This window comes from Kitasatospora sp. NPDC052896 (assembly GCF_044547075.1).
Lineage (GTDB): Bacteria > Actinomycetota > Actinomycetes > Streptomycetales > Streptomycetaceae > Kitasatospora.
Genome location: NZ_JBITZU010000007.1, coordinates 317,998 through 402,176, shown reverse-complemented (window position 1 = coordinate 402,176; position 84,179 = coordinate 317,998). Strand labels below are relative to the sequence as shown.

Annotated in this window: 76 protein-coding genes, 1 tRNA gene and 1 pseudogene (1 of these 78 running past the window's edge); 27 read left to right on the top strand and 51 right to left on the bottom strand. The window is 70.7% G+C overall.

All coding sequences use genetic code 11. The features are described 5' to 3' along the window. A pseudogene (locus tag ACIGXM_RS18170) lies at positions 1-921 on the bottom strand (hypothetical protein); the annotation flags it as partial. Between the two features lie 447 nt (positions 922-1,368). On the opposite strand from ACIGXM_RS18170, the gene ACIGXM_RS18165 reads away from it, so the two are divergent. Beyond that, the gene (locus ACIGXM_RS18165) at positions 1,369-8,133 is read left to right on the top strand and encodes an RHS repeat domain-containing protein (protein WP_396561944.1); all 6,765 of its coding nucleotides are present in this window, start codon (positions 1,369-1,371) and stop codon (positions 8,131-8,133) included. Positions 8,134-8,807: 674 nt separating this feature from the next. Here ACIGXM_RS18165 and ACIGXM_RS18160 read toward each other — a convergent pair. Then, positions 8,808-8,879: transfer RNA gene (locus ACIGXM_RS18160), tRNA-Lys, on the bottom strand. Between the two features lie 99 nt (positions 8,880-8,978). Between ACIGXM_RS18160 and ACIGXM_RS18155 the strand changes: the two genes are divergently transcribed. The 6 genes from ACIGXM_RS18155 (at position 8,979) to ACIGXM_RS18130 (ending at position 16,884) form a co-directional block, all read left to right on the top strand. Further along, positions 8,979-10,439 (top strand): WD40 repeat domain-containing protein, encoded by a 1,461-nt coding sequence (locus tag ACIGXM_RS18155; protein WP_396561942.1) that lies wholly within the window; start codon positions 8,979-8,981, stop codon positions 10,437-10,439. A gap of 274 nt (positions 10,440-10,713) precedes the next feature. Beyond that, the gene (locus ACIGXM_RS18150; protein WP_396561940.1) at positions 10,714-10,971 is read left to right on the top strand and encodes a hypothetical protein; all 258 of its coding nucleotides are present in this window, start codon (positions 10,714-10,716) and stop codon (positions 10,969-10,971) included. Between the two features lie 375 nt (positions 10,972-11,346). After that, entirely contained in the window at positions 11,347-12,801 is a 1,455-nt protein-coding gene (locus ACIGXM_RS18145; protein WP_396561938.1) for a hypothetical protein, read from the top strand. A gap of 1,092 nt (positions 12,802-13,893) precedes the next feature. Then, entirely contained in the window at positions 13,894-14,979 is a 1,086-nt protein-coding gene (locus ACIGXM_RS18140; RefSeq protein WP_396561937.1) for a hypothetical protein, read from the top strand. 214 nt (positions 14,980-15,193) lie between these two features. Then, on the top strand, positions 15,194-16,444 hold the full coding sequence (locus ACIGXM_RS18135) for an IS256 family transposase (protein ID WP_396561935.1): 1,251 nt from the start codon (positions 15,194-15,196) through the stop codon (positions 16,442-16,444). Positions 16,445-16,449: 5 nt separating this feature from the next. After that, positions 16,450-16,884: a HEAT repeat domain-containing protein gene (locus ACIGXM_RS18130; RefSeq protein WP_396561974.1), complete on the top strand. Its 435-nt coding sequence runs from the start codon at positions 16,450-16,452 to the stop codon at positions 16,882-16,884. Between the two features lie 152 nt (positions 16,885-17,036). On the opposite strand, the gene ACIGXM_RS18125 is transcribed toward ACIGXM_RS18130, so the two are convergent. The 7 genes from ACIGXM_RS18125 to ACIGXM_RS18095 form a co-directional block, all read right to left on the bottom strand. Further along, positions 17,037-18,308 (bottom strand): hypothetical protein, encoded by a 1,272-nt coding sequence (locus tag ACIGXM_RS18125; protein WP_396561933.1) that lies wholly within the window; start codon positions 18,306-18,308, stop codon positions 17,037-17,039. A 37-nt stretch (positions 18,309-18,345) separates the two neighbouring features. Next, positions 18,346-18,948 carry a plasmid partition protein gene (locus tag ACIGXM_RS18120; protein WP_396561931.1) on the bottom strand — a complete coding sequence of 201 codons (603 nt, stop codon included), beginning with the start codon at positions 18,946-18,948 and terminating at the stop codon, positions 18,346-18,348. Positions 18,949-19,036: 88 nt separating this feature from the next. Then, positions 19,037-19,612, bottom strand: a complete 576-nt coding sequence (locus ACIGXM_RS18115; protein ID WP_396561929.1) for a helix-turn-helix domain-containing protein — start codon at positions 19,610-19,612, stop codon at positions 19,037-19,039. Next, complete coding sequence (locus tag ACIGXM_RS18110; protein ID WP_396561927.1) at positions 19,609-20,967, bottom strand: MarR family transcriptional regulator; 1,359 nt, start codon at positions 20,965-20,967, stop codon at positions 19,609-19,611. Before ACIGXM_RS18110 ends, ACIGXM_RS18115 begins: the two co-directional genes overlap by 4 nt. 771 nt (positions 20,968-21,738) lie before the next feature. Next, positions 21,739-21,984: a hypothetical protein gene (locus tag ACIGXM_RS18105; protein ID WP_396561925.1), complete on the bottom strand. Its 246-nt coding sequence runs from the start codon at positions 21,982-21,984 to the stop codon at positions 21,739-21,741. Beyond that, positions 21,936-22,727, bottom strand: a complete 792-nt coding sequence (locus ACIGXM_RS18100) for an XRE family transcriptional regulator (RefSeq protein ID WP_396561923.1) — start codon at positions 22,725-22,727, stop codon at positions 21,936-21,938. Before ACIGXM_RS18100 ends, ACIGXM_RS18105 begins: the two co-directional genes overlap by 49 nt. Before the next feature lie 180 nt (positions 22,728-22,907). Then, a complete protein-coding gene (locus ACIGXM_RS18095) occupies positions 22,908-23,051 on the bottom strand; it encodes a hypothetical protein (RefSeq protein ID WP_396561922.1) in 144 nt (47 codons plus the stop codon). A 154-nt stretch (positions 23,052-23,205) separates the two neighbouring features. On the opposite strand from ACIGXM_RS18095, the gene ACIGXM_RS18090 reads away from it, so the two are divergent. From ACIGXM_RS18090 to ACIGXM_RS18075, 4 genes are all read left to right on the top strand, one after another. Then, on the top strand, positions 23,206-24,198 hold the full coding sequence (locus tag ACIGXM_RS18090) for a Gfo/Idh/MocA family protein (RefSeq protein WP_396561920.1): 993 nt from the start codon (positions 23,206-23,208) through the stop codon (positions 24,196-24,198). After that, on the top strand, positions 24,195-25,448 hold the full coding sequence (locus ACIGXM_RS18085) for a DegT/DnrJ/EryC1/StrS family aminotransferase (protein WP_396561918.1): 1,254 nt from the start codon (positions 24,195-24,197) through the stop codon (positions 25,446-25,448). The genes ACIGXM_RS18090 and ACIGXM_RS18085 overlap by 4 nt, the downstream gene beginning before the upstream one ends. Continuing rightward, the gene (locus ACIGXM_RS18080) at positions 25,445-25,879 is read left to right on the top strand and encodes an NUDIX hydrolase (protein WP_396561916.1); all 435 of its coding nucleotides are present in this window, start codon (positions 25,445-25,447) and stop codon (positions 25,877-25,879) included. Before ACIGXM_RS18085 ends, ACIGXM_RS18080 begins: the two co-directional genes overlap by 4 nt. Before the next feature lie 423 nt (positions 25,880-26,302). Further along, positions 26,303-26,749, top strand: coding sequence for an NUDIX hydrolase (locus ACIGXM_RS18075; protein WP_396561914.1), 447 nt, complete (start codon positions 26,303-26,305; stop codon positions 26,747-26,749). On the opposite strand, the gene ACIGXM_RS18070 is transcribed toward ACIGXM_RS18075, so the two are convergent. Then, the gene (locus ACIGXM_RS18070; protein ID WP_396561912.1) at positions 26,691-27,134 is read right to left on the bottom strand and encodes an ester cyclase; all 444 of its coding nucleotides are present in this window, start codon (positions 27,132-27,134) and stop codon (positions 26,691-26,693) included. The genes ACIGXM_RS18075 and ACIGXM_RS18070 overlap by 59 nt on opposite strands. Positions 27,135-27,214: 80 nt before the next feature. Here ACIGXM_RS18070 and ACIGXM_RS18065 point away from each other — a divergent pair, with 80 nt between their 5' ends. Next, on the top strand, positions 27,215-27,925 hold the full coding sequence (locus tag ACIGXM_RS18065; RefSeq protein WP_396561910.1) for a TetR/AcrR family transcriptional regulator C-terminal domain-containing protein: 711 nt from the start codon (positions 27,215-27,217) through the stop codon (positions 27,923-27,925). A gap of 168 nt (positions 27,926-28,093) precedes the next feature. Further along, entirely contained in the window at positions 28,094-28,426 is a 333-nt protein-coding gene (locus ACIGXM_RS18060; RefSeq protein ID WP_396561908.1) for a DUF6059 family protein, read from the top strand. A gap of 260 nt (positions 28,427-28,686) precedes the next feature. Here the strand turns inward: ACIGXM_RS18060 and ACIGXM_RS18055 are convergent, their stop codons facing one another. The 15 genes from ACIGXM_RS18055 to ACIGXM_RS17985 all read right to left on the bottom strand — a co-directional run bounded on the left by ACIGXM_RS18055 (position 28,687) and on the right by ACIGXM_RS17985 (position 43,807). Beyond that, positions 28,687-29,334: a GH3 auxin-responsive promoter family protein gene (locus ACIGXM_RS18055; RefSeq protein WP_396561906.1), complete on the bottom strand. Its 648-nt coding sequence runs from the start codon at positions 29,332-29,334 to the stop codon at positions 28,687-28,689. Beyond that, positions 29,321-29,785, bottom strand: a complete 465-nt coding sequence (locus ACIGXM_RS18050) for a hypothetical protein (RefSeq protein WP_396561904.1) — start codon at positions 29,783-29,785, stop codon at positions 29,321-29,323. Before ACIGXM_RS18050 ends, ACIGXM_RS18055 begins: the two co-directional genes overlap by 14 nt. Before the next feature lie 168 nt (positions 29,786-29,953). Next, entirely contained in the window at positions 29,954-31,000 is a 1,047-nt protein-coding gene (locus tag ACIGXM_RS18045) for a ketoacyl-ACP synthase III family protein (protein ID WP_396561902.1), read from the bottom strand. Beyond that, complete coding sequence (locus tag ACIGXM_RS18040) at positions 30,987-31,802, bottom strand: 4'-phosphopantetheinyl transferase family protein (protein WP_396561900.1); 816 nt, start codon at positions 31,800-31,802, stop codon at positions 30,987-30,989. The genes ACIGXM_RS18045 and ACIGXM_RS18040 overlap by 14 nt, the downstream gene beginning before the upstream one ends. Further along, on the bottom strand, positions 31,803-32,942 hold the full coding sequence (locus tag ACIGXM_RS18035; protein ID WP_396561898.1) for an acyl-CoA dehydrogenase family protein: 1,140 nt from the start codon (positions 32,940-32,942) through the stop codon (positions 31,803-31,805). Continuing rightward, positions 32,942-33,526 (bottom strand): NADPH-dependent FMN reductase, encoded by a 585-nt coding sequence (locus ACIGXM_RS18030; protein WP_396561896.1) that lies wholly within the window; start codon positions 33,524-33,526, stop codon positions 32,942-32,944. Before ACIGXM_RS18030 ends, ACIGXM_RS18035 begins: the two co-directional genes overlap by 1 nt. Before the next feature lie 30 nt (positions 33,527-33,556). After that, positions 33,557-34,813 carry an activator-dependent family glycosyltransferase gene (locus tag ACIGXM_RS18025; protein WP_396561894.1) on the bottom strand — a complete coding sequence of 419 codons (1,257 nt, stop codon included), beginning with the start codon at positions 34,811-34,813 and terminating at the stop codon, positions 33,557-33,559. A 35-nt stretch (positions 34,814-34,848) separates the two neighbouring features. Beyond that, positions 34,849-35,640: an NAD-dependent epimerase/dehydratase family protein gene (locus ACIGXM_RS18020; protein WP_396561972.1), complete on the bottom strand. Its 792-nt coding sequence runs from the start codon at positions 35,638-35,640 to the stop codon at positions 34,849-34,851. Further along, positions 35,637-36,944: a lipopolysaccharide biosynthesis protein RfbH gene (rfbH, locus tag ACIGXM_RS18015; protein WP_396561892.1), complete on the bottom strand. Its 1,308-nt coding sequence runs from the start codon at positions 36,942-36,944 to the stop codon at positions 35,637-35,639. Before rfbH ends, ACIGXM_RS18020 begins: the two co-directional genes overlap by 4 nt. Then, complete coding sequence (locus ACIGXM_RS18010; RefSeq protein WP_396561891.1) at positions 36,937-37,941, bottom strand: NAD-dependent epimerase/dehydratase family protein; 1,005 nt, start codon at positions 37,939-37,941, stop codon at positions 36,937-36,939. The genes rfbH and ACIGXM_RS18010 overlap by 8 nt, the downstream gene beginning before the upstream one ends. After that, positions 37,938-38,918 carry a dTDP-glucose 4,6-dehydratase gene (rfbB, locus tag ACIGXM_RS18005; RefSeq protein ID WP_396561889.1) on the bottom strand — a complete coding sequence of 327 codons (981 nt, stop codon included), beginning with the start codon at positions 38,916-38,918 and terminating at the stop codon, positions 37,938-37,940. Before rfbB ends, ACIGXM_RS18010 begins: the two co-directional genes overlap by 4 nt. Further along, positions 38,915-39,982, bottom strand: a complete 1,068-nt coding sequence (locus tag ACIGXM_RS18000) for a glucose-1-phosphate thymidylyltransferase (RefSeq protein ID WP_396561887.1) — start codon at positions 39,980-39,982, stop codon at positions 38,915-38,917. The genes rfbB and ACIGXM_RS18000 overlap by 4 nt, the downstream gene beginning before the upstream one ends. A gap of 64 nt (positions 39,983-40,046) precedes the next feature. After that, complete coding sequence (locus ACIGXM_RS17995) at positions 40,047-41,228, bottom strand: nucleotide disphospho-sugar-binding domain-containing protein (RefSeq protein WP_396561885.1); 1,182 nt, start codon at positions 41,226-41,228, stop codon at positions 40,047-40,049. 378 nt (positions 41,229-41,606) lie between these two features. Further along, on the bottom strand, positions 41,607-42,188 hold the full coding sequence (locus tag ACIGXM_RS17990; protein WP_396561883.1) for a dTDP-4-dehydrorhamnose 3,5-epimerase family protein: 582 nt from the start codon (positions 42,186-42,188) through the stop codon (positions 41,607-41,609). A 44-nt stretch (positions 42,189-42,232) separates the two neighbouring features. Continuing rightward, positions 42,233-43,807 (bottom strand): MDR family MFS transporter, encoded by a 1,575-nt coding sequence (locus ACIGXM_RS17985; protein WP_396561881.1) that lies wholly within the window; start codon positions 43,805-43,807, stop codon positions 42,233-42,235. A 122-nt stretch (positions 43,808-43,929) separates the two neighbouring features. Between ACIGXM_RS17985 and ACIGXM_RS17980 the strand changes: the two genes are divergently transcribed. Next, positions 43,930-44,523, top strand: a complete 594-nt coding sequence (locus tag ACIGXM_RS17980; RefSeq protein WP_396561879.1) for a TetR/AcrR family transcriptional regulator — start codon at positions 43,930-43,932, stop codon at positions 44,521-44,523. Between the two features lie 13 nt (positions 44,524-44,536). Here the strand turns inward: ACIGXM_RS17980 and ACIGXM_RS17975 are convergent, their stop codons facing one another. The 6 genes from ACIGXM_RS17975 to ACIGXM_RS17950 form a co-directional block, all read right to left on the bottom strand. Then, the gene (locus ACIGXM_RS17975; RefSeq protein ID WP_396561877.1) at positions 44,537-45,499 is read right to left on the bottom strand and encodes a Gfo/Idh/MocA family protein; all 963 of its coding nucleotides are present in this window, start codon (positions 45,497-45,499) and stop codon (positions 44,537-44,539) included. Beyond that, positions 45,496-46,911, bottom strand: a complete 1,416-nt coding sequence (locus ACIGXM_RS17970; RefSeq protein ID WP_396561875.1) for an NDP-hexose 2,3-dehydratase family protein — start codon at positions 46,909-46,911, stop codon at positions 45,496-45,498. The genes ACIGXM_RS17975 and ACIGXM_RS17970 overlap by 4 nt, the downstream gene beginning before the upstream one ends. Beyond that, positions 46,908-48,077, bottom strand: coding sequence for a nucleotide disphospho-sugar-binding domain-containing protein (locus ACIGXM_RS17965; protein WP_396561874.1), 1,170 nt, complete (start codon positions 48,075-48,077; stop codon positions 46,908-46,910). The genes ACIGXM_RS17970 and ACIGXM_RS17965 overlap by 4 nt, the downstream gene beginning before the upstream one ends. 75 nt (positions 48,078-48,152) lie before the next feature. After that, on the bottom strand, positions 48,153-48,560 hold the full coding sequence (locus ACIGXM_RS17960) for a cobalamin B12-binding domain-containing protein (protein WP_396561872.1): 408 nt from the start codon (positions 48,558-48,560) through the stop codon (positions 48,153-48,155). A gap of 50 nt (positions 48,561-48,610) precedes the next feature. Further along, a complete protein-coding gene (locus tag ACIGXM_RS17955) occupies positions 48,611-49,735 on the bottom strand; it encodes a glycosyltransferase (protein WP_396561970.1) in 1,125 nt (374 codons plus the stop codon). Positions 49,736-49,777: 42 nt separating this feature from the next. Then, positions 49,778-50,098, bottom strand: coding sequence for a VOC family protein (locus tag ACIGXM_RS17950; RefSeq protein WP_396561870.1), 321 nt, complete (start codon positions 50,096-50,098; stop codon positions 49,778-49,780). Between the two features lie 421 nt (positions 50,099-50,519). Between ACIGXM_RS17950 and ACIGXM_RS17945 the strand changes: the two genes are divergently transcribed. After that, positions 50,520-51,803: an IS110 family transposase gene (locus tag ACIGXM_RS17945; protein WP_396561968.1), complete on the top strand. Its 1,284-nt coding sequence runs from the start codon at positions 50,520-50,522 to the stop codon at positions 51,801-51,803. 47 nt (positions 51,804-51,850) lie between these two features. Here ACIGXM_RS17945 and ACIGXM_RS17940 read toward each other — a convergent pair whose 3' ends face one another. The 10 genes from ACIGXM_RS17940 to ACIGXM_RS17895 form a co-directional block, all read right to left on the bottom strand. Next, complete coding sequence (locus ACIGXM_RS17940) at positions 51,851-52,612, bottom strand: SDR family oxidoreductase (RefSeq protein WP_396561869.1); 762 nt, start codon at positions 52,610-52,612, stop codon at positions 51,851-51,853. Positions 52,613-52,644: 32 nt separating this feature from the next. Then, positions 52,645-54,108, bottom strand: coding sequence for an FAD-dependent monooxygenase (locus tag ACIGXM_RS17935; RefSeq protein ID WP_396561867.1), 1,464 nt, complete (start codon positions 54,106-54,108; stop codon positions 52,645-52,647). A gap of 2 nt (positions 54,109-54,110) precedes the next feature. After that, positions 54,111-55,052 (bottom strand): aromatase/cyclase, encoded by a 942-nt coding sequence (locus ACIGXM_RS17930; RefSeq protein WP_396561865.1) that lies wholly within the window; start codon positions 55,050-55,052, stop codon positions 54,111-54,113. 37 nt (positions 55,053-55,089) lie between these two features. Next, positions 55,090-55,875, bottom strand: coding sequence for a 3-oxoacyl-ACP reductase FabG (fabG, locus tag ACIGXM_RS17925; RefSeq protein ID WP_396561863.1), 786 nt, complete (start codon positions 55,873-55,875; stop codon positions 55,090-55,092). 90 nt (positions 55,876-55,965) lie between these two features. Beyond that, positions 55,966-56,235: an acyl carrier protein gene (locus ACIGXM_RS17920; RefSeq protein ID WP_396561861.1), complete on the bottom strand. Its 270-nt coding sequence runs from the start codon at positions 56,233-56,235 to the stop codon at positions 55,966-55,968. Between the two features lie 43 nt (positions 56,236-56,278). Next, complete coding sequence (locus tag ACIGXM_RS17915; protein WP_396561859.1) at positions 56,279-57,496, bottom strand: ketosynthase chain-length factor; 1,218 nt, start codon at positions 57,494-57,496, stop codon at positions 56,279-56,281. Further along, entirely contained in the window at positions 57,493-58,764 is a 1,272-nt protein-coding gene (locus ACIGXM_RS17910) for a beta-ketoacyl-[acyl-carrier-protein] synthase family protein (protein WP_396561857.1), read from the bottom strand. The genes ACIGXM_RS17915 and ACIGXM_RS17910 overlap by 4 nt, the downstream gene beginning before the upstream one ends. Next, positions 58,761-59,090 (bottom strand): TcmI family type II polyketide cyclase, encoded by a 330-nt coding sequence (locus ACIGXM_RS17905; RefSeq protein WP_396561855.1) that lies wholly within the window; start codon positions 59,088-59,090, stop codon positions 58,761-58,763. The genes ACIGXM_RS17910 and ACIGXM_RS17905 overlap by 4 nt, the downstream gene beginning before the upstream one ends. A gap of 30 nt (positions 59,091-59,120) precedes the next feature. Beyond that, positions 59,121-60,587 (bottom strand): FAD-dependent monooxygenase, encoded by a 1,467-nt coding sequence (locus ACIGXM_RS17900; protein ID WP_396561853.1) that lies wholly within the window; start codon positions 60,585-60,587, stop codon positions 59,121-59,123. Positions 60,588-60,930: 343 nt separating this feature from the next. Next, positions 60,931-61,608 (bottom strand): response regulator transcription factor, encoded by a 678-nt coding sequence (locus tag ACIGXM_RS17895; protein ID WP_396561851.1) that lies wholly within the window; start codon positions 61,606-61,608, stop codon positions 60,931-60,933. A 356-nt stretch (positions 61,609-61,964) separates the two neighbouring features. On the opposite strand from ACIGXM_RS17895, the gene ACIGXM_RS17890 reads away from it, so the two are divergent. From ACIGXM_RS17890 to ACIGXM_RS17870, 5 genes are all read left to right on the top strand, one after another. Continuing rightward, the gene (locus tag ACIGXM_RS17890) at positions 61,965-62,462 is read left to right on the top strand and encodes a hypothetical protein (protein ID WP_396561849.1); all 498 of its coding nucleotides are present in this window, start codon (positions 61,965-61,967) and stop codon (positions 62,460-62,462) included. A 269-nt stretch (positions 62,463-62,731) separates the two neighbouring features. Continuing rightward, positions 62,732-63,193, top strand: a complete 462-nt coding sequence (locus ACIGXM_RS17885; RefSeq protein WP_396561847.1) for a hypothetical protein — start codon at positions 62,732-62,734, stop codon at positions 63,191-63,193. 22 nt (positions 63,194-63,215) lie between these two features. Next, positions 63,216-64,397: an MAB_1171c family putative transporter gene (locus ACIGXM_RS17880; RefSeq protein WP_396561845.1), complete on the top strand. Its 1,182-nt coding sequence runs from the start codon at positions 63,216-63,218 to the stop codon at positions 64,395-64,397. 775 nt (positions 64,398-65,172) lie between these two features. Continuing rightward, entirely contained in the window at positions 65,173-66,891 is a 1,719-nt protein-coding gene (locus ACIGXM_RS17875; protein WP_396561843.1) for an LCP family protein, read from the top strand. Positions 66,892-67,164: 273 nt separating this feature from the next. Then, a complete protein-coding gene (locus tag ACIGXM_RS17870; RefSeq protein WP_396561841.1) occupies positions 67,165-67,671 on the top strand; it encodes a DUF3761 domain-containing protein in 507 nt (168 codons plus the stop codon). Between the two features lie 99 nt (positions 67,672-67,770). Here ACIGXM_RS17870 and hemC read toward each other — a convergent pair whose 3' ends face one another. Further along, positions 67,771-68,751 (bottom strand): hydroxymethylbilane synthase, encoded by a 981-nt coding sequence (hemC, locus tag ACIGXM_RS17865; RefSeq protein ID WP_396561839.1) that lies wholly within the window; start codon positions 68,749-68,751, stop codon positions 67,771-67,773. Positions 68,752-68,871: 120 nt separating this feature from the next. Between hemC and ACIGXM_RS17860 the strand changes: the two genes are divergently transcribed. Continuing rightward, complete coding sequence (locus ACIGXM_RS17860) at positions 68,872-70,320, top strand: DUF2079 domain-containing protein (protein ID WP_396561837.1); 1,449 nt, start codon at positions 68,872-68,874, stop codon at positions 70,318-70,320. A gap of 18 nt (positions 70,321-70,338) precedes the next feature. Here ACIGXM_RS17860 and ACIGXM_RS17855 read toward each other — a convergent pair whose 3' ends face one another. Beyond that, complete coding sequence (locus tag ACIGXM_RS17855; protein ID WP_396561835.1) at positions 70,339-70,734, bottom strand: ACT domain-containing protein; 396 nt, start codon at positions 70,732-70,734, stop codon at positions 70,339-70,341. Between the two features lie 665 nt (positions 70,735-71,399). Here ACIGXM_RS17855 and ACIGXM_RS17850 point away from each other — a divergent pair. Further along, positions 71,400-71,990: a PadR family transcriptional regulator gene (locus ACIGXM_RS17850; RefSeq protein ID WP_396561833.1), complete on the top strand. Its 591-nt coding sequence runs from the start codon at positions 71,400-71,402 to the stop codon at positions 71,988-71,990. A gap of 39 nt (positions 71,991-72,029) precedes the next feature. On the opposite strand, the gene ACIGXM_RS17845 is transcribed toward ACIGXM_RS17850, so the two are convergent. Continuing rightward, the gene (locus tag ACIGXM_RS17845) at positions 72,030-72,239 is read right to left on the bottom strand and encodes a hypothetical protein (protein WP_396561831.1); all 210 of its coding nucleotides are present in this window, start codon (positions 72,237-72,239) and stop codon (positions 72,030-72,032) included. Between the two features lie 475 nt (positions 72,240-72,714). Here ACIGXM_RS17845 and ACIGXM_RS17840 point away from each other — a divergent pair, with 475 nt between their 5' ends. Continuing rightward, positions 72,715-73,425 carry a bifunctional DNA primase/polymerase gene (locus ACIGXM_RS17840; RefSeq protein ID WP_396561829.1) on the top strand — a complete coding sequence of 237 codons (711 nt, stop codon included), beginning with the start codon at positions 72,715-72,717 and terminating at the stop codon, positions 73,423-73,425. Positions 73,426-73,443: 18 nt separating this feature from the next. Here ACIGXM_RS17840 and map read toward each other — a convergent pair whose 3' ends face one another. Next, a complete protein-coding gene (gene map / locus ACIGXM_RS17835; RefSeq protein ID WP_396561827.1) occupies positions 73,444-74,292 on the bottom strand; it encodes a type I methionyl aminopeptidase in 849 nt (282 codons plus the stop codon). Between the two features lie 95 nt (positions 74,293-74,387). Here map and ACIGXM_RS17830 point away from each other — a divergent pair, with 95 nt between their 5' ends. Continuing rightward, complete coding sequence (locus tag ACIGXM_RS17830; RefSeq protein ID WP_396561825.1) at positions 74,388-74,621, top strand: hypothetical protein; 234 nt, start codon at positions 74,388-74,390, stop codon at positions 74,619-74,621. A gap of 12 nt (positions 74,622-74,633) precedes the next feature. Here ACIGXM_RS17830 and ACIGXM_RS17825 read toward each other — a convergent pair whose 3' ends face one another. Both ACIGXM_RS17825 and ACIGXM_RS17820 read right to left on the bottom strand, forming a co-directional pair. Next, positions 74,634-75,938: an MFS transporter gene (locus ACIGXM_RS17825; protein ID WP_396561823.1), complete on the bottom strand. Its 1,305-nt coding sequence runs from the start codon at positions 75,936-75,938 to the stop codon at positions 74,634-74,636. A gap of 82 nt (positions 75,939-76,020) precedes the next feature. Continuing rightward, entirely contained in the window at positions 76,021-76,602 is a 582-nt protein-coding gene (locus tag ACIGXM_RS17820; protein ID WP_396561821.1) for a hypothetical protein, read from the bottom strand. A 46-nt stretch (positions 76,603-76,648) separates the two neighbouring features. Here ACIGXM_RS17820 and npdG point away from each other — a divergent pair, with 46 nt between their 5' ends. Both npdG and ACIGXM_RS17810 read left to right on the top strand, forming a co-directional pair. Beyond that, positions 76,649-77,338 carry an NADPH-dependent F420 reductase gene (gene npdG / locus ACIGXM_RS17815; protein WP_396561819.1) on the top strand — a complete coding sequence of 230 codons (690 nt, stop codon included), beginning with the start codon at positions 76,649-76,651 and terminating at the stop codon, positions 77,336-77,338. Between the two features lie 144 nt (positions 77,339-77,482). Further along, positions 77,483-77,671: a hypothetical protein gene (locus tag ACIGXM_RS17810; RefSeq protein WP_396561817.1), complete on the top strand. Its 189-nt coding sequence runs from the start codon at positions 77,483-77,485 to the stop codon at positions 77,669-77,671. Here the strand turns inward: ACIGXM_RS17810 and ACIGXM_RS17805 are convergent. Next, entirely contained in the window at positions 77,668-78,474 is an 807-nt protein-coding gene (locus ACIGXM_RS17805) for a site-2 protease family protein (protein WP_396561815.1), read from the bottom strand. The genes ACIGXM_RS17810 and ACIGXM_RS17805 overlap by 4 nt on opposite strands. 267 nt (positions 78,475-78,741) lie before the next feature. On the opposite strand from ACIGXM_RS17805, the gene ACIGXM_RS17800 reads away from it, so the two are divergent. After that, a complete protein-coding gene (locus tag ACIGXM_RS17800) occupies positions 78,742-82,074 on the top strand; it encodes a BTAD domain-containing putative transcriptional regulator (protein ID WP_396561813.1) in 3,333 nt (1,110 codons plus the stop codon). A gap of 51 nt (positions 82,075-82,125) precedes the next feature. Here the strand turns inward: ACIGXM_RS17800 and ACIGXM_RS17795 are convergent, their stop codons facing one another. The 3 genes from ACIGXM_RS17795 to panB form a co-directional block, all read right to left on the bottom strand. Further along, a complete protein-coding gene (locus tag ACIGXM_RS17795) occupies positions 82,126-82,938 on the bottom strand; it encodes an ABC transporter permease (RefSeq protein ID WP_396561811.1) in 813 nt (270 codons plus the stop codon). Next, positions 82,935-83,999 (bottom strand): ATP-binding cassette domain-containing protein, encoded by a 1,065-nt coding sequence (locus ACIGXM_RS17790; RefSeq protein WP_396561809.1) that lies wholly within the window; start codon positions 83,997-83,999, stop codon positions 82,935-82,937. The genes ACIGXM_RS17795 and ACIGXM_RS17790 overlap by 4 nt, the downstream gene beginning before the upstream one ends. Positions 84,000-84,141: 142 nt before the next feature. Next, positions 84,142-84,179: the 3' portion of a 3-methyl-2-oxobutanoate hydroxymethyltransferase gene (gene panB / locus ACIGXM_RS17785; protein WP_396561807.1), read on the bottom strand. Its footprint extends 850 nt past the window's final position; only the last 38 of its 888 coding nucleotides appear in the window; the start codon falls outside the window, past its right edge — the gene reads right to left on this strand; its stop codon occupies positions 84,142-84,144.

The following is an 84,179-nucleotide window of genomic DNA, read 5'->3' as shown; positions in this document are numbered from 1 at the left end:
CGCCGGATCCGGCGTGAGGGTGATCGCGCCCGGGTCGGCCTGGACGTTGAGCTTGCTGACGTGCGCGGCCTGGCCCGGGCCGTCCTTGCTGGAGGTGGCGGCGCTCGAACCGTCCACGGCCGTGGCGGGGCCGGCCGCCGCGGCCGCCGGGGCGGGAGCGGGGGTGGTGACCGGCGCGGCGGTCTGCGAGGCGGTGCCGGTCGGCGTGCTGGAGTCCCACATCACGGGTGCGGGTGCGGCGAAGGCGGGGGTGCCGTCCGCGGCCTTGACGGTCAGGTCGCCGTCCTGGTCGCTGCTGGTCTTCAGGCCGTTGCTGTTGATGGCCAGGCGCAGCGTCCTGAGCTGCGGGTTGGCGGCCGCGGCGGCGTCGTGGACGACCAGGACCTCGTGGAAGGCGCCCTGGTCGGTGACGGTCGCGTCCAGGTCCACCCCGGGCAGCACGTCGGCGTAGTGCGCGCTGTCGCCGTTGACGGTGGGCGTGGGGAGCGCGAAGGGCAGGGTGAGCGCCAGGTGGTGCCCGGCCGCGTCGGTGAAGCCGGCCAGCGGGCCGCTGCCGCCGCCGGAGAGGGTCACGCCCGAGGGGGTCGCCGCGGGGGAGAACGTGCCGTCACCGTTCTTGCCGAGCGTGGCGTTGACGGGGGTCCAGGAACCGTTCTTCTGGACCCGGATCGGCTGTTCGTTGTGGGTGACGGTCAGTGAGCCGTCGGGGTTGGCGACCGTCATGCTGGTCTCGGTGGTCAGCGCGTCGACCGTGACCTGCTTGCCAGTGGCCTTGGCCTTCGCCTGCGCCTGCTGCACCGGGCCGTTCGGGGCACCCGCCGCGCCCGGCGCGGTGGGGCTGACCACGGACCGCGACGCCGACGGCATCGCGGCGGGCGTCGGGGTGGCGGCCAGCGCCGGGACCGCGGCGGTCGCGACCACCGTGGAAAGCGCTGCTACGAGCGTGAACTGATGGCGCAGTCTGCGCCGTGACGATGGCCTGAGGCCGGGTCGCTGCACTTAAGACGTCCTTAAAGCGAGAAAAGAATTGGCAAAATTTAGGCGGAGTTTATTGGGTAGATCTTTACCCGACTCGCCCCGACGGGTGTCCGATTCGCGCGATCATGGGAGTCTTCGCCCCCCTCGTGCCTGGCCCCCCATCAGCCGTGCGGCTCCCGTGAAGGATCGCATGCCGCCGGAAGGCTATTGCGGCACCTGTTCGAATGGCAATACGGTTCCCGGCGATCAAGCCGTATGTTCGGCTCTGGGTTTGACGGTCCTTCGCGACCGATATTGTGGTGGGGGTTGCGCGTGCGTACGCGTCTTCATTGGTTCCCAGGATCTCGGGGGAGGGAGTGGGGACGTCGGGGCACCGTCGTCGGTGCCGCATTGGCGGCGCTGACGCTGGTCGTTCCGGTCGCCGCTGCCGACACCGTGGTGGGCGGGTACCAGTACAAGGGCAAGCTGTGGGCGGCGGATCCGCTCCCGGCCCAACCGACGGTCAAGGGCCATGCGGTGTCCGGCAAGGCCGCCAAGCCTGATGTGCCGGAACCGAAGGGCTCGCGGGCGCTGGAGACGCACAAGGATGCGTCCCCGTCCTGGCCCGCTGCGTCGAGCAGCACAGTGACGCTGGCGGCCGGCTCCCCGGCCGCTTCCTCTTCTCCGTCCCCGGCGCCGACACCGGTGGCGAACTCCCCGGTGTCGGTGGCGCCGGTCACCTCGCAGTCGGCACCTGCGCCGACATCGGTGCAGGTCAAGACGGCCGATCACGGTACGGCGCAGGCTGCCGACGTGAACGGTCTGCTGGTCGGCCTGTCGCGCGCCGACGGCCAGTCGGCGGCGGGCGACGTGAAGGTCTCGGTCGACTACAACTCCATCGCCCAGGCGTACGGCGGTGGCTGGGCCTCGCGCCTGCACCTGGTCTCGATGCCGGCCTGTGCGCTGACCACGCCGGACGTTCCGGCCTGCCGCACGCAGCAGCCGCTAGCGACGACCAACGACCCGGTCTCGCACAAGCTGACCGCGACCGTCGCCGTCCCGGGCACCCCGGCGCGGGCGGCGCGGGCCGCGGGAACGGCCGTGCAGGCGGACGCGACCACCCAGAACTCCGGCACCGCGGTCGCCGCGGTCGCCAGCACGGGCGGTTCGCAGGGCGACTACTCCGCGACGCCGCTCTCGGCTTCGGGAGCTTGGTCGCAGTCGTCGTCCGGTGCGTTCGAGTACAACTACCCGATCTCGGTTCCGTCGTCGTTGGGCGGCTCGGCACCGGCGGTTGGTCTGTCGTACAACTCGCAGTCGGTTGACGGCGAGACCTCGGCGCGCAATTCGCAGTCCTCGTGGATCGGTGATGGCTGGGATTACAGCCCTGGCTTCATCGAGCGCTCGTACAAGTCCTGTGCCAATGACGGGATCACGACCTCCGGTGATGAGTGCTGGGCGGGTTACAACGCCACCATCTCCCTGGGTTCCCGCACTGGCCAGCTGGTTCGCGACAGCAATGGTGTGTACCACCTGCAGAACGACGACGGTACCAAGATTGAGGATCTCTCGGGTGCGTCGAACGGCATGTGGAACGGCGAGTATTTCAAGGTCACCACGACCGACGGCACGGCCTACTACTTCGGTCTGAACCACTCCCCGGGGACGACGTCGGACCCGGCGACGAACAGTGCGTGGGGTGTGCCGGTCTACAACCCGAAGCCGGGTGACCCCTGCTACAACGCCGCGCAGGGCAACAACTCGCAGTGCTCGGCGGAGATGGGCTGGCGGTTCAACCTCGACTTCGTGGTGGACCCGAACGGCAACGTGCAGCGCTACGACTGGGCGAACGAGGCCAACTACTACAACATGGGCTACGGCCAGGTGGTCCAGTCCGGGGGCGGCGGCAAGATGACCGCCTACACCCGTGGCGGCTACCTGACCCAGATCTCCTACGGCTACAAGCTCGCCGACGAGCAGGCAGGCCACGACCCGGCTGCCAAGGTGGTCTTCAACACCGCCCAGCGCTGCACCACGTCCAGCACGGTCTGCCAGTACTCCAACCTCAACGGCACCACGGCCACCAACTGGCCGGACAGCCCGTACGACCTCAACTGCACTTCGGGGATGGCGACGTCAGGCACTGGCAGCAACGTCTGCCAGGTGGGCACTCCGACGTTCTGGTCGACCTACCGACTGCAGTCGATCAACACCTCCGTGAAGGTCGGATCGTCCTGGCAGCCAGTGGACTCCTACGCGCTGAACCAGGTGTTCTCCGACGCCGGCGGGACGATGGACCCGGTCACCGGCAGCACCGTCGACCCCAAGGACGCCGGCCAGCTGCAGTCGGTGATGTGGCTCTCCTCGATCCAGCACACCGGCCAGGACACCTCCGCCGGTGGCAGCGGTCCGATCACCCTCGACCCGGTCACCTTCACCGGTGTCGAGACGGACAACCGGGTCGACGGCCTCACCCCAGCCGCCCCGCCGCTGTTCCACCCGCGGATCTCCAGCATCCAGACCGAGTCGGGCGAGTCCATCGCGGTCACCTACCGCGCTCCGGAGTGTTCGCGGCTCAACAACCACATGCCGGCCTCGGCGGACAGCGACACGATGGCCTGCTACCAGGTCTACTGGAACACCCCGGGTGGCGTGACGCCGATCGCGGACTGGTTCCAGAAAACCTTGGTCTCGCAGGTCACCGACAACGACCTGACCAAGGCCGGCTCCCCGGCGAAGGTCACCAGCTACACCTACAGCGGTGGCGCGGCCTGGCACCGGGACGACTCGGACCTGACCGACGACCAGTACCGCACCTGGAACCAGTTCGCCGGCTACCGCACCATCACCACCACGACCGGCTCCGCTCCGGACCCGGTCACCCAGACCGCCACGTCCTACTTCCAGGGCATGGACGGCGACTACAAGGCAGACGGTACCCAGCGCAGCGTCACGCTCACCAACTCGCTCGGTGAGGGCACCACCGACAGCGTCTGGCTGGCTGGTGTGCCGCAGGAGACCGACACTTACACCCAGGCCGGCGGAACCGTCGTCGCCAAGACCCTGGCTAGCGCTCCGACCGTCACGACCACGGTCAGCTCGCCGCGTACCGCCTGGACCTCCAAGACCCCGGCCCCAGCAACGCTCTCCACCCTGCCGGCGCTGACCGCACGTCGCGTGCAATCCAGCTCCAGCCGCAAACTGAGCCTGCTGGCCAACGGGACCTGGCGCACCACCCAGACCAATACCACCAACGACAGCCTGGGCCGCCCGTCGCAGGTGGACAGCAAGGGCGACGTCTCGGTCCCCGCGCAGGAGACCTGCGCCACCACGACGTACGCGACGCCGCCGGCGAGCAACCCGATGATGCTGAGCTACCCGAGTGAGGCCATTACGGTCTCAGGGGGTTGTGGCACCACGCCCGGCAGCAGCACCACGGTGAGTGACAAGCGGTTCTTCTACGATGGCGACGGCAGCATCACCAACCCCGGCACGCTCGGCCAACTGGGCGCGAACGGCTCCACCCTGGGTCTGGTGACCGCCAGGCAGTCGGCGCAGTCCTATGACGGCTCCGGTAACCCGGTCTTCCAGACGATCGACGCGGACTCCTACGACCAGTACGGTCGCACGGTCAAGAGCCTGGACTCCGCCGGGTCCGCCACCACGACGGCCTTCGCGCCCGCGACCGGCACTCTGCCGACGGCGATGTCGACGACCAACGCGCTGAGTTGGACCGCGACCAGCACTCTCGACCCCGCCCGCGACCTGACCACCCACGCGGTGGACGCCAACGGCCGGATCACTGACACGCAGTACGACGCGCTGGGCCGGCTGACGTCCACTTGGCTGCCTGGTCGTACCAAGAGCACCCAGAGCGCGGACAAGGTGTTCAGCTACGCCGTGCACGGTGCCGGGAGCAACCCGGACCCGTCGACGGTGACGACGCAGACCCTGCGGGAGGACGGTTCCTACAGCACCGCCGTGCAGTTCTACGACGGTTTCCTGCAGGAGCGGCAGACCCAGACGACCACCGCGGACAACTCGGCGGGCCGTCTGATCTCCTCCACGCACTACGACAGCCACGGCTGGACCCACTCCACGGTCCCGTCATACGTGGACACCACCACGGGCCCCGGAACCACGATGTTCGCCGAGGTGGAGAACACTCTGCCGTCGGAAACGGTGACCGCCTATGACGGCACGGGCCGTCCGGTCAGCAGCACGCTGTACTCGAAGGCCTCGCCGCTGTGGACCGCGACCAGCGCCTACCCGGGCGCGGACGAGACCGACACCACCCCGCCACCCGGCGGTACCCCGACCAGCACGTTCACCGACGCGCTGGGTCAGACCACCTCGACGGTGGCGCACGGTGGCACGGGGATCGGTGACGTCACGACCAAGTACACCTACACTCCCGGCGGTCAGACCGCCACGGTCGCCGACAATGCCGGCAACACCTGGAGCTACACCTACGACCTGATGGATCGCAAGGTGTCGCAGAGCGATCCGGACACCGGTACGTCCACTACGACGTACGACCAGTCCGGCAACGTCGCCACCACCACCGACGGCCGCGGCCAGACCCTCTCCTACACCTACGACCTGCTCGGTCGCCAGACCGGCGAGTACACCGGTACCAACACGACCGACCAGACCCAGCAGCTGACCTCCACGGTCTACGACACGCTGGCCAAGGGCTACCCGACCTCCACCACGCGCTATGTGGGTGGTTCCGGAAGCGGTGGCAGCGCGTACGTGCAGCAGGTGAGCGGTTACAACACCGCCTACCAGCCCACCGGCAGCTCGATCACCATTCCGGCCTCGGAGGGCATGCTCGCCGGCACCTACACCACCAGTGCCACCTACACCCCGAACGTCGGTCTGCTGTCCGGCACCAGCTACAACGCTGACGGCGGCCTGTCAGCTGAGACGGTGGGCTACGGCTACAACCTCCAAGGCGGACTGGTCTCCACCGGTTCCGGACGCTTCACGCACTACCTGGACCTTGCCAACTACAGCCCGCTGGGCCAGATCGAGCAGTCCACCTACGGCAACTCCGGCGTGCAGATGCGCACCGCGCAGACGTACGACGACGCCACCGGCCGGCAGACCACCAACACGGTCAGTTTGCAGACGGCGACGACCAGCCCGATCGACAACGCCACGATGGGTTATGACCCCTCGGGCAACATCACCACCGTTTCCGATGTCCAGTCGAGTGGCGGTATCACCCAGGCTACTGACACCCAGTGCTTCGGCTATGACGGCCTGGACCGGCTGACCACCGCCTGGTCGGATACCGCGGGCATCACCAGCCCGACCGCGGGCCAGCTGGCCAAGTGCAACACCAGCACCCCAAGTCCCTCCACTATCGGCGGTCCGGCGGCGTACTGGCAGAGCTACAGCTACAACCTGCTCGGTGACCGCACCCAGCTGGTCAACCACGATGTCACCGGCAATACCGCCAACGACAGCACCCAGACCAGCACCTACCCCGGCAACGGCACGAACCCGGCCAACCAGCCGAACACCGCCACCACCATCACCACCAGCAAGCCCTCCACGGGCACCAGCACCCTCACCCCCCAGTACGACAAGGAGGGCAACACCACCAGTCGCACCACCACCGGTGCGACCGCCACCAATCAGACCTTCAGCTACGACGCCGAAGGCCGCACCGCCAGTGTCACGACCACGGCTGGCAGCAGCAACCCGCAGACCACCGGTTACCTCTACGACGCCACTGGCAGCCTGCTGATCCAACGCGAGCCGACCAGCACCGTCCTCTACCTGTTCGGCGGCGCTGAGCAGCTGACGCTCACCGGCAGCACCGTCTCCGGTCAGCGCTTCTACGACAACCCCGACGGTACGGTGATCGTCCGCTCCAGCAGCGGCACCGTCACCTACCAGCCGACCAACGCCCAGGGCACCGCGCAGATCCAGATCGACGCGTCCAGCCTGGCGGTGACCCGTCGCGCCTACGACCCGTACGGAAACCCGCGCGGCACTACTCCGAGCACTTGGGCCGACAACCGCGGCTACCTCGACCAACCCACCGACCCCGCTACGGGTCTCGACATCCTGGGAGCCCGCAACTACGACCCGGCCATCGGCCGCTTCCTCACCGCGGACCCTCTCTTCGAGGCTGGCGACCCCAACCAGATGGGCGGTTACACCTACGCCGGTAACAACCCCACCACCGGCAGCGACCCCACCGGACTGTGCAACGGTGCCTCCAAGTTCGGCTGTGACCCGAGCAACGCGCAACACGACCCGACACCCGCTTGCGACTTCGAACAGTGCCTGGACGCCTTCGGCTACGGAATCGCCAGCGTCGCGATCGGGGCAGCCTGGGAGGCCTGCGAAGACGCCAGCCTCGGAACGGCGAGCTACGCGTGCGTCGAAGCCGCCGGTGCCGCCTTCAGCGCTACCTGCGCCGCCGTGTTCGGTGACTGCGGAGCCGGGGGGGACGGCGATCCCGCTCGGGACGACGACACCGAACACGGCGACGGCATGGCACCACACAACGGCACCCACGACGGCGACCTGGTAGGCCCCGACGACTCCACGGTGCAGCCAACGGACCCCACCACCGGCACCGCCAGTAAGGGCGGAGCCGAAGGGCACGCCACAGGCCGCGGCAGGTCGCGTGGTTCGTCCACCCGTGGTCGGAGCCCCAGCCGTGGTCGGACGAGTAGCCGCGGAGCACGGGCTTCACGTAGTAGTTCAGAAGGGAATCTGGCGCAGACGGGCGGCTCATCATTCCGCCGGCCTCGGAGTGAGATCGACTTCGAGACGGATTGGGCAGATCACGCCTACAATCGGATTCGTTCGGATCCGCAACTGGAATCTGTGACGCAGACCGCAGCCCCTCATGGATTTTCCTCGAGCGATATCGAACAGATTTATAGCCATCTGTTCATTGAAGAGCATGAGTTGGATAACGGACTGATGCGATTCGATGCGAATCCGCGGATCGCTCGTGCCTGGGAGAGGCTCCAGGACGGCGTGCCGCACCCGACCGATATCGAGCTTCTGAGGCATGAAATCTACGAATCATCCTGGATGCGTGATAATGGTAATCAGAACTATGTCATGGCTCATCAGGCCACGCTCGATGCCGGCTTCGCTTGGGATGAATTTGGACCTGAAGCGGATGGTATATCCTACCGGTGAGCTTTCTGAGGGACGGAGACATCGTGGGGTCTGCGGTTACGATCATCAAGCGGCTGGCTGGCCGCAATGGCGTTGTGTACGAGTGGACACGGGATGACGGCTCGGCGGGCCATGTCCTTGTCGACGAAGGAAATCAACTAATCCGACCGTGTAACGTGGCTGGGGAAGTCGTCGGCGATATGTCTATCCGCAAGAGTGTCGGGAACGTAGAAAATCCAGATGCGGCAACGAGGGCGAAGTTCATCGTCGTCGCTGCCGCGATCTTCCAAGACTGGGGTCACCAAGGATCCCTTCCTGACGTTATCAGTCGCAGCTTTGGGTAGCCAGGTCCATCAAGTCCCACTGTTTTGGGTGTATCGAAAAGTGCTTGAGGGCTTGTCAATAGTCGGCCCGGCTGAATGGTCAACTATCGCTGGCCGATGACGCTCAGGACGCCCGGACCATCACCAAGGTCCGGGCGTCACTGCACTGACGCCATCCTTGGCCCCAGTGCACGACTGCCGCTCGATCTGGTCTATCTGGCGAGGGCGAGGTTGTGATGTCCGAGCAACGCCTGGCCCCCGCCGTTACGCGGCGTGTCTCATGACGCCCCTTCGCGAGCCCTCGAGTGCTTTTGTCATCGTGAACGACTGTGGGCTCCTTCGCAGAAGCGAAGGAGCCCACAGCCTCACAGGTGCGCCGCCAGGGACTCGAACCCCGGACCCGCTGATTAAGAGTCAGCTGCTCTAGCCAACTGAGCTAGCGGCAATGGCCATGACTTACACATCATCAACTTTCCGCAGCCGAGCCAACCTCGTGAATAGTTACAATAAAGTAGGTCGGGCTGCTATCACGCTGGGATCCTCATGCTTGACTACAGCCCCGCCCCGTTCTATTCGGCGCAGACTTTCGGCCGAAATGGTGAACTGGTCGTGGAAGTGGACATTTCGGGCAAATGTACGGTTTGGAATACTGATTCCGGTGCTGTGGTGGCGAGCGTGAGGATCCCTGTGGGTAGGGTGACGTCGCTCGCGTTCGCCCCCGGGGACGCGAGCGAGACCGTCGCGATTGGAGATCACCTGGGAAACGTCAGCCTGTGGCACTTCGGCCGGGAATTGGTCGAGAGCTGGCCTGGCCATGAGCTTGAGGTCCGCGCTCTTGCCTGGTCGACCGATGGGCGCCGGCTCTGTTCGGGCGGAGCTGACGGTAGGGCCTGTGTCTGGGAGGCCGAAACCGGTCGGCTGCTTCAGCGCGTAGATGCGGCCGATCCTGCCGAGCCGTTTGGCCGGTCGGTACGGGCGCTCGCTTTCCACCCCGATGGTGAACACTTCGTTGTAGGCACACACAGCGGCCTTGTGAGATTCTGGCATATGGAGAGCGGATCGCCCGCGACAGTTCTACAGGCCCGGGGGGAGTGGGTGGATTCGGCAGCTATTTCGCAGGCAGGTGATGTGCTGGCTGTGGCCGGCCGGAGCGCGGCGCAGGTCTGGAATATCCCGGCCGGCACATCGATCGGCCGGTTTAGTGATGGTGCTGGATTTGTCACCTGGGTAGCGATCAGTCCGGATGGAGCGCACGTTGCGACTGCGGGTCACGACCGTGTGGTACGAATCTGGAACTCTCACACGGCGGAACTCGAGAAGCAACTGCTCGGCCTTAATGGCTGGGTGAGTGCGATCGAGTACTCATCCGACGGTCGGCAGGTCCTGGCCTGTGACGGTGACGGAGTGGCTGCCCGATGGGAGAGTGCAACGGGAGTGAAACTGTCGAGAAGTCGCCGATTGGCGGCGCCTCTCAAGGGTGAACGCCCGCCGATCGATGAGCGGCCGTTGCGCGAGTGGGAGGTGGCGGCTGCTCGCTTCAATTGGTCGGAGTTGCGCTGCGGTTGCAGGCGAGGGGCTCGTCATGTACCTGGCAGTTTTGCGGAGCTGGTCGCTGCTACGACCCCAGAGGAGGCGTCGGGCGCCGGGCTGGTTGACGATGTTACGCGGCACGGGCTTCTGTTCGAGGCGGCCGTGCCGATGGTTTCAGTGATCATCGCTGCATTGGAGCACGAGGAGCTGGCTGCCCCGGCTCGGCTGCGGATGCTGGCTTTGCTGAGCTCGTTCGTCGGCGGGGAGTCGGACTCGACCGAGGTGGCCAATGGGCGGCCCGATCTGGAAGTTGAGTGCTGTGAGGCGGCTGAGCCCGCCATGGCCTTGTTGTACGAGGAGCTCGCGAACGAGAAGTGCCCAGGGGGAGGCGAATTTGCTTTTGAAATCTTGGAGGAACTCGGCGAAGATCCAGAGGAACTAGAGGTGATTCGAGAGTCTGGACGGAAAATCTAACCTGCCTTCAAGAAGGTAGGGGTCAAAATTGCTGGCCGTCTGTCATTCCGTCTACCTTCCCGGACAACCGGATTTTCCGAGGTCGCGGCGGCTGTATTTTCAACTGATCACGCCGGAGGAAGAGCCGATCGCACCTCCGGAAGAGCCACTGATTCCCCCGGTCGAGTAGGCGGACCGGATTCTCAGAGGAGATGACGTGGCACCACGGCAACCGTGGTGCCACGTCATGGCCCCGGGGTCCATGGCCCGTGTTGCCCTGCGGTATACTCGCGACATGCCAAGTTTCCCTCCCCTGAATGACCATGTGCCCAGTCGCGAGGAATTCGTCGCTTTCGTCGAGAGACTGCGCGACGATTTCCTGGAGCGTGGAGATGAGTGGGAGAATAAAACCCTAGACAGCTTTCTTGGGGCATTGGCTGCATGGGCGGACGCTTCTCCTGGCTGGTACCGTAACTTCCAGCAGGACATGCCGGAGAGCGGCGACTGGACATTCTTCGCGCGAGCCCTGGATGCCGCCACCGTCTACGAATGAGCCACCCCTGACCGGATGTCGACGACGCCATCACCCCGGAGTAACCCTAAGGCTGTTGCAAGGTCAGCGTAATCCTGCGAAAGGGCTGGTCGGCAGGGGTGTAACCAAGTAGACCCGAAGCTCCGTTGAGGCGAGTGACCTTTCAAGTCGCTTGCTGACAACGGAGCTTCAAAGCGTTGTGAGTCTGCCACGCCCACACCCGTGCCGCTCTGCGTCGTCACCGGTCCGGAGACGCGGGTGAAAGGCGGTGGCCCGGTTGACTATCACGCTGCGGCTGCCGTCGTGCGGGACACTTACAGCACGATTGACGGGCCGTATCCGGCTGTTCGGGCAACACGACTTTCGCCGTTCGATGTGGCGGCATAAGGTACGCCGGTGACACGTCGCCCAACCCCGAACACCCTCTTCGCCCTGCTCGCCGGCACGGTGATGGCCGCGCTCATGGCAGTCCGGCTCTTCCTGCCGAGCCCGATCGGCATGGCCGACAACGGCGACGGCCCGAGCCGGATGTGTGCGCTGAACCTCTCGGTGCGGCCCACTCCCGGGCACGACTGGATGTTCAGCTACGTGAACTTCGGCTACGACACGGCCAAGCCAGGCGCCTGCAACTCGACCAACACCTACCCGGGCAGCGGCTCCTGGCTGCCGGAGCTGGCCCGCCCGCTCAGCCACTGGCTGGGCTTCCACGCGGCGTTCGACCTGCGGGCGCTCGCGGTGCTCTGCTGCCTGCTCAGTGGTGTCGCGTTCGCGGTGTTCGCGGCCGCGCTGCGCGGTCCGTGGCTCGCCCGGGTCCTGGTGTGCGCGCTGCTCTTCGTGGTGGCCGCGGACTCCGCGATCGCCGAGTACGACGCCTCGCCGTTCAGCGAGGTGGCCGGCGTCAACGGGCTGCTGCTGGCGACGGCGGGCGCCGTGCACCTCGGCGGCTCGGGGCGGGCCCGGCGGTACGGGCTGGCGCTGTTCACGGTCGGGTCGGTGCTGACGATCGCCTCGAAGACCCAGGCGGCGACCATGACCGTCCCGCTGGTCGCTCTGCTGCTCGCCTGCCGGGTGCCGCTGGGGCGGCTGTCCGCCCGTGTGCTGCCGCTGCTGGCCGCGGCCGTCCTGTTGGCGACCGGTGCCCTGACCTTCCAGTACCAGATGCAGTCGTTCAAGGAGATCAACCGAACCGAGATGATCTTCGACGGGGTGCTGACGCACACCTCGAATCCGGCCAAGGCCGCGGTCGAACTCGGGCTGCCGGCCGACTTCGCCAAGTACACCGGTCTGAACTGGTGGGGCCCGGTGGCACCCGAGAAGGACCCGCGCTGGCCCGAGGTCCGCGGCCGGATGACCTATCAGAACATCGCCGGGTACCTGGTTCGACACCCCGCCGTCACGGCCCGGATAGCGCTCGGCGGCGCGGACGACCTCGCCGCGTCCCGGCCGCCGAACCTCGGCTCCTACCCGGTCGCGGCGGGCCGGCCGGCCGGGGCCAAGGAGTCCCGGGTGGCGCTCTACACCTGGTTCCTGCGTCATGTCGGCGGAGTCGGCGTACTGGTCCTCGAGTTCGCCCTCGCGGCCCTCGCCGTCCGCTGGTACCGCCGGGCCGGTGCCAACCCGCGCCGGCGGGCGTTCGCGGCCGCCCTGGTGGCGATGGCCGCAGTCACCGCGGTGGAGTTCCTGACCGCGGTCTACGGCGAGGCGATCGAGAACACCAAGCACCTGGTGTACGCCATCCTGACCACCGGCCTGGTGTTCGTGCTCGCCGCGGCCACCGCCTGGTGCAGCCCCGAGCCCGAACCGACGGCCAAGAACCCCCTCGCCCGTCCGCGAAAGCCGGCCCGGGTATAGCGGCCGAACGCCGACGCCAGCATTGGCCGGGCGTGGGGAGGCCACGTCCAGCCGGCCTCAGAGCCCTGGGCGCGCAGCGCAGAGAGGGCCGCCAGGTCCGGCTGGGGCCAGCGTGGCCGGCCCGGCCTCGGCCCCGAGAAAAGGGTGGCGGTGTACGAGGGCTACCTCCTCGACGACCTGGTCACCCAGGAGGTGACCTCGCACGACACCCCGGAGCAGGCCGCCCTGACCGTCCATCCGGCGTACCTGCGGAACCCGTAGCCGGCGCCCGTGCCAGCCGCCGGGCCCGGACTTCCGGCTCGGTGTCGGGTCCACGCCGACCCTGGAGGCCCGCGGTCGGCTGGCAGCCACCTGGGCAAGCTGCAGCAGGTGAGTCGGCCGCCGAGCTGCGGGACCTACTGGCGCAGGGCCCGGCCGTGCTGAGTAAGGACCACACGATCACCCACGAAGTCCGGATCAATCTCGCCAACTTCTTGATCACACAGGGCCAACCGGCTGAGGCAACGGAGCTCGCGCTGGCCGGGTCGCGCTGTCGGCCCGTCTCGGCAAACTCGGCCTGACGGTCTGGGATGCCAAGCTCAAGGCTCGCACCGCCCAGGGCCGCCATCGTGAGGCGGCCGGCGACGCCAATGAGTTGCGGGCGAGGGGCCCAAGTGGGCGGCGAGAGTGACATCCGTACGCTGAGGATCGGCTCCGACCGGTTCTTTCCCGGCACGATCAGCGGCCTCCAGGCCTGGAACTACGCCCTGACCACCGCGGGTCATTGCCCTCTACCAGCAGATCACCCCATTCACTGACTCACCCGCAGCCGAAGGCCGCACTTTTCAGCCGTGGCCCTGCCCCCGACAGCCCCGCCGGGGGGCAGTGCCACCCGCTTTCCAAGATGCAGAGGTCGTCACGAAGCACGCTTGCCCGAGGTAGCCCTGCGATCGCAAGCGCGTACTACCTATACTGGCGCGGATCTTCATCATTCGAACGGATATCCGTAATGTCCCCGTGTGAAAGAAATATCGCGCTATGACGACGGTCAGCCATGCTCGGCGCGCGCCGGCGCCACACAGGACGTCCAGTCCACGACGCGATCTCCAAGCCATGGCGTTGTCGGCGGCACCCGCGATGGCCGGCTACCTGCTGGTGCGCCTGATCGGGATCGGCATCCTCTGGGGCTGGGCCAGATCCGAACACCAGAGCCTCCTGCGCCAGCTTGCCCATAAGTGGGACTCGATCTGGTACCTGGGCATCATCGAGCACGGCTACGACCACGGCCACCCGCTCCAGAGCAACCTCGCCTTCTTCCCGCTCTACCCGGAACTGAGCAAGGCACTGGCAACCGTGTCACCCTTGGGCACCGCCGCCACCGCTGTGGCGCTCGCCTGGGTCGGCGGGCTCGCGGCGGCCTGGGGCATGTACGCCATCGGGCGCCGACTGTACGACCACCGCACCGGTGTGCTGCTCGCCGTGCTCTGGGGCGTCATACCCCACGCCATCACCGAGTCGATGGCCTACACCGAGAGCCTCTTCACCGCCCTGTGCGCCTGGACTCTCTACGCTCTACTGAACCGCCGATGGCTGACCGCGGGCACGCTCTGCCTGCTCGCCGGCCTCTCCCGCCCCACCGCCTCAGCGCTCGTACCAGTCGTCTGCCTCGCCGCACTGATCGCCATCGTCCGCCGCCGTGACGGCTGGCGCCCCTACCTCGCACTCGTCCTGGCACCGATCGGCTGGCTCGGCTACCTGCTCTGGGTCGGCCTGCGCGTGCACCAGCTCGACGGCTGGTTCCACATCCAGGACAAGGGCTGGGGATCGAGTTGGGACGGCGGCAGCTACACCCTCACCACGGCCAAGCAGATCCTCACCCACCCGAACGACCTCGAGTACTACGCCGTCACCGTCATCCTGGTCCTCGCGGTCATGCTCTTCGCGCTCAGCCTGTTCGACCGCCAACCCTGGCCGCTTCTACTCTTCAGTGCACTCCTCCTGGCCACCTCGCTCGGCGGCGCCGGATTTTACCACTCCAAGGCCCGTTTCCTGGTGGCTGCCTTCCCGCTGCTCCTGCCGGGCGCGGTGGGTCTCGCCAAGGCGCGGAAGAGCACGATGCTCGTCGTCCTGGCCACTCTCACCCTGATCTCGGGTTACTTCGGCGGCTACCTCCTGCTGGTCTGGAATCGCTCCCCGTAATGCGGCCGTGTGCTTGCCAGGGCCGTGGGCGGCACGCCTCGGTCCACCCGAAGTACGCCGAGGTGGCGGGGCAGGATTCCGGCTCTGTTCCGGAGCAATGCTGGAGACCTGTGGATCAGTGCCAGCAGGCACGCGGAAGGCGTACCTTCCCGAATGATCCTTTGATGGTCTCCGAGTAGGCCCGCGTTGCAGCGCGGGTCGGGAAGGCACGCCCATGCTCAGCGTAGTCACCGACGACGGCTCCACACAGTCCGGCTCCCTGATCGACGAGATCGTCCGCGAGGGCGCCCGGCGGATGCTGGCCGCCGCGCTGGAGGCGGAAGTCAACCAGTACATAGCCGAGTTGACGGCCGAGACCGACGAGCGTGGTCGGCGCCTGGTGGTCCGGAACGGCCACCACCGGCCCCGGACAGTGGTCACCGCCGCCGGACCGGTCGAGGTCAGGGCCCCGCGGGTGAACGACCGCCGCGTCGACGACGCCACCGGCGAGCGCAAGCGGTTCTCCTCGAAGATCCTGGCGCCGTGGTGCCGTAAGTCGCCGAAGATCTCCGAGGTGCTGCCGCTGCTCTACCTGCACGGCCTGTCGTCCGGCGACTTCGTCCCCGCGCTGGAGCAGTTCCTCGGCGGCACCGCCGGCCTCTCCCCGGCCACCGTCACCCGGCTGACGAAGCAGTGGGGCGAGGACCACGCCGCCTTCCAGGACCGCGACCTGTCCGACCGCGACTTCGTCTACGTGTGGGCCGACGGCGTGCACCCGAAGGTCCGGCTCGGGCAGGCGCACTCGTGCGTCCTGGTCCTGCTCGGCGTCCGCCTGGACGGCACGAAGGAGCTGATCGCGCTGGCCGAGGGGCTGCGGGAGTCGACAGAGTCGTGGGCCGACCTGCTGCGAGACTGCCGCCGTCGTGGCATGCGCGACCCCGAGCTGGTGGTCGGCGACGGCGCCATGGGCCTTTGGCGGGCGCTGGCCGAGGTGTTCCCGGCCGCCAGGCCGCAGAGGTGCTGGGTTCACAAGTCCCGCAACGTCACCAACTGCCTGCCCAAGTCCGCCCAGCCCGGGGCAGTGAAGGCGATGCAGGAGATCTACAACGCCGAGGACAGGACCCACGCCGAGAAAGCGATCGAGGCGTTCGCGAAGACCTACGGCGCCAAGTTCCCCAAAGCCGTCGCGAAGGTCACCGACGACAGGGACGAGCTGCTGGCGTTCTACGACTTCCCGGCCGAGCACTGGATCCACCTACGGACCACCAATCCCATCGAGTCGACCTTCTCCACGGTCAAGCTCCGCACCAAGGTCACCCGCGGTGCGGGCAGCCCGGCGGCGGCGCTGGCGATGGTGTTCAAGCTGGTCGAGTCCGCTCAGGCGCGATGGCGCGCGATCACCGGAGCTCACCTGGTGTCCCTGGTCCGCGCCGGCGCTCGCTTCGAGAACGGCGTCCTGGTCGAGCGGTCCGAGGTGGCGGCGTGAACGACATGATCACGGCGCTGGAAGCGCTGACCGACCGCGATCCGAACCGTCGGGATGTCGCCGCCGACGCCCTCGGGGACCTCCTGCGCGGCACCGCACTCGACACGGAAACCGCTCGCCTGCTCGTCGGACGCCTGGTCAGCCTGGCCGTCAACGATCCGGAGACCAAGGTCCGCGAGTCCGCACTGAACTCCATCAGCGAGGCCTTCAACCACCACCGCCTGCCCCTGGACCTCGTCGAACCGCTGGCGATCGTCATGCCGACGATGGAGCCCGAGCTACTCGAACACGCCCTCTACATCCTCGGCTCCACCCACGACCCACGGGCCCTGCCGCTGATCGAGCCGTTCCTCCACCACCCCGACCAGCGGGTACGTGAAGACGCCCGGCTCGCGGCAACCGAGATCACTGCGTCGGAAGGCCCCACCCACAACTATTGACTATTGCTCGTTCCGTAATCGGTGGTAGCGCTATGTGGTGACACGGGAAGAGGATGCGGTGGCGGAGCTAGGAGCGACAGCTGGCCCCCGGGGGCGACTCAGGCGCGTTGTCCCGTCCACCCCCACGAGGCTCAACTGAGTGCCAACGCTCCTCAACGCGTGTCCGCCTGGCTCAGGACTTGCGAGCCGCCTGCTTCTTGCGCGGAAGGGGGCTGCTCGGACTGTCCAGTCGCATCAGCAGCTACGGTCGCGAGTCCCCAGTCGACGGTCACGCCGTCGCCGAAAGGTTTGAGCAGCTGGATTGCGACGGCCAGTCGGTTGATGGCCTGTGTAGCCAACCACCCTGCCAAGGCGTGCCTTTCAGGAGTGGCGGGGGCGATCCGTGGAAGCGCGAGGTCGCGTTGGACCGCGACCAGGCGGTCGAGAACGCCTTGAAGCACGTCGACCGCGTCGGGAATCCCTGTGCCTGCGGCTTCGCCATCGCGTCCCGACCGAGGGGCAACGAAGTCCGGCACACCTTCCTGCGCCTGGTCCTGCGCAAAATTTTGCAGAAGGGGCCGTGCAGCCGATGGCGTCGGCTCGGTGAAGGGAGTTTCGGAGGTCTGGGCAGCGGCTGTTGCGGTTTCATCATCGGGCTTCGGCCCGGGAGTGGCAGCGCTCGGCGTCGTCGCGTGCTCCTGGCCGTCTGCAAAATTTTGCAGACGGCAGTCTTCGGCGGGTGAAGGTGGCTCGGCTTCCTCGCTTGCGGGGAGCGCGGGTCGGGCTGACGCCGCTTTGGTGGCGCGTGGCAGGGCTTTGGTGGTGATGAGTTGCCGTGCGGTGTCGGTGAATGCGGTGCCCTCGGCCTGTTCGTTGGTCTTCTTCATCACGGCCTTGACGATTTTGATGACGATGCCGGCGGTGAGTCGCACGTTCTCGGTGTCGGCGCAGGTGCGCAGCTGTTGGTACATGTCGGTGGCGGCGTCCAGGCCGTGGCGGTTGGCGATGGGCAGTAGGGCGCGGGTGTGGGAGGCGGTGACGGGTTTGCCGATGGCCTGGCTGAGGTGTTCGGCGAGTGGCCATTCGGCGATCAGCTGGTAGGCGGCGCGCACGCTCATCTCCCACCGCTCCTGGACGTAGTCCTCGAAGGTGGAGTGCGTTTCCCGGTAGAGGAGGCCGTCGCGGATTGCTTGGAGTGCCTTGCCGGCGAGCCAGGCGGCGGTGGCGAGGTTCTCGACGGCTCGTTCGCAGGTGGCGAGGTCGTGGATCTCGCCGGGGGCGAGGGGACCGGATGTGTCGGTGGGGGACGGTGTGGGGATCATCTCGGAGGTGATGACCAGGTCGGCCGGGCGGCCGGTGGGACGCAGGGGGATCACCTGGCCCGTTTCGCCGGTCTGTTGGGTTTGGCGGGCGCGGAGGGCGGAGGCGCTGTCGGTCGTGTTCATCGCTGGGTCTCCGGGGTGGGCAGGAGGTTGCGGTGGATCATTTCGGTGACGAGTTCGTCGTAGGCGGATCCGCGGGCCGTGATGGGGCGGAGGATCGACTGGGCATACGCCTGGAGTTGGGGATGACGGTGGTGAAGACGTTCCAGCCCTTGTCACGCGGGTAGTTGCGGTGGTCGTTGATCGCTTTGGTGCCCGTCTGGGCGCGGTTGAGCAGGATCCACGTGGTGGGCGGGGTGCCGTCGGGGCGTAGGACGTCGACTTCGTCGATCAGGGCACGCATCGGCAGGCGCTCGATGCGGTCGATGTCGGCGATGGTGGGCGCGGAGTTGAGGATGGCGAGGTCGGCGACCCGGAGGACGGACTGGACGATCCGGCGGTGGTCTTCGGCGTGGCCGCAGTCGACAACGGCGACTTCCCCGGGCGCCACGGTGGGCGGGACGTTCTTGTGGAAAAGCGGGGAGGCCTGCTGCTGGACGGGGAAGGGGAAGCCGCCGACGCAGGCGTCCCACTCGGAGAGTTGGAGGCTGTAGTCGGCCTCGATGGCGCAGACCGGGAAGCCGCGCTCATGCAGGGCGTGGGCGTGCCAGCCGACGGACGTGGTCTTCCCGGCCGTCCGGGGGCTGATATGGGCAACGATCATGTCAGGTGGTCTCTCTGCTGGTCTCGGAGCGGGCGGAGTGGTTGTCTCGTGCCGAGCGCGCTGGTGCGCTTCGGTGGAGGTGGCGGGATCACAGCGAGAGTTCTGCTCGACGTGCGCGGCTGTGCTGGCTCGGGGAGCGCATCGTCGTTCCGGCCTCCCGGAGCAGCCGGTGGACGGTTCGGGTGGAGAGGCGGGTGGCCTGAGCCAGGACTTGGATGCTGTCGCCGGCGTCGTAGTTGGCCCGCAGATCCCGCTTGAGCTGCTCGCGTGCAGCTGCCGCCTCCGGAGCCGGGAGCTGGCGCCTGCGGGCGGGACGGAGGGTCGCTCCGGCCTCGTGGAGCAGGCGGCGCACGGTGCGCGCCGATCGCCCTGCGATCTTCACCAGGGTCGCGACGGTTGCGCCGTCCTCGTAGCGCGCCCTCAGGTCGGCGGCGAGGCGACGCCGCTGGGGATCGGCACGCAGCCGGCGTGTCTGCTGCGGGGTCCGCATGACCGTTCCCGCGGCACGCAGGCGGTTGATGACGGTCCCGTAGGGCAGGCCCGAGTCGGACGCGAGTTCGGCGACGGTGGCGCCCGCGTCGTAGGCGGCGCGAAGGCGCAGGGCCTGCTTGTGGCGCTGGGCGGCCGTGGTGGTGGCCGGGGTGGTCCGGGGTTTGCTGGTCATGCTGCTGATTCCCATTCGTCGAGGGCTCGGGTGTGGGCGGCGACCAGGTCGTCGTAGGAGAGCTGGTCGGTGGGGGTGAGGAGGATCAGGCGCCCGTCGGTGGCCAGCTGCCAGTCGGGCAGGATCCGGCCGGTGGCGGGGTCGAGGACGCGTCCGTCGGCGGTCTGCCACCGCGCGGGGACCTCGTCGGGGCGAGGGGAGGGGACCAGGACGGTGCGGTCGCCCCGGACGAGGACCAGGGCCTTGCTGCGGTGCTCGGAGCGCTGCTGCAGCGCGGCCAGGTAGGCGGCGCGCTCGGCGGCGTGCAGGGCCTTGCGGTCGGCGGCGATGCCCGCGGTCCCGTACGTCAGGGCGATGGCGTCCCACCCGGCGGCGGGCTCCGGCGGCGTGGCGGGCTCCGGTGGCGTGGCGGGTGAGGTAACAGCTTCCGGGAGGCTGTTACCGGCGCCGAGGCCTTCCAGAGCGCGCGGTGCCAGGGACCAGGTGGTGCCGGTCTGCAGGACCAAGCCGTGGGCCTTCAGCCGGTTCAGGGTCCGGTAGGTGGTGGCTCTGGACACGGAGGAGGTGGCGACCAGCTCACCGGAGGTCTGGCCGGGGCGCACGTGGAGGGCGCCGATGACCATGAGCGCTGAGCTGCCCAGGCCCCGGTGGGCGAAGGCGTCATGTGCCATCAGCCGGCCGATGACCCTGGAATCGACATCTGCCCTCGTGACCGTCTCAGAGGTAACCCACTCCTCAAGGGCCACGTCGGGGGGGAACTGACTGGCCCGATCACGAGACAGCAACGGTGTGTTGATGGCCCGGGGGCCTTCGCCGAGGTACCAGGTCGAGCCCTCTGTACCGTGGCCGACCCGCAGGCGGCGCAGCCACCCGCCCGGCTTCAGCACGGCCTCGTAGGCGGCGCGCAGGGTCTGCCGGGATATCCCGGCCTCCTCGGCCGCCTGCCGCTCGCTGGCGGCGTGCACGCGCCCACCGGCAGCCTGCGCGAAGTTCAGGTGCGCCCGCAGGATCCGCAGGGCCGTGCGGCCCCGCTCCCCGCGCCACGGGGTCGTCTCGATCCGCTCGCGCAGCACCGCAAGGTCCTCGTGCGCGTCCGGGCGGGAAGCGATCGCCACGGTGCCGGCGACCAGCCCGCTGGCGCTGGCCCACACCCGCTGGAGATAGGCCTCGGTGCGGGCGTGTCCGGAGCGCGCGGCGATGATCCGCGCGTGGCGGCCACCCTCGTGGTCCGGGTGCAGCAGTAGACGGGTGAGCTGGTCGACGGTGCCGCCGGCCCGGGCGACGTGGCAGGCGATGGCCGCCGTGAGCCGGTGCCCGTGCTCAGCCGCGCCCTGGCGCTGCTCGCGCGAGGCCACGGTGCCGCTGGAGGAGGAGAGGCGGCTGTAGCTGCCGGTGGCGTAGCGGCCAGTGAGGTCACCCAGGAGGACCAGGTCGGCTGCCGCCCGAGGGAGTTGGCGAAGTCCCAGGTGGTCGGAGTGATTGCCTCTGATTGCCTCTGACTGGCTCCGTGAGGCTCGTGAACCCTGTTCGGGGGAGTGCGCAGGAGGGGTGCCGTGTGGCATTCTGTGGTCGTCTCGCAAAGACGAGGACGCCACCGAGGCCCGTCAAAACCAGCGGTGGTGTCCGGAACCGACCTCCAATCGGTGCCAGCGAAGCCTCCAGGACGGCAATCCTGGGGGCTTTCGTACTTTCCGGTACCGGTGGGAGGCAGACCCACCACCGCGGTACGACCGGAGCCGAGTCCGGCGGCCGCCATCGGCATGATCGCCTCCGACGGCCCCCGACGGCTCTGGAACGACCGGGTCGAATCGGGGTCGAATCAGAGTGATTGGCTCTGATTGCCTCCGAGCGCCTCTGTAACCCTTCGTTGCAGGTCACAGCCGGTTCGACTCCACATCAGCGCAGGTCAGAGAGGTGCCCCGGATGAACCCGGCGTACAGGCCGACTCGTCCGCCCCCTGGTCAAGGAAGGCCCCTGAGCTGCGAATTCGCAGGTCAGGGGCCTTTTGCGTGCCTCAGCGCCGTGCCACTCGCTCACTCTTCGCGTCTACTGCCACCTGCTCCTGGGCGGCGTGTGGCGATTTGGCGGCGATGGGGCTCGATCTCTCGGCTGTCGCCGACGCCGCGTCAGCAGGCCCTGAGGCGTTCGAGGAGCTCCGGGACGCCGTCCACTTGGCGGTATGGCTTGAAGGCCGGGGCGAGGTCGCGGACGAGTGTGACGCACCGTGGCGCGCCGATGCGGGTGGCCAGGTCCAGCGACTCGCTGGTGACCGCGAGCGCCTGCTCGACATCGTTGGCCTGGAGGTAGCCCCTGGCCTGGTACGTCAGGAAGATCCCACGCGTCTTGTCCCTGGCGCGGGGCAGCAGTGCCATGCCCTCGGCCATGCGCGCGTGTGCCTCGCCGGTCCGGCCGAGGTCCAGCAGGCATTGGCCCGAGTCGACCGCCAGGTCGGCCGGGCCCATCCAGGCGCACCAGCCGGGGCGGGGTCGGTGGCCTCGACGGCCAACGCGTCCTCAGCGCCGGACAGGTCGCGGTAGCAGGCGGAGCGGTCACCGAGCGCGGCGTGGGCCCTGGCCCGGCGGAGGTACAGGAGGGACCGGGCGGTGGGGTGCTCGATGCCGGACAGCGCGTATCCGAGCTGGTCCACGGAGACCTTGGGCTCGCCGAGCCAGTTCGACTGGTAGGCGAAGTCGGAGAGCACTCCGGCACCGAAGTCGTGGTCGCCGGCGGCGTGCGCGGAGTGCAGGGCCGCTCCCCAGAGCTTTCCGGCCGCCCAGTGCTGGCCGTGGTCGAACCGGTGCCAGCCGTAGGTGGTGGCGAGGGCGGCGGCGAGCAGGTGGAGCCGTTGGCCGGTCTTCTCGCTGTATCGGCCGCCTTCGATCAGGTCGGTCACTGTGGCGAGATGAGCGTCCATCAGACGGATCGTGTGCTGGCGCTGTTCGGTGGGCAGGGCCGTCAGCCTCGCGCTGGTGTCCTCCAGCCAGTCCACGAGTTCGGTGTCCACCTGTTCGCCGTCGAGGGCCGAGGTGAGACGGTCGGGTTCGATCGTGGCCCACTGGGCAGCGAGGCCGGCCAGTGAGATGGCGCTGTAGGTCATGAAGCTGCGGCGGTCCATGGCGGCTCTCTGTGCGTCTCGGAGTGCTTGAGCGGTGCGGCCGGACCCCAGCGTCAGCGGTTCGTCCCGTCCGGGCAGCCAGTAGGGCCAGCCGTACGCCTCCATGTCGGAGGCCGGGACGTTGAAGGCTTCGGCGATCAGGAGTTGGGAGTTGAGGTCTGGTGTCTTTCGCCAGTTCTCTCACCTGCTGACGGCCGTCTTGTCAGCACCGGAGCGGAGTCCATGACTGCGGGCGGCCCTGTCGAGCCGGGCGACGAGGTCGCCCTGCGACCAGCCGCGCAGTTCGCGTGCGTAGGCGAGGGGGTGTCGGATCGGGTCGTCCACGGGCCAATTCCATCATCGACAGTGACCGTGAGCCTACTGCCGGCGAGTGCGGGACAACCCCGGGACTACAGACAAAGCCTTTTCGGTGACTGCCCGTTGGGCTGTACTCGACACGCATCGACAGGTTCCCGCACGAAGCGGAAGGAGTCTGACCATGAAGCGACGCGCCGCACTCATTGGCCTCGGCCACCAGACACTCGAAGAGCATCTACCCGGCCTGCTCGGCTCGGGCCGGGCCGAGCTGGTCGCCGTATGCGACAGCAACTCGGATGTCCTGCGTGCATGTCAGAACACGCTCCAGGTTCCTGCCTTCACTCGAGCTGCCGACCTGCTCGACTCGGTGAAGCCGGACTTCGTGATCGTCGCCATCCCGCACTACGCGGGCCGGGCCGTGATTGAGGAGTGCTCCGCCCGAGGCGTCCATGTCCTGAAGGAGAAGCCGTTCGCCACCTCGCTCGCCGAGGCTCGCGAGCTCGCCGCGACCTGTCTGGCAGGCCAGGTCGAGCTGATGGTCACCCTCCAGCGCCGGTTCAACCCGATCTACACCAGCGTGCTGGGCCTGCTGGATCAGATCGGCACCCCGTTTCTCATCGACGGCCACTACACCTTCCACACCGACGACCCGGGCGCCGGGTGGCGCGGGGACGTGAAACAGGCTGGGGGCGGCTGCATCATCGACATGGGCTACCACCTCATCGACCTGTTGTTGTGGTACTTCGGCATGCCCAGCCGGATCCTCGCCGATTTCTCCGCCGCCGCCCTGCCTGGGGCCGGTTACGACGCCGAGGACACCGCCGTCATCCAGCTCGGCTACGACCGCGACCTCTACGGCTCGATCCTGTTGTCGCGATGGGCGGCCCCGAAGACCGAGAAGCTGCACGTCGTCGGCACCCGGGGCTCGGTGTTGCTGACGAAGGGCCAGGTCCAGCGGCTCGACCTGGGCGGCGCGGTGGTGGAGGAGCTGACCCGCCCGCACGCCCCCGCCAGTGCGGCGACCGCACAGATCGACTACTTCTGCCGGGTCCTGGACGGAGAGCGCCCCAACGTCTCCGGCCCCGAACAGCACCTCGCCCACGCCGCCTTCATCGCCTCCTGCTACGAGTCCAAGGCAGCCGGGCGCTACATCGACCCGAAGGAGATGCTGTGAACTCCACTCTGGCGCTGTTTGGTGGCGAACCCGAAGTGACTGCCGCCGTCCCGCACTTCGCGTGGCCGCCCATCGACGACACGACCCGTGCCAAGGTCGCCGCCCAACTGGACATGGCAGTCTCCATCCCCGGCCGGTCCGGGATTGTGGCTGAATTGGAGGACGGCCTGCGGGCGTACTTCGGTGTCCGGCACGCGATCACCTCCAGTTCCGGCACCGCTGCCCTGCACGCGCTCTACTCGGCTGCCCGGATCAGGGCCGGAGACGAGGTGATCGTGCCGACCTGGACCTTCCACGCCACCGCCTCCCCACTGTTCCACTTCCGCGCGGTGCCGGTGCTGTGCGAGACCGGCCTGGACGGCAACATCGACCCCAGCAGAGTCGAAGAGCTGATCACCCCGCGCACCCGAGCACTGATGGTCACCCACCTGTGGGGCCGCCCGGCCGACACGGCCGCCCTCGCCGCGATCGCCAAGGCCCACGGCCTGGCTCTGCTGGAGGACGGCTCGCACGCCCACGGCGCCAGCGTCCACGGGCAGAAGGTCGGCACTTTCGGCCTCGCATCGGCGTTCTCGCTCAACGGTCCCAAGCCGCTGAGCGGGGGTGAGGGCGGGTTCGTCCTGACGGACGACGACGATACCTACTACCGGGTGCTGACGTTCGCCCACTACAACAAGCGGTGCAGCTCCGAGATCCCGGAAGGCCATCCGCTCGCGCGGTACGCGGTCACTGGGTCCGGCCTCAAGCTCCGCATCCACCCGTTGGCCGCCGCGCTCGCCTTCGACCAGCTCGGCCGCCTCGACGGCTACCTGGCCGGCCGGGCCGAGATCGCCCGCCATCTCACCGAACAGTTCAACCAGGTACCCGGTCTGGAAGTCACGCCGGGACTCGATGGGGTGGTCCCCTCCTGGTACGGATTGACGCTCACCTACCCGCCCGACGAGCTCGGCGGCCTGCCCATCGAGCGGTTCCACCGGGCCCTGGTCGCCGAAGGCGCGGTGGAGTTCGACCGGCCCGGATCCACCCGTCCCCTCCACGAGTTGCCGCTCTACCAGCACCCCGACCCGCTGTTTCCCGGCCACCCGCACCACCACCGCCAGTACCCACCCGGCTCCTTCCCGGTTGCCGAGCACGTCTACCGGAACATGATCAAGCTCCCGGTCTGGCACCGTGAGCAGGATCTCGCGCTGGCCGAGCAGTACGTTGACGCGGCCGTCAAGGTGAGCGCCCACTACAAGGAGTTGCTGTGAGCAATACCTCCGCTGAATTCCTGGCCCGCCTGGTCAGCGACGCCCAACAGGACGGCATCACCGGCTTCGTGGCTGCTGCCATCGTCACCGAGGCCGACCGGATCCTCCTGGTGCAGCGCAAGCCCGAGGACTTCATGGGCGGGATGTGGGAGATCCCGTCCGGCAAGGTAGAGGAGGGCGAGACCATCCTGGAAGCTCTCCGCCGCGAGACCACCGAGGAGACCGGTCTGACCATCGAAACGGTGAACGGATACCTCGGCCACTTCGACTATCCCAACAGTCGCGGCGGCACCACCAGGCAGTTCAACTTCGCGGTCACGGTCGAGAAGACCGAACCGGTCGTCCTCGCCGAGCACGACGCCCACCAGTGGGCCCTGCCGAGCGAACTGCCCGGGGTGAGCGACGCGGTGCGCGAGCTGATCGCTGGTTGAGCCGGAGCCGCCGACCTCCCCCTCCGGAGAGTGACGGGCATCCAGAAGTGGCGGCTGGCGGGTGTGTGGCGATTTCGTGGCGATCAGGCTCCTCCAGACTGCGTTTCCGCAGGTGGCTGCCCATGAGGAGACTGTTCCCGGCGTACAGGCCGACTCGTCCGCCCCCTGGTCAAGGAAGGCCCCTGAGCTGCGAATCCGCAGGTCGGGGGCCTTTCATATCCCCGGTTCCCGTAGTTTCCTGCTCGCTCTTCGTACTTGACACCGCGCCGATGCGGGTGGGCAGGTCCAGTGACCCGCCGGTGACCGCGAGCGCCTACCGGCACACGATCAAGCTCCGCTCCGGCATCGTGAGCAGGATCCCGCCCCGGCGGTGCAGTGCGTCCGCGCGGCCGTCAAGGTGGGCGAGCATCGCGAGGAGTCGCTGTGAGCCTGACCCCTGCCGAGTTCCCGGCCAGCCTCGTCAGCGGCGCCCAACAGGACGGCATCGCCGGCTTCGTGGCCGCCGTCGTCACCGAGGCCGACCGGGTCCTCCTGGTGCGGCGCAGGTCCGAGGACTTCATGGACGGTATGTGGGAGATCCCGTCGGGCAAGGTCGAGGAGGGCGAGAGCGTCCTGGAGGCCCTCCGCCGAGGAGACCGGCCTGGCCGTCGACAGCGTGCACGGCTGCGTCGGGTCGGGCACTTCGACTACCCGAACAGTCGAGGCGGTACGACGAGGCAGTTCAACTTCGCGGTCACGGTCGAGAAGGCCGAACCGGTCGTCCTCGCCGGGCGCGGCGCCCCTGCTTCGGTGCGTCGGATTCCACGGCCGCTCAGTCGGCGGTCGGCCAGGGCCAGCCGAGCTGGAGGAACATGCCGAGGCGGTCGCTGACGGCGCGGATCTCCGAGATCTTGCCGTCGATGACGGTGAACCACCAGATCTGCTCGACCTCGCAGGAGCGGTTGGTGGGCTCGGGCATCCGGGGGTGGTAGCCGGTGTGGGTGCCGGTGACGGTCAGTCGGGCGACGACGGTGTCGCCCTCGGCGGCCAGGGCGTCGGGGCGCATCACGCCCTCACCGAAGGCGTCGAGCTGCTGGCGGAAGCCGTCGAAGGCCGCGCCGGGCGTGTCCGCCTCGCCGAAAATGATCTTGTTGTGGTCGATCACGTCGAGTGCCATGTACTGCGACAGATCGTCGAGTCGCCGCTCGTTGATCGCCCGGAAGAAGCCCTCGATGACCTGCTTGTTCGCTGCCGGTGCCAGCATCGGATCCCCCAAAACTTACATTGTAAGAAAACTTCCGCGCACCAAGGTAGACTTACGGCGTAAAAATGGCAAGAGCGGCCGGAGGGGCCACCATGGGGAAGCGGACGCGCGGCGAGCGGGCGGGCCTGTCCCGGGCGCGGGTACTGGACGCCGCGCTGGCCCTGGTGGACCGGGAGGGGCTCGGCGCGTTGACGATGCGTCGCCTGGGCGCCGAGCTGGGCGTGGAGGCGATGACGCTCTACCACTACGTGCCCAGCAAGGACGCCCTGCTGGACGGCCTGGTGGAGCGGCTCTTCGCCCAGGCGCTGCCGTTCCCAGGCGAGGGGGCGGACCCGAATACGGCTGAGGGCGGCGCCGACTGGCGCACACTGCTGCGGACGTACGCCGTCTCGCTGCGCCAGGCGCTGCTGCGTCACCCGGGAGTGCTCCCCTTCGCGGCGAGCCGCCCGGCGGTGACCCCGGCAACGCTCGACGCGGTGGAACGCGGTCTGACGGCCCTGACGGCGTCCGGGTTTCCGCTGGGGGCAGCGGTGCACGCCCTCAACACGCTCTCGCTCTTCGTCGTCAGCCACGCGGCCGCCGAGTCCGCCCAGGCTGCCCGGACCGACGCCGCCGGCTCCCCGGCCTGGCTGGCCGAGCTGGACGCAGCCCGCTATCCACTGCTCACCGAGGCCGCCCGCGGCGGTGCGGGGGTGGACGACGCCGAGCGGTTCGACTTCGCCGTCAACGCGCTGGTCAACGGCTTCGGCGCGGTACTCGACCAGGAACCCGCTCTTCACGCTCCGCGGGCGACTGCACCGTGATCGTCGCGGGAGGCGCGTCCTCTCCCGGGGCGTTCCAGGCGTCGCCCTCTCGGGTGGGCTGATCCGGGCACGACCGGCTTCGGCGCCGTCGCCGCCTGCCCGGCGTGCGGGTGGACCCGTGTCGGAGGCCCCTTTCGCTGGCACCACCGGGCCCGGCGGTGCGGCTCCATGGGGATTCGAGCGGGTGGTCCGATGCTGGCGGCCGGCTGTGGATCGGGAGAGCGGGGAGTCGGGAGAGTGGGCGGTCCGGCGCGAGGGTGGCTGGCGGTTGTCACGCGGGTCCTGCAGCCCGTGTGGCAGGGGTTCGTGATGCTCGGGGTCGTGTCCGCGTGGGGGAGCGCGGGTGTGGGCGAGGGCTTCGCGCAGACGTGGCCCGTCCGGGTGGACGGGCTGCCGCCGGGCCATCCCGAGATGCTCCGACCCGACCTGCCGCTGACCCCGACGGAGTTGGCGCTGAGCCGCGAACTGGCCTCCTGTGACTGGTGGTTGCCGGAGGCTTGACCGTCGGGACGGTGAACGGACAGGTCGACCACTTCGACTGTCCCGACAGTCGCGGTGGCAGCACATGGCAGCTCAACTTCGCGGTCTCGACCGAGCCGGCGCTGGGTCGAGGGAGCGCTCGGGCGCCGCCGAATTCCGTTCGAAGTCGACTCGCGTGGTGGGCGCGCTCTCGCAGGAAGCCTCCAGAGGGTCTTCAGGGCGTCTTCAGGAAGGCGTGTCGGGTGTTCGCCGGCGAATTCTCATCCGGATTCTCATGTCGGTCACTCGGGCGGCGACAGGCCTGCTAGATGGGGGCGCGAGGCCGCTCCGACCGGCTGTCGCGGGCCGGCTGTGGTCGGGGCCATGGCCTTCCGAGGTGTGGGAATGCAGTGATCTGCGCTGGGCATGGGGTCGGTGGGGAACAGGGCCTTCAGCCGCGGCCAGACGTGCGCCGGACGCAGTTCCCCGTACCGTTCGGCGTACCGCTCCAGCTCGGCGGCGCGCCGCGGGTTAGGGCGGCCGTACGGCAGGCCACCGAAGGGGAAGAAGGTGCTGCGCATGAAAGCCGGGGTCACCGGGATCTTCTTGTGGGCGCCGATGGTGCCGCTGCTGGTGAAGTAGAGGGCCGGATCGTCGGCGCTCAGCACGTTGCGCTCGCCGGCCGCCATCCGCTCGATCAGCGGTCCCAGCGCGGCGTAGTCGTGCACCGGGACGGCCTTGCGGTAGTCGTCCAGCGAGGTGATCCTCGCGAAGCCGTGCGCCCGCCCGAACTCGGTGTCCTTGTTGAACTCCAGCAGCTCGGCGAGCACCTGGCGTTGCCGTCCGGCCGGATCGGCGAACGCGCTGCGCAGGCGCTCCCGTTCGCCGAAGACGCGCTCGCGGTAGCGCCGGACGCGATCGGGTGCGCTCCAGGACTCACTGGTCGCCATGGGTCATCGCCTCCCGTACCCTCCGTGCGGTCCGTGCCACGTCGCCGCCCGGCTCGATCACGGTCACCGGAAGCTGCTGGATCTCCTCCCACAGCAGTTCGCGCAGGTCTGCCTGGTAGGTCTCGAAGGACGGCTGGTCCACTTGCTGCCCGTAGTGCTCCAGCGGGTTGACCGCCGCGCCGCGGCCGCTGCGCTGCCAGGCGGTCTCCGGTGCCACCTCCAGGAAGAGGACCCGCCGCAGCTGCGGGAACGACCGCCACCAGTCGAACATCGGGTTGTCGGGGACGCCCGACAACCGGCATTTGGCCAGGATCTTGTAGTAGTAGGAGTCGACCAGCACCGGATCACCCGGGCCGGCCCGGAGTACCAGGTCACGCAGGTGCAGCACGGCGGTCTGCAGCAGGCCGGCCAGGAACTCCGCCGAGTAGTCACGGCCGAGTGCCGGCAGCACGTCCCGCACCACGTCCCGGCGCAGCCGGGAGATCAGGGCGTGGGCCGGTGCGGTGAACCCGTCGTCCGTGGAGACCGCCCGGCAGGCGGTGCCGCGCGTCGGCCAGCACCGAGGACTTTCCGGCGTAGTCGGGGCCGAGCAGGACGTAGAACTCGGGCGGCCGGGGTATCACGACTGCTCCTCGGCCCAGTCGGGCTGCTCCCGGATCTCGAGCACCGCGCTGGCGAAGGTGAGTCCGGCACCGAGTCCGGTCAGCAGGACCAGGTCGCCCGGGGCGACCTGGCGTGTCTCCAGCAGGTGGGTGAGGCCGGCGATCTGGTCGCCGGCGCCGATGTGGCCCACCGTCATACCCCAGTCCAAGGTGGTGCGGTCGTCGGGGATGCCGAACTCGTCCATGGCGAAGGCCCACCGGGCGACGTGCCGGGCGGCGTGCGGGAACACGAAGCGGGCGATGTCGGACACGTCGACCCCGGCGTCCTTGAGCCCGGTCCGCATCACCTGGCGGATCCCGCCGACGATGGCCTCACCGATCTCGGCGGGCTCGTGACCGCCGAGGAAGTACTCACGCCGGCGGCTGCGCAGGTCCACCGGCCAGCCGCGTTCCCCCGGCGCCTTGGCCCAGGGCTCGCCGCAGCGGTGTGCCTCCTCGTGGGTGGAGTCGCCGACCAGGCAGGTGGCGAGCAGCCTGGCCAGGCCGGGCTCCCGGCCGAGCACCAGCGCGGTGGCGCCATCGCCGCGTACCCAGCCCTGGTCGGAGCAGTAGCGGTCGAACACCGGCGGCTGGTAGACGTCGGCCGTGGTGAGCAGCGCCGCGGCGGGGGCCGGCCGGGCCGCCAGGTAGGCGGCGGCCAGGTCCAGCGCGGCGAGTCCGCCGTTGGACGCCTGCTTGATCTCCACCGCGGCCGCCTGCCCGGCGACGGTGTGCCGCTGGATGTAGGCGGCCGGTGACCAGTGGTCGATCCCCTGGAAACCGACGCTGGAGTGGATGACCAGGTCCACGGCCCGGTCGGCGACGCCGGAGCGCCGCAGGGCGCTGCGTGCCGCGCTGACGGCCAGGTCGGCGGGGGACTCGTCGTCGATCACGCTGACGCTCAGGTAGCCGTCCTCGGCGCACTCCTCGGGGTCGTAACGCCCCTGCGCCACCGCCTCCTGAACGTCCTCGGCCCGTCCCAGCCGGCTGGCCGACGCTTGCAGGTAAATGTCATCCCAACGCATCTGTGAGCTCTTTTCGGGCGAGGTGGTAGTGGGGTGGTCGAAGATGATGGGCGGTGGGCCCGGGCGGCGCGGCGTGGCGGGCCGCGGGCCGGCCCAGCTCCAGCCACCGGACGGTCACCCGTCCGGGGTCGGTGCTTCGGATCGCGGCGGCGGCCCGGTGGCCGGGGCCGCACGGGATGTCGAGGACGGTCCAGCCCGCCGGCCCGGCCGGCGCGCCCGGCCCACCGGACCCGAGGTAGTGTTCGGCGAGCGCCGCCCGCAGCACCCCGGTGCCGACCCCCTTGAGGTGGGCCTCCTTGCGGGCCCAGAGCCGGGTGAAGGCCGGCCGCCGAGCCGTGGGGTCCAACCGGGTCAGCTCGGCCCGCTCGACTGGGTGGAAGACCGGCGCACACGCCGCCACCCGGGGGTCTTCCGCCAGGACCTGGACGTCGACCCCCAGCGGGACCGCGGCAAGGCCCAGCAGCACCAGGCCGTTCGTGTGCGAGAGCGAGAAGTGCAGCGGGAAGGGCGCCCCCAGCACCACCGGACGACCATGCGGTCCGCCGCAGCCGGGGCACCGGTCCCGCCCGAGTCGGACCAGCTGGGGTGCGGTGCCCAGCCGATCGGCCAGCACCCGGCGCAGCGCGATGTGCGCCGAGGCGTACAGCACCTGGTCGGCGGCGCGGACGAAGCCAGCGGCCCGGCGCCGCTCCGCCTCGTCCAGCTCCGCCAGGGACAGCGCACTCAATTCCGCCGCGGCCGGCCGCAGCAGCCACAGCCGCGCCCCCGGCCGGGCCGGATCGCCGGCCGGCGATATCGCCACCTACTGCTCCGTCGCCAGTGCGGCGTACCCGAGGGCGGCCGGCTCGACCTGGAGGCCGACGTGGGTGACGGCGCTGTTCACGTCGCGCCAGAAGCGCTGCAGGGCACTGGTCGTCGACTGACCGCTGGTGCCCGCCGCGCCGAACATCCGGTTGACCGCGGTCACCAGCAGTTCGGCGGCCAGCGCGCAGTCACGGGCGTTGCGCGCCACCTCCAGCGGGCTCGGCCCGCCGGCCTGGTCGGCGGTCGCCGCGGCACGCTCCAGCAGCAGCTCGGCGGTATCGAGTTCCCCGGCACAGCGGGCCAGGGTGGTGGCGTAGAACGTGCGGCTGGGGCCCGGGCCGGCCGGCTGCGCCGGCAGGGTGCGGACCTTGTCGCCGGCGTAGCCCGACCAGTGGGTATAGGCGCCGCGGGCGGCGCCCAGCGCCGGGGCGGCGAACAGCAGGCCGTTGACCGCCTGGAGTGGGACGCGGTGGAACGCCTGCTCCGCGTCCGGGCGGCCGTTCAGCAGGTCGTCGCCGGGGAAGGTCAGCTCGTGCGGGACCAGGACGTCGTCGACCAGCACGGTGTTGCTACCGGTGCCGCACATGCCGATGGTGATCCAGGTGTCCTTGACCAGGTAGTCCGCGCGGGGCACGGCGAACACCCGGGTCCGCTTCGGGTCGCCGCCGATCACGGCCCGGAACAGGGCCCAGTCGGAGTAGTCGACCACGCTGATGGACGGCCAGGTACCCGACAGCCGCCAGCCGTCCGCGGTTTCCACGGCGCGGCCGATCGGGGCGAGCGAGCCGACCACGAGGGCGTCCGGGCCGTGCTGCCAGACCCGGGCTCGTCCTGCCGCAGGCAGGAAGCCCACCATCCGGCCCAGGCCCGCGACGATCGAGGCGCTCCAGGCGGCGGCGGCGCACTGCCGTCCGACGGTGGCCAGGGCCTGGGCCAGGTCGAGTGTGCCGCCGCCGGTGCCCCCGTACTCGGCCGGCACGAAGTGCCGGGCGAAGCCGGCCGCGCGGATCGCGTCGATGACCGCGGGGTGCAGCCTGCGGGCCTGCTCCGAGGCGACGGCGTGCTCGCCGGCCAACCGGGCGACCTGCTCGGCCGCCACGGCCAGACCGGCCGGCGCGGCTGCCCGCTGCCCGGCCATCACGAGCTGTAAGGCCGCTTGGCGCGGGCCTCGTTGAGCGCCTGGGCCCACCAGTCGAGCTGGTCGAGCATGGTCTTGGCGGCCTGGTTGCAGCCCGTCGGGTCGACCGGCCGGCCATCGGGGCCGAACCGCTCCCAGGCCTGGTGGAAGCTGACACTGTCTCGCACGGTGACCGCGTGGACCTCGGCGAAGACCGGGCGCAGCTGCTCCACCGCGCGCAGGCCGCCGGAGATCCCGCCGTAGGAGACGAAGCCGACGGGCTTGGCGTGCCACTCGTTGCGGTACCAGTCGATGGCGGTCTTCAACGGCGCGGGGAAGCTGTGGTTGTACTCGGGTGTCACCACGACGAATGCGTCGGCTGCGGCGAGCCGGGCCGAGAGCGCCTCGACCGCCGCGGGGCGCGAGGTCGCCGTGAAGTCCTGCATCACCACGGGGAGGTCGGCCTTGGCCAGGTCGACGAGGTCGACGTCCTGGTAGCCGAGTTCGGACGCCTGGTCGAGGAACCAGCGGGCCACGGTACCGCCCAGGCGGCCGGTGCGGGTGCTGCCCACGATGAGGGCGAGGCGGGGGGAGGGCACGGACATTTCGGTTTTCTCCTTCCGGTGGTCGGCTGGTCAGCTGCGGTGCTTGGCGGTCAGGTCCTCTAGGACCGGGACCAGTTCGGCCGGGCCCGGGGCTTCGCGCATCTCCCGGTACAGGGCGGCCGTGCCCTCGGTGAAGGCGGGCTCGGTCAGCAGCCGGGAGAGCTGGTCACGCAGCTTCTCAGCCGTCAGTTCGGTGTTGGGGATGAGCAGTCCGGCACCGCGGTCGGCGACGTACTGCGCGGTGACGTGCTCGCCCCAGAACGGCATGGGAGTGATCAGCTGCGGCACCTGGTGGGCCACCGCCGCCGCGAAGGTGCCGCCGCCGCCGTGGTGGATGATCGCCGAGCAGGTCGGCAGCAGCTGGCTGAGCGGGACGTAGTCGACCAGCCGGACGTTGTCCGGCACCGTGGTGACCCGCTCGCGCTGCTTGGCGTCGATGGTGGCGACGAGCTCGATGTCGAGCGTGGCGAGCGCGTCGACGACCTCCGGGAAACTGACACCGCTGTCCCTGAAGAGCTGCCGGCCCCGGCCGCCGACGCCGAGGGTGAGGCAGACCCGCGGGTGCTCCACCGGGTCCAGTAGCCAGTCGGGGACGACGGCCGCCCCGTTGTACGGCACCCGGCGCATCGACTGGTAGGGCAGGTCGAGCGGCAGCCGCATCCCCGGCGGCATCGGGTCGATGGTCCACTGACCGAGCAGCAGCTCGTCGTCGTAGTCCAGGCCGTAGCGGCTCAGCATCGGGCGCATCAGACCGGTGATCGGGTCCTGACCCGGCGTGGCGCCGCGGTCCGCCAGCTGCTGCTTGGACTTGGCGCGGAGCCAGGCGATGTTGTCCTGGCCCCACAGGATCCGGGCCTGGGCGGCGCCGCTGATCCGGGCGGCCACGGCCGCGGCCGGGCAGAACGGGTCCCAGAGCACCAGGTCGGGCTGCCAGCGCTCAGTGAGGGAGACCAGGTCCTGCAGGAGCGGGGTGAACATGGCCAGCACCTGGGTCATGCCGTGCCACTGCACCTCCCAGCGCTGCGGGGTCCCCTGGCCGGTGTCCAGCGCGAAGCTGTCGTCCAACCCGTCGAGCAGGTCGAGGTTCGAATTGAACTCGACCACGCTGGAGAGGATCTCCCGGTCGCCGAGTGGGATCGCGGTGAGGCCCGCGTCCGTCACCAGGTCGACGGCGTCCGGGTGAATGGCCACCCGGACGTCGTGGCCGGCGTTCTGCAGGGCCCAGGCCAGCGGCACGATCGGATAGATGTGGGCCGTGGCGGGAAAGACGGTGAACAGGACACGCATCAGGATTCTCCAGCTCGGGCGGTGGGGCCCGGTCGTCAGGACGGGGTGGTGGCGACGACCGTGGCGGCGAAGTCGTCGACGACCCGCTCGTAGTAGTGCGGGCCGAAGCCCAGGTGGCCGGTTTCCGGGACCAGGGAGCGCAGCTTGTCGATCGCGATGACGTGGTGGCTGCCGGCGTCCTGGTAGTGGCGGCGTGCGGTGGCGCCCAGGCGCCGTTCCAGCCGGTCGACGATCCGCTCCACCGGCACGGCCACTCCGGAGGCCACGTTGACGATCTCGCCGCTGGGGTTCTGGGCGAGCAGCCGGTCGATGACGGTGACCACGTCGGCCACGTCGATCAGGTCACGGGCCGCGCCGCGGTGGATCCGTACGTCGCCGTCGCGGATCTGTCGGACCAGGGTGGGCAGCAGCTGGTGGGCCGGCTGCCCGGGGCCGACCAGGTGCCCGAGCCGGAGCACCAGGTGGTCCGCGCCCGAGTCCTGCAACTGCTCCTCCAGCGCCAGCTTGTGCACGCCGTAAGGGGTGCAGGGGACGACCGGCTGGTCCTCCCGGCCCGGCCCGTCTACCAGCCCGTACATGCCGGTGGCGGCCGTGGAGAAGAACAGCAGGCGCCGGCCCGTGCTCCGGCAGTCGGCGGCCGTCTCGCGCAGCAGCTGGGCCTCCCGCTCGAAGTCGGCGATGGCAGTGCCGCTGGCCCAGGACACCCCGGCCGCCAGGACCACGGTGTCCGGGTACTTTCCGGCGATCGGCCGAAGACTGCGCGCGATGAAGCCGTTTCCGATGATCTCCATGAGTGACTCCCTTCGAGGTGGACGTCGGCGGCTCAGGCGCCTGACGCGCCGACGTATTCCTTGATCGAGGAGACGACGTAGTCGAGCATCTCGTCGGTCAGAGCCGGGTAGACGCCCACCCAGAAGGTCTGTTCCGTGATGATGTCACTGTTCGTCAGATCGCCGACGACACGGTGCGGTTGACCGATGTAGGCGGGGTGACGGGTGAGGTTCCCGGCGAACAGCCGGCGGGTGCCGATGCGTCGCGACTCCAGGAAGTCGACCAGTCCGGACCGGGTGAAGGTGGCCTCCGGGGCGACGGTGATCGCGAAGCCGAACCAGCTGGGGTCGCTGCGTCGGGTTGCCTCGGGCAGCAGCAGCCCGGGCACGCCGTCCAGGCCCTCGCGCAGCCGGCGCCAGTTGCGCCGCCGGGCCGCGCAGAACTCGTCGAGCTTGGCGAGCTGGGTCAGGCCGAGCGCGGCCTGCAGGTCGGTCGCCTTCAGGTTGTAACCCACGTGCGAGAAGATGTACTTGTGGTCGTAGCCGGCCGGCAGCGTGCCCATCTGGTACTGGAACCGCTTCAGGCACTTGTCGTTCTCACCCGGCTCGCACCAGCAGTCCCGCCCCCAGTCGCGCATCGACTCCACGATGCGGGCCAGCGCCAGGTTGGAGGTCAACACGCAGCCGCCCTCGCCCATGGTCAGGTGGTGAGCCGGGTAGAAGCTGACCGTGGCCAGGTCACCGAACGAGCCGGTGAGCTGCCCGTCGTAGGTCGAGCCGACCGCGTCGCAGTTGTCCTCGATCAGGAACAGGCCGTGTTCGTCGGCCAGTTGGGCGATCTCGGCGACCTCGAACGGGTTGCCGAGGGCGTGCGCGATGATGATCGCCCTGGTCTTCGGACCGATCGCCTGGGCGACCCGGTCGGCGGTGGTGTTGTAGGTCCCGATTTCGACGTCGACGAAGACCGGGACGAGGCCGTTCTGCAGGATCGGGTTGACCGTGGTCGGGAAGCCCGCGGCGACCGTGATGACCTCGTCGCCGGGGCGCAGCCGGCGGTCCTCCAGCAGGTGCGAGGTCAGTGCCGAGACCGCGAGCAGGTTCGCCGAGGAACCGGAGTTGGTCAGGTGCGCCTTGCGGCGCTTGAGCTTGCGGGCGAACGCCGACTCGAACTTGCGCGAGTTGGGCCCGGCGGCGATCCGCATCTCGAGCGCGGCCCGGACGAGCGCGACCCGGTCCTCCTCGTCCAGCACCGCGCCGGAGGGCCAGATCTCGGTCACGCCGGGCTCGAACGCGCCGGTGCCCGACTGCTCCCGGTGGTAGTCCCGGACCTGCTCGAGCACCTGTGCCTGAAGGTCACTCATGTCCATTCCGTCCTTCTCGTATCGGTGCTCGGGTGCCGTCGGCCAGCGCACCGAGCGAACCGTCCAGGTCGTGGTGGGGCTGCCAGCCCAGCAATCGCCCGGCCTTGGCGATGTCCAGCTGCTGCCACTCAGTGTCGCTACGGGCGGTGCCGCTCTCCCGTTCGACCAGCCGCGCGGCCACCTTGCTGTGGGCGATCAGCCGCTCGACGGCGTGCCGGACAGGGGTGGCTCGGCCGCTGCCGATGTTGATGACCTGGCCGCGGACCAGGTCGGCCGCTGCGGCAGCCGTGGCCAGCACCGCGTCGACCACGTCCCGGACGTCGACGAAGTCGCGGCTGGCGCGCAGCGGCGCCAGTTCCAGCACCGGATCCGGGTCAGCCGCCTCGCGCAGCCGGGCGAGGCGCTCGGCGAGACCGCCCAGCAGGCTGCCGGGCGGAGTGCCGGGGCCGGTGATGTTCGCGATCCGCAGGACCACGCCGTCCAGCGCACCGGACCGGGCCGCGGCCAGCACCCGGTCCGATGCCAGCAGCTTGACCTGCCCGTACGGGGTGATCGGGGCGGGGGTGTGCGACTCGGCGGTCCCGCCACCGACCGCGCCCGGGCCGTACTCGTGCACGCTGCCGAGCTGGATCAGCCGCGGCTGGTCCGGCAGACCGGCCATCGCCTCGACCAGGTCGCCCACCAGCTCGGCGTTGGCCCGGCGCATCTCCCCCTGGGTGACGCCCCACACCGCGCCCGCGGCGTTGACCACCAGATCGGCCCCGGCCTCGGCGAGCAGGCCCGCCAGCCGGTCGGGGCCGGCACTGGTGAGGTCCATCGCCAGCGCGCGCACGCCGGGGGCGAGGTGGCGCTGCGCGGGCGCGGTGCGGGAGACGGCGAGGACGTCGGCCCCGGCCTGCCGGAAGGCGGCGCTCAGGTGGCGTCCCAGGAAGCCGCTGCCGCCCAGGACGACCACCTGGCGACCGGCCGGCGAGCGGCCGGCGGCGGGCGCCGTCATGCCGCCCGCTCGGGATGCTTGATCGGCATCCACCAGTCCGGGTTGTCCCGGTACCAGGCGACGGTGGCGGCCAGCCCGTCCTCGAAGGAGACCTGCGGGGCGTAGCCGAGCTCCTTGCGGATCTTGCTCTCGTCGACGGAGTAGCGCAGGTCATGGCCCTTGCGGTCGGCCACCCGGCGGACCAGCGACTCGTCCTGGCCGCATAGCTTCAGCAGCTGCCGGGTGATGGCGAGGTTGGTGTGCTCGTTGCCGCCGCCGATGTTGTAGACCTCGCCGGCCCGGCCGCGGGTCAGCACCAGCTGGATGCCACGGCAGTGGTCGTCCACGTGCAGCCACTCGCGGATGTTGCGGCCGTCGCCGTAGAGCGGCACCGGCTCGCCCTTGAGCAGATTGGTGATGAACAGCGGAATGAGCTTCTCGGGGTGCTGGTACGGCCCGTAGTTGTTGGAGCACCGGGTGATCGACAGGTCCAGGCCGTGGGTGCGCGAGTACGAGCGGGCGATCAGGTCGGAGCCCGCCTTGGAGGCGGCGTACGGGGTGTTGGGCAGCAGCGGCCAGTCCTCGGTCCAGGAGCCTTGCTCGATGGAGCCGTACACCTCGTCGGTGGAGATGTGCACCACCCGCTGAACGCCGGTGCGCAGGCAGGCTTCCAGGACGTTCTGGGTGCCGGCCACGTTGGTGTGCACGAAGTCGGCGGCGGCCTCGATGGAACGGTCCACGTGCGACTCGGCGGCGAAGTGCACCACCGCGTCGTGGCCGGGCAGCAGATCGAGCAGCAGCGGCAGGTCACAGATGTCGCCCTGGACGAACTCCAGGCGGGGGTGGTGCGCGGGCAGGTTCGCCCGGTTGCCCGCGTAGGTGAGCTTGTCCAGCACGGTCACCCGGACGTCCTCGTAACCGGGGTACTGGCCGTCCAACAGGGCGCGGACGTAGGTCGATCCGATGAAACCGGCCGCGCCGGTGACCAGGAGCCTCATGCCGCCACCTCCACGTGGGTGTGATCGCCGACGATCAGACGGTGGTGCGTGCTGCCCTGGTCGCCGGAGTTGACGGTGGCCGCGCGGCCGATCAGCGAGGCGTTCAGCCGGCCGGCCTTGGAGACCTCCGCGCCGTCGAGGATGATCGAGTCGTCGACGTGCGTGGCGTGAAGCAGGCAGTCGCGGCCCAGCGCGGTGTACGGGCCGATGTGTGCGGCGTCGACCACGGTGCCCGCACCTATGATCGCCGGGCCCTCGATCCAGGAGCCGGTGACCTTGGCGCCGGCCTCGATGACCACCGGGCCGATCAGCCTGGTCGCCTCGTCCACCTCACCGGCGATCTCGTGGCGCAGGTCGTCGAGCAGGCGGCGGTTGCAAGCCAGCACGTCCTCGACCCGGCCGGTGTCCTTCCAGTAGCCGCTGTACTCACGCGCCCGCACGTCGGCCCCCGACTCCACCAGCCACTGGATGGCGTCGGTGATCTCCAGCTCGCCGCGGGCACTGGGCCGGATCGCGGCGACCGCCTCGTGGATGGCGGGGGTGAAGAAGTACACGCCGATCAGCGCGAGGTCGCTGCGAGGTTCGGCGGGCTTCTCCACCAGGCGCAGCACCTCGCCGTTCGGGCCGAGTTCGGCCACGCCGAAGGCGCGCGGGTCGGCGACCTTGTGCACCACGATCTGGGCGGCGGGCCGCCCGGCCCGAAAGTCGGCGGCGATGTCCGCGACGCCCTCGGGGAGCATGTTGTCGCCCAGGTACATCACGAAGTCGTCGTCGCCGAGGAACTCGCGGGCGATGGCGACCGTGTGCGCGAGCCCCCGCGGGGCGTCCTGACGCAGGTAGGTCAGGCGCACGCCGAGCCGGTCGCCGTGACCGAGCACTGCCGCGATCTGCGGCTCGTGCTCGCCGACGATGAGTCCGATCTCCGTGACACCGAGGTCGCGGACGGACTCCAGCACGTGCTCCAGGACCGGCCGGTTGGCCACCGGGATGAGCTGCTTGGGCATTGAATAGCTGAAAGGCCGCAGACGGGTCCCCGTCCCGCCTGCCAGGACCAGAGCTTTCATGGAAGAACTCTCCTCACGGGTGTGGAGTGCGTTGCGCGATCCGGGCTGGGGTGCTGGCCGTGGGTCAGGCCAGTTGCTCGAGGTCGCGCACGACCTGGGCCGGTGTGGGCATCCGCGTCATCTCGTGGCGCAGTTCGCCGGCCGCCTTGGTGAATCCGGGCTCGGCCAGCAGCTCGGCGAGTGCCGCGCTGATCCGGGCGGGGTCGTTCTGTTCGTGCGCCTCGTCCAGGGCGATGCCGGCGCCCAGCTCGGCCAGCCGCTGGCCGTGGGCGAACTGGTCGGCCAGCTGGGGCAGGACGAGCTGCGGCAGGCCGCGCCAGGTGGCGCTCATGGTGGTGCCGGCCCCGCCGTGGTGCACGACCACGTCGTGGTCGGCGAGCAGCAGGTTCAGCGGGGTGGGATCGACCAGCCGGACGTTGTCCGGCACCGGGCCGATCTCCTTCCAGTAGGCGTTGTGGATGGTGGCGACCGCCTCGACCTTGGGCAGGTCCGCGAAGGCGCGCAGGATCCCGCGGGTCAGCGGGACGCCGTTGAGGGCCAGCACGTTGCGGCCGAGGGAGACCACCACACGCCGCCGGCCTTCGGCCCCTCGGGTCGCGGCGGTCCACTCCCGGTGGAGCCAGTCGGGCAGCGGGCCGTTGCCGTGCGAGTCCACGTGCCGGATCGGCGTGCCCGGTTCGGCCTTGGGAAGCTGCAGCGAGGGCGGGCACGGATCCAGCACCACGGCCGGGTCGGGAAGCGCGGACAGCCCGTGTGCGTCGAGCAGCTCGCGGTGGGTCTCGCGCGCCTGGGCACGGGTGGGGCCGGTCAGTGGGTCGACCCCCCAACGGTGGTGCACGACCGGGACGTCCAGCAGCCCACCGAGGATGAGGGAGCAGTACTCCAGGCCGTCGGCGACGATCAGGTCCGGGCGGAAGGCCCGGGCGAGGTCGAGGTAGCCGGCCAGGACGGTCTCGTTGTGGATCGCCCAGGCGCGGGCGAAGTCGCCGGTCTCACCGGTGCGCGCCGGGTGGCCCCAGCACTCGATCGGGCGGCCGCCGTGCGGCAGCCAAGCACGGATCAGCTCGGTCATCCCGTACCAGTCACCGATGCTCGCAGCGCTCAGCCCGGCGCTCGCGGCCGCGGCCTGCACGTCGGGCTGGCCCGTCGTCAGCACCTCGTGTCCTGCCCCACGGAGCGCCCAGGCCAGTGGCGCGAGTGGCGTCAGATGACCGCCGTCGGGCGTGACGACGAAGAGAACACGCATCGGTTTCCCCAGTCCTGGATAGGTTCCGAATTCCAGCGGAACGGGCGGTGGTGAGTATGCCGAAGAATTTCTCGGACTGGTGCGAATGCGGGTCGTATTCGCCCGTGCAACCGCCTCGATCTAACACGGATATCCTCTGCGTCGCCCTCTCCGGCGTCAAGGGAACTGATTTCCGGTCAGGTCACGCCAGGGCCAGGCCCGGGTCAATTTGAAAATGTCCGGCAAGCGGAGTGTCAGTACAGTGCAAAGTGTGGCGCAGATCACGTTCCTGGGGTTTTGTGGCCGTGGCGAAAGCACCGTGCCCCGGTCGGGCCCGCCCCGCGCGGGGGTGGGCCCGACCGGGGCACGGTGGGCTGGAACGGGTGGCAGGAGGGCTGCTCAGGCCCCCGCCGGTGGCCGCCACTGGGCCAGTACGCCGGCCGCCAGCGCATCGGCCAGCCGGGGGGCGGACCGATCCTTCTCGGAGATGATCGGCGGTTCGGTGAATCCCCACGGGATGGCCAGGTCCGGGTCCAGCGGATCGAGGTCGATCTGGGTGCCGGGGACATGGGCACTGGACAGTACGTAACAGATGCAGCTGTCGTCGGCGAGTGCCAGGAATCCGTGCGCGACGCCTTCGGGGACGTAGACGGCTCGCCCCGAGATATCGTCCAGCAGGTTGCTTTCGTGACGGCCGAAGGTCGGCGAGCCGACGCGGAGGTCGACCACGAAATCCCGTAGCGCACCGCGCACGCACGAGACGTACTTCGCCTGCCCCGGTGGAATGGTCACGCTGTGCAGCCCGCGCAGCGTGTTGCGACGGGACACCGAATAGTTGATCTGGCGCGGCACGAATGGCTCTCCGACAATCCGGCTGAGATCATCGGTGCGCAGGGACTCGAAGAACGAGCCGCGCTCGTCGGCGATCTGCTTCGGTTCCACCACGTACACGCCGGGAATGCTGGTCTCGGCCATCTGCATGGCATTTCCCCCTGTTCTCTTTGGGCGCCGCTGCGCGGCAGTGGTCAGTGGGACGCCGCCGCGGGCTGGGCGGAGACCGGCGCCTTCGCCGCGGCGGCGGCAGCGGCAGCGGCCACCTGGCGGCGGGTGCGGATGCACCAGGCGCTCAGGAAGGCCAGCACGCCGGCCACCGTGGCGTACACGAAGACCTCGTGGGTGCCGGAGGCGACGGCGTGCTCGTAGGCGCTGCGGGCGGCCGGTGGGAGTGCGCGCAGGCTCTGGGCGCTCAGGTGTGCGGCGGCGGTGGGCGCGGCGTGACCGCCGTGGTGGGCGCCGGCGCTGACGTGGTTGGCGAAGACGATGCCGGCCAGCGAGACGCCGAACGAGCCACCGAGCGTGCGGGAGAGGGTGACGGTGGAGGAGGCCACCCCGAGGTGGCGGCGCTCCACGCTCTCCATGCCGACCGAGAGGGTCACCTGCATGGCGAAGCCCAGGCCGGCGCCGAAGACGGCCATGTAGGCGCCGGTGGTCACCGAGCTGGTCCCGGTGTCCATCAGGGAGAGCAGGAAGACCCCGGTGGCGATCAGCCCCGCGCCGATCACCGCGTAGAGGGTGAAGTTGCCCTTGCGGGAGATGAGCTGACCGGCGAACAGGTTGATGGCCACCATCGACAGCAGCAGCGGCAGCATCAGGATGCCGGCGCTGGTGGCCGAGGCTCCCTGCACGGTCTGCTGGAACATCGGCAGGAAGGTCATCGCGGCGACCATCACGAAGCCGACCATGAAGGCGAGGATGTTCGCCCAGCAGAAGTTGTGGCTGCGGAAGACCCCAAGCGGCAGCACCGGTTCGGCGGCCCGGCGCTCGACCGTGATCAGCGCGGCGGTGGCGGCGACGGCGACCACGGCGAGGCCGATGATCTGCACCGAGTCCCAGTGGTACTTGCTGCCGCCCCAGGTGGTGATCAGTACCAGGGCGACGATCGCGGTCGCCAGCAGGGCGGCGCCCGGGTAGTCGATCCGCCCGGTGGCGCGGCGCGGGGGCGTTCGCAGCGCTACGGCGACCATCACGAGGGCTGCCAGCCCGATCGGCACGTTGACGTAGAAGCAGGCGCGCCAGCCGAGGTGGTCGGTGAGGAAGCCGCCGACCAAGGGTCCGGCGACCATGGCGGCGCCCATGACGGTCGAGGCCATGGCCTGGAACTTGCCCCGGGCCTGCGGTGTGACCAACTCGCCGATCAACGACAGCGCTCCGACCATCAGGCCGCCACCGCCGAGGCCCTGCAGCACCCGCAGGCCGATCAGCTGGCCCATCGACTGGGCGAGGCCGCAGAGGGCGGAGCCGAGCAGGAAGAGCCCGATCGAGCTGAGGAAGCAGCCCTTGCGCCCGTACATGTCGCCGAGCTTGCCCCAGATCGGGGTGGAGGCGGCGGTGGCCAGCATGTAGCCGGAGGCCACCCAGGACAGGTGGTCGAGACCGCCGAGGTCGCCGACGATGGTGGGCATCGCGGTGCCCAGGATCAGGCTGTCGAGTGAGGCGAGCAGCATCGCCAGCACCGCCGCGGCCATCACGACGTAGGTGGCGCGGGTCGGCGGCGGGACCGGTGGGCCGGCCGGAGCCAGGTTCTGCGAGATGGTGTCCACACCCTTTCCAGGCCGCCGGGCGGTCCCGAACAGCCACTTACTTACCGGTTGGTTAGTTGGGTACAGTGGAGAACGTAGGCGCTTTACTTACCAACCGTCAAGTAAGAAAGGTGGAAGCGGCATTGGCCACCCGAGAGGCTGCGGCGAGTACCCCCAACCGCAGGAGAGACACCCGCCGGAGGATTCAGGAGGTCGCGCTGCGGCACTTCATCGAACGCGGCTACGAGACCACCTCGCTGCGTGAGATCGCCGAGGAGCTGGGCGTCACGCACGCCGCGCTCTACTACCACTTCCGCTCCAAGGAGGACATCCTGGTCAGCGTCGCCGAGGGCCTGGGCGGTCCGATCGACGAGCTGATCGCCTGGGGCGACCAGCAGCCCGGGACGCTGCGGACCCGCCAGGAGCTGCTCACGAGGTACAGCGAGGCACTCACCGCAGCCGCCCCGCTCTTCCAGCTCATGCAGGAGAACCAGGCTGTGCTGCGGAAGTTGAGCATCGGTCAGACCCTGAACGACCGGGTCGCCGCGTTGTCACGCCTGATCCACGTGCCCGAAGCGCCGTTGGAGGCCCAGGTCCGGGCCTCCAGCGCGCTGATGACGGTGCACTTCGGTGCGTTCTCGCTCTACGCCCTGCCCGGCGACGCGGAGGAGAAGCGCAAGGCCCTGCTGGGTCTCGGTCTGGAACTGCTGGCCGCCGCGGACGCGGAGCACCGGTGACCCGGCGAAGGCTTCAGCGGGCCGCCGAGCGGCGCACCGCGTCCAGCAGGCCCGCCTGTGCCAGGCAGTCCCCGGCCGCCGGGCCGGCGCCGCTGCGCACCGCCGCGGTGAACGCCGCCAGGGTGCGCGCGACCTGGTCCGCGGCCGGCAGTTCGATCTCCTCGGTGCCCGCGGACCGGGTCAGCCGGAGCACCGGCCGGTGCTCGGCGGGCGGGGTGAAGGCGCGTTCCACGCTGATCCGGCCGGTACCGCCGACCAGTTCGTAGCTGGACCGGTAGGCGTGTTCCATGCCGAACTCCAGCTGCGCGGTGACGCCTTCGGGTGTCCGCAGCAGCGCGGCGCCGCCGGTCTCCACCTGCCGGTCCGCAACGGTCTCCAGAGTGGCACCGACCACCCGCAGCCCGTCCCCCAGGAAGTGCAGGGCCGCCCGCAACGGGTAGACGCCGACGTCCCACAGCGCGCCGCCGCCCAGCTCGGGGCGGTGCCGGATGTCGTCCGCCGGCAGCGCGGGGATGGTGAACGCCGCCTGGAACGAGCGCAGTTCACCGATGGCGCCGTCGGCCACCAGCTGCCGGACGGCCTCGTGCTGGGGGTGGTGGACGAACATCACGTTCTCCATCAGTACCAGCCCGCGCCGTTCGGCCGACTCGACCAGCCGGCGGGTCCGGTCGGCGGCGGTGGTGAGCGGCTTCTCGGCCAGCACGTGCTTCCCGGCGGCCAACGCCGCCGTCACCCACTCGGCGTGCAGCGCGGCGGGCAGCGGGACGTAGACCGCCTCGACCTCGGCCAGGCCGAGCAGTTCGGCATAACCGGTGACCGCTCGGCAGCCGTACGGCCGGGCCGTCTCGGCGGCCGTGCGGCCGTCCCGGCTGGCCACCGCGACGAGCTCGATCCCGTCGTCGGCGGCCATCGCGGGCAGCATCCGGCGGCGGGCGATCCCGGCGCAACCCATGACCCCCAGGCGCAACGGACTCATCGGACCGCTACCGCCGTGGCGTTGAGGCAGGCCAGCAGGGTGCGGGCCTGCACGTTGACGTAATGGCCGTGACGGACCAGCGAGGTGAGCTGGCCGGGGGTGACCCAGCGAAAGCCCTCTGGCGGCTGCTGCGCGGCGGTCCGCTCGTCCGCCTCGACGATCAGGTAGCGGCTCTCGGCGTTCAGGAAACGGCCGCCCTCCTCCGAGTGGACGGCCTGGTAGTGGATCCGTTCCGGCTCGGCAGCGAGCACCGCGTCCAGGAAGGGCGGGCGGTCCTCGGTCGGAAGGTGCGCGTGGTTGCCCTCGGTCGCCTGGACCGTGGGACCGAGCTCGACCGTGTCGAGGAAGCCGCCCTCGACCCGCGCGTGGACCAGTACGTGCCGCACGCCGTCGACGGTCCGGGTCAGGAATGCGGTCACCCCGCGCCCGACCGGCTCGAACAGCGGCTGGGTCCAGCCGGCGACCTCCCGGCTGCCAGCCTGGACCCGGACCGCCACGGTGCGGAAGTAGCGGCCGTCCTCGTGGTCGATGGACCACTCACCGCGCCGCCAGCCCTGCACCGAGGTCAGCGGGACCCGCTCCGCCGACACCTCGTGGCGGGAACGCTCGGCGGTGAACCAGGACAGCACCTCGGTGTCCGAGGACAGCGCCCGCAGCTGCGGGTCCGCCACCGGGAAGCAGGACAGCACGGTGCGCGAGTCCATGTTGACCACGTTGTCGCGGTGCAGCAGCTCGTTCACCTGGCCGAGCGTCAGCCAGCAGAAGTCCTCGTGTTCGGGGACCTCGCCGACCGCCTCGACCACCATGTTGCGGTTGGACTTGTGGAAGAACCACGAGCCGTGCTCGGACTGCAGCACGTCGGCCAGCACGCGGCCGCGGGCAGGGTCGGTGAAGTACTCGATGTACTTCACGTCGGCGCCCTTGTGCACCTTCGTGTAGTTGCTGCGGGTGGCCTGCACGGTCGGTGACAGCTGCAGCAGATTGGGGTTGCCAGGCTCCATCTTGGCCTGCATCAGCAGGTGCAGCACCCCGTCGAACTCCTTGACCAGGATGCCCAGGATGCCCACCTCGGGCTGCTTGATGATGGGCTGCTGCCAGTGCCTGACCGGCCCGTCGCCGACCGTGACGCGCAGGCCCTCGACGCTGAAGAAGCGCCCGCTGTGGTGCGCCAGGTTCCCGGTGGCCTCGTCGAAGGACCAGCCGGCCAGCTCGGCGAACGGGATCCGGTCGACCTGGAACCGGTGCGCCCGGCCGCGGGAGGCGAGCCAGTCGGCGAAGTCCTCAGTGGCCAGGTGCGCGCCGCGGGCGGCGGCGGAGCGGGCGAGCCGGTCGGCCAGGGCGGCGTCCTCGCGGGGGTGCAGCTGGGCGGGGCTGGGGCCCATGGGCGGGTTCCTCCTGAGGTTACTGGTCATCGGGTGAGCTCCTCGAGGTCGCGGACCACGCGGGCGGGGGAGGGCATGGCCGCCATCTCGGCCCGCAGCTCACCGGCCGCCTTGCCGTAGTGCGGTTCGGCGAGCAGTTCCCGCACGGCCTCGCGCACCCGGGCGGGATCGTCCTGCTCGGCCGGGTCGTCGAGGGCGAGGCCGGCACCGACCTCGGCCACTCGCTCGCCGAACCAGAACTGGTCAGCCAGCTGGGGCAGCACGAGCTGCGGCAGGCCGAACGAGGTCGTCGTCATCGCCGTCCCCGCGCCGCCGTGGTGGATCACCGCCGAGCAGGAGTCGAGCAGCAGGTTCAGCGGGACCGGCTCCACCAGCCGCACGTTGGCGGGGAGCGGACCCAGCGCGGCGTGGTGCTTCTGCTGCACCGTCACCACCGCCTCCACGTCCGGCATCCGGTCGAAGGCTTCGATGAGGTGGCGGAACAGGCCCGCGCCGTTGTACTCGATGGTGCGCCCGCCCAACGTGACCGCCACCCGGGCGGACTCGGTCGCGCCGCCACGGTCGGCGTTCAGCCAGCCGGGCAGCGTGCCGTTGCCGTTGAACGGCACGTGGCGGATCGGGGCGCCCGGCGCGATGCCCGGCAGCTGGAGGCCGGGTGGGCATGGGTCGAGCAGCAGGGTCGGGTCCGGCAGGTCGGTCAGACCGAGGCGCTCGTAGGCCTCCCGCAGGCCGTCCCGGCCGGCGGCGCGCGCCTGGCCGGAGACCGGGTCGACACCCCAGCGGTGGTGGACCACCGGCACTGCGAGCTCCTCGCCGAGCAGCAGCGAGAGGTACTCCAGCGTATCGCCGATGATCAGGTCGGGGCCGAACCGCCGGGCCAGCTCCAGGTACCGCGGTAGCGCTTCGAGGGTCTGCGGCATCCACAGCCGTCCGATGTTGGACAGCTGCTCCAGCTCCGGCCGCCCCCAGGACTCCAGCGGCCGCCGGCCCGGGGCCAGCCGTTTGGCGAGCAGCTCGTCGATGTTCATCGGGCCGCCGAGCTCGACGGCGTTCAGGCCCGCCGAGCTCGCGGCCGTCATCACGTCCGAGCGGCCGGCGACGATCAGCTCGTGGCCGGCCGCCCGGAGAGCCCAGGCCAGCGGGACGAGGGGAGTGAGGTGGGTGGACACCGGTGTGGTGATCAAGAGGACGCGCATCTGACTCTCCTGCCGGGGTGGGGTGGTGGCGCGTGGTGGGCCGAGGGGGGTACGGCCCACCACACGAGTTGGCTGTTACCGGGCGTCCGCGGCCTGCCGGACGTTCTCCTTGACCCAGCGGGCCACGGCCGGCAGGGACGTCCCGGGGGAGAAGACCTCCGCGACGCCGAGCTTCTTGAGCTCCGCCATGTCCGACACCGGGATGATGCCGCCGCCGAACACGGTGATCTCCCGGGTTGCCCGCTGCTGGAGCATCTCGAAGAGCCGCGCGAACAGCGTGTTGTGCTCACCCTGCACGCTGGAGAGACAGATCGCGTCGGCGTTCTTGTCGATCGCGGTCTCCACCACCTGCTCGATGGTGTCCAGCGGTCCGGTGAAGGTCTCGATGCCGGCCTCGCTCAGCGCCTGGACCAGCGGTGTCGGTGCCTCGCCGCCCACCCCCGGCATGGCCAGCACGATTCGGATCGGGGTGTTCTGCTGCATGGTTGTCTCCAGGACTCGACGGGATTACGGATTGTGAACTGTGGATGTGGTCAGCGGGCGGTCAGCCGCTCGAGCGCGCCGACGACCTCGGCGGCCGAGGACATGGCGGCGATCTGCCGCGCCAGCTCGCCGGAGCGCTCGCGGTAGGACGGTTCGGTGAGCAGCTCCTGAGCGGCCTTCCGCACGTCCTCGGGGTCTTCCTGACCGGGCGCAAGGGTGATCGCGGCGCCGAAGTCGGCGATCCGCTGCGCGGCCTCGATGAAGTTGCCGCCCTGCGGGACGACCAGCTGCGGGACCCCGGCGTTCATCGCGGTCAGCGCGGTGACCCCGCCGCTGTGGTGGATGACCAGGTCGCTGGTGGGCACGACGACGTCGAGCGGCACCCAGCCGGTGCGTACGCCGGGCAGCTGCGCGCGCAGCTCCTCGGCGACCTCGTCCAGGGTGGCGATCACGATCTCCACGTCCAGCGGAGCGAGGTCGGCAACCAGGTTGCGCAGGAAGTCGGTCCTCTGCGCGAACACCAGCCGGCTGCCGGAGGTGATGACCACCCGGGGCCGCTCGCCGCGGGTGTACATCCAACGCTCCAGCGGGCGCTGCCCGTTGGCCGGGACCCACCGCATCAGCTGGGCCGGCGGTGCGTCGCAGGGGCGCAGGCCCGGCGGGCAGATGTCGATGAACAGGTCCGGCTCGGGTAGCTGACCCAGGCCCAACTCGGCTAGCTCCGGCTGGAGTTCGATGCTGGCGGAAGGGTCGGTGCGCCAGGCGTCGCCGGTGTCCCAGGCCTGTCGGACGTAGGGTACGCCGAGCCGGGCGGCGAGCAGCGCGGCCGCGAAGGACATCGAGCCGCCGACCACCACGTCCGGGCGCCAGTGCTCGGCCAGCTCCAGCAGCGCCGGCATGCTCGCGGCGGCCATCCGGCCGAACCAGCGGCCGGCGAAGTCCAGCTCCTCCAACGGTGTGCGGGGCAGCTCCACCGGATTGCCGGCGCGGTCCATGGTGGCGAAGCGGCGTACCGATGCCGGCGCTACCGAGACACCGGGCAGGCCGGCGCCCGCGATGTACGGGACCATGTCCTCCAGCGCGCCCATGAATACCTGGTGACCCGCGTTACGGGCGGCGGTGGCCAGCGGGGCCAGCGCGAACACCGTCGCAGGGCTGCCGCTGGCGATGAACATTATCTTCACGAACTCTCCAGGAATCAGGGTGAGTTGTCGGGATCAGTCGATGATCAGAACGGTGTTCCCGTCGGGGTCCCGGACGAAGAAGCGGTGCATGGTGTCGTGCTGCTCGATCTCGCTGGGGCCGGCCGGGGCCAGCGCCTCCCGGGCCCGGGGCAGGTCCGCCCCGGTGAAGGCGAGCGCCATGGTGTCCCCGCCGGTGTCTCCGCCCAGCACGAGCTCGCGGCCCTCGCCGGTGTCGAGCACGATCCAGTTCTCGCCCTCCTTCACGGTGGGCAGGCCGAGCCGGTCACGGTAGAAGGCGCGCATCGCCTCGAAGTCGGTGCACTTGATCAGGGTGGCGGTGAGTTGGCCGAACACGGGTGAGGGTCCTCATTCGTGAGTAGTGATTCCAGCCAGCCCCGGGTGGGCCGGTGGACTTGCCGCCGGATGGGGCCGGCTCTCGTCAGGGTTTCCAGGCCTGGGTGAGGGCGGCTGTTCCATCCGGGACGGGGTTCGCGGTGGTCGCGTGGGCGTCGGGCTGACTCCTCATGTGTCCCGGCCCGGTGAGGCCTCACGAAAGACCGGTGGCGCCCGGCGTCCTTGGGCCGCCGCGAAACCCGTCCGGCCCGGCCGGACGTTGATCGTCGTGGTGCGAGCCCTCCGCGGGGGCGATCTCTGCTCCAGTCCCGAGCCTTCGAGCTCTGAACGAGATGGAGACCCCCGCGGTCCACTGGTGCCGCGAACGGCTTGTGAGACGGCGGACCGATCGAGTCCTGGAATTGGGCCGCCGCGTGGCCCAATCAGGCTCACCACCTGCGCAAACGACAACCGAACGGAGGGCAGCGTGACCGTGTTCTGCGGGATCGACTGGGCCGAGAGTCACCACGACGCGGCCCTGATCGACGTGACCGGACAGCTCCTGGCCAAGCGACGCATCAGCGACGACGCAGCCGGCTACCGGCTGCTGCTGGACCTGCTCGCCGAACACGGTGACAGCCCCGAGCAGCTGATACCCGTGGCCATCGAGACCAGCCGGGGCCTGCTCGTGGCAGCCCTGCGCACCGGCAAACGGCCCCTCTGCGCGGTCAACTCGCTGGCCGCCGCCCGCTACCGCGACCGGCACGCCGTCTCCCGCAAGAAGTCCGCCCCAGGCGACGCCCTGGTCCTGGCGAACATCCTGCGCACCGACATGCACGCCCACCGACCGCTGCCCTCCGACACAGACCAGGCCCGCGCCATCGCCGTCCTCGCCCGCGCTCAGCAGGACGCCGTCTGGAACAGGCAGCAGCTCGTCAACCAGGTCCGCTCGCTGCTGCGCGAGTACTACCCGGCCGCCCTGGAAGCCTTCCTCGGCAAGCAGTTCGGCCTGGCCCGTGCGGAGGCCCGCGCTGTCCTGGCAGCCGCCCCGACCCCGGCCAGGGCCGCCCAGCTGTCCCTGCCCCAGCTGCGGGCGGCACTCAAGCGGGCTGGCCGACAGCGGGGCATCGACACCGAGGTCGAACGTCTGCGGCAGGTCTTCCGCGGGGAATGCGCCCGGCGGCCGTCCACCGTTGAGGACACGATGGGGCACCAACTCACTTCTCTGATGCGACAGTTGGATGCCGCTTGCCTCTCCGCCGACGAGCTCGCCGAGGCGGTGGAGGCCAGCTTTCGCCGGCACCCGGACGCTGAGATCATCCTGAGCTTCCCCGGCATCGGGGTCCAGCTCGGCGCCCGGGTGCTCGCGGCGATCGGGGACGACCGCAGCAGCTTCGCTGACGCCCGCGCGCTGAAGGCCTACGCCGGCTCGGCGCCGATCACCCGCGCCTCCGGCAAGAAACGCCACGTCGGACGTCGGTTCATCAAGAACAACCGGCTCATCACGGCGGGCTTCCGCTGGGCCTTCTCCGCGCTCAGGGCCTCGCCCGGCGCCGACGCCCACTACCGGCGAAGGCGCGAGCGCGGCGACTGGCATGCCCAGGCCCAGCGGCGTCTGCTCAACCGCGTGATCGGCCAGCTCTACCACTGCCTGCAGACCAGGCAACTCTTCGATGAAGACCACGCCTTCACCTCCTCATCAACTGATCTGGCCGTCGCGGCCTGACTCGTTAGGCACGTGAGATGTCTTTCGGGAGCGGCTGACCGGGCGGCTCAGCCGAGCAGTGTGCCGCCGCTGCTGTCGACGAAGGCGCCGGTGATCCAGCGGGCGTCCGAGGAGGCCAGGAAGGCCACCACATCGGCGATCGCCGACGGGTCCGCGACCTCCCCGAAGGCACTGAGCTGCGACATGGCTTCCCGGACCTCCGGGATCCGGAACAGCGCGCTGCCGTTGTCGGTGCTGCCGGGTGCCACCGTGTTGACGGTGATCCGGCGCTTGCCCAGGTGCCGGGCGAAGTGCAGGGTGATCTGCTCCAGCGCGCCCTTGGTCATCGCGTAGGTCACCTGCTCGGGGGCGGCGAACCGGGTGAGGCCGGAGGAGATGTTGATGATGCGGCCATGGTCGGGGATCAGGCTCAGCGCCCGCTGGATGACGAAGAGCGGTGCCTTGGCGTTGACCGCCATCATCCGGTCGAACCACTCGCCGGTGATCTCCTCCGGCTGGGCGGTGCCCATCAGGCCGGCGTTGTTCACCAGGATGTCCAGCCGGCTGCTGCCGGTGTGCTCCTCGAGCTGGGCCTCCAGGCCCGCGAAGAGGGTGTCGACCCCCTCGGACGGGCCCAGCTCGGCCCGCACGGCGAAGGCGCGGCCGCCCTCGGCCCGGATACCGGCGACCACCCGCTCGGCGGCTTCGGCGCTGGTTCCGTAGTGCACGGCGACCAGCGCACCGGCCCGGGCCAGCCGTTCGGCGATCGCCTGGCCGATGCCGCGGCTCGCGCCGGTGACCAGAGCCGTCTTGTCGGTGAGGTTGGGCATGATGGTCCTCTTCTCGTGGGTGTGCTGGGGTGTCAGTGACCGGGCGCGCCGAACCACCGGCGCAGCGCGGGCCGTAGGTCGTCCCGCTCGTCGGCCCAGACCACGTGCCCGTCCGGGCGGACCAGCAGGTCGTGGCCCGCCAGGGCGGTCCCGCTGCCGGGGCGGCCCGCCGCCAGGTCCACCCGCTCGGCCCAGGGCGCCAGTTCGGCGGCCAGCTGGGCGGCGTGGGCCTCGTCGCCCCTGAGTGTGAGCAGCAGACCGCGGCCGGCCCGCAGCAACCGCAGGACGTCCGTGCGGTGCCGGCCGATCGTCAGCTCGAACGCGGGCAGGCGGGCACCCAGTAGCGGATGGGCGCCCGGACCGACCGGATAGCGGATGTCCAGGCCGGCGATGCCGCTGGCCAGGTGCTGCGCCACGCCGTCTAGGGTGAGCAGTTCGGCGAACACGGCGCGCAGACTGTCCACCTCCGCGCCGCCGAGCAGCAGCTGGGACTGGGCGGTGATGCCCGTCAGCACCCGCCTGGCGACCGGGTGCCGCTCGTCGTGGTAGGTGTCGAGCAGCTCGGCCGGCGCCCAGCCGCGGACCTGGGCGGCCAGCTTCCAACCGAGATTGGCGGCGTCCTGCAGCCCCAGGTTCAGTGCCTGCCCGCCGACCGGCATCTGCTGGTGGGCGGCGTCCCCGGCCAGCAGGACGCGGCCCTGGCGGTAGCGGGCGGCCTGCCGGCAGGCGTTGCCGAAGGCGTTGACCCACAGCGGGGTGCCCTGGCCGATGTCCTCACCGGTGACCCGCGCCCAGGCGGCGGCCACCTCGGCGAACTCGGGCGGCCCGGTGCGCGGGACCGGCCGGACCGCGAACTCGTGCACCATGACCCGCGTGACGCCGTCCGGACGGCGGGCGGCGACGGCCATCCCGGTGGGGAAGCGTTCGAAGCGCCGGCCCGGGATGTCGATGCCGTCGACATCGGCGCGCAGCAGCTCCTTGCCGGCCGCGGCACCGAGGAACCCGATGCCGGCCAGCTGCCGCACCGTGCTGTCCTCGCCGTCACATCCGACCAGGTAGCCCGCCCGCAGTCGCAGCGGTCCGGCCGGGCCCTGCGCCGCCACCTCGACGTGGTCGGGGCCAGCGCGCAGCCCGGTGACCCGGTGGCTGCGCCGGATCCGGGCGCCCAGGGCGGTGGCCCGGGCCGCCAGCAGCTCCTCGGTGCGGGCCTGGAGCACCTTCCACTGGCCCGGATGACGGGTGTCCAGCCCACCCAGGTCCAGCGGCAGGCCGCCGAAGTGGCCCGCACCGTCGTTGGGGGGTGTGCCCAACTCGGCCAGCAGACCGCGCTGGTCGAAGAACTCCATGGTGCGCGCGTGCAGGGTCGATGCCCGGGAGGCGGTCGCCGGGGCGGCCAACCGCTCCAGCACGACCGTCTCCACGCCACCGAGCCGCAGCTCCGCGGCGAGCAGGAGCCCGACCGGGCCCGCACCCACCACGATCACCTGGGTGTCCATGGTCAGCGCCGGCCCTCGGCGTAGGACTTGGCGTACCCCAGGGTGGCACGGCTGTTGGCACTGAGCGCGGTCCGGATGTGCGTGCGGGCCTGCTCGACCCCGGCGGCGTCACCGAGGACGGCGGCGATGTTCTCCGGGTTGACGATCACCGTGTGCTGGGAGGTGACGGCCACCCCGTCCGCGTTCGGCGCCAGCCGCCACTGCCCGGTGTGCAGGCTCATCAGCGACGGCAGAGTGGTCTGCTTGTAGACGATCAGCTCGTCCGGGAAGCACACCCGGATCGACTCGGTGGTGTGCGTGTGGCCGTCCACCGTTCGTGTGTCCATCCGCAGGGTCTGCACACCGGGGGTGTCCTCGGTGAGCCGGACCGTCGCCACGTGCGGCAGTCGCTCGGACCACAGCTGGGCCTCGTTGAGGAAGTCGTAGACGTCCTTGGCCGAGCCCTCGACCTGCACGGTGTCCTCGAACGAGAACAGCAGGTCGTCCGCGGTGGTGGCGAGTTCGACGTTGCGCTTGAGGGCGGCGAGTTCGGAGCGGCTGTTGCGGTCCACCGCCTCGTCGATCCAGGCCAACGACTGCGGGTCGTCGTCGATCGCGCGGTAGTCGTGCAGCAACCGGACGCGGGACTCGGTCGCGGACCGCGGCTCGACGATCCAGACGCCGCCCATCGCGGCGACCGGGGGAGCGGAGACCTCCTGGCGGAACTCGATCCGCAGCGCCTGCGAGTCCAGCGTGCGGCGCGAGGTCCAGCTCTTGACCGCGCCGTTGGCGGTGGCCCAGATCCGGATCCGCTCGTGGTCCTGGGCGCGCTCCACGTGGTCGGCGTGGACGGTGGGCGGGAAGATCCGGGGCCAGTTCCCGACATCGGCGATCAGGCGGTAGACGGCCTCGGCGGGCGCGCCGACCGTGATCTCGTGCTCGACCTCGTGGTGAGCCTGGGGCATTCCTGTTCTCCTTCGGTCGATCGCGGCGGACTGCCGGTCAGAAGTTGCCGAGGCCGCCGCAGACGTTGAGCGCCTGGGAGGTGATCGAGGCAGCGGTGTCCGAGGCCAGGTAGCCGACCAGACCGGCCACCTCCTCGGGGGTCGAGTAGCGGCCGAGCGGGATCTTCGCCTGGAACTTCTCCAGAATCGCGCCCTCGGTGGTGGCGTAGGCGGCGGCGTAGCCCTGGCGGACCCGCTGCGCCATCGGGGTCTCCACATAGCCGGGGCAGACCGCGTTGACGGTGATCCCGGTGGGGGCCAGCTCGTTGCCGAGCGCTTTGGTGAAGCCAACCACACCGTGCTTGGAGGCCGAGTAGGGTGCGCCCAGCACCACGCCCTGCTTGCCCGCGGTGGAGGCGACGTTGATGATCCGGCCGCGGTCCTTGGCCCGCATGCCGCCGGTGTTGAGCACCTCACGGGTCATCATGAAGACGCTGGTGAGGTTGGTCGCGATGACGTCCAGCCACAGGTCGTCGTCGATGTCCGCGGTGACTCCACCGCCACTGCGGCCGGCGTTGTTGACCAGCACGTCGATGGTGCCCAGTCGGTCCACCGCCGCCCGTACGAGGGCACGGACGTCCTGTGGGTCGCGGATGTCGCAGGCCGCGCCGTCGACGGTCAGGCCCTCGGCCCGCAGCTCCTCGACCGTGCGGGCCACGTTGTCGGCACTGCGCGCGCAGATGAACACCGCGTGTCCCTGGGCGGCCAGGGTGCGCGTCACCGCGAGTCCGATTCCGCTGGTGGCTCCGGTGACCAGAGCCACCAGCTGTCCGCGGTCCGGCATGTTCCCTCCTGGGTGGTGCGTTGGCTGATGTGGTGGGTGCGCCGGGCCCGGGGACCCGGATGCGGCGCGGGGGCTGGTGCGGCGTTGGCCTCAGGCCGCCGTGGCGGCCGGCAGCTGCGCGTTCACCAGCTCGAGCAGCGCTCGGGGGGTCGTGGCGTCGCTCACCACCGAGTCGTCCAGGGTGATGTCGTACTCGCGCTCGATCCGGCCGGCGGTCTCCAGCAGTGCGAGGGACTCGTAGCCGAGCGCAGCCAGTTCGGTGTCGAGGATCTCGCCTTCGAGGTCGACGCCCTCTTCGGTGCCGGCCGCCTCGCGCAGGATCCGCTTGAGGTCTTCCAGGGTGAATTCCCGGGCAGTCATCTCGCTCCTTGGATGTCGCGTGCTTGGGTTGGTGGTGGACGGGTCAGCGCGCCGTGCGCACGACCAGTGCCGAGTTGAAGCCGCCGTAGCCGCGGGCCAGCACGAGTGCCGTGCGTAGCCGCGCCTCGCGCGGGCTGCCGGTCACCAGGTCGATCCGGTAGCCGGAGTCGGGGGAGGTGCCGGTGGTCGGCGGGATCACGCCGTCGCGTAGAGCCAGCAGGGCGCAGGCCACATCCAGCGGAGCCGCCCCCGAGTACAGCCGTCCGGTCATCGTCTTGGGCGCGGTGACCGGCACGCCGTGCGGGCCGAAAACCGCGGTGATCGCCTCGGCCTCGATCCGGTCCAGGGCGGGCAGGGCGGCCGCGTCAGCGAACACGACGTCTATCTGGTCCGATCTCACCTCAGCGTCAGCCAGGGCGAGTTCGATCGCACGGCGAAGCCCGGGCTCGCGTCCGCTGCCGGGCCGCGGGTCGAAGGCGGCGGCGTATCCGACGATCTCGCCGTAGACCTCCGCGCCGCGCTCGCGTGCCGCGTCGGCGGCCTCCAGGACGAGCAGCGCGCCCCCTTCGCCCGGCACGTGGCCGGCGGCGGCGGCATCGAACGGGAGGTAGGCCCGCTCGGCGTCCTCGCTGGTGCTCAGGCGCTCGCTGGCGAGCTGCGCCACCCAGCCCCACGGGCAGATCGAGGCGTCGACGCCGCCGGTGACGATCAGCCGGCTGCCCTTGCGGATCTGCCGCCGGGCCACCGAGATGGCGTCGAGGCCGCCGGCCTGGTCGCTGACCAGGACGCCACTGGGGCCCTGCATGCCGTGCCGGATGGAGATCTGCCCGGTGTTGACCGCGTAGAACCAGGCGAAGGACTGGTACGCGCTGACGTGCCGGCTGCCCCGGGCCCACAGGTTCTGCAGTTCCTTCTGACCGAACTCGAAGCCGCCGGAGGAACTGGCCGTCACCACACCCATGTCGTAGGCGGGCAGGGCCTGCGGATCCACGCCGGCGTCGCTGAGCGCCCAGTCGGCGGCCGCGAGCGCGAGCTGGGTCATCCGGTCGGTCTGCGGCAGCAGCCGGCTGGGCAGGTGGTCGGCCGCGACGAATCCGTCGATCTGGCCGGCCAGTTTGGCCGGGTAGTCGCTCGGGTCGAAGGCGGTGATCCGGCCGATGCCGCTGCGGCCCTCCCGGGTGGCGGCCCAGTACTCCTCGGCGCCCAGCCCGTTGGGAGAGGTCACACCCAGTCCGGTGACCACGACGGATGCGTCACTCATGCCCTGCTCCTGTCGGGATCGGTCAGCACCATCGCGCTCTGGAACCCACCGAACCCGCTGCCCACGGTCAGCACCGTGTCAGTGCGCCAGTCCCGGGCGGTGATCGGCACGTAGTCCAGGTCGCACTCGGGGTCAGGGGTGTGCAGGTTCGCGGTCGGCGGTACGACGTTGTTGCGGATCGCCAGGACCGAGGCGGCGATCTCGATCGAGCCGATCGCGCCCAGCGAGTGGCCGACCATCGACTTGATGGAGCTCACCGGCACCCGGCGGGCGTGCTCGCCCAGGCTCCGCTTGAAAGCCGCGGTCTCGTGCCGGTCGTTCTGCACGGTGCCCGAGCCGTGGGCGTTGATGTAGTCGATGTCCGCGGCATCGAGCCTGGCCTCGTCCAGCGCGGTACGGATCGCCTCGGCCATCTCGCGGCCGTCGGGGCGCAGCCCGGTCATGTGGAAGGCGTTGCAGCGGGTGGCGAAGCCGGCGATCTCGGCGTAGATCGTGGCACCACGCTGCCACGCGTGCTCCAACGTCTCCAGGACGAAGACGGCCGCCCCCTCGCCGAGGACGAACCCGTTGCGGGTGGCGTCGAAGGGCCGTGAGGCGTGCTCGGGGTCGTCGTTGCGCGGAGTGGTCGCCTTGATCGCGTCGAAGCAGGCCATCGTGATCGGCGAGATCGGCGCGTCGCTCGCACCGGCGATCATCACGTCGGCCGATCCGTCACGGATCAGCTCGACCGCGTGCCCGACCGAGTCCAGGCCGGAGGTGCATCCGGTGGAGACCACGGTCACCGGTCCCTCGGCCCCCACCGCCCAGGCGACCTCGGTGGCGAAGGAACTGGGCACGAAGAAGTTGTAGAGGTGCTTGGGGGCGTAGCGGTGGTCGACCTGGTCGAGCCGGCCGCTGTCGCTCACCACCCGGTACTCCTCGTCGAGACCGGTGGTGGCGCCGACCGCGCTGCCGATGGTGACGCCCGTCCGGAAGGGGTCCAGCTGGTCCAGCTCGAGGCCGCTGTCGGCCATCGCCTCGCGGGCGGCGACCACCGCGAACTGGCCGGCGCGGTCGATCCGGCGGATCTCCTGTGGGCGCAGGCCGTGCTCGTACGGGTCGAAGTCGACCTCGGCGGCGACCCGGGAGCGGAAGGGCGCGGGGTCGAAGAAGGTGATCCCGCGGGTGGCCGTCCGGCCCTCGCTGAGCAGCGCCCAGAAGTTCTTCGTTCCGATGCCGCCCGGGGCCAGTACGCCGACCCCGGTGATCACGACACGACGTCCGGTCATCGCGGCGCCTGCCAGTGGTAGAAGCGCGTGGCCATGGCGTCGGAGGGCGAGCGCCAGGTGCTGGGGTCGTAGGCCTCGATGTACGGCTTGAGGTCCTGGCTGATCCCCACGAAGAGCGGATCCTCCTTGGCCTTCTCGATGTGCTCGCCGCCGTGCTCGCTGTCGAAGTCCTGGAGGTGGAAGTACAGGCCGCGGTAGGCGAACAGCTGGCGGCGCCGGGTGCCCATGCGGTGCGGCATGTCGGTCTCGTCGAACGCACCGAACAGGCGGGCCACCTCGTTGCTGGAACCGATGTCCATTCGGGCGACGATCAGGTTGCTGTGCACAGAGCTTCTCCTTCGGTCGAACTGGGCCTTCTAGCGAGCGGGGCCGAACCAGCGGTGCAGGGCGGCGGGCAGTTCCAGGTGGCTTTCGGAGGTCCAGGCGACGTGTCCGTCGGGGCGGACCAGGACGGCCGTGGTGGCCTTGAGCGGGTCGTCATCCGCGAGGCCGCGCACCGTGGCGACGCGGAGGTCGACCCGGTCCGACCAGGGCTCGGCGGCCTCGCGCAGGGCCGGGTCGTCCGTGAGGTTGAGCAGCACGCCGCGGGCCGGGTGCAGCAGCTCGGCGGCCGAGATCGGGCCGGCCGCGGTGTCGAGGTCGAGCGGCGGCAGCCGGCGGCCGAGTACCGGGTGGTCGCCCGGGCCGACCTCGTAGCGGATCTCCAACCCGCTGACCATGGCCGCCAGATGGCGGTTGACCCCGTCGAACCCGAGGAGCTCGCCGAGCACGTCGCGCAGCGGCTGGACCTCGTCGCCGCCGAGGATGAGCAGCCCTTGGGCCCGGGTGTTCATCAACAGCCGCCGGCCCACCGGGTGGCGCTCACCGTGGTACGTGTCCAACAGGTCCGCCGGGGCGGTCCCACGCACCACGGCGGCGAGCTTCCAACCCAGGTTCACCGAGTCCTGGACGCTGGTGTTCATGCCCTGACCACCGGCCGGCAGGTGGATGTGCGCGGCGTCGCCGGCCAGCAGCACCCGGCCGCGGCGGTACTCGGACACCTGGCGGGCCGCGTCGGAGAACGAGCTGACCCACACCGGTTCGCCGTCCGAGATGTCGGTGCCGATCAGGCGCTGCCAGGCGGCGGCGACCTCCGCGTAGGCGGGCGGCTCGGTGCGCCGGCGGGGCGGAGCGTCGCGCTCGCCCACGATGATCCGGTGGATCCCGTCACCGAAGGGTCCGACCATCACCATGCCGCCGGGCACGGTCTCGCCGATCATCCGCGGTTCGAGGTCCAGGCCGCGGACGTCGGCCAGGAAGAGCTCGCGGCTCGCCGCGGTACCGGGGAAGTCGAAGCCCGCGGCCTTGCGCACCACACTGCGCCCGCCGTCGCAGCCGACCAGGTAGCCGGCCCGCAGCCGGACCACGCCGGCCGGCCCGGCGACCTCGACCTCGACGCTCGCACCGTCGTCGTGCAGCGAGAGCACCTCATGGCCGCGGCGGATGTCGGTGCCCAGTTCCACGGCCCAGGCCTCCAGCACCTCCTCGGTGCGCGACTGGGGGACGGTCTTGGCCGCCAGGTGCTTGCTGTCCAATTCGTGGAAATCTACCGGCACGCCGCCGAAATGACCCTGGCCGCTGGTCTCGGCATTTCCGAAACGGGGTAGCAGACCACGCTGGTCGAACACCTCCATGGTGCGAATGGTGAAGCCCAGGCCACGGGATTCACCGGTGCGCCGCGAATGCTTTTCCAGAACGATCACGTCGACGCCGCCCAGGCGCAGCTCGGCGGCCAGCATCAATCCAGCCGGGCCGGCCCCCACTACAATGACTGATGCATCCACATGTTCCCCCTGGCTGCTGTTGAAATACCTGGCTAGCACATCGACCGGCAGGCGCTGGGCACTGCGCGACGGAAGCTGTTGAAGAGATTGTTCGTCGACTCGGGCAAAGTCAAGGGACGTTCCGGGAGCCACGAAAGGCTTCGGTCAGGAAAATGTCAAAACAGCAGTGCCGGGCAAACCAGGAGTCAGTGGAACGAAAATTGTGTCGAGCGTCACACGAAGGCGCCGCGCCGTCCGACGCCGGGACCACTCGGGGTGAAACAGCGAAACGGCCGGGTCCGTACCGCGCGAAACGCGGTGCGGACCCGGCCGCCGTGCTGCCGTGGGCGGCAGCGGTGCGAGGTCAGTAGTTGCCGAAACGGAATCCCACGCCACGTACGGTGACGACCCATCCGGGGTCGCCGAGTTTCTGGCGCACCATGTTGACGTGCGTGTCGAGGGTCCGGCTGACCTGGTGGTCCATTGCCCTAGTGCCCTTCGAGTCCTTCCACACCTCGGTCATCAGGCGCTCCCGGGAGATCACCGCCCGGGGCTGGGAGGCCAACAGATGAAGCAGGTCGAATTCCTTTCTGGTCATCGCGATCGAGCGCCCGTCCAGGCGCACCTCGCGGCTTTCCCGATCAATGCTCAACGGCCCGCGTACAATCCGGTGTGCGCTTGGTGGCTGACGCCGGACCCGTCGCATGACCGCCTCGATCCGCGCGGCCAGCTCCCGGAATCCGTAGGGTTTCGCCAGGCAGTCGTCGCAGCCGGCCTGCAGACTGAGCACCCGGTCCAGTTCCGTGTCCCGGGCGGTGAAGGCGATGATGGGAATATCGCTCGAGGCGCGGACCGCCCGGCAGATCTCCAGGCCGTCGATATCGATCAGCTCCAGCCCGAGCAGCATCAGGTCGTACTCCTGATGCGTCTCCAGAGCGGCCACGCCGTTGGCCGCGATCCGGACGTCGTAGCCCTGGCGCCGGAGATTCTGTTGCAGGGCGCCGGCGTGGGTCGCATCAGATTCCGCCAAAAGAACTTGCATTGACTCCCCCGTATCTCAATGCTCGACAGCAACCAGCCGGCGATCCAGCCCCGCCGGTGGTGCGGCTGGGGATTCGGAGCTGACGAACGGCGGTCGACGAGAGCGCAGGGTGAGCAGGGGCCCGCGGCGCCCCGGGCGAGGCGGTGACACCCAACACGTGTGCTGCTTTGCGACGGGGACCGCTCCCCTGTCCTTCCCCCAGTTGGAGGTCCGCTATAGCGGGCCGCCAGAATTCGCACCCTACACCATAGTTGGCAACGACTGTCAACTATGGCGGACGGGGCGTGAGCATGCGAGACTGGCTTGAATGTGGGCCGGGTATGAGTGTCCGGGCTGCACTCTAGAACGGGGGGGAGATGACCAGAGCTGATTTGCATGCCGGACGGCCGCTGGTCCAGAGCTTCGAAGAACGCCTGCAAGGCTTGATTAACACTATGTACCCGGACGAGCGCAAACGGCCCGGCTACAGCAAGCTCGCCAGGGAGATTAGCGAGGCGACTGGCGGCAGCATCTCAGGGACCTACCTGTGGGAGCTCGCCACCGGCAAGAAGCGCAATGTGACGCTCGATCAGCTCAGCGTGCTGGCCGAGTTCTTCGGGGTGCCGGCCGAGTACTTCCTGAACGCGGACGTCGCCGCGCGCGTCGACACCCAGCTCAAGGCGGCATTCGCGCTGCGCGACGCACGCGTGCGCAGCATCGCCCTGAGGGCGGACGGCCTGTCGGCACAAGCCCTGGACGCCCTTCTGGTGATGGTCAACGAAGCCCGCAAGATCGAGCGCCTGTCGCCGGTCGACGACGCGGACGACACCCCCGCCGGGAGACAGTCCTGGACCGAGGTGGCCAGAACGGACTGAGTCGGTCGGACATCAGGCACCGCCAGGCGTGCCGCTGGCTGCTGCGCGCGGCCAGCTGTCCGCCCCACCGTGAAGCATTCTGACGCCGCCTTGGCTGACATGTACTTGGCAGCTTGTCTGGGATCCGCTGCGCGAACGACTGTCCCGGAGAAGCGTGCGTCCGGAACGCGATATACGTTGACGCCGCGCTATCAGAATTCACCGGGGGAGAGCAGTTGCGGAAGCGAAATCTACGTCGTCAATGTCAGCTGATAGTCCAGCAACTCGACTTGCCACGACCGTTCTCCGTCGAGGCGCTGTGTCACCAGCTGGCCAAGCAGCGGAGACGGCAGCTGCACCTCATGCCATTGCCACCCGAGGCCGCGGCGAGCGGCGCCTGCGGGCTGTGGCTCTCGACCAGCACCAGCGACTTCATCTTCGTGGAACGCAACACATCTCTACCGCACCAGGAGCACATCGTCCTCCACGAGATCGGACACATGCTCTTCGACCACCAAGTGCTCTCCCTTGCCGAACCGGCCACGATGAGCGAAATCTTCAGCGATCTCGGTCCCGATACGCTTCGGCGCTTCCTGGCCCGCACCAACTACAGCACCCAGCAGGAGCGGGAGGCCGAGATGCTGGCCAGCCTGATCCGTACCACTGCTGATGAGTTTACCCTCGAACAGCCGATCAGCGTGCTGAGTAAACTCGAGGCCGCGCTTGGTGTCGGTGGTCGCCGTGCTCGATGAACTGTCCCACCGCGGAACGCAGTTGGAGAATCTGAGCATCGCTGCGTTGTGGTTCACCGTGCTGCTCCGGGCGCCGTCCGCGGCGCGCTCGCAGTGGCAGCGGAGTCTCTGGCTCGGCATCGCCACGGCCGCCGCCGCGATGACGCTGAACGTGCCGTCCATCCTGCGGCTACTGGACGCGATGACGGGTTCGGCGGACCTCGTCGATCTGGGCCGAAACCTGACCGGCGTCATCTCGGCGGTGGCGGTGCTCGACTTCGTCCTGTTCGCCGTCGGCTACCCGCGCCTGCGAGCCAGTCTGACCGCCGTGACCCTCCTCGCCATGGCTGCCCTGATCGGGCTGGACCTCAGCGCCCCGTCGCACGCCGGGCACACCATCCCGCCGGCCAGCGCTCCGGTCCCCTCCACCGCCTACTGGATACTGCTGATCGGCATCCAGCTCGTGGCCAACGCCGCCTGCTGCGTGGTGTGCTGGCGCTATGGTCGGCGCGGCGAGAACCGGGCACTGCGGATCTGCCTGCTGCTCTTCGGCTGGGGAACCGCCTGCGCGGGCCTGTTCTGGGTCGGCTACCTGGTCTACCTGCCCACCCGGATCGCCTGCATCGTCGCGGTGTTGCCGCTGCTGATGGGCCTGCACGGCTTCCTGCGCGCCGTCGCACTGGCGGTGCCCGCGCTCCTCGGCTTTCGCCGTAAGCTCCACGACCTGGCGACGGTCTGGCGGTTGTGGCCGCTGTGGCACGAACTGGTCACCACGGTGCCGCACGTGACGCTGCTCAGGCCGCGCTCCCGGCTGCACGAGGTGCTCCGACCGGACGGCTCGTGGAACCTGCTCGCCTATCGCAAGATCATCGAGATCCGGGATGCCATCCTGGTGTTGCGGGACAGCACACCGCCGGAGATGCTCGAGGCCGCCGAGCGGCACATCGCGGCCGCCGCGATACCGGCGGACCAGGCCGACGCGGCCGTGCTCGCCTGTCTGCTGCGGGTCAGTCGTACCATGCCGAGCGCTGACCGCACGCCGTTCCCCGTCCAGACGGCGGAGCTCTACGTCTCGGGCGGCGCCGACCGGGAGTCCGAGGCCGAGTTCCTGATCCAGGTCGCCAAGGCCTACCGCCTGACCCCTGTCGCGGACTTCGCCTGCCGGCGCGGACCCGCCGATCCCTTCTCGGCGGCGGGGCAGTCGCCCGCGGATCGGTCTGCGTGAGGTAGTCGGACCCATGAGTTGCCTGGAGGCCTGATGGTCATGCCGGATCAGCGGGTTGTCATCGTCACCGGTGGTGGTACGGGAGTCGGCGCCGCTACAACCTGGCTGCCGTGCGAGGCCTCTCCGGGTGCTGGTCCGAGCCTCCGTGCTGGGTGCGGTCAGCCGCCCTCGGCGATCCGGTAGTGCGCGGCGGCGTTGTCGTGGAGCACGGCGTTCACGTGCTCCACGCCCACCAGCTCGGCGAGGCGGTGCGGGTCGCCGTCCTCGAAGGGGCGCCGGGCACGAGTGGAGGGCAGGTCGGGCCGCCGGTGGGTCGAAGGGGTGCTCGGTCGCCGTTGAATTCCGTTCGAAGTCGGCCCGCGTGGTGGGTGCGCTCTCGCAGGAAGCCTCCAGAGGGTCTTCAGGGCGTCTTCAGGAAGGCGTGCCGGGTGTTCGCCGGCGAATTCTCATCCGGATTCTCATGTCGGCCGCTCGGACCGCGACGGGCCTGCTAGATGGGGGCGCGAGGCCGCTCCGGCCGGCTGTCGGAAGCCGGGTGTGGTGGGGGCCATGGCCTTCCGAGCTGTGGGAATGCAATGATCTGCGCTGGGCATGAGGTCGGTGGGGGCGGCGGCTTCCACGAATATTGATTTCGCTTGCGCAAGTCTGCAACCATGCAGGGCCTCCACTACGTCCCTGGTGGCTGGAAGTCCGATGTCGGGGGCCGGTCGTGGAGGTCGGTGCGGCGGCATCAGGGCCCTCATCCGGCTGTGACATGAAACATGGGACAGGACGCATGGCTGACCATCGAATATCTCCCGAGCCCTCCGAGCTCCGGCGCGGCGCACGTGGCCGCGACGGCTCCCGTGCGGGCAAGGGCGCGGCCGCCGAAGGGCGGTCCGGGCGGCGGAAGGGGCGCGGGCGCGGACGTGCCCGGCGCAACGTCCTGCTGTCGCTGGCGGTCGTCCTGGTGCTGCTGGTCGGCGGCGGGACGTACGTGTACTTCCAGCTCGACGGCAACATCAAGAGCAGCGCGCTCTTCACCGGTACCGGGACCCAGGCCCCCGAGAAGAAGGACGCCGCGGGGGACACGCCGGAGAACATCCTGGTGATCGGCTCGGACACCCGGGACACCGCGGAGGACTGCCAGATCGGCGGCGACTGCGCCGACGGCGGTGCCGGCGCCAACGCGGACGTCGAGATGATCGTCCACCTAGCCGCCAACCGCACCAACGCGACGGTCCTGAGCATCCCGCGCGACACCGTCCTGGACCTGCCGGACTGCAAGGACCCGACGACCGGGGCGGTCCACAAGGGCCTGGCCCAGCAGCAGATCACCACCAGCCTGCAGTACGGCCCCGGCTGCACGGTGGCGGCGGTCCACCAGCTGACCGGGATCACCATCGACCACTTCATGATGATCGACTTCAGTGGCGTGGTGAACATGTCGGACGCGGTCGGCGGCGTGAACATCTGCGTCGACAACAACGTCTACGACCCGTACTCCCACCTCAAGCTGACCTCCGGGAACCACACCCTGCAGGGCCTGGCGGCGCTGGAGTTCCTGCGCACCCGGCACGGCTTCGGTGACGGCAGCGACATCGGGCGCGAGGGGGCCCAGCACCTCTTCCTGTCCGCCATGATCCAGAAGCTGAAGAGCGCCAACACGCTGGCCAACCCGGCCGCGCTCTACTCGCTGGCCAACGCCGCGACCAAGGCGCTCACCGTGGACAGCGGCCTGGACGGCATCACCAACCTCACCGCGCTGGCCGGCCAGATGAACGACGTGCCGACCGACAAGATCACCTTCATGACCACCCCCAACGCGCAGTACGAGGGGTCCGACCCGGACCTCAAGGACGACGTGGTGCTGGGTCCCGGTGCCCAGCAGATCTTCTCGGCGATCCAGAACGACCAGTCGTTCTCCGGTGGCGTCCCGTCCGCCTCGCCCTCTGCCTCGGCCGCCTCGTCCGCGCCGGCGTCCTCCGCCGCGCAGTCCGCGCCGGCGGCGCCGCCCGCCGACGCCGCCAGCCTGCGGCTGGAGGTGTCCAACGCCAGCCCCACCTCGGGCCGGGCGCTGGCGGTGGCGAACGCGCTGCAGCAGCAGGGCTACACGGACGCGGTGGACGACGGCAACGCGCCGCCGGTCAGCACGACCGAGCTGGTCTACGCGCCGAGCCACGCCGCCGACGCCCAGGCCGTCGCGAGCGCGCTGGGGCTGCCGTCCTCGGCCCTGCGCGCGACCGGTACGACGGCCACCCTGCACCTGTACATCGGCTCCGACTGGCCGAGCGGCACCAGCTTCGGTGGCGGCGGTTCGGCCGGTGGCGGCGGTCAGTCCTCCGGTGGGGCGCCCGCGCCGACCACTCCGGTCGCCCCGCCCAGCAACGCGAGCGCGGACAACGCCGGGGCGTCCCAGGGCTGTGCCCAGGTCAGCACCGAGGACACCACGCCGTTCGGCTCGCCGATCAAGGCCTTCGCGGACAACCCGAAGGTTCCCAACTCGGCGCCGTAGCAGGCAGGTCGGGAGAGCGGGGCCGTCCGGTGCGGGAGCACCGGGCGGCCCCGCTCCGTTCACCGCGCCGGGTGGGTGGGCCGGTTCGCGCCGGCCGCTCTCCGGCCCACCCGCTGCCTGCAACGGGTCGAGGGTGAAGATCGGTCGCGGATCGGCGGATACCAGGTCGGTGACGAGCGGGTGACGGATCGGTGGAGCCGGCGTCGAGGTGGCAGGTAGTCCCATATGAAGAGCTGACCATTGGTGAGCAAGGGGCTACTGAGAGGTGGGGGAATGATGGGACTTCGGGGGGCTCGGTACGGCGCCGCGACGGGTGCGGTGGTGTCGGCGCTGGTGTTGTTCACGGCGGGGTGCCAGCCGTCCGGGCAGGAGGGCGGTGCGGCGGGGAAGCCGAGCACCACGGTGACGTCCGCGCCGGCGGTGGCGGCGACGGAGTCGGCTCCGCCCCTGGCGGCGACGCCGGCCGCGCCGACGTCGCACCCGGCCGCCGCCACCGAACCGACGCCCGTCCACACCACGCCAGCGAGGGCCACCGCTCCGACCAGCCAGCCGCCGGCCCCGGCCAGCACGGCGCCCGAGCCGCCCGAGGCGACCCGGCCCGCCGCGACGCCCGCGGGCGGTTGCGCCCCGCACACCACCGGCAGCTGCGGCTGGGACCACGGGCTGACCCCCGCGAGCCCCGGGGAGACGGCCGAGTGCGTGGACGGCACGGTCTCCGAGTCCGCGCACTTCCAGGGGACCTGCTCGCAGCACCACGGGGTGCTGTACTGGTTCAAGTGAGGCCCTGAAAGGGGCCGGGGGCAGGCCCTGGGGCTTCCCCCGACCCGTGCGGAGCCGGGCCGTCCCGGGGGTTCGGGAGCGGCGGCGCCCGGTGCGGGATCAGTGCGGAATGCCGTCGATCACCTCGCGTGCCCCCTGGCGCAGCAGGGCGACGGCGACCGAGGTGCCCAGGGTCGCCGGGTCGAGCGGGCCGGCCCACTCGTGGGCGTCGAGGACCGTCTTGCCGTCCGCCGAGAAGACCCGTCCGTGCAGCGAGAGCCGTCCGTCCCGCTCGGCCCGGGCGTAGCCGGCGATCGGGCTGTTGCAGTGGCCCTGCAGCACGTGCAGGAACATCCGCTCGGCCGTGGTCTCCCGCCAGGCGTCCGGATCGCCCAGGCCGGCGACGGCCGCGATGGTCGCCTCGTCGCCCTCGCGGCACTGCAGCGCGAGGACGCCCGCGCCGATCGGCGGGCACATCACGTCCACCGGCAGGATCTCGGTGATCCGCCGCTGCTCACCGATCCGGGCCAGCCCGGAGGCGGCCAGCAGCAGCGCGTCGGCCTCGCCGGCGGCCAGCTTCTCCAGCCGGCGGTTGGCGTTGCCGCGGAACGGGACGCAGGCCAGGTGCGGGTGCGAGGCCGCCAGCTGCGCCACCCGGCGCACCGAGGAGGTGCCGATCCGGGTGCCGGCGGGCAGCTCGTCCAGGGTGAGCCCGCCCGGGTGGACCAGCGCGTCGCGGATGTCGTCGCGGCGCAGGAAGGCCGCGAAGACCGTGCCGGCGGGCAGCGGCCGGTCGGCCGGGACGTCCTTGACGCAGTGCACCGCGAGGTCGGCCTCGCCGGCCAGCAGCGCCGCGTCCACCTCCTTGGTGAACGCGCCCTTCCCGCCGAGCGCGGAGAGCGCGCCGGTCCAACGGTCGCCGGAGGTGGTGACCGGGATCACCTCGGTGCGCAGTCCCGGGTGCAGCGCGGCCAGCTCGGCGCGGACCCGGTCCACCTGGGCCAGCGCCATCGGCGAGGACCGGGAGACGATTCTGATCACCACATCTCCCTTGTTGGCAAACGATCCTGACGACTGGTCCGCTGACAGTGGCGATGGCATGGCGACCACGATAGGGCGTCCGGTCGCGCGGCGCGGCTGTGGCCGCCGGCGTTGTCACGGTAGCGTGCGACATTCGTACGCGAAGGCGAACCGGGCCGAGGGCGAGCGGGAGAGAGAGTCGTGACCGAGACCGAGCAGAGTGTCGCCCCGGGCCGGCCGGTGCCGACCCGACGAGACGTCGCCCGGGACGGCGGCGGCCGGCTCGTCGCCGTCCGGCCGCACCTCGCGCTGGCGGTGGCGTTCTTCGCCGCGTACGCCCTGCTCGCCCTGGTCCGCTACGAGCGGTTCGGCTCACCCTCCTGGGACCTCGGCATCTTCACCGAGGCGGTCAAGGGTTACGCCCACCTGAGCGCGCCGGTGGTCTCGATAAAGGGGCCCGGCTTCAACGCGCTGGGCGACCACTGGTCCCCGATCCTGGCCGCGCTCGGCCCGGTCTTCTGGCTGGTGCCCTCGGCGGCCACCCTGCTGCTCGCGCAGGCGGCGCTGTTCGCCTGGTCGGTCGGCGTGGTCTCGGACACCGCCGCCCGGCTGCTGACCCGCCCCCGGGGGCTGCTGATCGGCGTCGCGTACGGGCTGTCCTGGGGGTTGCAGCGGGCGGTGGACGCGGAGTTCCACGAGATCGCCTTCGCGGTGCCGCTGCTCGCCGTGGTGGGCCGGCAGCTCCTGTTCGGCCGCTGGGAGCGGGCCGTCTGGTGGGCGCTGCCGCTGGTGCTGGTCAAGGAGGACCTGGGGCTGACGGTGGCCGCCGTGGGCGTGGTCCTGATGCTGGCCGGCCGGCGCTGGTTCGCCGGGGCGGCGCTGGTCTGCTTCGGCCTGGCCGCCACCGTGCTGACCGTCCTCGTGCTGATCCCGCACTTCAACCCGCAGCACGAGTTCGACTACTGGTCGAAGCTGCCCGGCGGCGAGCACCCGAAGCTGTGGCAGGTGCTCGCCGGGCCGTTCAGCCGGCTCACGGTCTGGAAGACCACCGGCTGGCTCTTCGGCATCACCGGCTTCCTGGCGCTGCGCTCGCCGCTGGTGGTGCTCGCGCTGCCCACGCTGGCCTGGCGGTTCGGCTCGTCCAACCCGATGTTCTGGGGGCCGGACTGGCACTACAACGCGACCCTGATGCCGATCCTCTTCCTCGGTCTGGTGGACGCCGTCCGCCGCTGCGCGGCCTCGCCGCGGCCGTGGCTGCGCTCCTTCGCGGACGGCATGGTGCCGGCCGCCCCGGCCATCGCGGTGGCCTGCACGGTCAGCCTGCCGGTCGGGCTGGGCGGGCTGGCGGACCCGGCGGCCTGGAGCGGCGGAGCGCACGCGGCGGCGCTGCGGGCGGCGGTGCGGGAGATTCCGCCGGGGGTGCGGGTGGAGTCCACCATCTCGTCGCTGGCGGTGCTGGCGGCCCGGGACGACGCGTACTGGCTGGGCGGCAGCAAGCCGGTGCCGCCGGACTACCTCTGCGTGGACCTGGCCGGCTGGGACGGCGGCCCGACCGATCTGCCCGGGTACGCGGCGGCGCTGCACCCGGGCTCGACGTACGAGGTGGTCTTCTCGCAGCAGCAGGTCGTGGTGCTGCACCGGGTGGGCTGACCGCGGCCCGGACCGGTCCTAGTGCTCGGCAGCCAGCTGCCGGAGGCCGTTCAGCGCGCGCTCGGCCTCGTCGGCGGCGACGAAGAGGTGGTCGTGGTGGAAGCCGGCCACCACGTTGCAGCTGATCCCCAGCTCGGTGAGCCGTCCGGCCACCGCCGCGGTGAGTCCGACCGCCTCCAACGAGGAGTGGATCCGCAGCGTGATCCAGGCGGCGACGTAGTCGTAGCGCAGGCCGAGCGCGTCCGCCTCCTCCTGCTCCAGCACCGCGGTCAGCCCCTCCGGCTCGGCCACCGTCACCACCGGGCGAAGCCCGGCCGGCACCCGTCCGGGGAACGTGCAGTAGACGTACCGGCCCGGGTTGACCTCGGGGTGCAGGTCGCCGAGCAGCTTCTGGAGATCCTTTTCACCGGCCATGCCTGCCACCGTATCCGCCCGCCCACCGGGCCCCCGGCAGCGACGCCCGCGGAGCCGACCTGCGGCGACGTCCAGTGCACAAGGTGGGTGCGGGGCATCCGGCATGCCAGCGGTTGGTCCCAGCGGTTGGTCACATCTCTGGCAAGCGATCCCCACCACCTGCGGGTCGCGATCCATCAGCGGTAGTCGGTCCCGCTCCAGCCACGACTCGTAGCCCACGTGATCAGCGACTGTCACCGAGTAGTACCAGCCCGCGAAGCCTTGCCCGCCTTTCGCCCAGCGGAAGCCGCGGACCGGCTCCACGTGCTCGAACCGGACGTTCCAGCCCTGTCCCAGCGGCACCCGGCGCCGCCGCCCGTGCTCGCAAAAGTCCAGGTCAAAGGCCGACAACGCGGCATCGCCGAACGCCCGTGCCGGCGCCGCCACAGCCCCCTGTCGGTCGTCTGAGTCCAGTGGCAGACGACCAAGGTTCAACGGCGGAGGACAGACGTGCTGGCTCGAGAGGCGTTGACGGGCGACAGTCACCGATATATCGTCGAGTTATCGAGACAGTACGACGAGAGGTGGTGCGCATCATGCGCGGCATGGATTCGGAGTTCGGCCGGCGTGGCCGTCGGCGTGGGGCGGGGCGCGGGCGTGGTCCCGGGTTCGAGGGTTTCCCGGGGATGCCCGGGGAGTTTCCGGAGGGGCGGCCGGCGTTCGGGCCGCCCGGTGGGCCGTTCGGCGGCCCGTTCGGAGGCGGGGCCTTCGGCGGCCCGTTCGGCGGGCCGTTCCACGGGCACGGCGGCCGTGGGCGTGGGCGGCACGGTGGTGGGCGGGCCCGGCGTGGCGACGTCCGGGCCTCGCTGCTGGCGCTGCTCAAGGAGCGGCCGATGCACGGCTACGAGATGATCACCGAGATCGGTGAGCGGACCGCGGGCGCCTGGCGGCCCAGCCCGGGTTCGGTCTACCCGACCCTCCAACTGCTGGAGGAGGAGGGCCTGATCCAGGCTCAGGAGGGTGGCGGCAAGCGGCTCTTCACGCTGACCGAGGCGGGCCGGGCCGAGGCCGAGGCGGGCTCGGCGGAGCCCTGGCTGGAGACCGGTCGGGGGGTGGACTGGGAGAAGGTGCAGGAGGCGCGCCAGGCGCTGTCGGCCGTGGAGCACGCGGTCCGGCAGGTCATGGGCACCGGCACCGAGGAGCAGCGGGCCAAGGGGCTGGCCGTCCTCGCCGAGGCCCGCAAGAAGCTGTACCTGATCCTCGCCGAGGAGGGGTGACCCCTCGGCAGGGGGACGACCGGGGGACGGGGTGCCGGGCTACGGCTGGTAGGTGTACTGCCAGCGGGCCCGGCCCCTGGAGTCGAACGCCTTGGCCCGGGTGTAGACCAGCGTCCGGGCCGGCTCGTCGCCGTGCGCCGGGACCGGCACCTTGTACACCTTCGGCACGCCGTTGAAGGGGCTCAGCAGGATCGGCAGGATCTGCCCGTCCAGTGGCCCGCCGATGAACTCGGTCTCCGCACTCTTCACCCGACCAGCTTCGCACCCGGCCAGGCCTGCGCCAAAAGTCGGCCGCGGGGGTCGCCCGACCCCGGAGGTCGGTCCGCACCCGACCGATCCGCGCCCGCCACGCCACCAGCGTGCGACCGGCGCACAACCACGAGGTGACCGGCGCCGCGTACGCTGGCCGCTCGGCCGCAACCCCCGGGTCCGGAGGACCCTCGTGCTCCCTTATCCTGCTCTGTACGCCCCCGGGCCTCACCCGGGTCAGCGGCCCGTACGGGTCGGGTGGCGCGCATCGCGCTGCGCCCGCCCGCCGAGCTTTCCGACTCTCGCACTCCGTGCCGCGGACCAAGGCGCCGGTCGTCCGGCGACATCCGGTGCCGGCCGCTCCGGCCGGTCCACCGGGCACCCCTCGGGAAGCAGCGGGTGACGCCGGGCGTTGCGTCCGGTAGTGCGTCGAACGCTGTGTCACACCAGGCACGGCAGGTGCGGAAGGGGCCCGATGGAAGCCAGCAGCAGGTGGACGACGTGGTGGCAGCGACGCGATCGGCAGCGCACCGGCCCGGCCGCCGCCGGTGCCGTTCCCTCCCCGGCCGCCCGGCTGGAGCTGCTGCTCGCCGCGGTGCGGGCCGGTTTCCCACTGGCGCCCGCCGCGTATCCGGCCGGCTACCGCTGCTCCTGTGACCGGGTCGGCTGTCCCGCGCCGGGGCAGCACCCGGTCTCCTTCGCCTGGCAGTCGCAGGCCACCACCGACGGCGAGCAGCTCGCCCGCTGGCTCGCCCGCGACCCGCAGGCCAACTTCGTCACCGCCACCGGCCGGGCCCACGACGTGCTGGACGTCCCCGCCGAGGCCGGCCGGCTGGCCCTGGAGCGGCTGACCGAGCGCGGGGTCGGCGGCCCGGTGGCCGCGGTCGGCGAGGAGCGCTACCTCTTCTTCACCGCCACCCGCGGCACCCCAGCGGACGAGGACGAGTGGTGGTCCAGCGAGCTGGACACCCATCCGGACAACGTCTCCGAGCACCCCGGGCTGCGCTGGCACTGCCGCGGCTCGTACACCCTGCTCCCGCCGGCCGCCCTGCCGGACGGCTCGCGGGTGCGCTGGATCTGCGGGCCCGACCAGCCGCTGCCCGACCCGCTGCGGGTACTGGACGTGCTGACCGACGCCTGCACCGAGGTCGGCGCGGTCGCCGAGGAGCAGTGGCTGATCGGGTGACCGTACGGACGGCCGCGGTCACGGCAGGGTGAGGATCTCCGCGCCGTCGGCCGTGACCAGCAGGGTGTGCTCGAACTGCGCGGTCCGCTTGCGGTCCTTGGTGACCACCGTCCAGCCGTCCGCCCAGATGTCGTAGTCGTAGCTGCCGAGGGTGAGCATCGGCTCGATGGTGAAGGTCATCCCGGGCTTGATCACCTCGGTGGCCCGGTCGCTGTCGTAGTGCGGGATGACCAGGCCGGAGTGGAACGAGGTGTTGATCCCGTGCCCGGTGAAGTCGCGCACCACGCCGTAGCCGAAGCGCTTGGCGTAGGACTCGATCACCCGGCCGATCACGTTGATCTGCCGGCCCGGCTTGACCGCCTTGATCGCCCGGTTGAGTGACTCCCGGGTGCGCTCGACCAGCAGCCGGGACTCCTCGTCCACCTCGCCGACCAGGTAGGTGGCGTTGAGGTCGCCGTGCACCCCGTGGATGTACGCGGTGGCGTCGATGTTGACGATGTCGCCGTCCTGGAGCACCGTCGAGTCGGGGATCCCGTGGCAGATCACCTCGTTGACGGAGGTGCAGATCGACTTGGGGAAGCCCCGGTAGCCGAGGTCGGACGGGTACGCGCCGTGGTCGCACATGTACTCGTGCGCCACCGCGTCCAGCGCGTCGGTGGTGACGCCGGGCGCGATCAGCTCGGCCGCCGCCGCCATCGCCCGGGCCGCGATCCGGCTGGCGATCCGCATCTTCTCGACGGTCTCGGCCGACTGCACCTCGGGTCCGGTGTAAGGGGTCGGTGCCGGCTTGCCGACATACTCCGGCCGGGCGATGTGCGCCGGAACCTTGCGCGTGGGGGACTGGGTGCCGGGAACGAGGAGAGCCATGGCGGGGAGTCTAGCGGCCCGGCCGGTCCGGGCCCCGGCTGTGTGTGCGAAGGCGGGGTCGGGAATGATCCCGACAAGTGAGAAGGAGACTGCTGATGCCCCTGGGATTCCACCGCAAGCCCACCGGTCAGCCGGGCGAGTGGTTCTACTGCGTCAAGCACAACAAGGTGGAGGAGGGCCCGGAGTGCCCGGCCAAGGACCGGCTCGGCCCGTACGAGTCGCCCGAGGCCGCCGCCCAGGCACTGGAGATCGCCGCCGAGCGCAACCGCGAGTGGGCCAACGACCCGCGCTGGCGTGACGACGACGGCCCCAAACCCGACGCGGGGTGACGTGACTCCGGTTCAGGCCGCCACCGGCTGGTGCTCGCGCTGCGCCCGGACCGCCGCCACGTGCGGGTCCGTCCGGGCGTCGTAGGCCAGCAGCTTCGGCAGGCCCACGGCCAACGCGAGCACCCCGCCGACGCAGGCCAGCCCGCCCAGCCAGATCGAGCCGCGCACTCCGGCCACCCCGGCCAGGCCGCCCGCCCGGACCTGGCCCAGCTGCGGGCCGACCGAGTAGCTGAGCAGCTCGACGCCGGCCAGCCGGCCGCGCAGCTCGTCCGGGATGGACTGGTTCCAGATGGTGGAACGGCCCATTCCGCTCACCATGTCCGCGCCGCCCGCGACCGCGAGGAAGAGGAGGACCAGCCAGACGTCGCCGACCAGCCCGGCCGCCGTCATCGCCAACCCCCAGCCGAGCGCCGCCGCGACCACCAGCCGGCCGTGCCGCCGCACCCCGCCGGCCCAGCCGCTGGTGGCCGAGACCACCAGCCCGCCGAGCGCGGGCGCGCCGTAGAGCAGGCCGAGCGCCCAGTGCGCGTGCAGCTGGTCGGCCAGGAACGGGAAGAGCGCGACGGGGTAGGCGAAGAGCATCGCCACGATGTCCACCGCGTAGGTGCCCAGCAGCTCCGGGCGGCTCCAGGCGTAGCGCACGCCGGCCGCGATCGCCGCCAGCGAGGGCTTGACCGCGCCACTGCTCGGCGGCACCGCCCGCATCCGGGCGAGCAGCAGCAGCGAGACGGCGAACGAGAGCACGTCCAGTCCGTAGGCGGTCTGCACCCCGGCGAACGCCACGATCACCCCGGCCAGCGCCGGCCCGAGCACCGAGGCCGTACTGCGGTAGAGCGAGAGCAGCGAGAAGGCAGCCGGGAGCTGGTCGTGCTCCACGATCCGCGGGGTCAGCGTGTCCAGGGCCGGCCGCTGCAGGCCGTCCACCGCCGCGACCAGCGCGGTGACCAGGTAGACGGGCCAGACCAGGGGGTGCGGCAGCAGTGCGTTGAGCAGCAGCAGGGCGGAGAGCAGGCCCAGGCCGGCCTCCGCGGCGAGCACCAGCCCGCGCCGGTCCAGCGCGTCGGCCAGCGCGCCGCCCCACAGCCCGAAGACGATCAGCGGCAGCAGCTCGACCGCGCCGATCAGACCGACCGCCAGGTAGGAGCCGGTGAGGTCCTTGAGCTGGAGCGGCACCGCGACGTAGGTCAGGAAGGTGCCGAAGCTGGAGACGCAGCCGGAGCCCCAGAGCAGCCGGAAGTCCCGCGAGGCGCGCCAGGGGGTGAGGTCGGGCCGCAGCCGGCGCAGCAGGGAGCGGGGATGGGGAGGTTCGTCGTTCATCGCGGGCCATCATCCGAGCCGCCGGGTGAGCCGGGCAACGGGTTTTCCGCCGGCTCCACCGTCCGGCCCGCGCACCCGCGGTTCACCAGCGGCTGACCGGTGCCACGGTGAACTGCCGCAGCAGCCTGGCCAGCCGGGACTCCGCGCGGCGCGACTCGGCGGCCGCCGAGCTGACCAGGTGCTGCACCAAGTCGAAGCCCGACTCGTCGGCGGCCGGCACGGTCAGGCTCTCGTGTGCGAGCCCGACCAGTTCGCGGTCCCCGGCCTCCAGCGCCAGCACGGTGGCCCCGCCCCGGCGGGCGTCCGCGACCCGTTCCAGCAGCCCGTCGCCGGCCCGGTCCGGGGCCACCACCAGCACCGTCTCGCCGCGACCCGCGTCGGCCAGCCGCGGCAGCCCGTGCCGCAGGTGGGCTGGCGCGTCGACCGGCACCCGGTGCCGGATCAGGGCCGGCGCCAGCCCGGGCACGCCCGACCAGGCGGCCTCGTCGTCCAGGTGGGCGGCCAGGTGCCAGGGCTCGTGCGCGGCGGTGCCGACCAGCAGCAGGCCGCGGGCCGAGCGCCGGGTGACCGAGCCGCGCAGCGAGCCGGCGAAGGCGCGGGTGGTCCGGAGCAGTTCGGAGCCCGCCAGTGCCTCGCGCAGCGCGGAGACTTTCATCGCGTCCATCCCCGCAGGATGGAGCCGGGCCGCGGGCTTTGGCAGGATCTCGGGTATGACTTCCCTCGATTCAGCGAACCCGGCCGACCCGCGCCCCGACATCTCGGAGCTGGTGGTCGGTGTCCTCGGCGGCACCGGCGACCAGGGCCGCGGCCTGGCGTACCGGCTGGCCAAGGCCGGCCAGCAGATCATCATCGGCTCGCGCAACGCCGAGCGGGCCGAGACCGCCGCCGCCGAGATCGGCCTCGGCGTGCGCGGCGCGGACAACGCGACCGCCGCCCGGGAGAGCGACATCGTGATCGTCGCGGTGCCGTGGGCCGGGCACGGCGAGACCCTCGCCGCGATCCGGGCCGAGCTGGTCGGCAAGATCGTGGTGGACTGCGTCAACCCGCTCGGCTTCGACAAGCAGGGCGCCTACGCGCTGGTCCCCGAGGAGGGCAGCGCCGCCCAGCAGGCCGCCGCGCTGCTGCCGGAGAGCCGGGTCACCGCGGCCTTCCACCACCTCTCCGCAGTGCTGCTGCAGGACCCGGAGGTGGCGCGGATCGACACCGACGTGATGGTGCTCGGCGACGACCGCGCCGCCACCGACCTGGTGCAGGCGCTCGCCGAGCGGATCCCCGGGATGCGCGGGATCTACGCCGGACGGCTGCGCAACGCGCACCAGGTGGAGTCACTGGTCGCCAACCTGATCTCGGTCAACCGCCGGTACAAGGCGCACGCCGGACTGCGGATCACGGACGTGTGACCGGGGCCACCGTGGGTGACCCACGGTGAGCCGCCGTGAAGATCTCGTGACAACGCGGACGGTCCGGGCACACCCTGCTGCGGGTGGGCCCGGACCGTCGGCGAGAATGGCTGCCGAACGCCCCCGACCCCTGGAGCCGGCAGCATGCCCCGCAACGCCCTGTACGCCTCGCTCGTCTTCGTCCTCGCGGTGGCCGCCGCGGTGGTCTCCTTCGTGCAGGGCAACTGGCTCGGCGTGGTCTGGGTGCTGATGGCCGGAGTGTCCAGCAACATCGCCTGGTTCTACCTGCGCAAGGAGCGGCTCTCCCGGGCGGCCCGTACCACCGAGGGCTAGTGCGACCAGAACCGGAACAGGTACTGCCCGAGGTCCGCGTAGCCGCCGGACACCCCGAACAGGCCCAGCACGTCGTAGACCAGGTTGAAGAACCACTGGTTGATCTGCGACTGCCAGATCAGCACGAAGACCGCCAGCATCCCGTACGGTGCGAACGGCGCGACCGCGCGCCGGGTCTTCAGCGAGAGCCAGGGCTCGATGATCCCGTAGCCGTCCAGCCCCGGCACCGGCAGCAGGTTCAGCAGCGTGGCGCTCACCTGGAGGAAGCCCAGGAAGGCCAGCGCCGCCGGGAAGACGCTCACCTGGTAGTCGCCGACGCTGGTGGTGCCCGGCAGGTTGTCCAGCCAGCCGGCGCCTACCGGGACCAGCAGCAGCACCGCGCAGGCGGCGTTCACCAGCGGTCCGGCGGCCGAGATCAGGCTGTGCTTGAGCCGGCCCTGGATCCGGTTGCGCTCGATGAAGACCGCGCCGCCGGGCAGGCCGAAGCCGCCCAGCACCACGAAGATCACCGGGAGCACGAAGCTGGTCACCGCGTTGGCGTAGCGCAGCGGATTGAGCGTCAGGTAGCCCTTGGCGCCGACGGTGATGTCGCCGCCGTGCAGCGCGGTGCGGGCGTGCGCGTACTCGTGCAGGCAGAGCGAGATCATCCAGCCGGCCACCACGAAGAGGAAGACGCCGAAGCCGGCCGCGCCGTACCCCGTCCACACCGCCCACCCCGAGGCGGCCAGTATCCCGAGCAGGACCCAGAACACCGGACTGATCCGGCGCTCCTCGCTGCTGCGGCGGGTGTCGGCAAAGCTCATGGTGTTCGGGTCTCCGATGGCGGCACGGTGGGCGGACCCGACCGATCATGCCCGGGCAGGCCGCCGCGGACAAGCGACGACGGATGAACGACGGGCGGCCGGCGGCCGTTCCGGCCGCGGTCCCGCCGGTCTTCCCCCCACCCGGTGTTCCTGCCGCCCTCCCGCGCGGTGTTGCTCCCGCCCTCCCGCGCGGTGTTGCTCCCGCCCTCCCGCCCGGCGTTCCACCCGGCGCCCGCGCGGGCGGGCGCCCTCCAGCAGAATGGTCCAGTGCGTTACGGAATCCTCGGCACCACCACGGCCCACCACGACGACGGCACCCCGGTCCCGCTCGGCGGCGCCCGACTGCGCGCGCTGCTCGCCGCGCTGGTGCTCCGCGAGGGGCGGCCGGTGCCGGCCGAGGTGCTGATCGACGAGGTCTGGGACACCGAGCCGCCGCAGGACGCGGCCGCCGCGCTGCAGACCCTGGTCGGCCGGCTGCGCCGGACCATCGGCCGGGACGAGGTCGGCTCCGGCCCCGGCGGCTACTGGCTGACCGGGCCGCGGACCGACCTCGGCCGGTTCCAGGAGCTCGCCGCCCGGGGCGGCCGGGCGCTGGACGCCGGCGAGGCCGAACCGGCCGCCCGCGACCTGCGGGCGGCGCTGGCACTCTGGCGTGGGCCGGCGCTGGCCGACCTGCCGGACCGGGCGGGCAGCGCGGTGCGGCTGGAGGCCCAGCGGGCGGAGGCGCAGCGCCGGCGGATCGCCGCCGACCTGGTGCTCGGCCGGGCCACCGAGGTCGCCGCCGAGCTGGCCGGCCTCTGTGCGGACCGGCCGTTGGACGAGCCGCTGCACGTGCTGTGGATCCGCGCGTTGCGGCAGACCGGGCGCACCGCCGAGGCGTTGAGCCGGTACGAGACCGTGCGGCGCGCGCTGGCCGAGCGACTGGGCGCCGATCCTGGTACCGAACTGCGGCAGCTGCACCGGGAGTTGCTCGAACCGTCGGTGAAGTCCGCCAAGCGCGAGGTGACTTCCGTTGCGTCAGCGCGCGGTCCGGTCGGCAATCTGCGGCCGCTGCTGACCAGCTTCGTCGGCCGCTCGCAGGACCTCCGGACGCTCTCCCAACTGCTGGGCGGCGGACGGCTGGTGACGCTGACCGGCCCGGGCGGCTCGGGCAAGACCCGGCTCTCGGTGGAGGCCGGCCGCGCCCTGCAACAGGCCGGCGAGGACTTCCCGGACGGCGTCTGGCAGGCCGAACTCGCGCCGCTGGAGAGCCCGTCGGCAGTCCCCGGCGCGGTGCTCTCCGCGCTCGGGCTGCGCGGCACGGTGCTGCACCACTCCACGGTGGCCGAGGTGGTCGAGGGCCGCTCCGAGGACCCGGTGCGGCAGATCGTCGAACGCTGCGGCCGCGGCCGGATGCTGCTGATCCTGGACAACTGCGAGCACCTGGTCGACGCCGCCGCCACGCTCGCCGACCGACTGCTCGGCGAGTGCCCGGGGCTGACCGTGCTGGCGACCAGCCGCGAGCCGCTCGGCGTGCCCGGCGAGGCGGTACTGCCGGTCGAGCCGCTGCCCGACCCGACGGCGCTGCGGTTGCTCGCCGAGCGCGGTGCCGCCGCCCGGCCCGGCTTCGACCCCGCGGACGACCCGGCGGCCTGTGCGGAGATCTGCCGCCGGCTGGACGGTCTGCCGCTCGCCATCGAGCTGGCCGCCGCCCGGCTGCGCAGCATGACGCCGCGCCAGCTGGCGGACCGGCTGGACGGCCGGTTCGCGCTGCTCACCGGTGGCAGCCGGATCCTGCTGCCGCGCCAGCAGACGCTGCGCGCGGTGGTCGACTGGAGCTGGGAGCTGCTGGACGAGCGCGAGCGCGCGGTGCTGCGCCGGCTGTCGGTCTTCGCCGGCGGCTGCACCCTGGAGGACGCCGTCCAGGTCTGCGCCGACCCGGCCGGCCCGGCCGCCGCGGAGGTCGCCGAGCCGCTCTTCTCGCTGGTCGACAAGTCGCTGCTGGTGGCCGTCCTCAATCCGGAGGGCCCGCCGCGCTACCGGATGCTGGAGACGATCCACGAGTACGCCGCCGAGCGGCTCGCCGAGGCGGGGGAGACCGAGCCGGTCCGCCGCCATCTGCACCACTTCCGCGAGCTGGCCCGGACCGCCTCGCGCGAGCTGCACGGCCCGCGGCAGCTGGAGCTGATCGCGCTGCTGGAGCGCGAGCAGGACAACATCCGGGCCGCCCTGCGCCGCGCGGTGGACGCCGGGGACGAGCAGGAGGCACTGGTCCTGGTGCTCGGGATGAGCTGGTTCTGGTCGCTGCGCGACTACCACACCGAGTCGCGCCAGTGGTACGAGGAGGTGGCCGCGCTCGGCCCGAACGCCTTCGACGAGCACGCGCCCCGGCCCGTCCCGCTGCTGGTGGACCCGCTGGACGCGCCGCCGCCGATGGCCCGCGAACTGCTGGAGGAGGCCCGTCGGCAGCTCCAGCTCCAGGTGCTGATCTCGCTGTTCACCGGCAACATGGCGATGCTGGGCGACCCCGAGGTGGGCCGCGTCGCGCACCGGGTGCTGGCGATGTACACCCCGGACCTGCCGCAGAGCTACCGGTTCCCGATGGTGCAGCGGGTGTTCGCGGCCTTCCTGGCCGGTGAGATGGACCGGATGCGGCCGCTGCTGGACGAGACGGTGGAGGGCTGTCGCCGGCACGGCCGGCCGCACGACCTCGCCTTCGTGCTGCAGATCCGGGCCCGGCTGATGAACGACTGGGCCGGCGGTCTGGAGCAGGCGATCCGGGACACCGAGGAGGCGCTGGAGCTGTTCACCCGCGCCGGGGACCGCTGGGGGATGTCCGAGTCGCTCTCCGCCCGGGGCGAGAACGCGGCCCGCAGCGGCGACTCGGCGCGCGCCGTCGAGTACTACGGCCTGGCGATCGAGCTGGCCAGGGAGATCGGTGCGCGGCAGGAGGCGTCGATGCTCCAGGTCCGGCTGGGTGAGGCGATGTTCGACAGCGACCGGGAGGCCGGTGAGCGACTGATCCGTGAGGCCATGGAGGCGGTGAGCGCGGGCAGCCAGGTCGGCGACGGTGCGCTGCTCTACGGCCGGATGGTGCTCTGCTCGCTGCACGCGCGGCGTGGCGAGTACGCCGAGGCGCTCGGCGAGTTGGACCGGCTGGAGCTCGACCACGGGGCGTTCGGCCCGGTGATGCCGCAGATCTTCCAGGGGATCGTGGGCTGTTGCCGGGCCTGGGTGGTGGCCCGGGCGGGCGAGCCGGGGCGCGGGCTCGAGCTGCTGCGCGAGGGGCGCCGGCTGGTGCGGTCGGTGGAGAGCGGGGCCAACGTGTTCGCCGAGCACATGACCATGATGCTGATGCTGCCGGCGGTCGGGGTGCTGGTCGAGCGGGCGGTGCGGGACGGCAGCCGCCCGGCCGCCGTGCGGGGCGCCGAACTGCTCGGCGCGCACCTGGGGTTGCACGGCATTCAGGGGTCGGTCGTCGAGCGCGAGGAGCGCGAGCACTGCGAACGGGGCCTGGTCGGCTTGCTCGGCGAGGAGGCGTACCGGACCGCGCTCGCCGCCGGCGGCGCCCTGACGCTCTCCGAGGCCTGCGTGCTGCTGGACGATCTCGACGGGCTCTGACCGGGCCGTCCCGGGGGCCGGACTCCGGCTCCCGGGACAGCCGTTGCCGGCTCAGGTGCGCTTGCGGTAGCGGGCCACCGCCAGCGGTGCGGCGACCGCGGTGATCGCCACCGACCAGATCAGTACGGTGGTCACCGAGTGGGCCAACGGACCGCCGTTGATCAGGCTGCGGCAGGCGTCCGCCAGGTTGGTGAGCGGGTTGTGCCTGGTGAAGGCCTGGAGCCAGCCCGGCATGCTGCGGGTCGGCGCGAAGATCGAACTCCCGAACTGCAGCGGCATGATGACCAGCATGGTGACGCCCTGCACGGCCTGCGCCGAGCGCATCGCCAGCCCGAGCAGCATCGAGACCCAGGTGAGCGAGAGGCCGAACAGCAGGGAGAGGCCGACCGCGGCCAGCACCTGCAGCGGACCGGTCTTGATCTGCAGGCCGAGCAGCAGCGCGAAGCCGATCAGGATGGCGAAGGAGATCAGGCTGCGGCAGGCCTCGGCCATCAACTTGCCGAGCAGTACGGCCGATCGGCCGATCGGCAGGGTGCGGAACCGGTCCATCACCCCGGTGCTGAAGTCGGTGTTGATCCCGGTGCCGACGGCCATCGCCAGGTTGAGCCCGGTGCTCCCCAGCAGCCCCGGGATCATGTACTGCTTGTACTCCTGCTGGCTGCCGGAGACCGCGCCGCCGAAGACGTAGACGAAGAGCACGGTGAAGACGACCGGCAGGATCAGCGCGTCGGCCATCGACTCCGGGTCGGCCTTGATCCGCATCAGGTTGCGCCGGGTCAGCGCGCCGACGTGGCGCAGCGTGGCGGTGAGGCCGATCCGGCGGTCCGCCTCCGGGCGGAGGGTGGTCAGGGTGGCGGTGCTCATCCGAGCTGCTCCTTGCGGTCGGCCGGGTCGCCGGCGGCAGCGGTGGGGGTGGTGGTGCGGCCGGTGATGGCCAGGAAGACCTCGTCCAGGCTGGGCACCTTGGTGTCGATGCCGGCCACGGTGAATCCGCGGCTGCCCAACACGCAGATCACGGCGGTCAGTTGCTCGTCACCGGTGATCGGCACGGTGAGCAGGCCGGGCCGGTCCGGGTGCTCGGGGTCGGCGGCGACGGCGGCGCCGGGCAGCTCGGCCTCGGTCAGGCAGCGGACCATCGCCGGCAGCTCGGCCGGGTCGGCCGGGCGGACCTGCAGGGTCTGCCCGCCCACCTGGGCCTTCAGCCCGGCGACCGTGCCGTTGGCGATCACCCGGCCGCGGTCGATCACGGTGAGGTCCCGGGCCAGCTGCTCGGCCTCCTCCATGTACTGGGTGGTGAGCAGCACCGTGGCCCCCTCGCCGACCATCCGCTGCACCTCGCCCCAGACCTCGTTGCGGGTCCGCGGGTCCAGGCCGGTGGTGGGCTCGTCCAGGTAGAGCACGCGGGGCCGGCCGATCATGCTGGCCGCCAGGTCGAGCCGGCGGCGCATCCCGCCGGAGTAGGTCTTGGCCGGGCGCTTGGCCGCCTCGGTGAGCGAGAAGCGCTCCAGCAGCTCGGCGGCCCGGGCCCGGGCGTCCCGGCGGGAGAGGTCGAGCAGCCGGCCGATCAGGTAGAGGTTCTCGTGGCCGGAGAGCAGCTCGTCGACCGAGGCGTACTGCCCGGTCAGGCCGATCGTGCGGCGCAGCTGCCGGGGCTGGGTGAGCACGTCGTAGCCGCCCACCACGGCGGTACCGGCGTCCGGCCGGATCAGCGTGGAGAGCACCCGGATCAGCGTGGTCTTGCCGGCGCCGTTCGGGCCGAGCACGCCGAGCACGGTGCCTTCCTGGACGGTCAGGTCGACCCCGTCCAGGGCCTTGGTCGCACCGAAGTGCTTGACGATGCCGCGGGCCTCGACGGCCGTGCCGGTCGTCGTCCGCCGGCTGGTGCGGTGCCCCTGGTCGTGCGGGGCGAGGGCGATCTGTGTCATGCCCCCAGGCTGTCCGGCCCGGCCGTCACCCCGCCGTCATCGCCCGCTCGCCGCTGTCAGCCCGCTGTCACGCCGCTGTCAGCGGTCGGGACCGGCGGCCGGGGCCGGCACCCGCTCGGAGTGCCGGCCCCGCCAACCGCCTTCAGTGGAAGGTGTGTTCGGGCGCCGGGAAGCTGCCCT

Bases quoted from the DNA above. Each gene is read 5' to 3' on its own strand.
- ACIGXM_RS18055 (WP_396561906.1), bottom strand. From the start codon at position 29,334: ATGGCGACCAGTGAGTCCTGGAGCGCACCCGATCGCGTCCGGCGCTAC.
- ACIGXM_RS17955 (WP_396561970.1), bottom strand. From the start codon at position 49,735: ATGTTCATCGCCAGCGGCAGCCCTGCGACGGTGTTCGCGCTGGCCCCG.
- ACIGXM_RS17910 (WP_396561857.1), bottom strand. From the start codon at position 58,764: ATGACCGGACGTCGTGTCGTGATCACCGGGGTCGGCGTACTGGCCCCG.
- ACIGXM_RS17930 (WP_396561865.1), bottom strand. From the start codon at position 55,052: ATGCCCCAGGCTCACCACGAGGTCGAGCACGAGATCACGGTCGGCGCG.
- hemC (WP_396561839.1), bottom strand. From the start codon at position 68,751: ATGCCATCGCCACTGTCAGCGGACCAGTCGTCAGGATCGTTTGCCAAC.
- ACIGXM_RS17875 (WP_396561843.1), top strand. From the start codon at position 65,173: ATGGCTGACCATCGAATATCTCCCGAGCCCTCCGAGCTCCGGCGCGGC.
- rfbH (WP_396561892.1), bottom strand. From the start codon at position 36,944: ATGAGTGACCTTCAGGCACAGGTGCTCGAGCAGGTCCGGGACTACCAC.
- ACIGXM_RS17805 (WP_396561815.1), bottom strand. From the start codon at position 78,474: ATGAGCTTTGCCGACACCCGCCGCAGCAGCGAGGAGCGCCGGATCAGT.
- ACIGXM_RS17915 (WP_396561859.1), bottom strand. From the start codon at position 57,496: ATGAGTGACGCATCCGTCGTGGTCACCGGACTGGGTGTGACCTCTCCC.
- rfbB (WP_396561889.1), bottom strand. From the start codon at position 38,918: ATGAGGCTCCTGGTCACCGGCGCGGCCGGTTTCATCGGATCGACCTAC.
- ACIGXM_RS17855 (WP_396561835.1), bottom strand. From the start codon at position 70,734: ATGGCCGGTGAAAAGGATCTCCAGAAGCTGCTCGGCGACCTGCACCCC.
- ACIGXM_RS18140 (WP_396561937.1), top strand. From the start codon at position 13,894: ATGGCGTTGTCGGCGGCACCCGCGATGGCCGGCTACCTGCTGGTGCGC.
- ACIGXM_RS17850 (WP_396561833.1), top strand. From the start codon at position 71,400: ATGCCCGGGGAGTTTCCGGAGGGGCGGCCGGCGTTCGGGCCGCCCGGT.
- ACIGXM_RS18030 (WP_396561896.1), bottom strand. From the start codon at position 33,526: ATGTCCGTGCCCTCCCCCCGCCTCGCCCTCATCGTGGGCAGCACCCGC.
- ACIGXM_RS18000 (WP_396561887.1), bottom strand. From the start codon at position 39,982: ATGAAAGCTCTGGTCCTGGCAGGCGGGACGGGGACCCGTCTGCGGCCT.
- ACIGXM_RS17970 (WP_396561875.1), bottom strand. From the start codon at position 46,911: ATGACCAGTAACCTCAGGAGGAACCCGCCCATGGGCCCCAGCCCCGCC.
- ACIGXM_RS17825 (WP_396561823.1), bottom strand. From the start codon at position 75,938: ATGAACGACGAACCTCCCCATCCCCGCTCCCTGCTGCGCCGGCTGCGG.
- ACIGXM_RS17790 (WP_396561809.1), bottom strand. From the start codon at position 83,999: ATGACACAGATCGCCCTCGCCCCGCACGACCAGGGGCACCGCACCAGC.
- ACIGXM_RS17820 (WP_396561821.1), bottom strand. From the start codon at position 76,602: ATGGACGCGATGAAAGTCTCCGCGCTGCGCGAGGCACTGGCGGGCTCC.
- ACIGXM_RS17975 (WP_396561877.1), bottom strand. From the start codon at position 45,499: ATGAGTCCGTTGCGCCTGGGGGTCATGGGTTGCGCCGGGATCGCCCGC.
- ACIGXM_RS18090 (WP_396561920.1), top strand. From the start codon at position 23,206: ATGAAGCGACGCGCCGCACTCATTGGCCTCGGCCACCAGACACTCGAA.
- ACIGXM_RS18105 (WP_396561925.1), bottom strand. From the start codon at position 21,984: ATGGCACTGCTGCCCCGCGCCAGGGACAAGACGCGTGGGATCTTCCTG.
- map (WP_396561827.1), bottom strand. From the start codon at position 74,292: ATGGCTCTCCTCGTTCCCGGCACCCAGTCCCCCACGCGCAAGGTTCCG.
- ACIGXM_RS17840 (WP_396561829.1), top strand. From the start codon at position 72,715: ATGGAAGCCAGCAGCAGGTGGACGACGTGGTGGCAGCGACGCGATCGG.
- ACIGXM_RS18065 (WP_396561910.1), top strand. From the start codon at position 27,215: ATGGGGAAGCGGACGCGCGGCGAGCGGGCGGGCCTGTCCCGGGCGCGG.
- ACIGXM_RS17870 (WP_396561841.1), top strand. From the start codon at position 67,165: ATGATGGGACTTCGGGGGGCTCGGTACGGCGCCGCGACGGGTGCGGTG.
- ACIGXM_RS18100 (WP_396561923.1), bottom strand. From the start codon at position 22,727: ATGGACCGCCGCAGCTTCATGACCTACAGCGCCATCTCACTGGCCGGC.
- ACIGXM_RS18115 (WP_396561929.1), bottom strand. From the start codon at position 19,612: ATGACCAGCAAACCCCGGACCACCCCGGCCACCACCACGGCCGCCCAG.
- ACIGXM_RS17940 (WP_396561869.1), bottom strand. From the start codon at position 52,612: ATGCCCAACCTCACCGACAAGACGGCTCTGGTCACCGGCGCGAGCCGC.
- npdG (WP_396561819.1), top strand. From the start codon at position 76,649: ATGACTTCCCTCGATTCAGCGAACCCGGCCGACCCGCGCCCCGACATC.
- ACIGXM_RS18120 (WP_396561931.1), bottom strand. From the start codon at position 18,948: ATGATCGTTGCCCATATCAGCCCCCGGACGGCCGGGAAGACCACGTCC.
- ACIGXM_RS18150 (WP_396561940.1), top strand. From the start codon at position 10,714: ATGCCAAGTTTCCCTCCCCTGAATGACCATGTGCCCAGTCGCGAGGAA.
- ACIGXM_RS18025 (WP_396561894.1), bottom strand. From the start codon at position 34,813: ATGCGTGTCCTGTTCACCGTCTTTCCCGCCACGGCCCACATCTATCCG.
- ACIGXM_RS17990 (WP_396561883.1), bottom strand. From the start codon at position 42,188: ATGCAGATGGCCGAGACCAGCATTCCCGGCGTGTACGTGGTGGAACCG.
- ACIGXM_RS18045 (WP_396561902.1), bottom strand. From the start codon at position 31,000: ATGCGTTGGGATGACATTTACCTGCAAGCGTCGGCCAGCCGGCTGGGA.
- ACIGXM_RS18035 (WP_396561898.1), bottom strand. From the start codon at position 32,942: ATGGCCGGGCAGCGGGCAGCCGCGCCGGCCGGTCTGGCCGTGGCGGCC.
- ACIGXM_RS18130 (WP_396561974.1), top strand. From the start codon at position 16,450: ATGATCACGGCGCTGGAAGCGCTGACCGACCGCGATCCGAACCGTCGG.
- ACIGXM_RS17995 (WP_396561885.1), bottom strand. From the start codon at position 41,228: ATGCGTGTTCTCTTCGTCGTCACGCCCGACGGCGGTCATCTGACGCCA.
- ACIGXM_RS18135 (WP_396561935.1), top strand. From the start codon at position 15,194: ATGCTCAGCGTAGTCACCGACGACGGCTCCACACAGTCCGGCTCCCTG.
- ACIGXM_RS17920 (WP_396561861.1), bottom strand. From the start codon at position 56,235: ATGACTGCCCGGGAATTCACCCTGGAAGACCTCAAGCGGATCCTGCGC.
- ACIGXM_RS18010 (WP_396561891.1), bottom strand. From the start codon at position 37,941: ATGACGGCGCCCGCCGCCGGCCGCTCGCCGGCCGGTCGCCAGGTGGTC.
- ACIGXM_RS17810 (WP_396561817.1), top strand. From the start codon at position 77,483: ATGCCCCGCAACGCCCTGTACGCCTCGCTCGTCTTCGTCCTCGCGGTG.
- ACIGXM_RS18060 (WP_396561908.1), top strand. From the start codon at position 28,094: ATGGGGATTCGAGCGGGTGGTCCGATGCTGGCGGCCGGCTGTGGATCG.
- ACIGXM_RS18155 (WP_396561942.1), top strand. From the start codon at position 8,979: ATGCTTGACTACAGCCCCGCCCCGTTCTATTCGGCGCAGACTTTCGGC.
- ACIGXM_RS17795 (WP_396561811.1), bottom strand. From the start codon at position 82,938: ATGAGCACCGCCACCCTGACCACCCTCCGCCCGGAGGCGGACCGCCGG.
- ACIGXM_RS17935 (WP_396561867.1), bottom strand. From the start codon at position 54,108: ATGGACACCCAGGTGATCGTGGTGGGTGCGGGCCCGGTCGGGCTCCTG.
- ACIGXM_RS17960 (WP_396561872.1), bottom strand. From the start codon at position 48,560: ATGCAGCAGAACACCCCGATCCGAATCGTGCTGGCCATGCCGGGGGTG.
- ACIGXM_RS17890 (WP_396561849.1), top strand. From the start codon at position 61,965: ATGACCAGAGCTGATTTGCATGCCGGACGGCCGCTGGTCCAGAGCTTC.
- fabG (WP_396561863.1), bottom strand. From the start codon at position 55,875: ATGCCGGACCGCGGACAGCTGGTGGCTCTGGTCACCGGAGCCACCAGC.
- ACIGXM_RS17895 (WP_396561851.1), bottom strand. From the start codon at position 61,608: ATGCAAGTTCTTTTGGCGGAATCTGATGCGACCCACGCCGGCGCCCTG.
- ACIGXM_RS18125 (WP_396561933.1), bottom strand. From the start codon at position 18,308: ATGAACACGACCGACAGCGCCTCCGCCCTCCGCGCCCGCCAAACCCAA.
- ACIGXM_RS17830 (WP_396561825.1), top strand. From the start codon at position 74,388: ATGCCCCTGGGATTCCACCGCAAGCCCACCGGTCAGCCGGGCGAGTGG.
- ACIGXM_RS17965 (WP_396561874.1), bottom strand. From the start codon at position 48,077: ATGCGCGTCCTCTTGATCACCACACCGGTGTCCACCCACCTCACTCCC.